Source organism: Stenotrophomonas sp. STK16_22 (assembly GCF_051984505.1).
In the GTDB taxonomy this organism is placed as follows: Bacteria; Pseudomonadota; Gammaproteobacteria; order Xanthomonadales; family Xanthomonadaceae; genus Stenotrophomonas; species Stenotrophomonas maltophilia_A.
In genome coordinates, this window is record NZ_CP196972.1 from 1,274,358 (window position 1) to 1,387,391 (window position 113,034).

The window sequence follows — 113,034 nt, forward strand, 5'->3', positions numbered from 1 at the left end:
GCAAAGGACAAGGCGCCGATCGTGTTGCTGGTGAAGCAGTTCGATCGCATCGAAACGATGAGCATCGCCTACCACGGTGGCCTGCAGTACCCGATGCTGGAGCGCATCGCCGGCAAGCCTGACCGCCTGGCGGACCTGTGGAAGGCGCGATGAAACCGCGCGCCCGCGATGGCGTGATCCTGTTGATGGCGATCCTCGCCATCGTGGGCGCATTCCTGCACGGCGATGGGCGTTGGCTGCACTGGCTGGCCAAGCCGGCCACCACGCTGCTGATCGCTGCCATCGTCTGGCGCGTGCATGATCCGGTGCAGCCGTTCTATCGGCGTGCGGTGCTGGCCGGCATGCTGCTCTCGTGCGTGGGTGACATCGCGCTGATGTTGCCAATGGATGCGTTCGTACCGGGGCTGGTCGCATTCCTGCTGGCGCATGTCTGCTACATCATCGCCTTCCGCGGAGGCCTGCGTGCCGGGCGTGGGCTGGTCGGCGCCAGCGTCCTGCTCGGTGCGTTTGCCGTGCTCAACGTGCTGGGCCTGTGGCCACACCTGCCCGCACCGATGCGTATTCCGGTGCTGGCGTACGTGGTGGTGCTGGCATCGATGGCGGTGCTGGCCCTGGCACGGCAGTGGCGCCGCCCGCAGCCTGACGCCATGGAGGCCGCCAGTGCCCGTTGGGCCGCTGCCGGTGCCGTGCTGTTCGTCGCCAGCGATTCACTGTTGGCCTGGGACCGCTTCGCCGGTGGCCTGCCGCTGGCCAGCCTGCTGGTGCTGTCCACGTACTACGCTGCGCAGTACGCCATCGCGCGCTCGGTGAAATAGAAAAAGGGGACGGAGGGGATTAAGTCGCAAACCGCACCAAGGCACATACGACTTAATCCCCTCCGTCCCTTTTTTGTGTGGCCTACCGGCGGCTCACGCCGCGCAGGGCGCCCTGCGCATCGAACTGCAGGCGCACGGATTCGCGGTCACCGGCGACTTCGTCCGGCAGCCATACCAGCTTGCCGGCTTTGCGCACGATCACGTAGACGTGGCCGACTTCAGATGCGGGGTTCTGCAGCGCATTGCGCTGTTCCTGCAGCGCCTGCGCCACGCGCGGAACAGCCTCGAAATCGATGCTGGCCAGGGATGTGCTGCTGCGCTGCAGGCTGATGGTCGGCGCAAACTGCTGCGGGTTCACCGGATTACCCTTGCGCCATTGGCCACGTTCAAAGTGATAGCTGTCGACGTGGCCCGGCTGTTGCGGATCGACCAGATCGAGGTTGATGCGGCCATCGTCGTAGAAGTGGATGCTGTGGAAGACCGTCAGCCGCTGGCCGGCCAGCGCTGGCATCTGCTCCAGTGCCTGACGGGCAGCCAGCAGGTAGTCCGCATCGAACAGGCGGTTGTTGCGCTCGGGCGCTCCAGCGGTGCTCGCGGCGGGGAAGGGCGCCGGGGACGGCACAAGCGATGCGGATTGCTCGCGCGGCGACTGGGACGAGACGGAGGCAGGCAACCGGTCCGGCTGTACCGAATGCCCCAGCGTTTCGCTGATGGTCTGCAGGGCGCCTCCGGCAACGGCCACGCCCGCCAGAACCAGCAGCAGTACCAGGAACACGGTGCGGGTTGAGGGCGGCTGTTTCATACTCCCTCCAGGCGCACGTTGCTGTGGTCATCCGGGTCGTACAGCAGCGTCACATGCTCGCGCGGGATGTTGGCCAGTTCAATCAGCGGGATGAAGCGGCGCACGCGGGCCTGCTGCACGTTGCCTTCGCGGTCGATGTATTCCAGCTGGAACTCCACCTGCGGCTGTTCGTTGAGGTAGGTGCCGGTCTGACGCACCTTCAACACCCTGGCCTCCACGCCGATGCCGCGATACTTCAGCGCATCGCCGCGGGCATCGGCGTGCAGCAGGCGGCCGAGCAGGCGCAGGCCCAGCGCATAGCCACACAGCACCAGCGGGCACACCAGCAGCGGGTGACCGAACGACAGGAAGGTCCAGCCCAGCCCCTCGCTCTGCAGCTGGTAGGCCCACACATAGGCAGCGGCAACGATGGCGATGCCGAGTGCTGCACCGATGCCGCGCCGCCACAGGCTGGCGACATTCAGTTCGGGCTGGGCACCGTCCAGCACGATGTTGGGGAATGCCCCGGGCGTCCGGCCCAGGCGCGCATCAATGTGCCTGCCGGCCTCGAAGCGATGCAGCTGGGGTTTGCTGTCGACCACCAGCATCTGTTCGCGGACCGGCGTACCGGACAGGTTCTTGAAGGACAACTGCAGTTTCCATTGCGCGAACCCACGCACCTGCACGCCGGTCTGTTCGGCCTGCTCGATCAGCGCACTGCGCGGTTCACCGTCGGCCAGGATCGACTGCACCCGGTGCAGTGCGCGTGGCGGCCCCAGCAACAGGTAGTGCAGGAAGGCGAACAGCAGCGTCAGCCACAGGACCATCGACAGTGCGAGCAGCAACAGTGCCAGCCACGGTGCGCTGCGGTCGACCAGCGCCACCGGCCACGAAGTGCCGAAATAGAGAATGCAGGGAAAAGGCAACGCGAAGAACAGCAGGAACGCGCCCCAGAACCAGAGATAGGCTTTCATGGGGGAAGGGGACCGCGGTGGAACAGGGCGCGTAGATTACTACGCTTCAGCGGAACTGCAGGGTAAGCAGGTAGTAGCGGCCGAGCGGATCGTCCAGCCCGGGCATCTGCCCGCCGTTGCCGACCAGATAGTTCACCGGTTGTGTGTCCAGCACGTTGTGCACGTCCAGCGCTGCAACGATGCGCGGCCCCAGCCGGCGTGCGAGGTGCAGGTTCCAGCGCAGCTGCCGTGGGTTCATGCAGTGGTTCCGGTCGACCTGCTTCTGCGGGCACTCCGCCCCCGGCAGCCAGGCACGCGTGCGCCCGATCTGGTTGCCGCGTAGCGCGATGTCCCAGTTGCTGTTCTGCCATTGCACGTTCAACACCGCAGCCAGCTCGGGTGTCACATGACCACGCAGGTCCACGGCGGCCTCATGGTCACGGCGGCGAAGCAGTTCCTGCTGCTTCAGCGCATCGAGCGAAAACAACCATTGGCCGTTGCTGCCGCTGTCGATGCGGTACTCGCCACGCAGCACCCAGTTGCGGGAGGTGGTGCGGCCGATGTTGTCGAACGACAGGCGCAGGCTGCCCAGGTGGCCGTCTTCATCCAGTTCCCACGTGCTGCGGTTCCACACTGCATCGCTCGGCTGCAGGGCGAGGATCTCGTTGCGCAGTTCCACGATGTTGTGGGTCAGCGACAGCGAGAACGTGTCGTCGGGCGTCCACGTGGCTGCCAGCGAATGGCTGCGTGATCGTTCGGCCTTCAGTGCATCGTTCTCAACCACGTTGGCCGTGACGCTGCAGCCGCCACCACGCGTGGCGATCGCACATTCCGGAAGGGCACTGGACACCGGAAGCGTGATCGAGCCGAAGTAGCCGGGAGGCCGCCGTTGCTCGAACAGGCTCGGTGCACGATAGCCGCGCCCGCTGGCCAGCAGGAACGACCAGTGCGGCGTCGGGCTCCAGCGCAGCCCGGCACGAGGCGAGAACGCCATGAAGCCGCCGTCGCGGTCCCAGCGTGCAGCCAGGTCCGCGCGCAGCGTGGGGGCCAGCGGCAGGCCCAGCTCGGCGTAGACGCCACTGCTTTGTCGCGACAGGCGGCGCCGCTGCTGTGGCAGGCCCAGCGCAAGGTCGCCCTGGCTCAGCAGTGCGTCCGGGCGCGAGGTCCAGCGTTCATGGCGCAGGTCGATGCCGGTGGCCAGCTGCGCATTGCCGCCGGGCATTGCCATCAGCTCACGCTGCACGCCCCACCAGCCCTGCCATTGTGCGGTGCTGCCGCGGTTGCGGATGGACGGAAACAGCGTGTCCGCCTCGGCCGCCGGCGGCGCGTCGAAACCGGGAGTGAACCTGCGCGCCTGCGTTGCTTCAAGCAGGCGTGTCGTGCGCACGGTGCCTGCAGTGGACAAGGTCACGTCGCTGCGCTGCGCGCTGATGCCCGCCTCCCAGCTGCGCCGGCCCTGGTCGCGGCCGATGCCGAAGGTAAGGTCGGCATCGGTGGCGCGGACGCTGGGGCGCACGTTGCCGGCCTCACGCAGCACACTGTTGAAGGTGATTCCGCGCGAGACCACCGCAACGGCGGTCGGGCCCAGATCGAAGCGCTGGCGGTTGTGACTGGCCCGCGCCTCGACATAGGCATAGCGTCCCTCACCACGTTCATGCCGGTAGTGCAGGAAGGCCGACGCGGTATCCGAGGCGGGCTGCAGCGACCGCGGCCGCGCGCTGTCAAACCAGCAGCCATCCTCGCGCCGCTTCAGGGGCGGCTCGCAGCGCCGGGCGGGCACGTACCAGTTGCCGAAGATCGCGCCGATCGGATACAGCGAGGTTTCCGCGTGCCAGTCACGCTGGTCACCGGCGACATGTTCGACACGGTGCAGATCGAGTCCGGCAAACCAGCGGTCCCCGTTGCCACGCGCGCCGCCCGTGGCGGCCTGCAGGCGGTACTGGCCCGCATCGCCGCGGCTGCTGAGCCCGGTCTGCAGCATGGCTTCGGGCCCATCGGCCTGGTCGCGCAGGATGATGTTGACCACGCCGGACATGGCGTCGGCCCCATAGATGGCCGAGGCACCACCGCGTACCAGTTCGATGCGGTCGACGAAGCTCAGCGGAATGCCGCCGAGGTCGGTGAGCCCACCCTGTTCCAGCGACACCATCGGATAGCGCGGCAGGCGCCGGCCGTTGACCAGGAACAGCGTCGCCCGCGGGCCCATGCCGTCGAGACTGGTGGTGGCCGCTGCGCCCACCGGCAGGTACTGCGAATCGCCGCCGCGCGAGGTGCTCATGGCCGGATGGCCGTTCATGCCGGGCAGGTGCCGCAGCAGGTCGAACAGATTGCCGTAGCCGCTGCGCAGGATATCGTCGCGATCGATGGTGGTGACCGGCAGTGTGGTCTGCACCGAAGAGCGCGGCAGCCGGCTGCCGGTGACATGGATGGGCGCCAGTTCCACCTGGTGTGGCGTGTCGGCGGACTTGGGAGCCGGGCGCGGCAGGCGCGGGGCTGCGACCGCTTTCGGCGGCGTGGCAGGGGGCTCGGGATGGACGCGCCGCACGACAAAGGCACCGGATGAAGTGCGCAGGATGTTGACCGGCAGGCCGGCGACCAGCTGCTTCAGGGAGGCCCCGGTATCGCGTTGGTCACGGCTGCCGCCGGTGCGCAGATCATCCAGTTCACGTGCGTCGAACAGCAGGGCGGTGCCACTCTGCCGGGCCCATTGCTGCAGTGCCGGCACCAGTGGGCCGGCGCCCACGTCGATCTCCAGCGTGCCGGCGGGCTCGCCGGCATCGGCCATCGGTAGTGCGGCAACACCCAGTGCAAGGCATAGCAGGGCGCGGAGCAGCCCCCACTGCAGCGCACCCGGACCTGCCTTCACTGCCGGTCTCCTCAGTAGGTGCGGCGCAGTTCCAGCGCGCCATCCGGACGCGTCTGGCCAGCCACGGACCAACCCAGTTCCAGCGCCGACAGCAGCTCCTGTGCATCACCGGCGCGGAAGGTGCCGCTTACAGCCAGGTCGGTGATCTCCGGATCGACGATCACCAGTGGCGTGCGGCCATAACGGTTCATCCGCTCGACCACGATCGACAGTGGCGTGGCATCGAACACCAGTTGCCCACGCAGCCAGCCTTCAGCGGCTGCGTTGGACGAGAGGGCAGGGCCCGGCTGGATACGGCCGGAGGGCAATACCTGCAGCTGTTGGCCGGGCGCCAGCGTGTGCTGCGCTGCGCCGTTGCTGACTTCCACGGCACCTTCCAGCAGCGCGACCTCGACCAGACCGTCGCGCAGGCGTTCCACCTGGAAGGTCGTGCCGATGTCGCGGATCGTACTGCCGCCGGCGTGCAGCTGCAGCGCCTTGTTCGACGGAGCGACCTGCAGTTGCAGCCGACCCCGCTCCAGCACCAGATCACGATGACGCCAGCCGAAGCGGGCGCGGAGGGTGGTGCCGGCATCCAGCATGGCGACGCTGCCATCGGCCAGCGTCTGCTGCTGTGCCTGGTGCGAATCATTGGCGTAGACCTGTGGCGTCGGGTTGCCGTCGATGGCAACCATCCAGCCGATGCCGATCGCCATGCAGACACCGGCGGCAGCGGCCACGCCCGGCAACCAGCGCCGGCGCGGCGGACGCGCCGCCCGTGCCGCGGCGGTGCGCAGCCAGGGGTCAGCCGCAAGCTCCGCACCCTGCTGGAACAGGGTTTCGGCCTGCACCCAGGCTTTGACGTGGGCCGGATCTTCGGCCAGCCAGTCCTCGAACGTTTCGCGTTCGGCTGATGTGCAGTCCGGGGCTTCCAGGCGGGCTACCCAGGCGCTGGCGCGTTCAAACAGCTGTGCATCATCCCTGTGCGGGGTGCCACTCATTGGCCGTCCCTGTCGTTGTGCAGCGGATCCGATCCCAACTCCTGACGCAGGCCCTGCAGGGCCCGGGCGATATGTTTTTCCACGGTCTTGGCAGTAATTCCACAATGCCGCGCGATCTGGGTGTAGCTCATGCCGGTGATGCGGTTGAGCAGATAGACCTCGCGTGCGCGTTCGGGCAGCTTGAACAGGGCCTGCCGCAGCAGGGACAGCATCTGCCCTGACTCGGCCTGGCGCAATGGATCGGGCGAGGAACTGGGCGGTTCGTCGCTGCCATCGTGTTCGGCCAGCGGCAGATGCGGCCGCGACTGCGGCGAGCGTCCGCGGTCTGCCAGGCGGTTGCGGGCGATACGATACAGCAGCAGGCGCAGTTCGTCCGGGCCCTGTGCGCGATAGCGGATCAGCCGCTCCATGCAGTCCTGCGCGATATCCTCCGCATCCTCAGGCCCGACCCCCCGCGTGCGCAGGAACGCGCACAGCGGTGCGCGCTCTTCGCGTACGAACGCGATGAAGGCATCCGCAGGTGCGGGCGGCTCCGGCGCGCGATGGATCAGGGGAGACGGGGTGGACAGGGCTGGCCTCGACTGTCGGTGGCGAATGCGTCATCGAGTTTTACGCGACGATGACCGGATGGGGAAGAGTGTGCATCGATCGGATTCTTATTGTGAATGTATTCATTTTTCAGGATCCGTTCCACTGGGGGAGATCGCCCCGCTGCGGCGTTGATCGTTCTACCCGCGTGTTGCGGGTGGAGAGAGAGAACGCATGAAGTATTCGAAGTTGAGCCTGGCCCTGGCCGGGCTGATGGGCGTTGGCGCCATATCCGTGGTGGATGACGTCATGGCAATGAATTATCACGTGCAGGGCGATCGCATCTTCCTGAGTGGCGATGTGACCTACGCCGACGTGGTATCCCTGCCGGCACTGCTGGCCAAGGCGCAGGCCGAAGGCCGGCCGGTCCGTGAGGTGGTGCTGCGTACGTCCAATGGTGGTGCGTTGATCGCCGGCGAGTGGCTGCAGGGCATCATCCGCACCTCCGGACTGAACACCATCGTGTCCGGCAATTGCATTTCATCCTGCTCGATCATGCAGTCTGGTGGCGTCGAACGCTATCTGGCCGGCGATCTGCCGCTCATCGACTCGGTGCAGATCCACGCGGCCAGCAGCGGCGGCAAGGTGATCTACACACCGTCGCCGCGCATGACCCAGATCTATACCGGCAACTACGGCGGCGGCATGGATGCCGGGCTGCTGCACAAGGCCATGTATGAAGTGGTGCAACCGAACGGGTTGCTGGTGTTCCGCGATCCGGCGCGCAGCACTGGTGCCTCGGTCACCTTCGATCCCGATGGCAGTGGCAGCAAGCTGGAGTCGTTCCCCGGCCAGGATATCTACAGCAACAAGATCATCACCGCGAACGGATACCGCGATCCGGGTGACACCTTGAACGTCACCGCCAACGTGGTCGGCGACATCAACCCCGGTTACCTGCGTACCGGACGCCAGTTGCAGGCGTTCGTCGATGATGATTTCGCGCGCTGGAATACCGACTGGCGATCCACCTACATCAATGTCGCACAGAGCATCTACAACGCATCAAGCCGCGGTCCGCAGGGCATCGGCGCGCTGTCGGTGCAGGGCTACCTCAGTGATCCGGACATCCAGGACCTGCTGCTGTCCAAGCTGCGGCTGGCTGATCTGGATGTCTCCACGCTGGACAACGCCATGGGCGTGATCCGGGTGAGCAACGGCGCCACATGGCGCACGTCCGCGACGACAGGCGCGGACTTCATGCTGGTCGACAATGGCACCATCGCGCTGGAAGGCGGTGCGCTGCGCGCATCGGAAGTGCGGGTGCTCGGCGCAGGCATGCTGGTTGGCCATGGCGACGTGGCGGGTACTGCGATGGACCGCGCTGCTTTGCTGGACGGCACCGGTCCTTCCTACCGCGAAGACGGCTTCAACCGCCTGCGCGTGTTCGGCACGCTGATGCCGCGCGGCGGCGACCTGGTCACCCATGGCTACGTCAACATCATGCCGGGCGGCAAGGTGCTGTTCGACGTTACTGAGAATGGCGGCACGGCCGCCGGCCGCCTGCGCGTGGGCACGTTCTTCGATGACGAGCAGACAGAGGGGGCACTGGTGATCTCCAAGGGTGCCTTCCTCGAACTGAACGTGGCGCAGGGTTACTACGGCCAAGACTTCCGTCGTGACCTGGTGGAGGGCCCGATTTATCAGGGCGGCTTCGAAGAGGCCGTGCGCCTGGGCGACACCGGTTACAGCGCCAGCATCCAGTGGTGAAGTGTTCCGCCCGCGCCACAATTCACTGCTCAGCTTCAACGTGAAGCAGACGGCCGATGGCCTGTGGCTGACCGCCAACCCGGGCTTTGACCAGCTGGGCCTGTTTGCCAACGGTACGTCCGGCGACGGCCTGGGCCGCGCGCTGGCGACCGCCTCCGATCGCCAGGACAAGGGGCTGAGATCGCTGCTGGGCGCACTGCAGTTCGCCGACCGCGATGTGATCGCACAACAGGCCGGTGCCCTGCGCGGTGATGCGCACGCCAGCCTGCGACTGGCCGACACCGCGCTGGTGGGCAGTATCGGCAACGTCGTGCAGCAGCACCAGTCGGCCATGCGCAGCGGCGGTGATGCCGATGGCCTGGCCTCGCAGGTGGCGCAGTCGGTCTCCTCCCAGCCGGGCATGCGCCATGGCAGCCTGTTCAACCAGCTGGCGATGCACCTGGTCGAGCCGGCGTCGGGCAGCGTTGCGGGCAGCGCTGATGCTGGACGCAGCCATGGCATCTGGGCGCGTGGTTTCGCCAGCCATGGCCGCCTCGATGCCGACGGTGGCGTGACCGGCCTGAGCCACACCATCGGTGGCATCGTGGTCGGTGCCGATACCCGCGTGGCCGATGACCGCGTGACCCTGGGTGTCAGCGTGGCCGCGGCGGACATGTCGACCAAGGCCAGCGATGGCTCTGGTTTCACTGGTGACGTGCGTGCGCTGGACGTGGGCGGCTACCTCGATGCGACGTACGCGCGCGGCTATCTGTCGGCGGCCGTGCGCTACACCGATCTGCGCCACGATACGCGTCGCAGCATCAACGGCATCGATGGCCTGCAGCAGCCGCTGCGCGCCAAGTACAGCAACGATGCGATCTCCGCACGGGTGGAACATGCGTTCTCCTTCACGACCGGCAAGGGCCTGGTGATCCAGCCGTTGCTGCCGGTGGTGGACTACGCGCGTACCTCGGCCACCCGCTTCAACGAAGGGCAGGGCGCCGGTGCGCTGGTTGGCCGCAGCGGCAGCCTGGAGAGCATCCGCGTGGGTGCGGGCCTGCAGCTGTTCAAGACCTTCGAAGGCAACAACGGCGAGCGCATCACCCCGCGCGCCCGGGTGGTCTGGCAGAAGGAACTGGGCGATTCGCAGGCCCGCTACAGCACCGGCTTCGCCGCGGCACCGGATCTGGTGTTCGGCGCCAGCAGCCAGGCGGTGGGCGAGCAGGTGCTGGCCTGGAACCTGGGTGTGACCAGCCGTGCCAGCGAGCGGCTGTCCATCATGGCCGATTACGTGGGTGAGCGCCGCGACGGGCAGATCCAGAACGGCGTGATGCTGGGCCTGGGCTACAAGTTCTAAGTGACGCCCGGCACCGGCGATGACGGCATCGCCGGTGCCATCCCAACGCGGGTGCTGCTGCGGTATGGTCGGTATGCCATTCCACCCAGGCCCGTCCATGCAGATCGCCGTCTTCAGTGCCCGTCCCTACGACCGTCGTTTCCTTGATGAGGCGAACCAGCGCGATGCGGCTGGGGACGGCTTTGCGTTCGTGTACTTCGATGTGGCCTTGGATGTGCATACGGCTGCACTGGCGCAGGATTGCGCGGCGGTCTGTGTGTTCGTCAATGATCGACTTGAAGCACCGGTGCTGCACGCCCTGCATGCAGTGGGTGTGCGGGCAGTGCTGCTGCGCTGCGCGGGCTTCAACAATGTAGATCTTGTAGCGGCAAAGGTGCTTGGCCTGTTTGTTGCCCGCGTGCCGGCCTATTCGCCAGAAGCGGTGGCCGAGCATGCACTGGCACTGGTGATGACCCTCAACCGTCAGACCCACCGCGCTTACAACCGCGTGCGCGAGGGCAATTTCATGCTGGATGGCCTGCTTGGGCGCACCCTGCATGGCCGCACGGTCGGCATCGTCGGCACCGGCAGGATCGGCCTGGCCACCGCACGCATCTTCAAGGGCATGGGCTGCACCGTGGTGGGGCACGATCCGTATCCGTCGGCAGGCTTTGCGGATGTGGGCGAGATGGTGGAGATGGATGAACTGCTGGCGCGTACCGACATCGTGTCGCTGCATTGCCCGCTGACGCCTGAGACCCATCACCTGATCAATGATGCATCACTGGCCCGGATGAAGCCGGGCGCGATGCTGGTCAATACGTCGCGCGGCGCACTGGTCGATACCCATGCGGTGATCCGCGCGCTGAAGTCGCGCCGGCTGGGTCATCTGGCCATCGACGTGTACGAGCAGGAAAGCGCGCTGTTCTTCCAGGACCTGTCTGGCGAGATCATCGACGACGAGGCCTTCCAGCGCCTGATGACCTTCCCGAATGTGCTGGTGACCGGCCACCAGGGCTTCTTCACCGTGGAGGCGCTGCAGGAGATCTCGGCGATCACGCTGGGGAATCTGCAGGATTTCGTGGCCGGGCGGGTGTGCGCCAACCGGGTAGAGGCGGGCTGAGCCGGATGGATTGACCGCCGGGGCGCCCAGCCCGTAAAATCGCGGGCTCCGCCGGAATAGCTCAGTTGGTAGAGCGGCGCATTCGTAATGCGTAGGTCGCAGGTTCGACTCCTGTTTCCGGCACCAGTTGCATGAAAAGCCCCGGCCTTGGTCGGGGCTTTTTGTTTGGGCATTTGAAGCAATCACGGCTCTTGTGTCATGAGCGCGAACCCTTATCAGGCTCAAGCGCGCGCACCGGCTGCCGCAGCACGGTCTTCAACCGCGCAGCGTCGATCCTGCGCGGGTCGCTCAGGTAGATCTCATGATGGGGGCCGGCAAAGGCGTAGCCCAGCGAAGGCATCAGTTCGTCGTGCAGATGGGCCAGGGCCGGACCCTCGTCATCGTAAGCGCCTACATGCAGGGTCTGCAGGCAGAGGCCTTCTTCAAGAACTTCGTGGCGAAGGCTGGCCGGAACGTCGCCCAGTTTCTTCGCCGCCTTGGCGATGGCAGCCTCCAACTGCGCTGGACTGATCCCGTCCGGCGTGCGGATCATCACCGTCCACCTCCACTCATCCTTGCGGCGAGCCACAAAGCTCGACGGATCCTCGGCGGTCCACAGGGCTTCCAGCGGTGGCACCACGTAGTCCTGGCCCCCGGACTTCAGTGCGAACTTCAGTGCATAGCTCACCGCGTACAGCCACTGCACGGACTGCAGGTAGGCGGGGGCGATATTCGGATCACCGTGGCCGTCGACCATCACGTAGGGCAGGGGCGGTACGTCCACTGTCACGAACCGGCCCACCGGGGGCCGGTATAACGCGCGATCGCGCTTCTTGAAGTCGATCTTGTCCACGGGCCTTCCTCCTGCGCCGAGCATCCCACGCCGGGCACCCGCCAGCACGCCTGAACAGGTTCAGATGACTTTGCCGAACACGGGCGGAGCAGCCGCCATCGCCCGATGCTAGGATGCCGCCCCCGGGTGTTCTGCCCGCCGCGGTTGCGCGGTGCGACAACGTGTCGCAGCCAGAAACGGGCCTTTCCTGCGCTCGATCATTGTCAATGCCTTTCTTAAATGGTGGGTGACGGCCTAAAATTGAAAGGCTGACTCGACCCCACCTCCCTGCCTGTCTTCCGGACCGGTGGGACCGGCTTTGGCCGGAACAGGCAGGACGGGGAACGGCATTCCCTCGCAATTGGATCGACCGATGATTCCGTTGAAAACCCTTGGGCGCTGGTTGCGCCCGGGCCTGCTGCTGTCGTTGCTGGTGATGCTCACCGGCTGCGATGCGGTGGCCATCCTCAGTCCGAAGGGCCAGATCGGCCAGGATGAGAAGACCCTGCTGATCACGGCCACCGTGCTCATGCTGCTGGTCGTCATCCCGGTCATCATCATGACCCTGACCTTCGCGTGGAAGTATCGCGCCTCCAACACCAAGGCCCGCTACGAGCCGAAGTGGTCCCACTCGACGGCGATCGAGGTGGTGGTGTGGTCCATTCCCTGCATGATCGTGCTGGTGCTGGCGGTCCTGACCTGGCGCTCGTCGCACGCACTGGACCCGTACAAGCCGCTGGATTCGGACGTCAAGCCGGTCACCATCGAGGCGATCTCGCTGGACTGGAAGTGGCTGTTCATCTATCCGGAAGAGAAGGTGGCGGTCGTCAACGAAATCAAGTTCCCGGTCAACACGCCGCTGAACTTCAAGATCACGTCCGATTCGGTGATGAATGCGTTCTTCATCCCGCACCTGGGCAGCATGATCTACTCGATGGCTGCGATGGAGACCAAGCTCCACCTGATCGCCAACGAGACCGGTGAATTCCCGGGCATGTCCTCGCACTACAGCGGCGCGGGCTTCGCCAAGATGCACTTCACCGCCTACTCGGTCACCGATGCCGAATACCGCCAGTGGCTGGACCAGGTCCGTGCCGGTGAGCAGACCTTGGACAAGGCCTCGTTCAAGGCCCTGGGTGAAGCACGCAATGCCGAGTGGTACCCGGTCACCTACTTCGGCAAGACCGAAGAAGGCCTGTTCGACTGGGTCATCGCCAAGCACATGGGCGACAACAAGCATTACGGCATGAAGCACGAGCACAAGGCCCCGGCCGATGGTGCCGCTGCCGAAGGCCACGATGCCCATGCAGGTCACGAGGGCCATGAAGGCCACACCGACGCTGCCGCCGCTCCGGCCGAACACGCCGGACACACTGCTGACGAGCACGCCGCCGCCGGTCACGCCGGCCACGCGGGCTCGGGAGAATGAACATGTTGGGTAAACTCTCAATTGAGTCGATCCCCCACGATCCGATCGTGCTGACCACCCTGGTCGGCGCGGTGCTGGGTGGCCTGGGCGTCATGGCCCTGATCACCAAGTTCAAGCTGTGGGGCTATCTGTGGAAGGAGTGGTTCACTTCGGTGGATCACAAGAAGATCGGCGTGATGTACCTCATCGTCGCCTTCGTCATGCTGCTGCGCGGTTTCTCCGACGCCATCATGATGCGTACCCAGCAGGCGCTCGCCGTCGGCGGGTCCGAGGGTTACCTGCCGCCGCACCACTACGACCAGATCTTCACCGCCCACGGCGTGATCATGATCTTCTTCGTGGCGATGCCGCTGATCACCGGCCTGATGAACCTGGCCGTGCCGCTGCAGATCGGTGCGCGCGACGTCGCGTTCCCGTTCGTCAACTCGCTCAGCTTCTGGCTGTTCGTGTCCGGTGCGGTGCTGATCATGCTGTCGCTGTGGATCGGTGAGTTCGCTGCCACCGGCTGGCTGGCGTTCCCGCCGTTGTCGGGCATCGAATACAGTCCAAGCGTAGGCATGGACTACTACATCTGGGGTCTACAGGTCGCAGGCCTGGGTACCACGCTGAGCGGTATCAACTTCTTCATCACCATCCTGAAGATGCGTACCCCCAGCATGAAGCTGATGCAGATGCCGGTGTTCACCTGGACCGCCCTGGTGACCAACGTGCTGATCGTCGCGGCCTTCCCGGTGCTGACCATCACCCTGGTGCTGCTGACCCTGGACCGTTACCTGGGTACGCACTTCTTCACCAATGACGGTGGCGGCAACGCCATGCTGTACATCAACCTGATCTGGATCTGGGGTCACCCGGAGGTGTACATCCTGGTCCTGCCGGCGTTCGGTGTGTTCTCCGAAGTCATCGCGACCTTCTCGCGCAAGGCGCTGTTCGGCTACAAGGGCATGGTCTACGCCACCGCCTGCATCGGCGTGCTGTCGTTCATCGTGTGGCTGCACCACTTCTTCACCATGGGCTCGGGTGCCAACGTCAATGCCTTCTTCGGCATCACGACGATGATCATCTCGATCCCGACCGGCGTGAAGATCTTCAACTGGCTGTTCACCATGTTCCGCGGTCGCGTGCAGTTCACCACGCCCGTGCTGTGGACCATCGGCTTCATGGTCACCTTCACCATCGGCGGCATGACCGGCGTGATGCTGGCGATCCCGGCCATCGATTTCGTGCTGCACAACAGCCTGTTCCTGATCGCCCACTTCCACAACGTCATCATCGGCGGCGTGGTGTTCGGCATGTTCGCCGGCATCACCTACTGGTGGCCGAAGATGTTCGGCTTCCGCCTCAATGAGTTCTGGGGCAAGTGCGCGTTCTGGTGCTGGTTCATCGGCTTCTACGTGACCTTCATGCCGATGTACGTGCTGGGCTTCATGGGCATGACCCGTCGTCTGCAGAGCACCGTCAACCCGGCCTACGAGCCGCTGCTGCTGGTCGCTGCCGCAGGTGCCTTCATCGTGGGTGCCGGCATCCTGTGCCAGATCATCCAGGTGGCCGTGTCGATCCGCGACCGCAAGAAGACCGCCGACCTGACCGGCGACCCGTGGGATGCCCGTACGCTGGAGTGGGAAACCTCTTCGCCGCCGGCCTTCTACAACTTCGGCAGCCTGCCGGAAGTCACCGAGCTGGACGATTTCTGGGAGCGCAAGCAGCGTGGTGAAGCCTGGCCGAAGCCGGGCAAGTACACCGACATCCACATGCCGCGCAACACCGGCACGGGCGTTGTCATCGGTGCCTTCAGCCTGGTGTTCGGCTTCGCGATGATCTGGCACATCTGGTGGCTGGCCATCGTCGGCTTCGTCGGCATGATCGCCACGTTCATCTACCGCACCTTCGACCAGGACGTGGACTACTGGGTCCCGGCCGCCGAGGTGGAACGCATCGAGAACGAACACCGCAAGCACCTGGAAAACCAGGGCCTGGTGAAGTCGGAGCTGAAGGCATGAGCACCAATACCTCGACCCTGAGCCACGGGCACGCCGCGCAAGCGGCGGCCCATGGCCATGACGACCACGAGCACCACGACACCGGCGGCAACACCGTCTTCGGTTTCTGGGTGTACCTGATGAGCGACTGCCTCATCTTCGCCTCGCTGTTCGCCACCTACGTGGTGCTGGCCGGCGGTACCGATGGTGGCCCGACCGCGAAGGACCTGTTCGAACTGCCGTTCGTTGCATGGGAAACAGCGCTGCTGCTGACCTCCTCGCTGACCTTCGGCCTGGGCATGATTGCCATGCACCGCAAGCAGATGGGCCAGATGTACCTGTGGCTGGGCATCACCTGGCTGCTGGGCTTCGGCTTCATGTGCATGGAAGTGTGGGAGTTCCAGCACCTGATCCATCAGGGCTACGGTCCGGACCGCAGTGCCTTCCTGTCGGCGTTCTTCGCCCTGGTCGGTACCCACGGCCTGCACGTCAGCGCCGGCCTGCTGTGGCTGCTGGTGATGTTCGTGCAGCTGAAGAAGTACGGCCTGACCCCGACCAACAAGACCCGCATGGCGTGCCTGAGCCTGTTCTGGCACTTCCTGGACCTGATCTGGATCGGCGTGTTCTCCGTCGTCTACCTCAATGGAGCCCTGTAATGGCACATGACAACCATGCACACGACCACGGCACCGGCGGCGAAAGCCATGGCACCGTGAAGTCGTACCTGATCGGCTTCGTGCTGGCGGTGGTGCTGACCGTCATCCCGTTCTGGATGGTGATGTCGGGCGACTTCTCGCGCACCGTCAACGGTGTGGTGATCGCGATCACCGCGGTGCTGCAGATGCTGGTCCACCTGGTGTTCTTCCTGCACCTGGACCGCTCTTCGGAAAGCCGCTGGAACGTCAACGCTGCGGCCTTCACCGTGGTGGTGATCGGCATCATCGTGGTCGGTACCCTGTGGGTCATGCACAACATGAACGTGCACATGATGCACTGACGTCCACGCGACGTTGCCACGCAGAAAGGCCGCCTTCGGGCGGCCTTTTTGTTTGTCTGCGGATCTGGGTAGTGCCGGCCGCTGGCCGGCAATCGCGGGAAGCCGGCCGGCGGCCGGCTCTACCCCGCCACCCGGCGCAGGAACTCTTCGGCATCCATAGGCCGGCCCAGGTGATAGCCCTGCAGCTGGTCGCAGCCCAGTTCGCTCAGGTATTCGCGCTGCGCCTGCGTCTCCACGCCTTCGGCCACCACCTGCAGCTGCAGGGTGCGGCCCAGCGCAATGATCGACGACACGATGGCGGCGTCTTCGTCGTTGCGTTCCAGGTCATGCACGAACGCGCGGTCGATCTTCAGTTCGGTGGCCGGCATCCGCTTCAGGTACAGCAGGCTGGAGTAGCCGGTGCCGAAATCGTCGATGGCGATATGCACGCCCATCGCGGTCAGATCGTTGAGAATCGCCAGGCTGGCGTCGACATCCTTCATCGCCGTGGTCTCGGTGATCTCCAGGGTCAACCGCGCCGGCTCGATCCGGTGCCGCTGCAGCACCTCGCGCACGCTGTCCAGCAGGGCCGGCGAGGAGAACTGCAAGGGCGACAGGTTCACCGCCATCGACCATCCGGTATGCCCGGCCTCGTGCCATGCCCGCAGCTGCGCACAGGCGCGGTCCAGTACCCAGTCGCCGATCGGCAGGATCAGGCCGCTGCGCTCGGCGATGGGAATGAACACATCCGGCGCCAGCAGGCCCAGTTCCGGGTGCTGCCAGCGCAGCAGGGCCTCGGCGCCGGTAGCTGGTGCGCCAGCGGCCGGGAACTTCGGCTGGTAGTGCAGCAGCAGCTCGTCACGCGCGATCGCCTTGCGCAGGTCCTGCAGCAGGCGCAGCTGGCGGTTGGCACTGAGCTGCATCGACGGGGTGAAGAAGGTATAGCCGTTACGGCCGGTTTCCTTGGTGTGGTACATCGCCGCGTCGGCGTGCGCCATCAGCTCTCGCTCGTTGCTGGCATCGTCCGGGTACAGGGCGATGCCGAGACTGGCGCTGACCTGCAGTTCGGCGGCATCCAGGGTGAATGGTTCGCCGGCGGCGGCGATGATGCGTTCGGCCACCACCACCGCATCGTCCGGGGTGTCGATGGCCAGCACGATCACGAACTCGTCGCCGCCGAGGCGCGCGAACGTGTCCTGCGGCCGCAGCAGGCCGCCGATGCGCTGTGCCACCGCCACCAGCAGGCGGTCGCCCAATTGGTGGCCGTAGGCATCGTTGACCGCCTTGAAACCGTCCAGGTCGCAGAACATCACCGCCACTGCGCGGCCGCGGCGGCGCGCCTTCTCGATGGCCTGTTCGATGCGGTCCTGCAGCAGCATGCGGTTGGGCAGCTGGGTCAGCGGGTCATGCAGGGCGGCCTGGATCAGCTTGTCGTTGGCGTGTGCCAGTGAATCGGCCAGCAACCCGGTACGCACGCGCATCTGCCGATCGAACAGCGAGGCGACCAGGGCGATACCCAGGGTGGCTACAGTGGTGACGATCACCAGCACTGCCAGCCAGCGCGTGTCGATGCCGCCGCTGCCGACCGCGCCGCAGATGCTGCCTTCGGGGAAGCGTGCGGCGGCCATGCCGGTGTAATGCATGCCGACGATGGCCAGGCCCATCACCAGCGAGGCCAGTGCGCGCAGGCGCATGGTGTGGCGCTGCTCGGTACGCAGGCGGAAGGCGATCCACAGCGCCGCGCCGGCGGCACCGATGGCTACTGCAATGGAGGCGGCGAACCAGCCCGGGTGATAGTCGATACCTGGCTGCATGCGCATCGCGGCCATGCCGAGGTAGTGCATGGTGGCAATGCCCAGGCCCATCAGCACGGCGCCGGCCAGCAACCGTCGCCACGGCAGGCTGGGTCGTGACACCAGCCACAGCGCATAGGCCGAAGCGCCGATCGACACTGCAAGCGAATACAGGGTGATGCCGAGGTCGTAGCCGACCGGGATCGGCAGGTCGAAGGCCAGCATGCCGATGAAATGCATCGACCAGATACCCAGGCCCATCGCCGCCGCGCCGCCGGCCAGCCACCAGCGGGCCACGCGGCCCTCGGCCGTGGCCAGGCGGCCGGCCATGTCCAGCGCCGTGTACGAAGCAAGAATGGCCACCAGCAGGGAGATGGCGACCAGGCTCTGACTGTAACTGCCAGTCATGTTGAATCCAGAGGGGGAGGGAGGGGCGCCCGCAAGGCGCACGCCCGCGACAGCTATCGGCGCGGGTGGGCGGGACTTGAGCGGTCGCAGCACCTGCGACCCGGCTCGGCTATCCTGCCACGCCTGTTCCCGTTGCTGGAAATCATCCGATGGCAAAAGCCCGCACCGCCTACGTCTGCAATGAATGCGGCGCCGAATTCAGCAAGTGGCAGGGCCAGTGCACCGAGTGCAACGCCTGGAACTCGCTGTCGGAAATCGTGCTGGAGAGCGCGGCGGCGACCAAGGCGCCCGCGTCGCGCCGGGCCGGCTGGGCCGGCAAGATCGACCCGCCGAAGATCACCGCCCTGAAGGACGTGGAGCAGACCGAGCATCGCCGTGTCTCGACCGGCATCGGCGAGTTCGATCGCGTGCTGGGCGGTGGCCTGGTCGAGGGCGCGGTGGTACTGGTCGGTGGTGACCCGGGCATCGGCAAGTCGACCCTGCTGCTGCAGGCGGTGGCGAAGATGGCGGCCGAGCTGCCGGTGCTGTACGTCACGGGCGAGGAGTCGCTGGCCCAGGTGGCCGGCCGCGCACACCGGCTGGAATTGCCGCTGGATGGTGTCAATGCGCTGGCCGAGACCGGCGTCGAGTCGATCCTGCAGCATGCGTCCAAGGCCGGCCCGCGGCTGATCGTGGCCGACTCCGTGCAGACCCTGTGGACCGAGAGCCTGACCGCCGCGCCCGGCTCGGTCAGCCAGGTGCGCGAGAGCGCGGCGCGGCTGGTGCGTTTCGCCAAGGAGACCGGCACCGCCGTGTTCCTGGTCGGCCACGTGACCAAGGAGGGCGGTATCGCCGGCCCGCGCGTGCTCGAACACATGGTCGATGCGGTGCTGTACTTCGAAGGCGAGAGTGGCAGCCGCTTCCGCCTGCTGCGCGCGTTCAAGAACCGCTTCGGTGCGGTCAACGAGCTGGGCGTGTTCGCGATGGGCGACAAGGGCCTGAAGGAAGTCTCCAATCCGTCGGCGATCTTCCTGTCCGGCGGCAGTACCCACCAACCCGGCAGCTGCGTGATGGTCACCCGCGAGGGCACCCGGCCGCTGCTGGTTGAAGTGCAGGCGCTGGTGGATGCGTCGCCGCTGTCGAACCCGCGTCGTGTCGCGGTCGGCCTGGAGCAGAACCGGCTGGCCATGCTGCTGGCGGTGCTGCATCGCCACGGCGGCGTGCTGGTCGGCGACCAGGACGTGTTCGTCAACGTGGTCGGTGGCATCCGCGTGCAGGAGACCGCTGCCGACCTGCCGGTGCTGCTGGCGGTGCTGTCCTCGCTGCAGGACCGGCCGCTGGCGGAAAAGACGATTGCGTTTGGCGAGGTTGGCCTGTCCGGCGAGATCCGCCCGGTGCCCAATGGCGAGGACCGCCTGCGCGAGGCCGCCACCCATGGTTTCAAGCGCGCCATCGTGCCCAAGGCCAACGCGCCCAAGGGCGGTTCGGTGAAGGGCATGGAAGTGATCGCGGTGGAACGCCTGTCCGAGGCCATCGACGCGGCATGATCGCCGCGGTACCGCCGGGCCACGCCCGGCGGGATATGCGCGCGGAATACGGCAGCCGACACGGCAACGGTCAGCCTGCCTGTGCTAGTTTTTCCCGCTCGACGAAGGCGCCCTCTGGCGTCTTTCCGTGCCCAGGAGTAAACGATTACATGCAGGACACCGCGCTCACCGCCCCCAACGCCGAAATCCGTCGCGCCGGGGTCGATCTCAATGGACTGATGACGGTGCTGGGCAAGCACCTCTATTCCACCCCGGTGGTGGCGCTGCGTGAGCTGGTGCAGAACGCGCACGACTCGATCATCCGCCGCCGCATCGAACAGCCCGGCATCGAAGTGCCATCGCGCATTTCGGTGCAGGTCGATGCCGGTGCCGGCGTGCTGCGCATCATCGATACCGGCGCCGGCCTGACCCGCCAGGAGATCCACGATTACCTGGCCACCGTCGGCGTCGGCTACACCCGCGGCCTGCGCCAGGGCGGCGAGGACGATGAGGGCCTGATCGGCATGTTCGGCCTCGGCTTCCTGTCGGCCTTCGTGCTGGCGCGCCGGGTCAGCGTGCGCACCACCTCGTACCAGACGCCGGAACTGGGCCATCTGTACGTGTCCAGCAACGCCGAGCAGTACACCGTCAGCGAAGTGCCGGCACGCGCGGTCGGTACCGAGGTGGAACTGGAGCTGCATCCGGACTTCCTGCCGCTGGCCAACGAAGCGCGCCTGCACGAAGTGCTGGGTCGCTACTGCGCGCTGCTGTCCGAGCCGATCTTCATCGGTGCTGCAGGCGAGGCGCTCAACCCCGAGCCGCCGCCGTGGCGCGGCCAGGGCGATGTGGCCCTGCATCCGGTGCAGGCGCGTCGCCAGGCGCTGCAGTTCGCGGCGCGTTTCGAACATGATTTCGAGCCGATCGTCACCGTGCCGCTGCGTGCCGATGGCAACAGCGATGCCACCGGCCTGCTGTGGGTGCAGGACGGTGCCACCTACGGCACCAGTGACAACCGCAACCTGTCGGTGTTCGTGCGCGGCATGCTGCTGGACGACGATGCGCGTGACCTGCTGCCGCCGTGGGCGGGCTTCATCGGCGGGGTGATCGAATCCTCGCGGCTCACGCCCACCGCCAGCCGCGAAGACCTGCAGCGCGATGACCAGTACCGCGCCGTGCAGCATGCGTTGCTGGAGGCGCTGATTGATGGCCTGGCCGACGTCGCGCGGCAGCAGCCGGAAGCGTGGCGACGTGTATTGAGCCGCCACAACGAGGCGCTGCTGGGCGCGGCGCTGTGCGATGACCGCCTGTTCGACCTGCTGCTGGAACACGTGCGCGTGCCGACTTCGCAGGGTGACCTGCCGGCCAGTGCGCTGCCCGCACGCGGTGCCGTGCATGTGATCCTCGACAACGGTGGCGGCTTCGAGGAAATGCTGTTCCGCGCGATGGGCGTGCCGGTCGCGCATGGCCATCGCTATGCAGTAGTGCCGTTCCTGCGCCGCTGGGCCCAGGCCAAGGGACTGCGTCTGGTCGAGCTCGGCACCGAGCAGGGCAACCGCGCGCTGTTCCGCAGCGATGACAGCCTCGACGAGGCGCAGCTGGCATGGCTGCGCGAGCAGCTGGGTGACGGCGAACAATTGCTGCCGGCACGCTTCAGTCCCGAGTCGCTGCCGGTGGTGGTGGTGCCCGACCGCGAAGCCGAGCTGAAGCAGCGCCTGGAAGACGATGAGAACGACAAGCGCGTTTCAATGGCGGCGCTGCGCCTGGCGCGTCAGTTCACTGCGCGCATCGAATCGCGTGCGCCATCGCGGCTGTACCTCAACCTCGACAACCCGGCGGTGCAGGCGCTGCTGCGCGCCCAGCGCGACGGCCACCCGCAGGCCGAAGCCGCAGCGCGCCTGCTGCGCTCACTGAAGATCATCGTCGCCGCGCAGGGCCGTCCACTGGCCCGCGCGACCGCCACGCCCGGCCCGGATCTCAACGGCGCCTTCACCGATATCGCCGGTGCCCTGCAGCAGATGCTGCGCTGAGCACCGCATCCTCTCATCCAGCCTTCGCTAGACAGGAGTACTTACCCCATGGACATCTGGAACTGGGTCGAAAAACTGCAGGGTGACCTGCGCCAGGCCGGCCAGGCGCAGAATGCGCACCTGCTGAATCGCCTCGCCGACGAGGTGAGCGAACTGCGTGTCGACCGCGTTGACGCGCTGCTGCCCGAAGCGCGAGCGCTGGGCAAGGCGCTGGACAACCCGTGGGTCGACGTCTACGTCGGCCACTGGGCGCTGCGCAACCGCGTCGGCAACCGCGTCGAAGGCGAGAGCGCGCTGGGCGAAGCCGTGGCGCTGTTCGAGCGTGCGCATCGCGAGGACACCCTGGAATGCCCGCAGTCGATCTGCGTGACCCAGGATCTTGCCGCCTGCTACGGCAACATCGATGGCCCCGGCTGGGTGCCGGAGCGCATCGAGGTGTGCGACGAGACGCTGGGCCGCATTGACCCGAGCTGGGCCTGCTTCCAGTGCCTGAGCTGCGAGAAGGCCGATGCACTGCTTGATGATGGCCGCGGCCAGGAGGCACTGGATTACCTGCAGGTGCAGTCCGATGCGATCGAGGCCTGCGGCAAGGAAGTGTTCGACAGCTTCCCGGAGATGCAGATCAAGATCCTGCTGGGCATGGGCCGCGCCGAAGAAGCGCTGCTGCTGATCGAGAAGCGCGAGGCCGAAGTGGCGGCGTCCGGCGAGTACGAGCCGGCCAACTGCACGGTGCCGCGCCGCCTGTCCAAGGCGTGGGCGCTGGCGCAGCTGGACCGCGACGAAGAGGCCCTGCAGCAGCTGGTGCCGTGGAGCGAGCTGACGCCTACCTACTGGCGGCTGTGGGCGAACACCGCCGCAGCGCTGTGCCGGCGTGATCCCGCACGCAATACCTGGGACCTGGGTACGCGCTTCAACACCGTCATCGAACACTTTGCCGAGGTTGGCTCGCACCGCCTGCTGATCGAAGTCGCTGCGCTGAGCCTGGAGCTGGCCCTGCAGCGTGGCGCACGCTGGGTGGCGCTGCGCCAGCTGGAACTGGCGCGTACCCATCTGGCACAGCTGCGCCAGGACCGGGGTGCGGCTGCGCTGGTGGCCGGCCTGGCGGCACGCATCGATGCATTGCCGGATGTAGCGCCGCTGCCGGTGCCAGCCGCTGAACTACTGGTTTGGCTGAACGAACAGGGAGAGCAGAATCAGTCGCGCGATCCCGAACGTGAGGCGCAGTGGCTGCTGCAGGCACAGGCGCAGCTGCCAGATGACGAGGCGCTGGCCGAGATGGCTGCCTCCGCGCTGAGCGCCTGTGGGGCGCAGACGGAAGCGCGCGCATTGCTGTGGCGCTTCGTGCGCGCACACACGCAGGATGATGGCCCGGCCGCCTACACGCTGATGCGCTGGCTGACCGAGCAGGGCGACGACGAAGGCCTGCGCCAGCTGGCTGATGCCTATCGCGGCAGCGTGCCGGTGTTCGCGCACTGGTGCGAGGTGCAGCGCGCCCGTCGCGTGTCCGACTGGCCGGCACTGGAGCAGGCCGCGCAGGCGCTGCTGGCGGCCTCGCCGGGCTCGCATGGCGCACGCGGTACGCTGGCGCGGATGTACATGGAAACCGGTCGCTTCAGCGAGGCGCAGGCCTGCTATGCGCAGCTGGTGGAGCTGCTGGAAGAACCCAACGCCGCACACTGGGACCACATGAGCGCGGCCAGCGCGGCACGCGACTGGGATGCGGTGCGCCGCTCGGCGGCGGCGATCGGCATGGAGCTGTCCAGCCAGGACGGCGTGGTCGAGGAGCCGTGGGGCTGGGTGATCATCCGCAGCGAAGAGAACGGCGAGCCGATGGAGTACTACGCGCGCCGCAGTGGCCCGGTCACCGCACGTATCGTCGAGAACGCACCGGCCAACCGTGCCCAGCAGGTAGGCGACTGGGTGGTGTTCGATGCTGCGCTGGTGCACCCGGCGCCGGAGGAGGAGGAAGCGCGCGAGCATTTCATCCCGACCTATGCGCAGGTGCATGTGCTGGAGCGCGGCGGCTTTGCCCGCAGCTGGCTGATCGACGGCGCGCACCCGGGCGAAGACGCGTGGAATGCCTTTGTCGCAGCGGCCGAGGCGCAGGGCTGGCAGGTGTGGTCGCACAGCCGCCCGGACTACACCGTGACCGATCCGGACGAGGAGGAGGGCACGCTGCCGGGCCTGCTGTTCACCGTCGCCCAGCCGCAGGACCATGCACCGCTGGCGCTGCACCGCTTCCTGCAGCAGGAAACCGCGAAGTGGCAGCATCCGCATTGCTGGCTGCGGCTGGCCGAAGCCTGCGACCAGGATCGCCAGCCGCACCTGGACGTGATCGAGCGTTACGGCTTGTAAGCCGGGTATCGGGTAGTGCCGGCCGCTGGCCGGCAGCGCCGGGATATCCTGTGTTGCCGGCCAGCGGCCGGCACTACATCAAGGAGAAGTACATGCGAAAGACAGGGATGTTCATGATCGCCGGGCTGCTGCTGGCCCCCGCCGTGCAGGCCGCACCGGCCTGCCAGGAACCAGTGGCTGTCGCCCGTGCCTTCTACGAGGCAACCACCGGCAATGGCGATCTGCTGGAACCGCCGCCGGCGCTGGTCAGCCCGGCCTTCGGCAAGGCCCTGCGTGGCGAGCGCGCCTGCCAGACGCGCGAGGAAGGCATCTGCACCATCGATTCCGATCCGTGGCTGGATGCGCAGGATGGCGACATCGAGAGTCCGGTGCGCTACATCTGGAAAGAGGTCTCGGCGACGTCCGGCCAGGTCGAGATGCGCTATTCGGTATGGAAGAAGGCCTACGTGACCCGGTTGCCGATGGTGCGCCAGGGGCAGGGCTGCTGGCAGGTGGATGACATCCTCACCAACAGCGGTCGCTCGGTACGGAAGATCCTGGCCCAGCCGGTGCCTTGACCGTCTGCGGCATCCACGCATAGTGCGGTCCTGTTGCCGGGCAGCGGCCGGCACTACCCGGGTGGGTGCCGACCGTTGGCCGGCACACCGCTATCGCGAATGCCCGAACACCAGTTCGATCGCGAACTGGCTGCCGAAGAACGCGAGCAGCAGCAACAGCATCGCTGCCAGCGTCCAGTGCACCGCCTTCATGCCGCGCCAGCCGTAGCGGCGACGGCCGATCAGCAGCACGCCGAACACGATCCACGACAGCACGCTCAGCACGGTCTTGTGCACCAGCTTCTGCGCCAGCAGGTCGTCGACGAACAGCACGCCGGTGACCAGGGTCAAGGTCAGCAGCGCGAAGCCGACGGTGATCACCCGGAACAGCAGCGATTCCAGATCGGCCAGCGGCGGCAGGGCGCGCAGCCACGGCCGGAACTCGCGGCGGCGCAGGGCGCGTTCCTGCAGCCACAGCATGATCGCCAGCAGCGCGGCGATGCTCAGCGTGGCGTAGGCCAGCAGCGCCAGCCAGGCGTGGCTGGCCAGGCGCCAGCCCAGCACCTTGCTCGGTTCGTGGCCGTAGCCGTGGTAGGCCAGCAGCAGTACCGCGGCCAGCGGGAACACCACCACGCCCAGCGCCGACATGCGCCCGCGCGCGCCGACCAGCGAGGTCAGCCAGGCCATGCCCAGGCCGACCAGCGACAGCGCGGCGAAGAAGTGCATGTCCGGCCCGCCGTTGGTGCGCATGGCCACCATCACGTGGTAGCCGCCGTGCAGCAGCATCGCCGGCAGGGCGGGCCACAGCCAGGCGGGGGAGCCGGTGCTTTCATCGCGGCCAAGCGCACGCACCAGCAGGGCGCTGGCGGCCAGGTAGAGCAGGGCGGCGATGAGAACGATTAACATCGTTGCAGTTTCGCATACCCCTGCGGTGGTGGCGACGGCCCTGTGGTCGCAGTCCGGGGAGGGGAGCGGACCCGTTATACTGTCTGCCTTATTGTCCCCCGCTTTCAGACAGGTTGCGCCGCATGTTCGAGTCACTGACCCAGCGCCTTTCCGGCACCATCGAGCGCCTGCGTGGCCGCGGCCGCCTGACCGAGGAGAACATCCGCGAGGCCACCCGTGAGGTCCGCATCGCGCTGCTCGAAGCCGACGTTGCGCTGCCGGTGGTGCAGGCCCTGATCGAACGCATCAAGGTGCGGGCGGTCGGCCAGGAAGTGCTGAAGTCGCTGACCCCGGGCCAGGCCCTGATCAAGGTCGTGCGCGACGAGCTGACCGCGGTGATGGGCGCCGAAGCCAGCGACCTGAACCTCAATGTGCCCGCTCCGGCCATCATCCTGATGGCGGGCCTGCAGGGCGCCGGCAAGACCACCACGGTGGGCAAGCTGGCCAAGCACCTGAAGGAAAAGCGCAAGAAGAAGGTGATGGTGGTCTCGGCCGACGTCTACCGTCCGGCCGCGATCGAGCAGCTGAAGACCCTGGCCGAGCAGGTCGGCGTGCTGTTCTTCCCGTCCAGCGCCGACCAGAAGCCGGAAGCCATCGTCCGCGCCGCCATCGACGATGCGCGCAAGTCGTTCGTCGACGTGCTGCTGGTCGATACCGCCGGCCGCCTGGCCATCGACGAAGCAATGATGGCCGAGATCAAGGCCCTGCACGCGGCGGTGAATCCGGCCGAAACCCTGTTCGTGGTCGACGCCATGACCGGCCAGGACGCGGCCAACACCGCCAAGGCCTTCGGCGATGCGCTGCCGCTGACCGGTGTGGTGCTGACCAAGACCGACGGCGACGCCCGTGGCGGTGCCGCGCTGAGCGTGCGCTACATCACCGGCAAGCCGATCAAGTTCGTCGGTGTCAGCGAGAAGCCGGAGGGCCTGGACGTCTTCCACCCGGACCGCATCGCCAGCCGCATCCTGGACATGGGCGACGTGCTGTCGCTGGTCGAGCAGGTCGAGCAGCAGGTCGACAAGGACAAGGCCGCCAAGCTGGCCGAGAAGGTCGCCAAGGGCAAGAAGTTCGACCTGAACGACATGCGCGACCAGCTGGAGCAGATGCAGAACATGGGCGGCATCGGCGGCCTGATGGACAAGCTGCCGGGCTTGGGCAACATCCCCGACCATCTGAAGCAGCAGGTCAGCCAGGGCAAGGAAGTGCCGCGCATGATCGCCATCATCAGCTCGATGACCAAGAAGGAACGGCGCAACCCGAACCTGCTCAACGGCTCGCGCCGCGCGCGCATCGCCAAGGGCTCGGGCGTGACCCCGGCCGACGTCAACAAGCTGATGAAGCAGTACATGCAGATGGAAAAGATGATGAGCAAGATGGCCGGCGGCGGCATGAAGGGCATGTTGCGCAGCATGAAGGGCATGATGGGCGCCATGGGCGGCCGCGGCATGCCGTTCCGTTGATGCATTGAACACCGGCTTTTTTTTGTAGAGTCGAGCCATGCTCGACTGCTTTTCTGCCGGTGCCCCGGTCGAGGTAGAGTCGAGCAAGCTCGACGCCACCCCCATCCTGCGCGCACCATGGGGGCCTGTCCGAAACGATGGGCCGTCATGCAGAGTTCCGCTGTATCTTCCCGCGTCGAGGCGTTCTGCCGGCGCTTTGGCGTTTCCGTTCCGATCCTGCTGGCCCCGATGGCCGGCGCCTGCCCGGTGCCGTTGTCGGCTGCGCTGGCCAATGCCGGCAGCATGGGGGCGATGGGCGCAGTGCTGTCGTCATCGGCCGATATCGGCCACTGGATGGATGACTTCCGCGCTGCCTCGACGGGCCCCGCACAGGTGAACCTGTGGGTGCCGGACCCGGCACCGACCCGTGATGTCGCCGCTGAAGCCGCCAGCCGCGCCTTCCTCGCGCAGTGGGGTCCGGACGTGCCGGCCAGCGCCGCCGATGCCACGCCCGCCGACTTCGAAGAACAGTTCGCCGCACTGCTGGCGGCGCGCCCGGCGGTGGCCTCGACCATCATGGGCGTGCTGCTGCCGCGCCACGTACAGCAGTTGAAGGATGCCGGCATTGCCTGGATCGCCTGTGCGACCACCTTGTCCGAAGCGCGTGCGGCACAGGACGCCGGTGCCGACGCGGTGGTGGCACAGGGCGTGGAAGCCGGTGGCCATCGCGGTGCGTTCGATCCGGCGATGGCCGAGCGCCAGCTGGTCGGCCTGTTTGCGTTGTTGCCACGCCTGGCCGACCACCTGCAGATTCCGGTGATTGCTGCCGGTGGCATCGCCGACGGTCGCGGCATTGCCGCCGCGCTCACCCTGGGGGCCAGCGCCGTGCAGATCGGCACTGCCTTCCTGCGCACGCCCGAAGCGGCGATTGCTTCGGCGTGGGCCGATGGATTGGCGGCCAGCGAACCCGAAGATACCTGGCCGACCCGCGCCTTCAGTGGCCGCCTGGGGCGTGGCCTGGCGACACCCTATGTGCGCGCCGCCGCTGCGGAAGGCGCACCGGCGCCACGCCCGTACCCGGTGCAGCGCGGCCTGACCGCGCCGATGCGCAGGCAGGCCGTGCAGGAAAATCGTCTGGCGGCGATGCAGGCCTGGGCCGGGCAGTCGGCGTGGATGGCCCCGGCACAGCCGGCCGCCGACGTATTGCGCGGCATGTGGGAACAGGCGCAGGCGCTGCTGCGATGACCGTGACCTGCAACGGCCAACCGGTGCAGGTGGAGGATCTGCTGCCTGCGCTGGTCAACTATGGCCACTTCACCTCGCTGCAGGTGCGCGGTCACGCCGTGCAGGGACTGGACCTGCATCTGGCGCGGCTGTCGCAGGCCACGCGCGAACTGTTCGGCAGCGAGCTGGATGCCGCGCAGGTGCAGGCGTGGATGGCGCACGCCCTGCAGCAGGCCGGCCTGGCCGATGCGTCGCTGCGGGTGACGGTGTACTCGCGCCGCTTCGATTTCCGCAATCCGCTGGCGGCCGTACCGGTGGACGTGCTGGTGGCGGTGTCCGCGCCGGTGGCGCTGACCGCACCGAAGCGGGTGCGCAGCGTGGTGTGGCAGCGCGAGCTGCCGCAGATCAAGCACGTCGGCACCTTCGGCCTGTTTGCCGAGCGCCGTGCGGCGATGGCGGAAGGGTTCGACGATGTGCTGTTCGTGACCGCTGATGGCGTGATGAGTGAAGGCAGCACCTGGAACCTGGCCGTGCACGATGGTGAGCGCCTGCTCTGGCCACAGGCGCCGGCCCTGCGCGGTACTGCCGAGACGTTGTTGAAGCAGCATTGGCCGGGGGCACAGCTGACGCGGCCGTTGGCACTGGCTGAACTGGATAGCGTGAAGGCCGCTTTTGCCTGCAACGCCAGCGGCCTATGGGCGCTGGACGCCATCGACGGGCATGTCCTGCCGGGTTCGCAGGCACTGGCTGAACAGGGCAGGGCAGTGCTGGCGGCGGTGGCTTGGGACAGATTGGGGTGAAAACCCCCGCAGGGCATGGCCCGGCGCTGCCGTGAAGGCGGATTCACCCCTGGGGTTGGCTCGGCCGGGCTCTGCCGCTATAATCGCCCGCTTACCTCGCCATCCTGGCGACTGGGCAATAGGAAAAACACCATGGTCAAGATTCGACTGACCCGCGGCGGCGCCAAGAAGCGTCCGTTCTACCACATCATCGTCACCGACGTGCGCAGCGCGCGCGACGGCCGCAACATCGAGCGCGTTGGCTTCTACAACCCGGTCGCCCAGGGCGCCGAGAAGCGCATCGAGCTGGACCTGGCCCGCGTTGACCATTGGGTCAAGAACGGCGCCCAGCCGACCGACAAGGTCCGCAACCTGATCAAGGAAGCGACCAAGTCCCAGGCCGCTGCGGCCTGATCCTGACGGGCCACGCTTCGGCGTGGCCCTCTTGGTTGAAGCAGATGAAAGATATCGAGCGCCGCATCCTGCTGGGCAGGGTTGTCGGCGCTTTTGGTGTGCGCGGCGAGATCAAGCTCGAGTCCTGGACCGAGCCACGTTCCGCCATTTTCCGTTACCAGCCGTGGATCGTGCGCAGCCCGTCCGGCGTGGAAACCACGATTGAAGGTGTACGCGGCCGCGACAGCGGCAAGCACCTGGTCGCCCGTTTCCCCGGCGTCGAGGACCGCGATACCGTTGAAGCGATGCACGGCACCGAGATCTACGTGGCCCGCAGTGCGTTGCCGCCGCCGAAGCCCGATGAGTACTACTGGGTGGACCTGGAAGGCCTGGACGTGAAGACCACCGAGGGCCTTGCCCTGGGCCAGGTCTCGCACCTGTTCAGCACCGGCGCCAACGACGTGGTGGTGGTCCGTGGTGACCGCGAACGGATGATTCCGTTCGTGCAGCCGGACTTCGTCAAGTCGGTCGACTTCGAGGCCAACCTGGTCGTGGTCGACTGGGATCCCGAGTTCTGAGTGTGAGCATGCGTTTCGACGTCATCACCCTGTTCCCCGAGTTCCTCGCCCAGTCCGCTGGACTGGGCGTGGTCGGGCGCGCGCAGGAGAAGGGCCTGTTCAGCCTGCATGGCTGGAATCCCCGTGATTACGCCGAAGGCAACTACCGCCGGGTGGACGACCGTCCGTTCGGTGGTGGCCCGGGCATGGTGATGCTGATCGAGCCGCTGCAGGCCTGCCTGCAGGCGATCCGTGATGCTGATCCGACCCCGACGCGGGTGATCCATCTCAGCCCGCAGGGGGCGCCGTTGACCCAGGCCAAGGTGCGGGAACTGGCGGCGCTGCCGCGCATGGTCCTGCTCTGTGGCCGCTACGAAGGCATCGACGAGCGTTTCCTGGAGGCCAATGTCGACGAGGAGATTTCCCTCGGCGACTACGTGCTGTCCGGTGGCGAGCTGGGCGCGGCGGTGATCATCGACGCCGTGGCCCGCCTGCAGGACGGTGCCCTGAACGACGCGGAATCGGCGGCGCAGGACAGCTTCGAGGGCGACCTCGGCCTGCTCGACTGCCCGCATTACAGCCAGCCGGCCCAGCACCCGCTGGGTGACGTGCCGGACGTGCTGCGCTCGGGCAACCACGCGGCCATCGCGGCCTGGCGCCGCCAGCAGTCGCTGGTCCGTACCGCCCAGCGGCGCCCGGACCTGTTGGATGAACAGGCGCTGGGCAAGGCCGACCGCAAGCTGCTGGAGCAGGGCCGTCAGGCCCAGAAACACAAGGCCAGCCCCTAGCGCAGGGCTGGCGTTATCGGCTATCATGGCCAATTCCCGTCGGCCCCGGCCGGCGCGCGCAGTACCCAAAACAAACGTGCAGCACAGTCCGGTGACTGCATGAGCCTACGTTGTCGATACGACACGCCCACCCGAACAAGAATCGGTGTAACCCATGAGCAAGCTGAACAAGTCCATCGTCGCGGAATTCGAATCCGCCCAGATCACCCGTGAACTGCCGAAGTTCAGCCAGGGCGACACCGTTGTCGTCAACGTGAAGGTGAAGGAAGGCAGCCGCGAGCGCGTGCAGGCCTACGAAGGCGTTGTCATCGCCACCAAGAACGCCGGCCTGAACTCCTCGTTCACCGTCCGCAAGATCTCGCACGGCTACGGCGTCGAGCGCGTTTTCCAGACCCACAGCGCCATCATCGACTCGGTCGAAGTGAAGCGTCGTGGTAAGGTCCGCGCCGGCAAGCTGTACTACCTGCGTGGCCTGGAAGGCAAGGCTGCCCGCATCAAGGAAGACCTGGCTGCCGCTGCTGCCGCCAAGGCTGCCCGTCTGGCCGAAAAGGCCTGATAAACAACTTCGGTTGTTGCCGCGACGGCCACCTTCGGGTGGCCGTTTGCGTTTCCGGCATCGCTTCGGCCACGATCAGGGGATGAACGACATCAACCCGCGCTATCCCGCCGTGATCCAGTCGGCGCTGCGCTTCCTCGACGGCAAGGGGCTGGCGCGCGTGCAGTCGGCACCGCTGCTGCATCGCCTTCTGTGGCGCATGGGCATCGCACTGCCACCGCCGATCCTGGCCGGCTTCGGCACCAATGCGCTGGTGCAGGGCCTGCTGTTCGGGCTGTTCTGGACCGCGCTGATGTGGCTGATGCTGTGGCAGGGCAGTGAACGCCCGCTGGCCCTGCTGCTGGCGGCCGGCCTGGTGGCCGGGGCGCTGTTCGGCGTGGTGATGGCGGCCTTGATGCGCTCGCTGCGCCGCCACCGCAAGCTGCCGGACTGGCAGCAGTTCCGGGCGCGGCAAGCGGACTGAGCCGATGGCGCACTGCGCCGTGACCGTTGGGGACAGACCGCGCTAGGCTGCGGTTTCATCCCGATGGACGTGCTGTGCGATGCCTGCCAAGCGAACCGCACCTTCCACCGCGCCCGCGCTGTTGTCCGGCGGCAACCCGCAGATCGCCAAGGGCGAGGGCGATGCGCCGGTGCAGGCCTATATCGCGGCGATGCCGGACTGGAAGCGGCCGATCGGAGCACAGCTGGATGCGCTGATCGAAGAGGCTGTACCCGGTGTGCACAAGGCAGTGAAGTGGAATTCGCCGATGTATGCGGTTGCGCCGGGCGAAGGCTGGTTTCTCAGCTTCCACTGCTTCACCCGCTACATCAAGGTGGCATTCTTCCGCGGCGCTGCGCTGAAGCCGGTGCCGCCGGAGCCGTCGAAGAGTGCCGATACGCGCTACCTGCACATCCAGCAGGAGGGTGCGTTGGATGAGGCGCAGTTCCTCGACTGGGTGCGCCAGGCCGCGGCATTGCCCGGCGAGCGCATGTAAGTGCATCGTTCCGATCTCCCTGCCGACGAGAACCGCTGATGGCCACGCATGCACCGAACCCTGCCGATGCCGGAACCCCGGCCGCTGAACTGATCGATGCACGCATCGCCGAGCTGGGCGACTGGCGTGGCGAGGCGCTGGCACGCGTGCGTGCCTTGATCCATGAGGCGCTGCCGGACGTGCAGGAAACCTGGAAGTGGCGCGGCACGCCGGTGTGGGAGCACAACGGCATCCTGTGCACCGGCGAAACCTACAAACAGGCGGTGAAGCTGACCTTTGCCAACGGTGCGGCGTTGGCCGATCCGAAGGGCCTGTTCAACGCCAGCCTGGACGGCAACACGCGACGTGCGATCGACATCCATGAAGGCGCGATGCCGGATGCCGCCGCGTTCAAGGCACTGCTGCGCGCGGCGGCCACGTTCAACGCGGCGAAGAAGAAGCGGTAGAGCCGGCCGCTGGCCGGCTGTTGCGCGATGCTTCCGGAGGGGCTTGAGGTTGCCGGCCAGCGGCCGGCACTACCGTGGTAATGACCGGCGGCGAAGAAGAAGCGGTAGAGCCGGCCGCTGGCCGGCTGTTGCACGATGTTTCCGGAGAGGTTTGAAGGTGCCGGCCAGCGGCCGGCACTACCGCAGTGGCGCGGCATCCGGGTCGGCCACCGGCGACGGCGGGCAGGCCGGAATCTCCGACGGCGTGGCCAGTTCTTCGGCGTGCGAGGGCTTGCCCATCATCTTCGCCTTGCGCCAGCCACCCCAGCGGTAATAGGCCAGTGACAGCAGCATCGAGACCAGCGAGCTGACCGGGAAGCTCCACCAGATCGCATCGGCGCCCCAATACGGCTGCAGCAGTTCGGCGAATGGCACGCGCACGCCCCACAGCGAACCGGCCAGGATCAGCAGCGGCGGAATCACTGCGCCGGTGGAGCGAACCACGCCGGAGATCACGAAGCTGACGCCGAAGAACAGGAACGAGCCGATCACCACGTGGTTGAGGTGGCGGGCGATGTCCAGCGCCTGGCTGGCCGGTGGCAGGAACAGTGCCAGCAGCTGGCGATCGAACACCACCAGCGGCAGGATCAGCGCGCCGGTCAACAGGAAGTTGAACAGCACGCCCTGGCGCGCGGTACCGCGCACGCGATCCCAGCGCTGCGCACCGACGTTCTGTGCCGCCATCGAAGAACACGCCGCACCGATCGCCATCGCCGGCATCTGCAGGTAGTTCCACAGCTGCAGGGCAGCGCCGTAACCGGCGCCGGTGTCGGTGCCGTATTGGTTGACCATGGTCATCAGCAGGATCACCGACAGCGAGATCAGCACCATCTGCAGGCCCATCGGCACGCCCTTGATAACCAGCGCCTTGAGGATGGTCAGGTCGAGCTTGAACAGGCGCATGTCGGCGCGGCCCAGCCACAGGGTGTGGCGCTTGTGCCGCATGTACAGCAGCAGGCCGGCCAGCGACAGCGTCTGCGCGACCAGCGTGGCCCAGGCCGAACCGGCAATGCCCAGCGCCGGGAACGGCCCCATGCCGAAGATCAGTACCGGGTTCAGCACGATGTCCAGTGCCACCGACACCATCAGGAAACGGAACGGCGTGCGCGAGTCACCGGCACCGCGCAGTGCAGCGGTGAGGAAGGCGAACGCGTACAGCGTCGGCATCGCCAGGAAGATGATCTGCAGATAGGCTTCGGCCAACGGCAGCGAGGCGGCCGGCGTGCCCATCGCCGCCAGCAGCGGATGGGCCATGAACCAGCCGGCGATGGCGATGATCACCGACAGGCCGATGAAGAAGGTGGCGCTGGTACCGACCACGCGCCGTGCCTGCGCGATGTCGCGCGCACCGATCGCCTGGCCGATCAGGATGGTCGAGGCCATGCCGAAGCCGAACACCGAGCCGATCAGGAAGAACATGATGTTGTTGGCGTTCGCGGTGGCGGTCAATGCCGCCTCGCCGAGGAAGCGCCCCACCCAGACCGCATTCACCGAACCGTTCAGCGACTGCGCGATGTTGCCCGCCAGGATCGGCAGGGAGAACAGCAGTAGGTTGCGGCCGATCGGGCCGGAGGTCAGGTCAAGCGGCGCTTTGGCCATGGAGTGGTGATCGATTCCCGGGAGGCGCACACTAGCACCAAGCCGGTTTGCAGGATGTGGCAATGCATCAACGACTGCAGGTGAAATGGAGCCTGGCGCTGGCCTTGATCGGCACCGCACTGGCCGCATGTTCGACAGGTGACCGGCTGGGCGATACCCAGGTGCGGCCGACCGACCGTCCCGAGTGCCTGGTCGGCAGCCAGCGCCAGGATCTTTCCGCTGGTGTACCCGCCTTGATCGGGGGCAGCGGCTGCCGCACCGACCCCGACCATCCGCGTCCTCTGAACAAGCCACCGGAGTAGTCCGCACCGATGCCTGAGCTTTCCCCGTTGTCGCCCAGTGTCCGCCTGGACATCTGGTTGTGGGCGGCCCGTTTCTTCAAGACCCGCAGCCTGGCCAAGCAGGCCATCGAGACCGGCAAGGTCAGCGTGGCCGGGCAGCGCCCGAAGTCCTCGCGCGCGGTGCGCGTGGGTGAGCAGCTGCAGGTCGACCGCGGCGAGGAGCATTTCGAGATCCAGGTGCTGGGCCTGAGCGACCAGCGCGGGCCGGCGCCAACGGCACAGCAGCTGTACGCCGAGAGCGAGGCTTCGAAGGCGCGCCGTGCCGAACAGCGTGCACTGCGCATTGCCGCACGCGATGGTTTCCAGCCGCCGGAACACAAGCCGGACAAGCGCGCGCGGCGTTTGATCCGGGCCTTGGGTGACATCGACGCGCTCTAGCGAAATCCTGATTCCAACGGATTGTTCCTATCGCGGTGCGAAACAAAGCGCCGGTCACGGTGCGTTCGGATTGCGCTGGGCAGGCTGGTTTTTCACCTATCGAAGGCCTGCCCATGCGTCGTCTGCTGTTATGCCTGTCCCTGCTTGCTGCTGCGCCACTGCACGCTGCCGACATCACCTTCTGGGACGTTCCGCAACGCGGTGGCAACAGCATGAACATGTCGCCTCCGGACCGGAAGTACTTCGAGGCGCTGCGTGCGACCGGTGCGACCTGGGTGCGGCTGGTGCCGGACAAGTGGAAGGGGCAGGGCGGTCGTGACTTCCTGATCGGCAACGCCGATGACTATCGCGGACTGGTTCCGGCCGACCTGGCCACGCTGCGACGGGTGCTGGATGACGCCGATGCGGCCGGGCTGAAAGTGGTGCTGACGCCGCTGTCGCTGCCGTTGCTGCGCTGGAAGCAGCACAACGGCGATGTGGTCGACCAGCGCCTGTGGCAGTCCTTCGACAACCATGTGCCGGCCCGTCGCTTCTGGCATGACCTGGCCACGGCGCTGAAGGGTCATCCTGCCTTGGCCGCCTACAACCTCATCAATGAGCCGGTGCCCGAGTACGGTGCAGGCCTGGCCGAGCATGCGTCCACTGAGGCGATGCAGCGGTGGTATGCCGGTGTGCAGGACGGCCCACGCGATCTGCGCCGCTTCTACTCGGAACTGATCGCCAGCATCCGCGGGGTCGACACCGCGATGCCGCTGATGCTGGATGCGGGCTGGTATGCCGCCGCCGACGGTTTCAACTACTGGCCGGCACCGCTGGCGGATTCGAAGCTGCTGTACAGCGTGCACATGTACGAGCCGTATGCAGCAACCAGTGCACCGAACCAGACGCGTGCCAAACCCTGGCGCTATCCGGCGCAGGTGCCGTTCGGTGCAGGCAGCGAGCATTGGGATGCGGCGCGTGTACGCCGTTACCTGCAGCAGCCGATGACGTGGGCCGCCTCGCATGGCGTCGGTGCCAACCGCATGGTGGTGGCCGAATTCGGCTGCATGCGGCGGTGGCCGGACTGCAGCCGCTACCTGCAGGATGTGCTGCAGGTGCTGGAGCAGGACAAGGTGCACTGGGCCTTCTACGCCTTCCGCGAGGATGGCTGGGACGGCATGGACTACGAACTGGGCGACAAGCCGCTGCCGTGGTCGTACTGGCAGGCGCAGGAAAAGGGCGGCCATGTCGAGCCGCCGCGCTCGATGCAGGCGCCCTTGTTCGCACCGATCCTGCAGCGTTTGAAGGCGGGCAACCGGTAAGCCGCCGGGCCTGGCCCGGCGCTACCCATGGCGATGCCGGTAGCGCCGGCCCATGTCCGGCCAGGCTTTCCCTCAGCGCTTGCCGCCGAGCAGATTGCCGCCCAGTTTGAGCAGATCGCCCACGCCCAGCTGACCATCACCATCCTGGTCCAGCAGGCTGCCGAGCAGGCCACCGGCAAGACCGCCCTGCTGCTGCACCTGCTGCTTTTCCTGGCCGAGGGCCTGGCTGAGCGAGCTGGCATCGGCCTGGCCGCCACCCAGGCGCTGGGCGAGGAAGGCCATCACGATCGGCGCGAGGATCTGCAGTAGCTGGCTGGTGCGGCCGCTGTCGAGTTGGGTGGCCTGGGCCAGGCCGGTTTCCACCTTCTGCTGGCTGCCGCCGAAGATGTGGCCGAGGATGCCGGCGCCATCGCTGGCAGCGCCACCGCTGGCGCCACCGCCGCCCAGCACCGAACCGAGCACGCCGCCCAGGTCCAGGCCGCTGTGGTTGTTCTGCAAGGCGCCGAGCAGCGCCTGCGCGCCCTGCGGCTGCGAGGCGTTGTTGCCCAGCGCGCCCATCAGCACCGGCAGCGCGGCACTGATCGCGCCGGAAGCCTGGGTATCGCTGATGCCGAGCTGCTGCGACACCTGCTGCAGCGGGGCGCCCTGCAATTTGGCGAGAAGTTCGTCGGTCAGGCTCATCTGCGGAATCCTTGATTGGGGTTGGGCGTGCAGAAGGTAGGACGCGGACCGTTAAAACGGCGACGCCGCCTCACGGGGAGGCGGCGCGCCGTTCACGGGGGAGGGCGATCAGAGCTCGATGTCTTCGGCGCCCGGGGTCGCGGTGGGGAAGTCCGCTTCCGGCTGCGCCGGCTTGAACGGATCCGACGGCTGGCTGGCCAGCGCCTTCAGCGCCGCGGCAACACCGGCACCGTAGGCCGGGTCGGCCTTGCTGCAGTTGTCGATGTGGCGCTGCTTGATGAAGTCCGGCGCATCGCCCAGGGCACGGGCGGTGTTGGCGAACAGGCGGTCCTTCTGTGCCTGGTTGTAGCTGCGGAACAGCGCACCGGGCTGGCTGAAATAGTCGGCGTCGTCCTCGCGGAAATTCCAGAAGTCGGCGTCGCCCCGGATCTTCATCGGCGGCTCGCGGTACTGCGGCTGCTCCTGCCACTGGCCGTAGCTGTTCGGCTCGTAGTGCGGCAGGCCGCCGTAGTTGCCGTCCACGCGCATCGCCCCGTCGCGGTGGTTGCTGTGCACCGGGCAGCGCGCTGCGTTCACCGGAATCTGGTGGTGGTTCACGCCCAGGCGGTAGCGCTGCGCATCGGAGTAGGCGAACAGGCGCGCCTGCAGCATCTTGTCCGGCGACGGGCCGATGCCCGGCACCAGGTTGCTCGGCGCGAACGCCGACTGCTCCACGTCCTGGTACCAGTTGACCGGGTTGCGGTTCAGTTCGAACTGGCCCACTTCGATCAGCGGGTAGTCGCTCTTCGGCCACACCTTGGTCAGGTCGAACGGATGCACGCGGTAGGTTTCCGCGTCCAGCTCCGGCATGACCTGGATGAACAGCTTCCACTTCGGGAAGTCGCCCTTCTCGATCGCGGCGAACAGGTCGCGGCCGTGGCTTTCGCGGTCATGGCCGACCAGGATCTGCGCCTGCGCGTCGGTCAGCGATTCGATGCCCTGCTGGCTGACGAAGTGGAACTTCACCCAGAAGCGTTCGCTGTCGGCATTGGTGAAGCTGTAGGTATGCGAGCCGAAGCCGTGCATGTGGCGGAAGCTGCGCGGAATGCCGCGGTCGCTCATCACCACGGTCACCTGCAGCAGGGCTTCGGGCAGCAGCGTCCAGAAGTCCCAGTTGTTGCGCGCGCTGCGCAGGTTGGTATGCGGGTCGCGCTTCACGGCCTTGTTGAGGTCGGCGAACTTGCGCGGGTCGCGCAGGAAGAACACCGGGGTGTTGTTGCCGACCAGGTCCCAGTTGCCTTCTTCGGTGTAGAACTTCAGCGCGAAGCCGCGGATGTCACGCTCGGCGTCGGCGGCGCCACGCTCGCCGGCCACCGTGGTGAAGCGGGCGAACATCTCGGTCTGCTTGCCGACCTTCTCGAACAGCTTGGCGCGGGTGTACTTGCTGATGTCGTGGGTGACGGTGAAGGTGCCGAACGCGCCCGAGCCCTTCGCGTGCATGCGGCGCTCGGGAATGATCTCGCGGTTGAGGTTGGCCAGCTTTTCCAGCAGCCAGACGTCTTCCATCAGCAGCGGGCCACGCGGGCCGGCGGTCTTGCTGTTCTGGTTGTCCACCACCGGCGCGCCGAAGGCCGTGGTCATCGGCGTGACCGGATCATCGCCGTGCTTCTGCTTGGGCGTGGTGCTCAGTTCACGCTGCTGCTGGGCGCCTTCCGCAGGCGACGGCGCGGTGTGATACGGGCACTTGGCGTTGTTGTTGTCGGACTGGCTCATCGGCTGGCTCCTGGTGGCGGTGAAGACGTGGGAGAAACATCTTCACTCGACTTTAGCTATGGCCAGATGAAATGAATAATCGAATGATCCATTCAGGTTGATAGATTCTGTCAATTGAAACGCAGAATCGGATTTGCACAGTCTTTCAACAGGCCTCCCGCAAGGCGAGCGGGAGGCCATGGGCGTGCGCTGCGGCTACAGCAGTGCCTTCAACCGGTACAGGGCTTCCAGCGCCTGCTTCGGCGTCAGTTCGTCCGGGTCGATCGCCGCCAGCGCGTCCTGCGCCTTGCTCGACGATGCTGCGAACAGGCCGAACTGCTGCGGCGCATCCAACGCCTGCGGCGCCAACTCGGCGGCATGGCTTTCACCACCGCGCTGTTCCAGCTCGGCCAGGCGACGCCGTGCCTGTGCCACGGTGGCGCGCGGCAGGCCGGCCAGTGCCGCCACCTGCAGGCCGAAGCTGCGGTTCGCCGGGCCATCCTTTACCGCGTGCATGAACACCAGCGCCTCACCGTGCTCGACGGCATCCAGGTGCACGTTGGCGATGCCGCTGCGGCCACCCTCGTGCTGCTCGTCGGCCAGCGCGGTCAGCTCGAAGTAGTGGGTGGCGAACAGCGTGTAGCAGCGGTTCTGGTAGGCCAGGTGACGGGCCACCGCGTCGGCCAGTGCCAGGCCATCGTAGGTGGACGTGCCACGGCCGATCTCGTCCATCAGCACCATCGAATGGGCGGTGGCGTGATGCAGGATGTAGCTGGTTTCGGCCATCTCGACCATGAAGGTCGACTGCCCGCGGGCAAGGTCGTCACCGGCGCCGATGCGGGTCAGGATGCGGTCGATCGGGCCGATCAGCGCACGGCTGGCCGGCACGAAGCTGCCGATGTGGGCCAGCAGTACGATCAGCGCGTTCTGCCGCATGTAGGTCGATTTACCGCCCATGTTCGGGCCGGTGATGACCAGCATGCGACGGTCCGGATGCAGATCCAGATCATTGGGTTCGAACGGCTGCTCGCGCACCGCCTCGACCACCGGGTGGCGGCCACGCTCGATCTTCAGGCACGGCTCGGCCTGCAGCTCCGGGCGCGCCCAGTCCAGCGCCTGCGCGCGTTCGGCGAAGGCCGCCAGTACGTCCAGTTCGCTCAGCGCGGCGGCACACTGCTTCAGCGGTTCCAGCTGCCCGCCGAGGGTGTCCAGCAGCTGCTCGTACAGGTACTTCTCGCGCGACAGCGAGCGGTCACGCGCGGACAGCACCTTGTCCTCGAACGCCTTCAGTTCTTCGGTGATGTAGCGCTCGGCATTGGTCAGCGTCTGGCGGCGGGTGTAGTGCACCGGCGCGCGGTCGGACTGGCCCTTGCTGATCTCGATGTAGTAGCCGTGCACGCGGTTGTAGCCCACCTTCAGGGTGGGAATGCCGCTGCTTTCGCGCTCGCGCTGTTCCAGGTCGACCAGGAACTGGTCGGCGTGGGTGGACAGGCGGCGCAGTTCGTCCAGCTCTTCATCGAAGCCATCGGCCAGCACGCCGCCGTCGCTCAGTTTCAGCGGCGGCATTTCGGCGATGGCGCTGGCCAGCAGCTGCGCGCACTCGTCGTGTTCGCCCAGCGCGGCGTGCAGCGTCTGCAGGCGTGGTGAATCCAGCGGCGCCAGCACCTCGCGCACCGCCGGCAGCAGGCCCAGGCCGTCGCGCAGGGTGGAGAAATCGCGCGGCCGCGCCGAACGCAGCGCGACGCGGGTGAGGATGCGTTCCAGGTCGCCGAGGCGGCGGAACTGCTCGCGGATGTCGGCGTCGCTGCCGCGGTCGATCAGGGTTTCCACCGCATGGTGGCGCTGTACCAGCACCTCGCGCAGGCGCAGCGGGCGGTGCAGCCAGCGGCGCAGCAGGCGCCCGCCCATCGGCGTCACCGTGCTGTCGAGCACACCCAGCAGCGTATTGCGGGTGTCGCCGTCGACGCGCGTATCCAGTTCCAGGTGGCGGCGGGTGGCGGCGTTCATCGCGATCGCCTCGCCGGCGGTTTCCATCGCGATCGAGGTCAGGTGCGGCAGGCGCTGCTTCTGGGTTTCCTCGACATAGCCAAGCAGGGCACCGGCCGCAGCGGTGGCGCGCGGCTTGTCGTCGATGCCGAAGCCGCTCAGGTCATGCAGCTTGAAGAAATTCAGCAGCTGGCGGCGGCCGCTGTCGGCATCGAACAGCCACGGCGCGCGGCGACGCACGCCGGTGCGCTGGCGCAGGAATTCCGGCCAGTTTTCTTCGTCGGGCACCAGCAGCTCGGCCGGCTCCAGCCGCGCCAGTTCGGCTTCCAGCGCGTCGTCGGTTTCCACCTCGTTGACCAGGAAGCGGCCACCGGCCAGGTCGGCCCACGCCAGGCCGTAACCCTGCTTGCTGCGCGACAGGGCCATCAGCAGGGTGTCGCGGCGTTCATCCAGCAGGGCTTCGTCGGTGACGGTGCCGGGGGTGACGATGCGCACCACCTTGCGCTCGACCAGGCCCTTGGCCAGCGCCGGGTCACCGATCTGCTCGCAGATCGCCACCGACTCGCCCAGCGCCACCAGCCGTGCCAGGTAGCCTTCATAGGCATGCACCGGCACGCCGGCCATCGGGATCGGTGCGCCGCCGGAGCTGCCGCGCTGGGTCAGGGTGATGTCGAGCAGGCGCGCCGCCTTGCGGGCGTCGTCATAGAACAGTTCGTAGAAGTCACCCATGCGGAAGAACAGCAGCAGGTCCGGGTAATCGGACTTGGCCGCGAAGAACTGCTTCATCAGCGGGGTGTGTTCCTTGGACGCCTTGGCGTTGCTGGTGTTGTCTTTTGTATCAGTCACTTGGGGCGTTTCGCGTCTTGGCAGGGCGTCGGGGCGTGGCCACGCGCAGGCATGGCCGGAGAGGACATTAGTGTAGCGACCTGGGGAGGTCGATGATCCGCGGCACCCGCGCTGGGCCCGGGGGCTGTCCGTGTGCCAACGCCTGCGCCCCTGCGCCGGCACTTTGGTTGATTTCCCCAGGGGCCCACGGTAGTGTCAGCCCCGGCGATTTCCGCCAAGCGGCCTCCATGGAAACCGGGGCGACTCATCCCCGGGCGGGCGTTGATGGAAAGAACAAGCATGACTGCAGCCTGCATGGCCGCCGAACCTCGTTACACCTGGCGTACCGTCCTGCTGAGCATCCTGGTCGCCATCGTTCCGCTTGCCGGCTCCGCACCCTACACCTTGCTGAAGGCGGTGCTGCTGCTGGCCCTGCTGGTCACCGGCGTGGTTCTGATCCGCCGCCAGCCCGATGTCCGCCTGCGCTACCGCATCGCCCGGTTCATCGTGATCGTCTGCTTCCTGCGCCTGGCCTATGCCTTCTACAGCATCCTCTGGCACGGGCTGCGCTGGAACGAGCTGGATCTGCCGGCGCAGACACTGCTCTACCTGGGTACCGCTGCCGTGTTCGCCACTGCGCTGGACTGGCGCCTGATCTGGAAGATCTTCGCCGTGTCCACCCTGGTCTTCGGCGGGTCGTGCATCGTGCAGCACCACGTGATGGGCCTTGAACGCGCGCACGGTTTCAGTGGCGGCGAATGGACGGCGATCGAGTTCACCATGGTGACGCTGTGCATGGCGTTGTTCTCGGTCATCCGGTTGATCCAGCCCAATGTGCATCCGGCCGAACGCTGGCTGCACGGCGTGGCCATCGCCGTCGGCGTCTACGGTTCGATCCTGGCGCAGAGCCGCGGGCCGATCCTGGCGTTCATTCCCGCCATGCTGATGGTGATTGCGGTGCACGTCCGGCGCACCCGGCGCTGGCGGGGGGCACTGGCCTTCGTCGGTGCCCTGGTCATTGGCGTGGTCGGTGCCACCTCGGTGCTGAACCATGAGGTGATCCAGCGCTTCGGTGAGGTCAGTGGCGAGATCTCCGGTTTCAACCAGGAAAACGAGGTCGGCTCGGTCCGCGAGCGCATCGCCATGTGGGGCGTGGCGGTCGACGCCTTCGCCGAGCATCCCGTGGCAGGGGTGGGCCTGAACCAGTTCGGTACCTATGCACGTGAGGGCATCGCCCGCGGCGAGGTGTCCGAGTCGATCTTCCGCTACAACCACCCGCACAACGAGTACCTGGAAGCGGCGGTGACCGGTGGCGTGCCGTTGCTGCTGATCATGCTGCTGGTCTTCATCCTGCCCGGCATTCATTTCGTGCGGCGCCTCGGCCACGCCGACGACATCACCGCGATGATCGCCACCGCCGGACTTGCCGTGGTCATCGTCTATGCGCTGTCGGCGTTCACGGACAACGTGTTCTACCGGGCGATGCCCCATTCGTTCTATTTCTACCTGGTGCTGGGCTTCATGCTGGCGACCGCCTTGCCTGCGCGCGACCTGCGCCGGCCAGGGAGTCCCTCCTGATGGCGCATATCCACCTGCTGGCCGCCGACAACCAGCGTGGCCTGTCCCATGACATCCAGGTGATCGAGCGCTCGTTGCAGCAGCTCGGGCACACGGTGACGGTCAGCCGTCTGGACGCGGTGCGCAATGGGGGGGCCTGGAAACTCCGCGGGATGCGCCTGCGCAGGCTGCTGGCCTCGTGGCTGAGCCTGGGGCGCACGCCGGCCCGGTTCGACATCAACATCTCGCTGGAGCATGTCCGGCCGGCAAGCTTCGGACTGGCCGAGGTCAATCTGTTGATTCCGAATCCGGAATGGGTGTCCGCACGCAGCCTGCGGATCCTGCCGCGGTTCGATGCGTTGTTGACCAAGACCGAAGACGCTACGCGCATCTTCAACGCACTGGGCATGCGCGCGCTGGAAGTCGGTTTCTGCAGCCGTGACCGCTACGACCCGGCGGTGCCGCGCAGACCGCGCAGCTTCCTGCATGCAGCTGGTACCAGTCGCATGAAGGGCACGGCAACGCTGGTCGAGGTCTGGAAGCGCCATCCGGAGTGGCCCTTGCTGACCATCCTGCGCGGCGGCCCTTCGGACGAAGATGAGGGCGGGGCCGCGAACCTGCGGATCGTCCGCGAGCGCCTGCCCGACCAGGAGGTGCAGCGCCTGCAGAACGAACATGCGTTCCACCTGTGCCTGTCGCAGACCGAAGGCTGGGGCCATTACCTGGTGGAAGCGATGAGCTGCGGGGCAGTGGTGATCACCTGCGACGGCGCGCCGATGAATCAGATGATCGACGACAGCCGCGGCATCCTGGTTGCCGCGCACGAGGGCGAGCCCTGCCATCTGTCCAGGACCTGGCATGTGGATGAGAAGGCGCTGGAACAGGCCGTCGAGCGTGCGCTGGCGATGGATGAGGCCGAGTGGACCCGGCTGGGCGCCAATGCACGCGCATGGCACCTGGCCAGCGAAGTGGCGTTCCCACGCCGGCTGGGCGAGGCCCTGGCCAAGCTTTGAGTTGATGCGGCTGGTTGCTGCAGAGTGCTCAGCCTGGCACCAGGGTGATCTGCGGATGGCTGCCGAAGATCTCCATGACGATCTCGAAATAGGTCTGTCCCTGGCCAAGTGACAGTGCCGTCAACTGAGCGTGGATGGCCGGACCGTTGAACCTGCCGCCCTGATCGAGTTTCGACTGCAGCCAGGCGCGTGTGGTCTCGCGGCCCAGTGCCTCGCGGCTGTGGGCGATGTCGCGCCACACCACCGTGGCGGTGGCATGACCGGCGAGCGCGCCGTAGCCCCCGTGCAGCAGGTCATCAAGCGCGTCCAGGCTTGCGCCCAGCTGCCAGTCTTCGTCGGCCATGAATACACGATTGATTTCCACGTAGAGGCTGGCGATGTCGTTGATGGACGCGCCTTCGATGTGCAGGATCCGTGTCATCTGCAGACTGTAGCCCTCCGGGGCGACGGTTGTGTCCGGCGCAGATAATCCGGGCCGCCCTGGATGGGGGGGCGTTATTATGGTGTTAATCCTGCGTGATTTTCATCGGGCACTGGCGTGTCAGCGGTATTCGATAAGGTTATGGCGCCATTATCGGTCGCCGCATTTTCTGACTGCCTGCACAGTTCCATATATTTGGATCGGTCCATATATAAAGTCCCGTAAAGTTTCCCTCCGCTGCGCCGCCATCGAACGTACGGCCACGATCAAGGGAATTGAGATGCTTGCCTTACGTAATCTCCGTGTGGGATCCCGGCTTGGCGCCGGCTTCGGTCTGCTGCTGCTGTTCATCATGGCCATCGTCGGCCTGGTGCTGTATGGGAATCAGCTGAAATCCGCCCAGTTCGAGAAAGTGGTGGACGTCAACATGGTGAAGATGCGCCTGTTGAATGACATGCTTGATACCAACAACGCGGTGCTGATGCATCGTCGCCTGATGGTGATCAAGCGGGGTGACGAGTTCGACAAGGATTACCAGCGTGCCCAGGAGTTGTCGCGGACCTATGACGGTATCTGGGCCAAGTACATCAAGATTCCGCGTGACGCTACCGGCGATACCCTGGTCGCGCGCATCGAGGCGGCCCGCAAGGCCACCGATGCATCAACCCAGCAATTGCATGAGCGCATGAAGGCGGGGGATTTCGATGGTGCAGCGAAGGAGCTGCTGGCCGAGCACGGATTGGCAACGGCCTGGAATGAATCCATTTCGGCCCTGCTGCGCCACCAGGAAACATTGACCGAACGCAGCCGCGAAGAGTACCGCGCAACCGAATCGTGGACCGGCACGCTGTCGATCGCGTTCGGGGCACTGAGCCTGTTGCTGGGGACATTGGCGGCCTGGGCGATCACCCGCAGCCTGACCCGCCCGCTGGAAGGAGCGGTGAAGCTGGCCGACGGCATCGCCAGTGGCCGCCTGGACAGCAGCATCGACGCCACCGGCAACGACGAGGTGACCCAGCTGCTGAAGTCGATGCAGCGCATGCAGGCACAGCTGCAGTCGGTGATGGCGGCACAGGGGGAGCTGGCCCGCCAGCACGATGCCGGCAGCCTCAGCTACCGCATGGACGAGAGCGCGTTCCCCGGTGACTACGGGCGCATGGTGCATGAGACCAATGCGCTGGTTGGATCGCACGTGCAGGTACAGAACCGGCTGATCGAGGTGATGAAACACTACGCACGCGGCGATCTGTCGGTGGACATGGACCCGCTGCCCGGCGAGAAGGCGGCGATCACCCAGGCGATGGACGAAACCAAGTCCAGCCTGTCGGCGATCAACAGCGAGATCCGCCGGTTGGCGACAGCGGCTGCGGCAGGCGACTTCAGCCTGCGCGGCGACGAAGATCGCTTCGCCTATGATTTCCGCGACATGGTGGCCGGGCTCAATCGCCTGATGCAGACCACCGACGAGAACCTGGTGCAGGTGTCGACCCTGCTGCAGGCCATCTCGCGCGGCGACCTGACCGTGCGCATGCAGGGTGATTTCCATGGCGTGTTCGCGCGCATGCGTGATGACTGCAATGCCACCGTCGACCAGCTCAAGCAGATCGTCGGCCGCATCCAGTCCAGCGCCTCCAGCATCAATCTGGCCGCAGGTGAAATTGCTTCGGGCAACACCGACCTGTCGCGGCGTACCGAACAGCAGGCGGCAAACCTGGAAGAAACGGCAGCATCGATGGAGGAACTGACCTCCACCGTGAAGCAGAATGCCGAGCATGCACGGCAGGCCAACCAATTGGCCATCGGCGCGCATGGTGTTGCTTCCCAGGGCGGTGAAGTGGTGGGCCAGGTGGTCACCACGATGTCGGCCATCGAGGCATCGTCGAAGAAGATCGCCGAAATCATCTCGGTCATCGATGGCATCGCCTTCCAGACCAATATCCTCGCGCTGAACGCGGCAGTCGAAGCTGCGCGCGCCGGCGAGCAGGGCAGGGGCTTTGCGGTAGTGGCCAGTGAGGTGCGCACGCTGGCGCAGCGCTCGGCGGGTGCGGCCAAGGAGATCAAGGGCCTGATCGAGGATTCGGTCGGCAAGGTCGCCGACGGCTCGGCACTGGTCCGCCAGGCGGGCACCACGATGGGCGAGATCGTGGCCTCGGTGCAGCGCGTGACCGACATCATGGCCGATATCTCTGCTGCCTCCCAGGAGCAGAGCTCGGGCATCGAACAGGTCAACCAGGCGGTGGTGCAGATGGATGAGACCACGCAGCAGAATGCGGCGCTTGTAGAAGAGGCCAGTGCGGCGGCACGCTCGATGGAGGAGCAGGCCAACCTGCTGGCCGAGGCGGTTTCGGTGTTCCGCACGGGGGCGGTGACCGCTGCCGCCGCGGTGCGCCCGGCGCTGGCAGCCGTGGCGGCATCGGTTGCGCCGGTGCGCCGGCCCGCGGTGCTGTCGCCGCGGATCGAGCCGACGCTGGCCGCCAATGCGGGTGGCTGGGAAGAGTTCTAGAAGAGGGCAAGGCCGGCAGGGAGACGGCGCCCATCGCGACGGCTGGTCGCGATGGGCGCGGATTTTCTTCCTGAACGTGCGATGGCCGATGAAGTGGCGGACACGCGCATTTCACTTCCGGTTGCCAACCGCGGGAGGACACTGGCGCCATACCGGAACTCAGGAGATGGCCATGAAGACCTCGACCCGATTGTTTGTGCTGGGCACCCTGCTGGCAGCTTCGTCGGTGGCCGGCGCGCAGACCTATGGCCCGCGCGATGAGGGACGCAAGTTCAACGACGGCAGCCGCGTGGTCTGCAAGAACGTGGAAGTGCAGCGCAATTCGCGCGATCCCAATCGCATTGCCGGTACTGCCACCGGCGCGGTGATCGGCGGCCTGCTGGGCAACCAGGTGGGCGGCGGCAATGGCAAGAAACTGGCCACCGTGGCAGGCGCCGTCGCCGGTGGTGCAGCCGGTCGCCAGATCCAGGGCAACAGCCAGCAGAAGAACGGCGACCGCGTGGTGGAACGTCGCTGCGAACGCGTCTACCGCTGATTGCTCGACCCGTTACCCCTTCCACACTGCAGTACTCGGACGCCGGCCCCACGCCGGCGTTCGTCGTTATGGGAAAAGGGGACGGAGGGGATTAAGTCGCAATCCCCCAACCCGGCCGCTTACGACTTAATCCCCTCCGTCCCCTTTTTTGCGAGGAGGCGCCAGGTGGCGAGGCTGCCGTAGAGCAGCAGCAGGGCGGTGAGGGTGATCAGTTCGTGGCTGACTTCGGTCAGGCGGGCGTCCATCTGGTTCAGGCGCACCATCAGGTTGATGCCCGAGGTGGTCGGCAGAAGCTGCGCCAGCCAGACCAGCGGTGGTGGCGTCATCACTGCCGGCCACGACAGGTTGGCCAGGAAGAACAGCGGGATCGAGGTGGCGATGATGTACTGGAAGGCGCGTTCGCGGGTGCGGAAGAAACTGCCGACGAACAGGCCGAAGGCCACGGTGGCGGCGATGAACAAGGTGCCGCCGAGCAGCTGGCCCAATGGGTTGCCGCCGCGCGGATAGTCCTGCACCCAGGCGGTGAAGCCGGCGTAGTAGAACAGGCCGAACAGGCCGATCAGGGCGAAGCCCAGTGCCATGCCGGCCAGCGTCGGCAGGTCGAAGCGCAGGCGCCGGCCGAGCGCGAGACGACGGCCGCCGAGCAGGACGCCGATGCCCATCAGCAGCGTCTGGTGCACGATCAGCTCGGCCACGCCCGGCACGATGGCGCTGCCATAGCCTTCCTGGGTGTTGTACAGCGGGCGCTGCACCAGCGTGACCGGTGGTGCCTGTGGCGCGCCCATGAAGGCGGCCTGACCGACCACCGCCTCCCGTCCGAACGCACCCAGTGCATCGGCCACGCTGCCCAGCACCCAGCTGGCGCGGCCCAGGTAGGCGCCGTTGCCGAGCAGCACCAGCTTGGCCGGGTGGCCGCGCAGGATGTCGCGCTCCAGGTTGGCCGGGATCAGCACGATGCCTTCGGCATGACCGGCTTCCAGCTGCTGGCGCGCGCTGTCGATGTCCGCAGGCTGCCCGACCACGCGTGCGACCCGCAACGCGTCGAGCTTCCGCAGCAGCTCGCGGCTGGTCGCGCTGTGGTCTTCGTCCACCACCAGTACCGGCAGGTTGCCGGCCACCTGGTGGCGATACGCGGCCGGGTAGAAGAACGAGTACAGGATTACCGCGCCGACCATCACCACGATCGCATAGCGGTCGCACAGCACCGCCATCAGGGTCTGCCGCAGGCTGCGCCAGAGTGCGCTCATGCGTCGGCCCCCGCCGCTTGCGCGGCTTCGGGCGTACGCGCGAAGGCGATCAGGCGCAGCCCACCGATGCCGCCAGCCACCACTGACATCAGCAGCAACGTGGCCAGCGGCCATACCGAAACCTGCAGCGGCGAACCGATGAACTGTTGCTGGGTCTGCAGCTTGATATAGGCGCTGAGCGGCAGCAGCTGATGCCAGACGCGGGTGAATAGCGGCCCGTCCAGCACCGGGAAGGTGGCGCTGGAAAATGCCAGTGCAGTACCGATGCTGAGGCCGACCGCTGACAGCGCGGTACCCATGTCGCGGGTGACGCCGACGAAGAACAACGCGTAGGCGGCAGTAGCCAGGTAGAACAGAGGTTGTGCGAGCAGCAGCAGGAGCACGCTCCCGGCCACACCGTCGCCGCGCAGCCAGGCCAGGTAACCGATGCCGAGCGCGCCATACAGCGAGAACAGCAGGACGTACGGCGCGATCTTGCCGGCAATCGCCGGCCACGGTGTGCGGCCGAGCCAGGCGGGCAGGCTGCCGTCGCGGATCTCGCGGCCGAGGCTGCCGGCCACCGCAAGTGCCAGCACCAGCGACAACACCGCCGGGAAGATCAGCGGCAGCAGGAACAGCTCGTAGCTGCGCGCCGGGTTGTACAGGATGTCCGACTGCACCGCGATCGGTGCCGCACGCAGCTTGCCCGGGCCGACCTGCAGGCCGATGCGCTCGCGCAGCAGGCGTGCGTTCCAGGCCGAGACCGCGTCGCCGATATCGCGCGCCGCGGACTGGCCGGTGGTCATGTAGGTGGCGTTGTAGTAGGCGAACACCGTGCCCTGGCGTCCACGCAACGCCTGCCGGGTGACATCGCGCGGCACCAGTACGATGGCGAATACATCCAGCCGACGCAGCTGCGAACGTGCATCTTGCATGTCCGCAGGCTGGCTGGCGATGCGCACGCCGGGGCTGGCATCGAGCATGCGCAGCAGCAGGCGGCTGTCGCTGCTGTGGTCGAGGTCGACCACGGCGATCGGGATGTCGCGCATCACCGAGGGCGTGAACATCCACGCCATCACGGCCAGCATCAGCAGCGGCAGCAGGGTGACCAGCAGCAGGTCGGCGCGGTTGCCGCGCAGCGACCGCAGCTCGCGCCGCCAGCTGGCGGCGAAGCTGCTGCTGTCGGGGCTCAGTGCTGGGGCCATGCGAACAGCACGCTCATGCCGGGGCGGAAGCCCTCGATGCGGCGTACCGGGCGCACCCGCACCTCGAAGCTGCGGACGTCGTAGCCGGACGACTGGCGGGTGGTCCGCCAGGTCGCATAGTCACCGGCCGGATTGATGAAATAAACCTCGAACTCGCCGTCCTGGCCAAGCGCCGGCACGCTGCCCTGCAGCTTGCTGCCGACCTTCAGGCCCTGCATCTGCGATTCGCGCAGGTTCATCGCCACCCACATGCGGTCGATGTCGACCAGGGTGAACACCGGATAGCCCGCTGGCACCAGTTCGCCCGGGTCGGCCATACGCTTGTTGATCTCGCCGGCCACCGGCGCGCGCCCTTCCACTTCGACGCGCGCGGCGTTGACTTCGGCCACCGCGCCCTGTGCCTGTTGCACCTGGCCCTGCGCGGCACGCTTGTCCTGCTCGCGTGCGCCGGCCAAGGCCATGTCGTACTGCGCGCGGGCGGCACGCGCCAGTTCGCGCGAGCTGGTGGCCTGGGCATGCGCTTCATCGCGCTTCTGCCGGGTCATCACCCCTTCGTTGAACAGGTTCTGCACGCGCTGGTAGGTCGCTTCAGCCAGCGTCGCACCGGCTTCAGCCCGCTTCCAGTTCGCTTCGGCGGCGCGGATGTCCTCGCTGCGCGCACCTTCGTCGGCCTTGTCGGCCACCGCCTGTGCGGCGGCCAATGCGCCGTGCGCCTGCTGTTCCTTGGCGGCCACTTCGGGGCTGTCGAGCAGGAACAGCACCTGCCCGGGCTGCACGCGGTCGCCCTCGCGCACCTTCAGTTCGGCCACGCGCGCGGTGATCTTGGCGGCCACGTTGATCGTGTCCGCATCGGCCATGCCCTGAATCTGGTCGGCGGGGCTGCGCCAGGCCAGCCACAGGCCGAGCACCACCACGACCAGCAGCACCACTATCAGGATCGGGCCCAGGCGGCGCTTGGCCGGGGGCGTCGTTGCATCGTCGTGCAGCACATCACTCATGGTCGATCACCTCGTCCGCACGCCGCCGGAACTCTTCGAAACGGTCCATCTGTCCACTGACCTCCAGCAACTGTGCCAGCGCAATATCGTATTGGTAGGCGGCCTGTGCGCGCTCGACGCGGGCGCCGCCCAGGCCGAGCCGCGCGTCGATCACATCCAGCGAAGTCGCTTGGCCTTCGCGGAACGCCAGCTCCTGCAGGCGCAGGTTTTCCTGTGCCTGGGCGATGCTGCTGTCGAGCAGCACGTACTGCTGGCGCGCGGTTTCCAGCTCGTTCCAGGCCTTGCGCACGCCCAGCGCGACCTGGTTCTCGGCCTCGCGCAGGCCTGCTTCGGCCTGTTCCTGCTGCGCACGCGCGGCGCTGATCTGCGCCGGCCGCGAGTTCGGCGACAGGAAGGTGTACTTCAGGCCGATGCCGAATGCCCAGTCCGGATCGGTCAACATCTCGTCACGGCGGCGAAAGTCGTACTGGCCGAAGGCGAAGATCTGTGGCTTCAGCTTGGCCTGCTGCACGCGCACGCCCTGTTCGGCCTGCGCCACCATCGCCCGCAGGCGTGCGATCTGCGGCTGGCGCGCCTGCGCAGTGCGCTCGAAGCTGGCGACCGGTTCCAATGGCACGCGCTGCACGAACAGCGGCGACACCGGCTGTACCTCGCCACCACTGCGCAGCAGCGTGGCCAGCGCCGCCTTCAGCGTGGCCAGGTCGTTCACCGTTTTCTGGTATTCGCGCTCGGCCTTGTCGCGGGCCACGGTGGCCTGCAGGCGCTGGGCGCGGGTGGCGAAGCCCTCGCGTTCCAGCTTCTCTGCGTCGGACAGGTGGCGGTTCAGGCCATCGCGTACGTCGCGGCGCACATCCACTGCCTGCTCGGCCAGGCGCTGGCCGAAATAGGCCTGGGCCAGCTGCACGGTCAGCGATTGGCGCTGAGCCTCGCGCTCGGCGCTGGCCTGCTCGTGGGCAGCGCTGGCGGCACGTTGCGCGGCCGGAATCACGCCGCCGGTGTACAACGGCAGCACCGCGGTCACCACGGGCCGGGTACGCCAGTCGCGTTCGGTGAATGACAGCGGTGAGTCGATGCCATAGGCCTCGGCGACAGGTGCCAGCGAACCCAGTGGCAGGGTGAGGGTCTTCTGGAACTGCAGCCGGCGCACTTCGCCGGTGATCTCCGGCAGGCGCAGCAGGCGGGTGGCGTCCTGAAGGTCCTGCTTGTTGCGCACCGCTGCATCAGCGGCGGCCAGTGCATCGGAGACCTGCTCCAGGCGCTGGCGTGCCTGTTCCCAGTCCAATGCGGGTGCATCGGTGAGGCTCTGCGCCGGCACAGCCAGGGGCAGGCAGGCTGCCAGCGCCAGCGCGGCCTTCGCGCCGTGCATCCTTGTACGTCGGCCGATCACGCCCATGCCGTCCCAATGGTGAAGAGGTGCGCAAACGGTAGTGCGCGCGGCGTGAAGCCCGGGTCTGCGGTCATTGGATTGTCCTCAACGAAGGGTGCCGCTGGCTGCAGTGCGCAGCGCCTGGGTGATGTGCTGCAGCGTGCTTGAACGCACGGCGGCATGCTGCCAGTACAGCGGCACATCGAGCCAGCGGCGGGGTTCCAGTACCACCACGCGGCCGGCGCGCACGGCGGGCGCGACCAGGGTTTCCGGGGCCATGCCCCAGCCGAGTCCGCACGCGGCGGCTTCGACGAAACCGGTGGAGGAGGGCAGGTAGTGTAGCGGCGGCTGCAGTCGCGCGCGGGTCAGGCGCCGCACGAAGCGCCACTGCAGTTCATCCTTGCGGTTGAACACCAGCATCGGTGCGCGCGCCAGGGCCGTGGCCTGCATGCCGTCGCGGAAGTACTGGCGGGCGAAGCCGGGCGAGGCGATGGCGTGGTAACGCATGGCGCCGAGCGGATGCACGTTGCAGCCCTTCACCGGTTGGCTTTCGGCAGTGACCGCGCCGAGCACGCTGCCATCGCGCAGCAGCTGCAGGGTATGGTCCTGGTCATCCATGCGCAGGTCGAACAGGTAGCCATGGCGCTGGTGCAGGTCGGCGACGGCCGGTACGAACCAGGTATCGAGCGAGTCATCGTTGACCGCCAACGGGATCGGCGTGCGCGCGGCATCGCTGCCGCGTTCGGGCAGCAGTTCGGCCAATGCCTCGGCCTCCAGCGCCTGCATCGGCCGGACCCGGCGCAGCAGCGCTTCGCCTGCGGCGGTGGGCCGGCACGGTGCCTGACGTACCACCAGTACCTGGCCGAGCCTGTCCTCCAGCGCCTTGATCCGTTGCGACAGGGCCGACGGGCTGATCGACAGGCGGCGTGCCGCGGCGTCGAAGCTGCCTTCTTCCAGCACCGCAGCAAACGCGGCCAGTTGCGGATGTACCAGATCCATGCCGGTGCCTCTTCAGTTTTCCTGCACAGGATAAAGAAAAATCAGATTGTCTAAACAGGGTCAGCGGCCGCACCCTGCGCGTCCCCTCGCTGCCTGGCCTGTCCTGATGTGGATCGCCGCTACCGCCGCCGGCCTGTTCGCAGGTGCCGGCCTGATCATCGCCATCGGTGCGCAGAACGCCTTCGTGCTGCGCCAGGGCCTGCAGCAGCGCCATGTGGGCAGGGTGGTGCTGGCCTGTGCCGGCGCGGACATCGTGCTGATCCTGGCCGGCGTCGGCGGCATGGGCGCGCTGGTGCTGCAGTGGCCGCTGCTGCTGCAGGTGCTGCGCTTCGGTGGTGCGGGCTTCCTGCTCTGGTATGGCCTGCAGGCGGGGCTGCGCGCATGGCGCGGTGGCAGTGCGCTGGCCGCCGCCGAGGCGCAGGGCGGCAGCGGACGGCAGGTACTGCTGACCTGCCTGGCCTTCACCCTGCTCAACCCGCACGTCTATCTGGATACCGTGGTGCTGCTGGGCAGTCTGTCCACGCGTTACCCGGGCGATCTGCGCTGGGCCTTCGCCGCCGGTGCCTGCATTGCCAGTGTGGTCTGGTTCTGCACGCTGGGCTATGGCGCGCGCCTGTTGCAGCCGGTGTTCCGCAGGCCGGGCGCCTGGCGTGTGCTGGATGCAGGCGTGGCGATCTTCATGTTCTGCCTGGCGACGTTGTTGCTGCTGCGTCCTTTATCGCCATGAGTGCGTGACGTACGCCGGTGTTGCGTATGTGTTCCACCGGTACGGTTCACGTGGCCGGATACAGCGCGGATAATGCGCGCCTGGTCGCGACCCCGCCGCGCATGCCGTCGTTCGGCAGCCCCCCGGTCGCCTGTGTTCTCGTTGTACGACCGCCACGGCGCGGCATCGGTGTTGCATGAAAGACAATCTACAGCTGCTCCTGTCCCACCTGGGGCGCACCTTCCTGTTCGGCCTGATGATGGCGCTTCCGCCTGCGTTGGCCTGGCTCGACATCCATTGGCTGGGCAATGCAGTCGGCGAGTGGTCGTTGGTCGAACTGACCCAGGAAGGCTTCCTGGTCGCCAGCGTGGCTGCCTTCGTCCGGCTTGCATTGCGACGTGCCGATGATCGGGCCTTTGCCGTTCTGGCGGCCGCGCTGTTCGCCTGCATGCTCCTGCGTGAAATGGATGAGGCGCTGGACCTGATCGCACACGGCTTCTGGAAGTACCCGGTGGCCGTGCTGATCATCGGCTCACTGGCCTGGGCCAGCCGCGACTGGCGCCGGGCCATGCCGGCGCTGGTGCGTTTTCTCGTATCCCGGCCGGGTACCGTGATGACGATCGGCCTGGTTCTGCTGCTGTTCTATTCGCGTCTGATCGGCATGACGTCGTTGTGGACCGGACTGCTGGGTGACCAGTACATCCGCGTGTTCAAGAACACCATCGAGGAGACCACCGAACTCCTTGGTTACACCTTCATTCTCGCAGCCAGCGTCGGCTATGTGGCACAGCGGGTACGCGAACCCCTGACGGCGCGGAAGCGCGCCGTGCACGAGGGTGCCGGGATGCAGCAACGGCCACTCTAGGCGGCATCCACCGCGCATAACGGCGTCTCGCCGGGGCGCAGGGTCAGTACCCGCACGCCGGTGCGGGTGACCGCCACCGTATGCTCGAACTGTGCCGACAGCTTGCCGTCGCGGGTGTACACCGGCCATTCGTCCGGCTGCTGGCGGATGGCCGGCTTGCCCTGGTTGAGCATCGGTTCGATGGTGAACACCATGCCTTCTTCCAGCACCATGCCGGTGTTGGGATGGCCGTAGTGCAGGATCTGCGGTTCCTCGTGCATCTCCTGGCCGATGCCGTGGCCGCAGTATTCCTTCACCACGCTGTAGCCGTGGCTGCGCGCGTGGCGGGCGATGGCGTGGCCGATGTCGCCCAGGCGCGCACCAGGACGCACGGCGGCAATGCCTTTCCACATCGCCTGGTAGGTGGTCTGCACCAGCCTGCGCGCGGTGTAGTCGACCTCACCGACCCGGTAGGTGGTGCTGGAGTCGGCGATGTAGCCGTTCTTCTCCAGGGTGATGTCGAGGTTGACGATCTGGCCGTTGCGCAGCACGTCGGTGGTGCTGGGTACGCCGTGGCAGACTACGTTGTCGATCGAGGTGTTGAGCACGTACGGGAAGCCGTACTGGCCCTTGCTGGCCGGCCTCGCCTGCAGCTCATCAACGATCATGCGTTCGACGAAATCGTTGATCTCCATGGTGCTTCGGCCCTGCAGCGGCAGCTGGTCGAGTGCGGCGAACACCTCCGCCAGCAGGCGGCCGGATTCGGCCATCAGCGCGATCTCGTCGGGACGCTTGATGATGCCCATCGGCTCAGACCTGGCCCGGCGGCAGCAGCGGCGGCTGCACACCGGCCGCGCGCAGCTCGCTGGCGACGATGTCCTGGAAGCTCAGCGTCGGGTTCAGCTCGCACAGCATGCCGACCCGGATCCAGAAGTTGGCCTGGGCGTTGATCGAGCGGCTGGAAACGGTGCAGGCACGACGCAGCTGGTCGTGCAGGGTGTCATCGATGTTGACGATGCCCATGGGCGGTCCTGAAGGAGGGGGTATACGAAGCGTATATGCTTCGTATATCCGGCTCAAGGCCGCCCGGTTCAGCTCGCGTCGGTGGCGAAGCGCAGACGGTTGCCGTCGGGGTCGACCAGCAGCATCTCGCGGCTGTCCCATTCGGTGTCATGCGGCGGTTGCTCGATCGGCACGTTGGCGGCGCTGAAGGCGCGGTGCAGGGCGTCGACGTCCTCGACGATGAAGTACACCGCGCCGCCGACCTCGCAGTCGCCGCTGTGTTCGGTGAGGAAGATCGTCTGGCCATCGCGGGTGAGCTGGGCGAACAGCGGGAAGCCGGGTTCGAAGCGGTGTTCCCAGTCGACCACGAAGCCCAGCCCCTGCACGTAGAACGGCAGGGTGGAGTCGGCGTGGCGCATGCGCAGCTGCGGGATGACGGTCTGGGCCATGGCGAGGGCTCCTGGGGCAGGCGTCCAGTGTAGTGCCGGCCGCTGGCCGGCATCCCCGTGAGCCCGGGAACAATGAGGTTGCCGGCCAGCGGCCGGCACTACCGAAGCCACGCTGGCCAACGGCCGGCATTACCGACGCGGTCAGCAGGCGGTCGGCACGGCGGCCATCGCCGCCAGCAGTTCGCGGTTCACCTGCTGGTGCCGCGCCTGCCATAGCGGTAGATCCTCGGCGCTGACGTCAGGCTGGCCATCCAGCGACGACAGCCAGCGCTTGAAGCGGCTCTGGTAGTTGGCCAGCGACACTTCGCCGGTGATGTCACTGCCGACCAGGCCGCCGGCGCGCAGCGCTTCGATCACCACCAGTGCGTGTTCCAGCTGGAAGCGGCCCTGGTCCCAGTTGCTGCGGGCGACGTCCTCGGCGAACACATCCTTGTCGATCGACAGGTAGGTTGGTTGCGGTGACTTCGCCTGCTCGGCGGCGAACGCGGCCACCAGCGCTTCGGGATGCTCGAAACGGCGGAAGGCGTGGCCCATGCCGAGGCGATGCCCCCAGCCCACGTCCACGTCCATGCACCAGTAGGTCAGGCGACCGCCGATCAGCGGGCGCCAGTGGTTCTCCCAGGCATGGCCGAGGCCGATGTCGCTGGAGGTGATGCCGAGCACGTGGATGTGCGAGATCTGCGGCAGCTTGCTGGCGGCGTTCACCCACGACCCGCAGTGCATGCCGAGCGGGAAGCGCATGTTGTCCGGATGGTTGTCCAGCACCACCAGCTGGAACGGCGCCTGCGTGCGCATGCGCTGCAGCAGCGGCAGGCTGAGGTGGTGGAAGTCGCCACTGCCGAGCATTACCGTGCCGAGCTGGGCCGGCAACGGTGCCAGCACTTCAGTGGCGAAACGGTTCAGGGTGGCATTGCGGCAGGCGAAGCGCAGTGGATCGTGCCATTGCGGCAGGGCCAGGGTCTGCGCCTCTGGCAGCGGTAGCACGCCACCGTCCAGGTCCAGGATCAGCGGGGAACGCAATGGCATCGCTCAGCCGCCTCCGTCCGGTTCGCCCTGCAGGTACGGGGCCAGCCTGCGCAGGGCTGCACGCAGCAGCGGGGAACGGGCGTGGATCGCATGCCGGGTGGAGGTGAAGCTGGCACCCAGTTCGGCCTTGATCCGCGAATCGGTCCAGCCGGCCACGTAGTGGCTCAGGCTGTGCTGCAGCGCGTATTCGAGGTTGTGCATCCAGCTCACCGCGTACAGGTTGTGCTCGCGGGACTGCGGATAGGCCAGGCCGATGTACTTGTCCACCAGCTTGCCCGCATGCACGTAACACAGGTTCCAGCCGATCAGCTGGCCCTGGTGGCGGTACAGGAACATCCGTCCCTGGCCCTGGCTGTCGGCCAGAAGATGCTGGAAGTAAGGCAGATCGAGCTGGTCGAAATGCACCGCGCTCTGCGCGTACACGCCCAGGTACAAGGCATACAGTTCGGCCTGGAGCTGCGGGTCGGCCAGGGCCGGATCACCGGTGGCGATGCAGTCGATCTGCAGGTCGTCGCGCGAGCGCAGCTTGCGCCGGATGTTCTTGCGGCGCGAAGACGACAGGCGGCCGAGATAGCCATCGATCGAATCGAAATCGATCGCCACCCAGGCCAGCGGCATGCCTTCCAGTTCGACGAAGCCGCGTGCCAGCAATGCCTGCAGGAAGGCACCGCTGTGTGCGTTGGCGGCATCATCCAGCAGCGGTGAATCGATCGCCAGGTCCTTGACCACCAGCAGCCGGGTATCGCCGATCGCGTGACGCGTCACGTCCTCAGCCAATGCTTCTGGTGCGACGTGCGCGGGCAGCGGGGTGTACTCGGTGCTGGTGGCACCGACGAAGCGGGTCTTCCAGGTGATCCATGGCCGCCACAGGCGCGACAGCGGCAGGCCAAGCAGCTTGCCGCGCAGGTCGTCGTCCATGGTGGTGGTCAGATCCAGCGGCGCACGGAAGGTCGGCAGGCCGCTGGGAAGGCGGCCTGCCTCGAACCCGAGCGGCGGGTGGGCCAGGAAGCCCTCCAGCAGCGCGGCCGGTTCCAGCGCGGTGCTGGATGCGCGTGACGTCATTTCCATCGGCACGGGAACCGGCAGCGCATCGGACCTCAGCCCTTGGCCTTGGTCAGCGCCTGGTCAAGCAGGGTGATCGCCAGGTCGATCTCTTCGTAGCTGATGTTCAGCGACGGCGCGAAGGTGATCACGTTCTTGTACCAGCCACCCACGTCGAGCACGAGGCCCATGCGCTTGCCGTCGTGCAGCAGGTCACCGGCCAGGCCGATGTCGACCATGCGGTCCAGCAGTTCCTTGTTCGGCGTGTAGCCGTCGGTCTGGCAGATTTCCGCGCGCAGGGCCAGGCCCAGGCCGTCGACGTCGCCGATTTCCGGGTGGCGCTTCTGCAGGCTACGCAGGCCATCGAGGAAGTACGCGCCCTTTTCCGGCACGGTGCGCTCGTAATCCATTTCCTTGCCCAGCTTCAGCACTTCCAGGCCCAGGCGGGTGCCCAGCGGGTTTGAGTTGAAGGTGGAGTGGGTGGAGCCCGGCGGGAACACGGTCGGGTTGATCAGCTCTTCGCGCGCCCACAGGCCCGACAGCGGGTTCAGGCCGTTGGTCAGCGCCTTGCCGAACACCAGCACGTCCGGGGTCACGCCGAAGTGCTCGATGGCCCACAGCTTGCCGGTGCGCCAGAAGCCCATCTGGATTTCATCGACGACCATCAGGATGCCGTACTTGTCCAGCACGCGCTTGAGGCCGGTGAAGAAGTTGCGCGGCGGGATGACGTAGCCGCCGGTGCCCTGGATCGGTTCGACATAGAATGCGGCGTACTCCGCCTGACCGACCTTGGGATCCCACACGCCGTTGTATTCGCTTTCGAACAGGCGCTCGAACTGCCACACGCAGTGGTCGGAGTACTCGTCCGGGGTCATGCCCTTCGGGCGACGGAAGGGGTACGGGAACGGAATGAACATCGCGCGCTCGCCGAAGTGGCCGTAGCGGCGGCGGTAGCGGTAGCTGGAGGTGATCGACGACGCACCCAGGGTACGGCCGTGGTAACCACCCTCGAAGGCGAACATCAGGCTCTTGCCGCCGCGCGCGTTGCGCACGATCTTCAGCGAGTCTTCAATGGCCTGCGCGCCGCCGACGTTGAAATGCACGCGGCCGTCGAGGCCGAACTTCTCGTGCATGTCCACGGCAATGGTCTTGGCCAGCTGCACGCGGGTCGGGTGCAGGTACTGGCTGGCGACCTGCGGCAGGGTGTCGATCTGATCCTTCAGCGCATCGTTCAGACGCTTGTTGCTGTAGCCGAAGTTGCAGGCCGAGTACCACATCTGCAGGTCGAGGTAGGGCACGCCCGCACCGTCGAACATGTAGCTGCCTTCGCCGCGCTGGAAGATCTTCGGCGGGTCGACGTAGTGGACGGTATCGCCGAAGGAGCTGTAACGGGCTTCGTCTGCCAGCAGCTGCGCGTCGGAGGCAGCGGCGTCGGCGTTCTTGTCAAAAATGTTCATGCAGTTCGGTTCCGTGAAGGACGTTCGAAAGAGGTAGCGGGGGCGTGCTTGGAAGGGAGTGCTCAGGCGGTGGCCAGCAGCAGGGGCAGTACGGCGGGCTGCGGGCTGGCGTCGATACGACGTGGCTGCAGCAGGCTGCCATCGAGCAAGCGCGGCAGCAGTGCGATTGCATCGTGGAAGGTATCGATGGCGGCATGCTCGATGCCGGCATCGGTGCAATGGGTGATCAGGCGACGCTTGGCGAACACGAAGTCGGCATCTTCGGAGACGCAGAAATCCGAACTGCCATCGCCGATCATCAGCACACGCGGTGCTTCGTTGGCGCGCGCCTGCGCGGCGCAGGTGCACTTGCAGGTGCCGCTGCGGCAGCCTTCGGCCTGGTAGGGCGATTCCAGTTCCCAGTAGCCATCGCACCAGCGCAGGTGGTTGGCCACCACCGGCAGTCGCGACAGGCCGTGGTTGGCGAGGATGCGGTGGATCGCATGGTCCAGGCCGTCGCTGACGATGCGCAGCGGCACGCCCAGCTGTTCGGCACGGCTGACAAAGGCGGCAAAGCCCGGATCGATCTGCACCTGGTCCAGGTGGGCGTCGAGCGTGGCCGGGTCCAGCTTCAGCAGCCTGACCTGGCCCTGCATGCATTCGCGCGAGCCGATCTTTCCCGCTTTCCACTGGTCTTCCAGTTCCTGCCAGCCCGGCTGGCCGTATTTCTCCAGCAGCGAGTCGATGACATCTTCGAGGCTGATGGTGCCGTCGAAGTCACACAGGATGCTCCAGTGCATGGGCAGGTCCGTCGATGAAAGGAACGTCCGGCGCGATGCCGGGGCAGGCTCAATGTAGGCAGGCAGCCTTTCTCGTTCCTTTCCTGTTGAAAGCCTGCATTGCAGGGCGCGGAAAGCGTTCAGGAAGGTGCATGGATGAATGCGTGAGGCGCACTCCATCCGTGCGTCCTGGCGTCACGCGCGGGCCAGTGCCCGCAGTATTTCGGCGGTCTCTTCACGGGTCTGCCAGGCGCTGTTGCCGAGGGTCAGCATGCGTGCGGCGAAGTCGCGTGCGTTGGGCATGTCGTCCTGCGGCACGATGCCGCGCAGGTAGGCATAGCCGGGCAGGGCATGGATGAACATGCGGCTGGCGCCAAGCCCGCGTGGCCACAAGTCCTTCAGTACCGCATCGCGGGCGCGTTGGCTGGGCAGCAGCAGCATCAACAGTGGCCAGGTGCCACCGCTACCGGCCAGCCCATCGACCACCTCAACGGCAGGCAGCTGTGCCAGCTGCACCCGCAGCTGCAACGCACGCAGCCGACCGGCCTGAAGGAATGCCGGCAAGCGCCGCGCGGCATGGGCGCCGATGTTCTGCCGCCACTGGCTGACCCGGTGCTGCGGGATATCCAGCGGGAAAATGTCACCGACCGCATCTTCCAGATCGCCACGCTGAAGCGCATTGCGCAGTGGATTGCCATACACCAGTGACAGCAGCGAAGGGCGATAGCAGGCAGCAAGGCCCAGCAACTGCACGCTGCGCAGCAGCTCCCAGCGCAGGCTGGAGCGAACGTGCTGGACGGCATGTTCGGCCAGCGCAGCACGCAGTTCGTCATCGCGGCTGACCAGCAGGCCGCCTTCATGCAGGCTCAGGCCCTTGCCGGCGGCCAGGCTGAAGAATCCGATATCGCCGCGCATGCCGACACTGCTGTTGCCGACCCGTGCGCCGAGTGCCTGCGCGGCATCTTCGATCACCCAGGTGCCGGCGTTGCGGGCGACTTCGCAGGCCAGCTCGACATCGGCAATGCGCCCGCCCAGGTGGGTGGGCAGGATCGCCAGCGTGCGCGCATCGGCCAGCCGCTTGAGCTGGCCGGGGTCGAAGTCGAAATGACCGCGCCGGGTATCGCACAACTGCACGCGCAGGCCCAGGCTGTGCACCGCGATCGGCACCAGCGGGCAGGTATAGGCCGGCATGATCACGGTGTCGCGCTTTGGCGCACGCTTGCGCAGCGTGCGCAGGGCGATCAGCAGCGCGTGCGTGCCGGAACAGGTCAGCTGCAGCGGCGGTGTGCCGAGTTGGCTGGCCAGGATGTCACGCAGGTCGCCGCCACCGGGAAGGAAATCGCTGGCCTGCATCGGCAGGCCGGCGGTTGGTGGCAGTTCGCGCGCGAACAGGCTCATCGCAGCGCGCTCACGTCGTGGTTTCGGCAGGGCTGTGCGGGTCGTCCGCCTCGGCGCGGCCGAGGCAGACGATGCCGGCCACGATCAGTACCGCACCGAGCAGATGGTGGAGGGTCAGCGGCTCGTTCAACAGCCACGCCGACAGCAGCAGCACGCTGATCACTTCCAGGTGCGAGGCAGCAAAGGCGGGACCGATCGGCGCATGGCGCAGCAGGCTCATCCAGGTGAAGAATGCACCCACGTAGCCGAGGATGGCGCCGTAAACCCACGGCTGCGACAGCACGCGCAGCAGCCAGGCGGTGTTGGCCTCGACCGGCAACGCGGCGTCACCGGCGTACTTGAAGCACAGCTGGGCCAGCGTGTCGAAAGCCATCAGCAGCGGGAAGCCGATCACATACAGGCGCCTCATGAGCCGGCCCCCACCACGGCTACGCCGGCGGTGACCAGCAGCATGCCGGTCACCCGCAGCGGCGTGAGTTTCTCGCGGAACAGGAAACGGCCGGCGATCATCAGCGCGACGATGTTGATCGAGCCCAGCAGCACGCCCTTGGACAGCGGCACCAGCGACAGGAACGCGATCCAGGCGACGAACTCAAGCACGTAGCAGGCGATGCCGATCCACAGCCAGGGACGGCTGAGCATGTGTTTCCAGCGCTGCAGTCCTTCGCCCTCCTGCGGGTCGCTGGCGGCGGCCTTGAAGGCGAGCTGGCCACCGGTATCGAGCACGACATTGGCCAGCCACAGCAGCGTGGCAAGTGCCCCCATGTCAGGCCACCGCCTTGAGCACGCCAGTGCGTTCACCGATTTCGGTGAAGAAGCGCGCGCTGCGGCGGATCACATCGCGGCGTTCGCGGTCGATGGTGATCATGTGGTAACTGTCTTCCAGCACCACCAGTTCCTTCGGGCCGCTGACCCGCGACATCACCAGCTCGGCGTTGCCCATGCTGGCCACGTCGTCCTCGCGGGCGTGCATCACCAGGCACGGCGCGGTGACCTGGTGCAGGTGGCGGCGGGTCCAGTTGCTCAGGGCGCGCATTTCGGCCAGGGCGTGCCAGGGGTTGCCCGGCAGGCCGGCGGCGGCGCTGTCGCCGGACAGCATGGCGGCGCTGACCTGCGCACGCAGGCGCTCGTCACGCAGGCCGTACGGCGGTTCTTCCATGAACATGCGGTCGCGGCCGATGTTGAAGCGCTTGAACCACGGCAGCAGGAACGAGAAGCGGGCCACGGCGGGGATGTTCCAGCCGTCATAGCGGAAGGTGGCGCCGTACACGCCAACCCCGGACACCCACTCGGGGCGACGTGCAGCCAGTGCCAGCGACAGCACCGCGCCCATCGACAGGCCGCCGACGAACAGCTGGTCGACCTTGCCGCGCAGGGTTGCCGCCGCATCTTCCACGCCCTGGTACCACTGTTCCCAGGTGGTCGCCAGCAGGTCATCCACGCTGCCGCAATGGCCGGGCAGCTGCACACCGTGCACGGTGAAACCGGCGTTGTTCAGCCCTTTGCCCAGCATGCGCATTTCCGCCGGGGTGCCGGTCAGGCCATGGACCAGCAGCACGCCCTGTGGGCCACCGGGGAGGAAGAAGTCGTGCGATTCGGTCACCTGGCGGCTCCGGGACGGCAGTGGGGATGGCAGGATCGCAAGCGCGATTTTCGCCAGCCTTTCAGCGCCCCGGGCCGGGTCAGGGCGCCTTCAGCAGCGGCAGCGTGATGGCGACCTTCAGTCCGCCACCTGGGCGGTTCAGGAAGCTCAGGCGGCCGCCGAAGTGCTCCACCGCCTCGTGCGCGATAGCCAGGCCGAGGCCGGTGCCGCTGGCAGCGGTGCCCGGCGCCCGGAAGAAGCGCTCGCCCAGCCGTGGCATCACGTCGTCGGGCACGCCAGGGCCGTTGTCTTCCACATACAGTTCGACATCATTGTCGTCCAGCGCGTGCACGCCCACCGTGACGGTTGCATTGCGGCCGGCATAACGCAGGGCGTTGTCGATCAGGTTGTCCAGCGCTTCCTGCAGCATGGCGCCGTTGCCGAGTACACGCAGCGGATGGGGACTGCCGCGGTAGCCCAGATCGATGCCATCGCGGATCGCCTCCGGTACGCGCATGCCGACCCACTGCGGTACCAGCTCGCACAGGTCCAGTGCCTCCACGGTATCGGGCACGGTCTGCGCCCGGCTCAGTGCCAGCAGCTGGGTGCTGACCCGGGCGGTGCGCTGGTTGAGCCGGCGGATGTGCTGCAGCGCCTCGCGCACTGTATCGGGGTCGCCATGTGCCAGTGCCTGGTCCACATGCAGGGCCATGCCCGCCAGCGGCGAACGCAGCTGGTGCGCGGCATCGGCGATGAAACGGTTCTGCAGGGTGATCATTTCCGCCTGGCGGGCAAACAGATCATCGATGGTGCTGATCAGTGGCTGGATCTCCTCGGGCACGTCGGCATCGGAGATCGGCGCCAGTTCGCCGCGGCGCTGGGCCAGGCGGGTCCTCAGCGGGGTCAGGATGCGCAGGCCATAGGTCACGCCGAACCAGACCAGCGCTGCGGTACCCAGCGCCAGCATGGTCATCAGCGGGATGATGATCATCAGGATCTCGCGCGCACGCTGCCGGCGGTCGGCCATGCTCTCGGCCACGGTCACCGCCAGCTGGTCCTGCGGATCGTTCATCGCCTGCGTGCAGACGGTGGCCATGCGCACCTGCTGGCCATTGAGGTTGCCGTCGTACAGCGCCGGATGCACGCCGGTGCAGTCCTGCGAAGGGGCGTACGGGCTGAAGTCTGCATTGCCGCTGAGCGTACCCATGCGGCTGCTGTCGACGTTGAAGTAGCGATGGCCGTCGGGGTCGTACTCGATCAGGAAGCGCGCCTGCGGAGACAGGTCGCTGGTCACCGGCATGGTGCTCAGCATCTGCGCGAACGAATGCGTGTCGTCGATCAGGTTGCGGTCGTGGATGCGGTTGGAATAGTCCAGCGCAACGTAGTAGGCCAGGATCGTGTTGAACGTGAGCAGGCCCAGCATCGGCAACGCCAGGAAGGCGAGCAGGCGCCGACGCAGGCTGGGTGGTCCACTGATCACGGGGCGCTGTCGTCCTGCGCGTCTTCCAGCATGTAGCCCAGCCCGCGCACGGTGCGGATGCCCATGCCGCCGGGCTGCAGCTTGCGGCGCAGGCGGTGCAGGGCGATGTCCAGGCCGTTGTCTGTGAGGTCCTGGCCCCAGTCGCACAGCGCCTCCACCAGTTGCGCGCGCGACACGATGCGCTCGGCGCGTACCGCCAGTGCCGACAGCAGGCCGAACTCGCGCGCGGTCAGTTCCAGCGACTGGTCGTCGATCCACACCCGGTGCCCGGCCAGATCGATACGCAGGCGGCCGATGCGCAGGTCCGGGTTGCCATTGCTGGTGACCCGCCGCAGCTGCGCACGCACGCGTGCTTCGAACTCGTCCAGCGCGAACGGCTTGACCAGGTAGTCATCGGCGCCCAGGTCGAGCACGCGCACGCGCTCGGCCAGGCCGTCGCGGGCGGTCACCACCAGCACCGCCAGGCCATCGCCGCGCTGACGCAGGCGCTGCAGCACGTCGCGGCCATCCAGCTGAGGCAGGCCCAGGTCCAGCACCAGCAATGCGTACTGGGTCGAGCCCAGTGCCGCGTCGGCGTGCGCGCCGTTGTCGACGTGGTCAACCACGTGCCCCTGCCGGCGCAGCGAGGCGCACAGGCCGGAGGCGATATCCGGGTCGTCTTCAGCAATCAGAACGCGCATGCGCGGGGGCTCCTGTAACGGTCAGGCCCACCGGATGGACGGGGTGGGCCTCTCTCGGCTGCCGAGGGTAGCCGCAAACCGGGTGAAGGTGGAGCGCGCCGCCGCCGCCCGGTGCCGTCGCGCTGTCCCTTCATTCAGTCCTGCAGGCCCGGCTCACCCGGCGCCAACGGCACCCGCGAGCCATCCAGCAGGCCACGGCTGAGCCTGCCATTTTCGATGAACAGCAGTTCGCCGTTCTCGCCGTTCTTGATGCTGCTGTCGATGGCGATCACGCGGTCGCCATGGAAGCTGCTGACGTGTGGCATCGAGGTGTGGCCGACCACGATGCGTTTGAGCTGCAGGCGGTCGAGTACGGTCTGCACCCCCGCGGTGTCGAGGCGGCCATCGAAGTAGCCGCGGTACCAGATCGGGCTGGTCTTGCCGTCATACAGCGGTGCGGTGGCCGGGTCGGCCTTTACTTCGGCCTTTGGCAGGCCCAGTGACGCCTGGTAGGCCGCATTGGTGCGCGCCGGGTCCAGCGCCAGCTGCACTGCCTCGGGCGAAATACCGCCGTGCAGGAACAGGGTGTCGCCGATCTTCAGCAGCACCGGGCGGGTGCGCAGCCACTGCCCGATCACCGAATCGGCACCGTACAGCTGCGGGTAGCTGCGGCCGAGCAGCTGGGCGCTGCGCAGGTACTTCGGGTTGACGTAGCGCAGGTCGTCGTACAGCACCATGGTTTCGTGGTTGCCGAGCACGAAGTGCACCGCGCCGCCGGCGGCGGCCGCCTGCTGCTGCAGGCCATACAGCAGCCAGAAGGCCTCGGTCACCTGCGGGCCGCGGTCGAACACATCGCCGGCGATGACCAGCGTGTCCTTGCCCAGCGCCCAGCGATCCTGGGCATCGATGACCTGGTGGGCGCGCAGCAGGCGCACCAGCAGCCCGTACTGGCCATGGATGTCGGACAGCGCAACGATGCGCGGCACGGCCGGCAGCACGGAAACCGAAGGCGCATTCGGGGCAGCCACGTGCACCGAGTGCTCGTAGCCGCAGCGCGGGGCGATGTCGGTACCTGCGGCCTGCGTGGCAAGCGTGTGCGACTCGACTTTGTCGTCGCAGATCCACTTGGCCTGCAGCTGGTCGCCCTGGCGGAACACATAGGGGCCATCGGCCTGCACATGGTCGGCGGGCGCGGCAACCTCGCGGGCCTGCGTGGTTGCTGTGGCGCAGGCCAGCAGCGGCAACAGCAGGGCGGTCAGCAGGGAAGGGCGATCGCGCGACATCGGCGGCATCCAGTGGCGGAAAGACCCGATGCTAACCGGCGCGGGTGTTCGTCGGTGTGCGCGAATGGGCGGATCATGGAGGTGAAGTCGTCTGGATAGGCCATCGGCAAGAACGTCGACCGGGGACCCAGAAGGCCCGTCGTGATGCCGCGTATCCGCGGATTACGTTGGAATGTGACCGACCGTGCGATCCTGCCGCGCGGGCCCTTGGAGTTTCAATTGGCCATCTCTCGCTCTAGCTTGCGTTGCGAGCCCTCTCTGAAGCAAGTTTCAGCAATGTGGAGATCTTCTCTAGCTTCCCTGCAAAGATAATCACGATCACTGCTCCCGCCAGCAAACCCAAGCTGCAACAGGTGATCAGAAGCTTGGCATCTGACACCCACTGCGCGGCCTTGTCGCCGTTCCCGGTGCTCAAGAGATTGATGATCAGTGCGCTGATGGCGGTTGCTGCAGATGCCAATCCAGCACGCCTTGTGAGGAGCTTGGATTCCTGCTCCAGAAGCTTTGAGCGCTGGTCCAAGTGCTGGGTATTGCAGTGCGAAAGATCCTCGGCAAGGGCGGAATCTGCGTCAGCAGAGACATCCACGCGATCCGCCATATTGTTGAAGCCATGCCTGAACAGCAGAAAGAGCTGGATGACCTGAATTACAAAGAATACTAGCCCCAGGAGCATGATAATCCCCGTCAGTGGGAGCACGATCACTTTGGCAGCCTGCTGAGTGATCTGATCTGCCTTCAGAAGTGCCATGCATCCAAGGCTCAGAAGGAACAACGCGACCATGCTGCCAACTACGTAGTTTTCCGCCTTGCTGAGGGGTATAACCTGCTTCGGACGTTTGATGCGAAGCAGCAAGATGCGAGTGCTGGGGATCTCAGGGTATTGGTCTTTGTCTATCATGTTTGATGCACGGGCGGAATGGGCCTCGAGCATCGGAGATCTTCGTCTCAGATACTGAGATGACTTTGATACTGAGATGACTTTGATAAGGCCGATCAAATTGCGTATTTTTCCGCTGCAAAAGAACTAGAACGTCGTACTTGGGTTGAGCACATCTGAAAATTTCAATCTGCCCTTTTGATTGGGCTGGTGGTGATGAGTGACCTAGAAGTGGGTAGATCAGCGAGTGCTGCGTTCGGCACGGTGGCGTTCGAGCTGTGGGTGTAATGCGCCAATTGCTTTGGAGGCGTCGTGTGCCACGAGGGCAAGCTCAAAGACGCTTGAACAAAAGCCTACTGGGCCGAGGTATGAGCAGTGGTCATCGTCTAGCATCACGAGTAGAGAGCACCTTACGAGACGTTGTAGAGGAACCGATCCTCGTCTGGCGGAAGCGCGCGCTTCAGACGAGCTTGAGCACGACCGTCTGGCCTGACGCGAGAGCATGACCAGCTGCGTCTAGCGGCTGCATGTAGGGCAGCGGCCGCCGCGTCGCCGATTCGATCAGCTGTGAATGGGCTTCACCGGCCTCGAAGCGATGGCGTTCACCCCATTGGCGCAGCGCGACCAGCAGCGGGAACAGTTCCTGGCCAGCGGCGGTGAGCACGTATTCCTGGTAGGCCGATCCATCGGAGGCCGGCCGCAGCTGCAGGATGCCGGCCTCTACCAGCCGGCGCAGGCGGTCGCTGAGGATGTTGCGGGCCGCGCCGAGGCTGCGCTGGAAATCACCGAAGCGGGTGACGCCATCGAAGGCATCACGGATGACCAGCAGCGCCCAACGGTCACCGAGCAGATCGGCGCTGCGGGCGACGGGGCAGGGGCTGTCGGCGTGCATGGTGGACCTCTCTGATGTGGTTGCAGTTTAAAACCAATGGCAGTAGCCTGCAGCAAGTTTCAAATTGCAACCACTTCATGAGTGCCACATCGCTTCCCCGCCCGCTGCTGGTCCTGCTTGCGGTTGCCGCCGGCGCCAGCGTCGCCAACGTCTACTACGCGCAGCCGCTGCTGGATCAGCTTGCACGCGCCTTTGCGCTGGACCGGGCCGTGGCCGGCGCGGTGCTGGCTGCTACCCAGGCCGGTAGCGTGCTGGCGTTGCTTGGCCTGCTGCCGCTGGCGGACCGTGGTGACCGGCGACGCCTGCTGCGGCTGCAGTTGATCGCATTGGTGCTGGCGCTGCTGTGGCTGGCAGCGTCACGCACGGCGGGCTGGCTGTTGTCGGGCATGCTGCTGGCCGGCTTGCTGGGCACGGCGCTGACCCAGGGCCTGATCGCCTATACCGCCATGCTGGCACCACCCGAGCAGCGCGGTCGCGTGGTCGGTGTGGTGCAGGGCGGCGTGTTCATCGGCCTGCTGCTGGCGCGCGTGGTGTCCGGTACGGTGGCGGCGGCCTTTGGCTGGCAGATGGTCTACCTGTTGTCAGCGATGGTGATGGCGGGGTTGGCGGCGCTGCTGTGGCGGCGCCTGCCCCCAGTACCGGTGCCGTCGGTTCCCCCACGCTGGCGCGAGCTGCTGGGCTCGATGCTGGGCATGTTGCGCCGCGATCGAACGCTGCGCGAACGCGGGCCGCTGGCACTGCTGCTGTTTGCCGGCCTCAATGTGTTCTGGGCGGCGGCACCCTTGCCGCTCTCGGCGCCACCGCTGCATTGGTCGACCGCCGCCATCGGTGCACTGGGCCTGGCCGGGGTGGTCGGTGCGCTGCTGGCGGCGCGGGTAGGGCACTGGATGGACCGTGGTTTCGCGCATCCGGTCAGCGTCGGTGCGCTGTTGTTGATGCTGGTTGCGTGGTGGCCCTTGCTGGGCCTGCCGCAGTCGCTGTCGTTGCTGCTGTTGGGCGTGATTGTGCTCGACCTGGGTGGGCAGGCACTGCACGTATCAAACCAGGCATTGCTGCTGCGCGCGCCGGCTGAACAGCATGGACGCCTGGTGGCTTTGTACATGCTGTTCTATGCGGTGGGCAGTGGTGCCGGTGCAGCGGCCGGGCCGTGGATGCAGGCGCGCCATGGCTGGCCGGCGGTATGCCTGTTGGGGGCGGGCATCGCGTTGCTGGCGCTGCTCTGGTGGGCAGCGTGGCGGGTGGTGGCGGTGAAAGCAGCGGCCGGCGGCCGTATCGGTAGTGCCGGCTGTCAGTAGAGTCGACTGTCAGTCGACTGCTCTTCGCCCTGCGTGCGAAAAACCCCGCGGTGCGCGCGATAGTCGACCCGCGGTCGACTCTACCTGTCCTGCCGTCATCGCTGCAGTGCGCGCCGTCCCGGGGCTTCCTGCAGGTCCGCACTGGCCACCACCACGCGGTTGCGGCCGCTGCGCTTGGCCTCGTACATTGCCGCGTCGGCACGGGCCATCAGCCGCTCGTAGTCCGGATGGCCATCGTGGCCGGCCACGCCGATGCTGGCGGTCAGTGCCAGCACCTGGCCGTTGGCCAGTACCACCGGCGACTGCGCGATCTGCCGCCGCAGGCTCTCGGCGATCACGGTCGCCTGCGATTCGCTGGCAGCCACCAGTACCACCACGAATTCTTCGCCGCCATAGCGGAACAGGTAGTCGCTGCCGCGCGTGAGCTGGCCGAGCAGGCCGGCGACGTGCTGCAACGCGCGGTCGCCGGCATCGTGGCCGTGGCCGTCGTTGATTGCCTTGAAGTGATCCAGGTCGAGCAGCAGCAGCGAGAATGGTGTGCGGTTGCGTGTGGCCAGCTCGATTTCCCGGCGCAGCACGGTGGGCAGGAAGCGACGGTTGAGCAGGTTGGTCAGCGCGTCGCTGCCGGCATCCAGTTCGCCGATGCGCTCGAACAGCAGTGTCATCAGGGTGCGGATGGCGGCCAGGTCCTCGCGGATGGCCGGCAGCACCGCCAGTCGCTGCGCCGGAGCATCGCCGCTCGCGCGCTGCAGGTGGCCATCAATGCGGGCCATCAACTGGCCCACCTGCTGCGTTTCGCTGCTTTCGCCGAAGCTGGGGATGCCCTTGTGGGTGAACCACAGGCCGAACTCCGAGGTAGCCAGGCTGGCGTTGTCGCTGGCCTGCACGTGGCCGGCCAACGCGTAGAGCAGGGCGTTTTCCCAGTCCAGCAGCAGTGCGCGCTGGCGCTCGCGTTCGGTACCGACGTTCTGTACCAGCGAGAACAGCCGGTAGGCGGCGTCGGCACGGGTGGAGCGCTCGCGCGCGTGGGTGTAGGCCAGGGTCATGCCTTCCATGGCGATGTCCATGATCGCGCTGAGGCAGTCGATGGCGGCAAATGCGGTGTCGCTGTCCGGTGCATCGTCGCGCAGGCGCACGAACAGTTCGTGCTTGAGCACACGCGCACCGCGGGTAACCAGGTCGACCGGAATGCCGACGCGGGCGTGCACGTCGCCGATGATCCGCTGCGAGGCCACGGTGTTGGCGATGCCGCTGGCATCAGTGGTCAGCAGCTGCGCCAGCCAGCGCTGCATGGCCGGCTGCAGGCGCTGCTTGACCTGGTCGTGGGACAGGAAACGGCGCGCACGGGTGTCCTGCAGCAGTACTTCGTAAAAGCGCTGGGCCAGCGCGGGTGGGGCATCGGTAGCAGCGGCCCTGAGCAGCGCGGTGGCGGCAGGGCCGGCCTGCAGCAGGCACTGCTGCCAGGCCTCGGCCAGCGGCTGGCTGGCATCGTCCAATTGGGGTGGTTCCACGTCGATCTCTGACTGCGTACGGCAAACCACGGGTATCGGCCGCGGCGGCATACGGTTGATGGCGGGTTAGCCGGCCAGTTTACGCGCGGTGCAGGGTTGCACGGTGCGCAAACCACATCGGCGCCGCTGCGGCAATGAGTGAACGCATTTGAGAATCAATCGCATTGATGGGAGAATGCGCGCACGGAACGGGCTGCAGGTGCCTGCTGCAGGACTGCTCCGCCTCCCCCTCGTCGTTGCCTCAAGCCCTTTGCCAGAGGCCCCGTAGCCCTGCCAGAAGGTCCTGATCATGTCCCCTGCCGTTGTCCTTTCGCCGCGCCCGCTGGCGCTTGCCGTTGCCGCCCTGCTGGCCGGCAGCGCTCTGACCGCCCACGCCGAAACCGACGCAACCGATATCGACACGGTGCACGTCACCGCCTCGCAGATCGCGCGCCAGGCCCTGGGTACCTCGACCATCACCGCAGAGGACATCGCCAGGCGCCCGCCGGCCAACGACATCGCCGAGCTGCTGCGGACCATGCCCGGCGTCAACCTGACCGGCAACAGTGCGTCGGGCCAGTACGGCAACAACCGCCAGATCGATCTGCGTGGCATGGGCCCGGAAAACACCCTGATCCTGGTCGACGGCAAGCGCATCGGTGCGCGTGATGCCGTGCGCATGGGCCGCAGCGGTGAGCGCAATACCCGCGGCGATACCAACTGGGTGCCGGCGGAAATGATCGAGCGCATCGAAGTGCTGCGCGGCCCTGCAGCGGCACGTTATGGCTCGGGTGCTTCCGGTGGCGTGGTCAACATCATCACCAAGCGCCCGACCGGCGACCTGACCGGCGCGGTCGACCTGTATGGCCTGGTGCCCGAGCACAGCGCCGAAGGCGGCAGCGAGCGCGTCGGCCTGCAGCTGAGCGGGCCGATGACCGACACCCTGTCGTTCCGCCTGTACGGCAATCTCAACAAGACCGACGCCGATTCGCTGGAACTCAACCGTGACTTCGCGGCGAATCCGAACGCGGTGCCGCCGGCCGGTCGCGAGGGCGTCAAGAACCGCGATGTCAACGCGCTGCTGCGCTGGGACGTGACCGCCAACCAGGTGGTCGAATTCGAAGCCGGCACCAGTCGCCAGGGCAACATCTATGCTGGCGATCGCGCGGTCAGCACCACCGGTACCTCGACACCGATCGATCTGGGGGCGTTGGCCGAGCAGCAGGCCGAGACCAACCGCATGTACCGCAACACCGGCGCGATCACCCATCGCGGCCGCTGGGGTGATGTGACCTCGCGGGTAACGGCTGCAGTGGAGGCGGTGAACAACTCACGCATCAACGAAGGCCTGGCCGGTGGCCCGGAGGGCAGCTTCAACGGCACCGACTGGTCGACCTCGCGCCTGCGCAACTACCAGCTGGACGGCGAAGTCAGTTTCCCGACCACGCTGGGTGGTGCCGAGAACATCTGGACGCTGGGCTTTGAATACCTGGACAGCCGCCTGACCGACCCGTACTCGATGAGCCAGTCCAGCAGCAGCGGCGGCGGCATCCCGGGGCTGTCGGCCGATCGCGCACGCGGCAAGTCCGACGCGCAGACCACCGCCGTGTTCGTGGAAGACAACATCTACCTGGGCGAGCGCTGGATCGTCACCCCGGGCCTGCGCTTCGACCACCACAGCCAGTTCGGCAACAACACCAGCCCCAGCCTCAACGCGCAGTTCCGCATCAACAGCGACTGGGTGGTGAAGGGCGGTATCGCCCGTGCATTCAAGGCGCCGAACCTGTACCAGTCGAATCCGGACTATCTGTATTACACCCGGGGCAATGGCTGCCCGAATGCACTGCCGAGCCTGGGCGCCGGCTGCTACATGCGCGGCAACTCGGACCTGAAGGCGGAAACCAGCCTGAACAAGGAACTGGGTATCGAGTGGGCACCGCAGAGCGGCTGGCAAGCGTCGTTGACCTACTTCCACAACGACTACAAGGACAAGATCCAGGCCGGGTACAACCAGATCGGGCTGACCGCCGACACCAAGGGCCGCATCTTCCGCTGGGAGAACGCACCCAAGGCGATCGTGCAGGGTCTGGAAGGCAACCTGGTGGTCCCGCTGCTGGGCGAGCAGGGCAACCGCCTGAAGTGGAGCAACAACTTCACCTACATGGTGGAGAACGAGAACAAGAGCACCGGCCAGCCGCTGTCGGTAATTCCGAAGTACACCGTCAACACGATGCTGGACTGGCAGGCCACCGACAAGCTGTCGCTGCTGCTGACCGGCACCTTCTACGGCAAGCAGAAGCCGGCCACCACCAACATCAACAATGATCCGCGCTGCACCGGCACCTGCGATCCGTCGATCGCGCTGCAGGACCGTGGTGCGTACAACATCTGGGGCGTGAGCGCGCGCTACAAGGTGACCGAGACGGTCAGCTTCGGTTTCGGCGTCAACAACCTGGCCGACAAGCGCCTGTTCCGCGAGGCCAACAGCAGCGATGCCGGCGCGGCGACCTACAACGAGCCGGGCCGCGCGTACTGGGCCAGCCTGCGCTTCGGGTTCTGACCGCAGGCGGACGTCGGTCCGCTGCGTCCGCCAGGCGTGGCCTGGCGTTGCCGGCCGCGCTCCGGTAGCGCCGGGCCATGCCCGGTGAGGGACCGCGTGGCCTGCAATGTTATAAACACCGTGATAGTTTCCCAACGCCCTCCGGCGTAGCCTGCCTCCCATCGCAAAGGAGCTGTTGCCATGGGCCACGACCACGATCACCTGCCATCCGAGATCCGCCACGAGAAACCCTTGTGGTGGGCGCTCGGCCTGACCTCCACCTTCCTCGTCGTCGAGGTGGTGGGCGCGTTCTGGACCAACAGCCTGGCGCTGCTGTCCGACGCGGCGCACATGGCTACCGACGCTTTAGCGCTGATGATCGCGCTGGTCGCGGTGCGGCTGAGCCGGCGCCCGCCGGACGCGCGCCGCACCTACGGCTATGCACGCCTGGAAGCGCTGGGCGCGATGATCAATGGCGCGATGCTGTTCGTGGTCGCCGGCTATATCCTGTGGGAGGCCATTGGACGTTTCCGCGAGCCGCAGGAGATTGCCTCGTCGGGCATGCTGGTGATTGCCGCGGCGGGCCTGGTCATCAACCTGATCTCGATGCGCCTGCTGCAGGCCGGCAGCGGCGAGAGCCTCAACGTGAAGGGTGCCTACCTGGAAGTGTGGGCAGACATGCTCGGCTCGGTGGCCGTGATTGCTGGCGCGCTGTTGATCAAGTGGACCGGCTGGAAGCCGATCGACCCGATCCTGGCGGTGCTGATCGGCCTGTGGGTACTGCCGCGCACCTATGTGCTGATGCGCGAAGCGATCAACGTGCTGCTGGAAGGCGTGCCCAAGGGCATGGACGTGGCCAAGGTGCGCGACAGCCTGTCCGGCCACGCTGCGGTACTGGACGTGCATGACCTGCATGTGTGGGCGCTGGCCTCCAGCACCCCGGCGCTGACCGCGCACATCGTGATGCGCGACGGCACCGATGCCGATGCGCTGCGTCGTGATCTGGGCGGGCGCCTGCACGATGACTTCGGCATCGAGCACGTGACACTGCAGATCGAAGCGGACCACTGCGGCGAAGCCTGTGGTGAGCCGGCGCCGGCCAAGGCCGGCGAGCACGAGGGTCATGAAGGCCATGACCACGGCGAGGACGCGCAGGGCCATCGCGGTCACGTGCATCGTTGATTGAAATTGAGGGCCGTGCCGGGTGGTGCCCGGGATGGCTATTCGTCCCGTCGCGAGGCCAGCCGGTCCGCCAGCCGGGTCGGTTCCGGCAGCCGGTACCCGCGCAGCGTGCGCTGTACCCAGTCCAGCGCGGTATCCGCACTGACCCGATGGCCACCGGCCACGAACAGCGGCTTGCAGCGAATCTTGCTGCGCAGCACCCAGCCCAACTGTTCATCGCCATCCAGCAGCGGCGTATGCGCACCGGCCTCGGCGCCCGGTTCGACGAACCTGCCCACCAGCTTCGACTTGGCGACGCCGATGCTCGGCAGGTCGGTGACCACGCCCAGATGCGCGGCCACGCCCAATCGTCGCGGGTGGCTGATGCCATGGCCATCGACGAACACCAGGTCCGGCGTATGCGGCAGCAGCGCCAGCGCGGCCAGCAGTGCCGGCAGCTCGCGGAAGCTGAGCAGGCCGGGGATATAGGGCATCACGGTGGGGATGCGCGCGATCTCCTGCGCCACGGGCTGCAGCGTCTCTGCGTCCAGCAGTACCGCCGCGGCGCGGGTGATGGCGCCATCGTCCTCGAAGCCGACATCCAGCCCGGCCAGCCAGCGCACGTTGCGTGGCAGGCGGTCCTTGCGCTCCACGCGGCCTGCCAGCTGGAGCTGCTGCGCGCGTGCCGCGGCGACGCTGCCTTCCCAGCGCCCGGGGTCGATCACCGTATTCATTGGTCACAGCATCGCATGCGCGGTGCCACGGCCCGGTGAGCGGCGCCCGGGGCTACAATGGCGGCCTGTCTTTCCTCGCGTTGGAGACCCTGCAGTGACCCGTAAACTCGTACTGTTGCGCCATGGCCAGAGCCAGTGGAACCTGGACAACCGCTTCACCGGCTGGGTCGATGTCGACCTGACCGAGCAGGGGCGCCGGGAAGCGGCCGCCGCGGGTCGCCTGATGCGCGAGGAAGGCCTGCAGTTCGACGTCGCCCACACTTCCGTGCTCAAGCGTGCCATCCACACCCTGCAGGGTGCACTGGCCGAGCTGGAACAGGACTGGCTGCCGGTGAACAAGTCCTGGCGCCTCAACGAACGCCACTACGGCGGCCTGCAGGGCCTGGACAAGGCCGAGACCGCCGCCAAGCACGGCGAGGACCAGGTCAAGGTGTGGCGTCGTTCGTACGACATCCCGCCGCCGGCCATGGACCTGGAAGATCCGGGCCACCCGATCCATGACCGCCGCTACGCTGGCCTGGACCGCAACGCGCTGCCGGGCACCGAATCGCTGGCCACCACGCTGGACCGCGTGCTGCCGTACTGGCACGACGCCATCGCGCCGCAGCTGAAGGACGGCAAGACCGTGCTGGTCACCGCCCACGGCAACTCGCTGCGCGCGCTGTACAAGTACCTCAACAACGTCTCGCGCGAGGAAATCCTCGAGCTGAACATCCCGACCGGCATCCCGCTGCTGTTCGAACTGAACGACGACCTGACGGTGAAGTCGTTCCGCTACCTGGGCGACCCGGAAGCAGCGCGCAAGGCCGCTGAAGCCGTGGCCAACCAGGGCAAGGCGAAATAAAACAGAAGGCCGGCGCAAGCCGGCCTTCGCTTTTTGTAGAGTCGAGCCATGCTCGACTGCTGTTGGCCTCTTGCCGCAAGGACAATAAACCCAGAACGGCGAGCAGTCGAGCATGGCTCGACTCTACATAAGCGCGTCCTGTGACCTTTGGCCGGTCCCACCGCAGGCCTCCCCGGCTACCCTGTGAAATTACCCGCAGGAGAGCCTCATGAACGTCCGCAACCTGGTCCCGCTGGGCCTGACCATCGCCATCGCTGCCTCGCTGGCGGCCTGTGGCAAGAATGAAACCGCGCCGGCGGCCAGCGCCGACGCCAAGCCGGCCTTCGACCTGTCGCAGATCAAGACGCCGCTGATCTCGCTCAACAGCGCCGACCTGGATCCGTCCATCTCGGCCTGTACCGACCTCAATGGCTTCGTCAACAGCAAGTGGCTGAAGGCCAACCCGGTGCCGGGCGACCAGACCACCTGGGGCAGCTTCGAGATCCTGCGCGAGCGCTCGTTGGAAGTGCAGCACGCACTGGTGCAGCAGGCCGCGGCCAGCCAGGCCAAGGCCGGCTCGGTGGAAGCCAAGATCGGCGACATCTGGAAGACCGGCAACGATGAAGCCAAGATCGAAGCCGCCGGCCTGGCGCCGCTGCAGCCGCAGCTGGACAAGATCACCGCGCTGAACGATACCGCCGCCATCACCCAGTACCTGCGCGACAGCCAGGCCGAGGGCAAGGGCGTGCTGTTCTCGCTGTTCGCCAATGCCGACTACAAGGATTCGGCCAACGTCATCGCCTATGTCGGCCAGGGCGGCCTGGGCCTGCCGGAGAAGGGCTACTACTTCGATGACGCGCAGGCCAAGATCCGCGACGCCTACGTGGCCTACATCGCGCAGGTGCTGACGCTGTCCGGCGTGGACGCGGCGCAGGCTGCCGAGCAGGCCAAGGCCGTGATGGCCTTCGAAACCCGTCTGGCCAAGGCCTCGATGTCGCGCATCGAAATGCGTGACCCGGCCAAGCGCTACAACCCGCTCAGCGCGGCTGACGCCGACAAGCTGACCCCGAACTTCAGCTGGACCGCGCTGTTCGACACCCTGAAGGTGCCGGCCGCGCAGAAGTTCTCGCTGGCGCAGCCGGGCTTCTTCGGTGAAATGGACAAGATGCTCGCCGATGTGCCGGCCAGCACCTGGCAGGCCTATCTGCGCTTCCACACCATCGACGACGCCTCGCCGTACCTGAGCAGCCAGTTCGAGAAGGCCAACTTCGATTTCTATGGCACCACCCTGCGTGGCCAGAAGGAAATGCAGCCGCGCTGGAAGCGCGTGCTGGAGTCGGTCAACGGCGGCATGGGTGAAGCCTTGGGCCAGCTGTACGTCGACGCCGTGTTCCCGGCCGAGTCCAAGGTGGCCATGCAGCACCTGGTGGAGAACCTCTCGGTGGCGCTGAAGGCGCGCCTGGAGCAGCTGCCGTGGATGGGCGAAGAGACCAAGAAGAAGGCGCTGGAGAAGTGGGCCAGCTTCACCCCGAAGATCGGCTACCCGGACAAGTGGCGCGAGTGGACGGGCCTGCAGACCAACGGTGACAGCTACCTGGGCAACATGCAGGCCGCGCGCGCGTTCAACTACCGCTACATGCTGGACAAGATCGGCAAGCCGGTGGACAAGACCGAGTGGGGCATGACCCCGCAGACCGTCAATGCCTACTACAACGCCACCAAGAACGAGATCGTGTTCCCGGCGGCGATCCTGCAGGCGCCGTTCTTCGACGCCAAGGCCGATCCGGCGCTGAACTACGGCGGCATCGGTGCGGTCATCGGCCACGAAATGATGCACGGCTACGATGACTCGGGCAGCCAGTTCGCCGCCAACGGCAACTTCGACAACTGGTGGACCGACGCCGACCGCAAGGCCTTCACCGAACGTACCGACCAGCTGGTCGCGCAGTTCGATGGCTACGAGTCGGTGCCGGGCGTGTTCGTCAAGGGCAAGCTGACCCTGGGCGAAAACATCGGTGACCTCGGTGGCCTGACCGTGGCCTACGACGCGTTGCAGATGGCGCTGAAGGAAGATCCGAAGGCGAACGTCGAAGTGGACGGTCACAGCCAGGACCAGCGCTTCTTCATGAACTGGGCCACCGTGTGGCGCCGCAACTTCACCGACGGTGAGCTGCGCGTCCGCCTGAACACCGACCCGCACGCGCCGGCCAACTTCCGTGCCAACGGTGCGCCGTCGAACATGCCGTCGTATGCCGCTGCGTTCCAGTGCAAGGCCGGCGACGCGATGGTGCGTGCCGACGACAAGCGCGTGGTGATCTGGTAATCGATCGCACGTGATGCGTGATGCAGAAGGCCCGGCGAATGCCGGGCCTTTTGTTTGTCTGATCGGTAGCGCCGGGCCATGCCCGGCGGATCTCAGGCCAGCGCTGGTTCCTGCGCCAGCATGCGATGGAAGCGCTGCAGCACATAGGGATCGATCAGGCCGCCGGACTGCTCGTCGATGATGCGCAACGCAGTCTCGCGTTCCATCGCTGCGCGGTAGGGGCGCACGCTGGTCATGGCATCGTAGGCATCCGCAACGGTGACGATGCGTGAGCCCAGCGGAATGCTCTCGCCACGCAGGCCGTCGGGATAGCCGCTGCCATCGAAGGCTTCGTGATGGGCGCGGATCAGTCGCGCGACCGGTGCTGCATCGCTGCGGCCGGTGGCCAGGAAGATGTGTTCGCCGCGCACCGGATGCTCGCGCATGATCGCGCGTTCCTCGTCGGTATGCCGGCGCGGTGTCAGCAGTACATCGTCGGGAATGCCGATCTTGCCGATGTCATGGAAGCGCGCGGCCAGGCCGATCTGCGAACAGGCATCGTCGTCGAGATCGCAGTGCGTGGCCAGGCGCTGCGCGAGCAGGCCAACGCGGTCGCAATGGTGGCGGGTGTAGGCGTCGCGCATCTGCAGCGACATCGAGAGGGCATCGATCAGGCAGGCCTGCGCGTGCAGCAGGTCGGGGGCGGGTACGGCGTCAGGAAACATGGTCATCCGCCCGCACCGGGTGGGGACCGGTGCGGGGTATTCGGGGGCGATCAACCCGGGGCGAGGGTGGTCAGAAGGGCGCGGGCCGCATTGAAGCGGTCTTCCGGCAACGGCAGCGGGTGCTTGATGCGCAGCTTGTCAGGCCCTTCCATGGCGTAGAGATTGGGTTGTTTCTGGATCAGCTGGATCACCGCCATCGGGTCGATGTTCGGCTTGGACTCGAACACGATGCGGCCACCGTTCTCGCCCAGGTCCAGCTTGCGGATGCCGAGGGTGTTGGCCTTCAGCTTCAGCTCGGCAATGGCGAACAGGTGCTTGGCCGCATCCGGCAGCAGGCCGAAGCGGTCGATCATCTCCACCTGCAGCTCGCGCAGCGCATCACTGTCGCGCGCGCTGGAAATGCGCTTGTACAGGGTCAGGCGGGTGTGCACGTCCGGCAGGTAGTCTTCCGGAATCAGCGCCGGCACATGCAGCTCGACCTCGGCACCGCGCACTTCTTCGCCGGCATCCAGGTCGGGCAGCTTGCCCTGCTTGATGCTGCGCACCGCGCGTTCCAGCAGTTCGGTGTACAGGCTGAAGCCAACCTCGGCCATCTGCCCGCTCTGGTCCTCGCCCAGCAGTTCACCAGCACCGCGGATCTCCAGGTCGTGCGTGGCCAGGGTGAAGCCGGCGCCGAGTTCGTCCATCGAGGCGATCGCTTCCAGGCGCTTCTCCGCATCCGGGGTGATCGAACGACGATCAGGTGCCACCAGGTAGGCGTAGGCGCGGTGGTGCGAACGACCGACGCGGCCACGAAGCTGGTGCAGCTGGGCCAGGCCGAAGCGATCGGCGCGGTTGATGATGATGGTATTGGCGTTGGGGATGTCGATGCCCGACTCGATGATCGTGGTCGACAGCAGCACGTTGAAGCGCTGCTTCTGGAAATCCAGCATCACCTTTTCCAGCTCGCGCTCGGGCATCTGCCCGTGGGCGATGCCGATGCGCGCCTCCGGCACCAGCTCGGACAGTTCGCGCTGCATGCGGCCGATGCTTTCCACGTCGTTGTGCAGGAAGTACAGCTGGCCACCACGCGCCAGCTCGCGCTGGAAGGCTTCGCGCAGCAGCGCGTTGTCCCACTGGGTGATGAAGGTCTGCACCGCCAGCCGGTTCGGCGGCGGCGTTGCGATGATCGACAGGTCGCGCAGGCCGGCCATGGCCATGTTGAGCGTGCGCGGAATCGGCGTGGCGGTCAGGGTCAGCAGGTGCACGTTGGCGCGAAGCGCCTTCAGCGCTTCCTTCTGGCGTACGCCGAAACGCTGCTCCTCGTCGACGATGACCATGCCCAGGTCCTTGAACTTCACGTCCGGCTGCAGCAGGCGATGGGTACCGACGATGACGTCGATGGTGCCGGCGGCGACCTTTTCCAGCTCGGCCTTGATTTCCTTGGTGGTCTTGAAGCGCGACAGCACCTCGACCTTCAGCGGGTAATCGGCGAAGCGATCGCGGAAGTTGCGGTAATGCTGTTCGGCCAGCAGCGTGGTCGGCACCAGCACGGCCACCTGCTTGCCGGCACTGGCGGCGGCGAACGCGGCGCGCACCGCCACCTCTGTCTTGCCGAAGCCGACGTCGCCGCAGACCACGCGGTCCATTGGCTGGCTGCTGGCCAGGTCGCGCAGGGTGGCGTCGATCGCGGCCAGCTGGTCCGGCGTTTCCTCGAACGGGAAACCGGCCGCGAACGGTTCGTACATCGCGCGGTCTACCTGCAGCGCCAGACCAGCACGGGCCTGGCGGCGGGCCTGGATCTCCAGCAGCTCTGCAGCCACGTCGCGCACCTTCTCGGCGGCCTTGCGCTTGGCCTTGCTCCACTGTTCGCCGCCCAGCGAATGCAGCGGCGCGGTTTCCGCCGAAGCACCGGAGTAGCGGCTGATCAGGTGCAGCTGGGCGACCGGCACATACAGGCGGTCACCCTTGGCATATTCGATTTCCAGGAACTCGCCGGGCATGCCGCCGACGTCCATCGCGATCAGGCCGCGGTAGCGGCCGACGCCATGGTCCTCGTGGACGATCGGCGCACCTTCGGTCAGTTCGCCGAGGTCGCGGATGATCGCTTCCGGCTCGCGGCCGGCACGGCGCGTGCGGCGGGTGCTGCCGGCGCGCTCGGGGAACAGCTGGCGCTCGGTCAGCACCGCGATGCGCGGATCGTCCAGTGCGAAGCCATCCTCCAGCGGTGCCACCGCGATCGCGAAGCGCGCATCGTCGGCGAGGAAGCTGGGCAGGTCGGCCACCACCGGCGGCTTCAGCTCGGCGGCCTGCAACACTTCCAGCAGGGCCTCGCGACGCCCGGGCGAATCGGCGGCAATCAGCACCCGGCCCGGATAATGGCCGAGGAAGGATTTCAGCGCGTCGCCAGCGGGGGCCTCGCGCGCGGCCACCGGCAGCGGCGGCAGCGGCTGGTCGCCCAACGCATGGGCATCGGCGATGCGCGCATGGTCAGCCGACCACACTTCGATGCGCGGGGCATCGTTCAGACGCTCGCGCAGTAGTTCCGGCGACAGATACAGCGCCGACGGCGGCAGCAGCGGCCGTTCCACATCGTGGCGGCGCTGCTCGTAACGCTCGCCGGTCTGCGCCCAGAACGCCTCGGCGGCTTCGCCGGCACCGGCGCAGACCACCGGCAGGCTGCCGTCGGGCAGGTAGTCGAACAGGGTCGCGGTGCGTTCGAAGAACAGCGGCAGGTAGTACTCGACGCCGGCCGGGGCCAGCCCGGACTTCAGATCCTGGTACAGCGAACTGCGCCGGGTATCCACATCGAAACGCTCGCGCAGCGTGGCCAGCACGCGTGCGATGCTGGCCTCGTCCATCGGTACTTCGCGGCCCGGCAGCATGTGCACCGCCTCGACCTTGTCCAGCGAGCGCTGGCTTTCCGGATCGAAGGCACGGATCGAGTCGATGTCCTCGTCCAGCAGCTCCACCCGCAGCGGCTCGTCGGCGCCCATCGGGAACACATCGAGCAGGCCGCCGCGCACGGCGAAGTCACCCGGGTCCATCACCTGCGGGACGTTGCGGTAACCAGCACTTTCCAGGCGACGCTTCTCGGCTTCCAGATCCAGGCGCTGGCCGACCTTCAGGTCGAAACTGCCACCGATCACATAGCTGCGCGGGGCCAGCTGCTGCAGCAGGGTCTGCACCGGCACGATCACCAGGCCGCGCTTCAGCGTGGGCAGGCGGTGCAGGGCGGACAGGCGCTGCGAGATGATGTCCGGATGCGGGCTGAAGCGGTCGTAGGGCAGGGTTTCCCAGTCCGGGAAGGCCACCACCGGCAGGGCCGGGTCGCCGCCGAGCAGGGTGTGCAGGTCGGCTTCGAGCTGGTTGGCGCCGTGGTTGTCACGGGCGATCACCAGCAGCGGGGCGTCATGCGCACGCGCGGCCTGGGCCAGGTACCAGGCCAGGGCGGTCGGCGATGCGGGGGCGCGCCACCAGGCGCGGAGCTGGCCGGCGCGCGGCAGCGGCGGGGCGGGGTATGAGGTACGCGACATGGACCCCGGATTTTAGCAGAAGCCCGATCGAAGCCCGGCGAGTCGTGCCGGCCGCTGACCGGCAGCCTCATGTGCCGTTGGGGGAACGCAATGCCGGCCAGCGGCCGGCACTACCGGAATGACGCGCCGGGCACGCCCGGCGCATCCGTCAGTTGTCCAGCTCCAGCACCATCCGCACCAGGCCTTCGGCACCGGTCGGGTGCGGCACCGGCTTGAAGCCCAGCGAGGCGGCCAGCTGCTTCATCGGCTCGTTCTCAGCGGCAACGTCGCCGTACAGGCGGTCCAGGTACTTGCCGCGGCCCCATTTCACCAGCTTGCGCATCAGCTGCCGGCCCAGGCCCTGGCCAATGAGGAAGCGGCTGATCAGGATCGCGTACTCGGCTTCACGGGTACCGGGGATGATCGAGGCCCGGGCGACCGCGCCGACCACCGCTTCGCCAGCGGGCAGGGATTCGGCAGCGACCAGGGTGATCTCGGTCTTGGGATTCGGGTGGGTCAGGCGCTGGGTGGTTTCCGGCGACAGCTCGGTCACCGCCTGCAGGAAACGATCACGGATTTCTTCCGGCCCGAACAGGCTGAACGCCGCTTGCAGCGGTGCGCCATCTTCCGGGCGGATGGGGCGGATCAGCAGCTCGTGGCCGCTGGGAGCCTTGAAGATCTCATGCCAGGGCGGCATGCGGTTGCGAGTGGCCATACCGGGTGATTCCTTGGTGGTCCATCGATTGTGGCATCACCGGGGCTGCATTCCGTGAACGAAAGGCTCACGGCGGTACAGCCTCGTGAAGGCCGTTATTCGGGTGCTTTGAGCCAATCCAGGCGGGTGCTGGCGCCGGGTTCACCCAGGTGCTGGCGCAGCGCCGGCAGGGCCGGGCCGACCACCCGGTCGAACTGCCAGGGCGGGTTGAGCAGCAGCATGCCGCTGCCGTTGAGGCGCAGCGGTGAGTCGTCCGGGCGCACCAGGAACTCGATCGTCATCGCCGATTTCACCGGCAGGGCGGTGGCCTTGCGCAGGAAGTGCAGGATGGTGCGGCGCTGCTTGATCGGGAACCAGACGGCACACGTTGCCTGCGGCCAGCGCGCCAGGGTCTCGCCCAGCGCGGCCAGAACGGCCTGGTATTCGGCGTCCTGGGCCTCGTAGGGCGGGTCGATCAGCACCAGACCACGGCCGATCTTGCTGCCGTTGAACTTCGGCGGCAGCAGCGAGCGCAGCAGCGCATAGCCATCGCCCGCCCGCACGTCGACGCGGCTGTCATGGGCGAACAGGGCCTTCAGCGTGGCCGTTTCGGCTTCCTGCAGCTCACAGACCGCCATGCGGTCCTGCGCGCGCATCGCCTGCGCGCTCAGCAGCGGCGATCCCGGGTAGTTGGTCAGGGCGCCCACCGGATTATCGGCCTGCACCGCCTTCAGATAGCGCTCGACCACCTCGGGCAGCTTGGGCTGGGCCATCAGCCGCATGATCCCCGATTCAGCCTCGAGGGTCTTGCGGCTCTCTTCGCTGGCCAGCAGGTAGCGGCCGGCGCCGCCGTGGGTGTCGAGCACGAAGAACGGGCTGTCCTTGCGCTTGAAGCTGTCGATCAGGGCCAGCTGCACGATGTGCTTGAGCACATCGGCGTGGTTGCCGGCATGGAAGGCGTGGCGATAGTTCATGGGCGGCAGTGTACGGGGCGGCGGCCGCAGCGGCTATGCTGCGCGCCATGACAGCTCCTGTTGCCCATGTCCTGGTGGTCGAGGACGAAGCCGCCATCGCCGAAACCGTGCTCTATGCGCTGCGCAGCGAGGGCTATGCCGCCAGTCACTGCCTGCTGGGCGGTGAGGCCCTGCAGCGGCTGCAGGCCGGCGATATCGATGTGCTGGTGCTGGACGTGGGCCTGCCCGACCTGGGCGGCTTCGAGGTCTGCCGGCGGCTGCGTGCACAGCCGGGGCCGGCGGCGCAGCTGCCGGTGATCTTCCTGACCGCGCGCAACGACGAAGTGGACCGCGTGCTCGGCCTGGAGCTGGGCGCCGACGACTACATGACCAAGCCGTTCTCGCCGCGCGAACTGGTGGCACGGGTGCGTGCGCGCCTGCGCCGTGCGGCGCCGGTCGTCGCAGCGCCCAGCGCCGATGCGGGCTGGCAGGAGCATGGCGCGTTCGCCATTGACCGCGAGGGCCGGCGCATCCGTTTCCGTGGCCAGGCATTGGACCTGACCCGCTATGAGTACGCACTGCTGGAAGCGCTGCTGCAGCGCCCGGGTGCCATCCTCAGCCGCGCGCAGCTGATGGACCGGGGCTGGGACAGCAGTGCCGACAGTGCCGACCGCACCGTCGACACCCATGTAAAGACGTTGCGCGCCAAGCTGCGCGCGGCCGGTGCCAGCGACGACCCGATCCGCACCCACCGTGGCCTCGGCTACGCGCTGGAGGTCTAGCCGATGCGCCTGGTGCTGAAGCTGTTCCTCGGCTTCTTCCTGATCACCGGCATCGCCGCGTTCTTCGTGATGCGCGTGTTCGTCAACGAGGTGAAGCCCGGTGTGCGCCAGGCGATGGAATCGACCCTGGTCGATGCGGCCAACGTGCTGGCCGAGATGGCCGCCGCCGACGTCAAGGACGGCACCATCCGCAGCGGCAGCTTCACCCGCAACCTGGCCAAGGCGCGGCAGCGCGACCTGAAGGCGATGGTCTGGCGTTTCCCCAAGCGCTCGCTGGATTACCGGGTGACCATCACCGACGCCAAGGGCATCGTCATCTACGATTCGCTGGGCCGTGATCTCGGCCGCGACAACTCGCGCTGGAATGATGTCTACCGCACCCTGCGCGGTGAGTACGGCGCACGTTCCAGCCCCGAGATTCCGGGCGAGGAAGGCGATACGGTGATGCATGTGGCGGCGCCGGTGTACGACCCGGCCGACGGCCGCACGCTGATCGGCGTGCTCAGCCTGGCCCAGCCCAACCGCAGCATCGATCCGTTCATCGCCGCCAGCCAGCGCGCCATCATCGAGCGCGGTGCGTGGCTGATCGGGCTGTCGGCGCTGGTCGGCGTGCTGGTGACGATGTGGCTGACCACGGGCCTCGGTCAGCTCAGCCGCTATGCACGCGCGGTCAGCGCGGGCGAACCGGTGCCACCACCACGGCGCCGTCGCGACGAGATCGGCGATCTCGGCCAGGCGCTGGAAACGATGCGCCGCAAGCTGGAGGGCAAGGCCTACGTCGAGCAGTACGTGCAGTCGCTGACGCACGAGATGAAGAGCCCGCTGGCGGCGATCCGCGGTGCCGCCGAACTGCTGCAGGAGCCGCTGCCGGAAGCCGATCGCGTGCATTTCGCGCGCAGCATCGTCGACCAGCAGGAGCGGCTGACCGAGACCATCGACAAGCTGCTGGCGCTGGCCGAAGTGGAACAGCACGGCTGGCTGCAGACCCGCGATCCGATCGCGCTGCCGGCATTGCTGGCCGATGCGGCGGCCGCCGCACAGGTGCGTGCGCAGGCGGCCGGCGTACAGGTCCGCATCGGCAACGTGCCCGACCTGCGGGTGCAGGGCGACGGCTACCTGCTGCGGCAGGCACTGCACAACCTGATCGACAACGCGATTGCCTTCTCGCCAGCCGGCGCGGAGATCGCGCTGCAGGCCGAGGTGGACGGGCAGGGCGTGCGCCTGCAGGTGGCCGACCGTGGCGCCGGCATTCCCGACTACGCGCGTGAGCGGGTGTTCGAACGCTTCTATTCGCTGGCGCGGCCCGGCAGCGGGCGTCGCAGCTCCGGCCTGGGCCTGCCCTTCGTGCAGGAGGTCGCGCGCCTGCATGATGGGCGTGCCAGCGTGGATATCCGCGAGGGCGGCGGCACCGTGGCCAGCCTGTGGCTGCCGTTGAGTGCGCCGGGCCAGCGCCCGCGCCGCTGACTTCACACTCGCTTCAAATTCGCCACAAACCCTGCTCACTGCGGCGGTCCATTCTGCAGCCCTCTCCAACGAGGATGGACCATGAAATCCCTGAAGATGCTGCTGCGGTTCGCCATTGTCGGCGGGCTGATCCTGCTGCTGCTGGTGCCGCTGACGATGATCCGCGGGGTCATCAACGAACGTAGCGCGTACCGCGACGAGGCCTTCTCACGGGTGGCCGACAGCCGCGCCGGTGCACAGCAGCTGGTGGGCCCGGTGCGGGTGGTGCCGTGGGTGGAACGCAAGCAGGTTGAACTGGTCGACCCGCTGGGCGTCAAGAAGACCGAGGTGCAGGTCACCGAGGGGCACTGGCTGCAGATGCCAGCGTCGCTGGAGGTGGGCGGCGAGATGCTGCCGAGCCAGCGTGAGGTCGGCCTGTTCAAGGTGCCGGTATACAGCTGGAACGGCCAGATGAAGGCGACGTTCGCTGCAGACGACTATCCGGTGAAGGCCGGCCGCAGCTACGGCCAGCCGTATGTGGCGGTGGGCATTTCCGATGTGCGTGGTCTGGTCGGTACGCCGAACCTGCGCGTGGATGGCAAGCAGCTGCGCCTGCTGCCGGGGGTTGGTGCGGCCAGCGAGGTGGGGCGAGGCCTGCATGCGCCGGTGGCCGGTTTTGCTGCGGTACAGGGCGGCACGCTGGCTGCCAGCACCGTCGAACTCGAGCTGCGCCTGGATGGCAGCCGCATGCTGTCGGTGGTGCCGGTGGGCGATGACACCAAGATCGCACTGCGTTCGAGCTGGCCGCATCCGTCGTTCAGCGGCGCCTTCCTGCCCAACGAACGTCGCGTCGACGCACAGGGCTTCGATGCGCGCTGGGCGGTGTCTTCGCTGGCCTCCGATGCACAGCGACAGCTGCGCAATGATGGTTCGGTCGAGTCGCAGGCGGTGACGGTGTCGCTGGTTGATCCGGTCGATGCCTACACCCAGGCCGACCGTGCCTCGAAATACGGCGTGCTGTTCGTGCTGCTCACCTTCGTCGGCTTCATCCTGTTCGAGCTGATCAGGTCACTGCGCATCCACCCGCTGCAGTACCTCATGGTGGGCCTGGCGCTGGCGATCTTCTTCCTGCTGCTGATCAGCCTGTCCGAGCACATCGCGTTCTGGAAGGCCTACCTGGTCTCGGCGGTGGCCTGTATCGGCCTGCAGGCGGTGTACCTGGCCAACGTGCTGGGCCACTGGAAGCGCGGCCTCGGCTTCGCTGCGCTGCTGACCGTGTTGTATGGCGCGCTGTATGGCCTGCTGGTGTCGGAGAACAACGCACTGCTGATGGGTTCGCTGCTGCTGTTCGTGATCCTGGCGCTGGCGATGTGGGTGACCCGCCGGGTGGACTGGTACGCGCTTGGCGCGGAACTGAAGTAAGGAGTACGCCATGAGCTGGCGCCAGGGATTGCGGCAACGGGCACGGCAGGGCATTCCGGCCCTGCTGGAAGTGGATGCACTGCTGCAGGCACATGGCGTGCTGGCGGCCCTGCCCGGGGCACGGATCGCCCCCGGTCTGGTCCGCTTCCAGCTGGCAGCGGTGACCTGCGAGGGATTGCAGGGCCAGGGACTGGCCTGGCTGCACGGCGCGCGGCAGGGACGCGGCGCGCTGGCTGGCCGGGTGCCGCGCTACCGGCCATGGAAGGCCGGGGCGGAGGCGCTGGCCGAGATCGGCATCGGCGGCCTGCCCGAGGACTGGCCCGCGCATGCGGCGGTGTACGGCTGCAGCAGCATCGACCGGCGGCACTGGTTGCTGCTGCTGCCGGAACGGGCGCAGTTGTGGCTGGGATGGAGTGGGTGATTCGGTTGTTCATCCACGCATGGCCTGGATCTACTGTCGCTGTCCATGACCGATGGGACGGTATCGGCGCGCCCCTGCTGGCTAGACTCGATGGGTTGATGATCGAGCCGAAGGGCAGGGGTGCGATGTGTTGAAGTGGGGCATGCTGGCCGCAGCGCTGGCGGTGGGTGGCAATGCAGGCGCGCAGCAGCGCGAGCCGGTGGACCTGGACATGGTCAGCCGCATCCGCCAGGAGGCCTTCCACCGTTCGCAGGTGATGGACACCTTCAGCTACCTCACCGAACGCATCGGCCCGCGACTGACCAACTCGCCGGCGATGGGCCGCGCCAATGCGTGGACCCGCGGCAAGTTCAACGAATGGAAGCTGGACAACGTCCACGACGAAGCCTTCGACGACTTCGGGCGCGGCTGGGAGTTCACCTCGGCCAGCGTGGAGATGCTGGGGGACCGTGTACAGCCGCTGCATGCACTGCCGAAGGCGTGGACGCCGGGCACCAAGGGACCGGTTGAAGGCGAACTGGTGCAGGTCGAGATCAAGAAGCCCGAGGACATCGAGAAGTACCGCGGCAAGCTGCGCGGCAAGATCCTGCTGCTGGGCGAGGCGCGCGAGTACAAGCGCGGCACCGAGGCGGATTCGCACCGCCACGACGCTACCTCGCTGGAGGGCCTGCAGGAGTTCACCCTGCCCAAGGACAAGGACGCCACCGCCGAGCGTGCGAAGCGGGTCAAGGAATACCAGGAACGCCAGCAGCTGGCGACCAAGGTCAATGCGTTCTTCGTTGAAGAAGGCGCGCTGGCCTCGATCAGCATCAGCAGCTGGGACAACGGCATCATCCGCGTTGCCGGCGGCGGCTCGCGCAAGGCCGGTGAGTCGGTGGGCATTCCCGAACTGGCGATGATCAGCGAGCACTTCAATCCGCTGGTGCGCGCGCTGGAGGCCAAGCAGACAGTGCGCCTGCGCGTGGATGTGGCTGCGCGCTTCACCGACGAGGCCGACCAGCCGGGTTACAACACGCTGGCCGAGATCCGTGGCAGCAGCAGGCCCGATGAAGTGGTGATGATCGGCGCGCACCTGGATTCCTGGCACAGCGGTACCGGTGCGGCCGACAACGCGGCCGGCGTGGCGGTGATGATGGAAGCGATGCGCATCCTCAAGGCCACCGGCGCCAAGCCCAAGCGCACCATCCGGGTGGCGCTGTGGAGCGGCGAGGAGCAGGGCCTGATCGGCTCGCAGGCCTATGTGGCCAAGCACTTCGGCCGTTTCCCGGTACCCACCGACCCGGCGCAGAAGGCGCTGCCGGCCTCGCTGCGCGAGCCGACCGGCGCGCTGCAGAAGACCCGCGACTACGGCAAGTTCCAGGTCTACTTCAACATGGACAACGGCTCGGGCCGCTTCCGTGGCATCTATGCACAGGAAAACCTGGCGGCGATGCCGATCTTCGAAGCCTGGCTGGCCCCGTTCCATGACGTGGGCGCCACCACCGTGGCCACCCGCAACACCGGCAGCACCGACCACATCAGCTTCGACCGCATCGGCCTGCCGGGCTTCCAGTTCATCCAGGACCGGCTGGACTACTTCACCAACGTCCACCACAGCCACCTGGACACCTGGGACCACGCCGAACCGGAAGACCTGAAGCAGGCCGCGGCCATCGTCGCCTCGTTCGCCTATAACGCCGCGATGCGCGAGCAGTCCTTCCCCCGCAAGGTAGAACCGTAAAAGGGGACGGAGGGGATTAAGTCGTTTCTCCCCTCCGTTTCCCGGTTGCAGGCCCAGCGGCTGGGCAATCGCGACTTAATCCCCTCCGTCCCCTTTTTCCGTAGGGGGCGGTGGGCTGGTAAAATCGGGGGATTCCCGTTCCTCGAGCCGTCCATGACCTGCCGCACCCGCTTCGCCCCCAGCCCCACCGGTTACCTGCACATCGGCGGTGCCCGCACCGCGCTGTACTGCTGGCTGGAGGCCCGCCACCGTGGCGGCGAGTTCGTGCTGCGCATCGAGGACACCGACCGTGAACGCAGCACCCAGGGCGCGATCGACGCGATCCTGGAGGCGATGGAGTGGCTGGGCCTGGACTATGACGAAGGCCCGATCTACCAGACCGACCGCGTCGCCCGTTACCTGGAAGTGGCCGAACAGCTGGTGGCCGACGGCAAGGCGTATTACGCATACGAGACCCGCGAAGAGCTTGACGCGATGCGCGAGGCCGCCATGGCCAGGCAGGAGAAGCCGCGCTACAACGGTGCCGCGCGCGAGCTGGGCCTGCCGCGCAGGGACGACCCGAACCGCGTCATCCGCTTCAAGAATCCGCTGGAAGGTACGGTGGTGTTCGACGACCTGATCAAGGGCCGTATCGAGATCGCCAACAGCGAGCTGGATGACATGGTCATCTTCCGCCCGGACGGCTACCCCACCTACAACTTCGCGGTGGTGGTGGACGACTGGGACATGGGCATCACCGAGGTCATCCGCGGCGACGACCACATCAACAACACCCCGCGCCAGATCAACCTGTACGAAGGCATCGGTGCGCCGGTGCCGAAGTTCGGCCACATGCCGATGATCCTGGACGAGCAGGGCGCCAAGCTGTCCAAGCGCACCGGCGCGGCCGACGTGATGCAGTACAAGGACGCCGGCTACCTGCCTGATGCGCTGCTGAGCTACCTGGCCCGCCTGGGCTGGTCGCACGGTGACCAGGAGCTGTTCAGCCGCCAGGAGCTGATCGAGCTGTTCGACGTGAAGGACTGCAACTCCAAGGCCTCGCGCCTGGACATGGCCAAGCTGGGTTGGGTCAACCAGCACTTCCTGAAGACCGAGGACGTGGCCGCCATCGTGCCGCACCTGGTCTACCAGCTGCAGAAGCTGGGCCTGGACGTGGCCGCCGGCCCCGCCCCGGAGGACGTGGTGATCGCCCTGCGTGAACGCGTGCAGACCCTGAAGGAAATGGCCGAGAAGGCCGTGGTCTGGTACCAGCCGCTGACCGAGTACGACGAAGCGGCGGTGGCCAAGCACTTCAAGGCCGGTGCCGAGGTGGCGCTGGGCAAGGCCCGCGAGCTGCTGGCCGCCCTGCCGGAATGGACCGCCGAGTCGGTGGGCGTCGCCCTGCACGACGCGGCCGCAGCGCTGGAAATCGGCATGGGCAAGGTTGCCCAGCCGCTGCGCGTGGCCATCACCGGCACCCAGGTCAGTCCGGACATTTCCCATACCGTTTACCTGGCCGGCCGCGAGCAGGCCTTGAAACGCATTGATGTGGCCATCACCAAGGTAGCAACGGCCTGAGGCATCCTTGCCAGGCCCGAACCGGAGAACGCGCATGCCCGCCAAGACCGCCACTGCCTGTACCGCCCCGCACCACCACGTCCACGACGCATCGGATTTCGTGGCGGTGGTCGAGCGCGTCTCGCGCGAACGCGGGCTGCGCCTGACCCCGATCCGCGCCAATGTGCTGAAGCTGATCGCCGAGGCCGGCAAGCCGGTCAAGGCCTACGAGCTGCTGGAATGGGTGCGTAACGGCAAGGGCGTGGGCGCCGATGCCCCGCCCACCGTGTACCGCGCGCTGGACTTCCTGATGGCCAATGGCTTCGTGCACAAGTTGGAATCGGTGAATGCCTTCGTGGCCTGCCACCATCCCAGCAGTGCCGCGCACTCGGTGCCGTTCCTGATCTGCAACAGCTGCCACAGCGCGGTGGAGCTGGAAGACCGCGAGATCGTCACCCAGCTGGAGAAGCGCGCCAAGGAGCTGGGCTTCCAGCCGCAGGCGCAGACCCTGGAAGTGCACGGGCTCTGCGCGCGCTGCGCGGGCTGAGTCGCGGCGCATACCCGGACTGAGCCGCACGCTCAGTCCCGGGCGGCGTGCTCTTTCAGACGCTTCAGGACGCTGCGCTGTGCGTCGACCAGTACAGGGTCGTCCACCCGCAACTGCTCGACCCAGGCGAGCGCTGGTACCGGGTCGGCATGGCGCACGAAATACAGTGCCTGCGCCAGGAAATGCACATTGGGCACCCTGGCGTCCCAGATGAGCTTGGCGATACGCAGCATCGACGCCTGCATGCCGGGTGTAACCTCAACGCCGGTCTTCCCTGAAAGCGCGGTATTGAGGCAGTAAAGCGCCTGGCAGGGCAGATCACGCGGTGTGCCCGCACGCGACCAGTCAGCGCGTTCGGCAAAGTCCAGCAGGACGGCAATGGCGGCGGGGCCACTCACATCGGCCAGTGTGCCGAGCGCGAACACTGCCAGCTGGGGGTCCCCCAGCATATCGCGCAGGCCTTCCACGCCCTGGCGTCCCCAGGCGGTGCAGGCCTTGGCCCAGCCGCCGAACGGTACGACCCGGCTACCATCGCCCAGCAGGCCATCATCCGGCCAACCGTGCAGTATCCGCAGCCGCTCAATTTCCTTGCCACCTTCGGCGCCGTGCTCCTGCACGAAGGCGATCAGATCTTCCGCTTCCAGCGTGTCCTTGGCCGCCCGCCTGGCCAGTGTCGTAAATTTCATCGTCTTCCAGCGATCCTGATCCAGATCCGCAACGGTAGCGGATCAATGGGGTGAAGGCAGTCAGCAGCCTGCACCCTAGTCCATCGGCTTGGACCGGGTATCTACCCGCACGATCACCGACATGCCGGGCCGCAGCTGTGCGGCCAGCGTCTGACCTTCATTGATCGATATCCGCACCGGCAGCCGCTGCACCACCTTGGTGAAGTTGCCGCTGGCGTTGTCCGGGCGCAGCACGCTGAACTCCGAACCTGTGGCGGGTGCGATCTCCTGCACGCGGCCGCGCAGCACCTGGCCCTGGAACGCGTCCACCGAGAACGTGGCCGGCTGACCGATCGCCATGCCCCAGGTCTGGCCTTCCTTGTAGTTGGCCACCACCCATAGCGCGTCAGGCACCAGGAACAGCAGCTGCGAACCGGCGGCGACGTACTGGCCCACGCGCACGCTGGCTTCGCTGATCTGGCCGTCGCGCGGTGCGTGGATCACCGTGTTGGCCAGGTCGATGCGCGCCAGTTCCAGTTGTGCCTGTGCACTTTCCACCTGGGCCTCCAGGCTCTTGCGCGCCACCTGGGTCGACACCAGCGTTTCCTCGGCGATGCGGATCTGCGCCTGCGACTGCTGCACGCTGGCCTGTGCTGAGGCCTGGGTGGTGCGGAACTTGTCGCGGTCGTTGACCGACACCAGTTGCTGCGCGGCCAGTTCCTCGTAGCGCTTCAGCTCGTTGCGCGAGCGTTGCAGCTCCGCCTGGCCGGCCGACAATGTGGCGTGTGCGGAGGCGATCTGCGCACGGTTCTGCGCCTGCGACTGGTCCGAGTTGGCCAGTGCCGCACGTGCGCTGTCCAGCGTTGCCTGCGCCTGGGCGACACGCTGCGTGTAGATGCGGTCATCGATGCGCAGCAGCGGCTCGCCCTCCCTTACGTGCTGGAAGTCCTTCACCAGCACTTCGGTCACGTAGCCGTTCACCTGTGGCGCCATCACCGTGATCTGCCCGCGCACATAGGCGTTGTCGGTCACCATCACGCTGCTGGTGAACGGCCACAGGTGCCAGGCGCGCAGGATCAGCGCAATGCCCAGCAAGGCCACCACCACCATCACCACCACGCTGCGCGCGCTGGGCTTGAGGTACTTCGGCGCGACCGCCGGTTCAACGGGCGTGGGTGCAGGCGCCGCGTCGGTCGGTGGCGGTGGGGTCACGTTGTCGGTGTCGTCGGGTCGGGGCGGGACGGGGGGCATGTGGAGGACTCAGCGGAGCGCGGCCGGCGTGGCCGCAGCGGGGGAAGTGGGGTGGCGCTTGCGCCATTGCTTGAGCACGGCGGTGCGCAGCGACAGCAGCAGCAACCAGCACAGGAAGCCGATCGCCAGCCATCCGCTCAGCGTGAACACGTCATTGAAGCCACGCACGTTGGCTTCGCGGCGGGCGGTCTGCGCCAGCTGCGCGCTGCCCTGCGCACTGCGCAGCACCGGGTCGGTGATCTGTGCGCTGTACAGCTGCTGCTGGAGGCGCAGGCGTTGTGCCACCACCGGGTCGGCCGGGTCGAGCTGGCTGGTCAACGCGCTGGAGTACAGCTGCTCGCGGTGCAGCTGGAAGGTACCCAGCACCGCCGAGCCGGCCAGGCCGCCCAGCGTCTGTGTGATCGACAGCGTCACCAGGAAGGTGATCATGTGGTCCACACCCTGCTTCAGCGCCGCGGAAATGCCGAGCATGATCAACGGGCCCATGAACATGCCGGCACCGACCGAGGCCAGGAACTGGCTGACATAGAAATCGTGCGGTCGATCCATGCTGGTGCGGTGCTGATCGAAGAAGGCGGCAGCGCCGAGCAGCAGGATCGCCATCAGCAGCTGCGCGATCAGCCGCTTTGGGCCGAAGGTCAGCGAGGCACCGGCGATGCCGGTGACCACGCCCGCGAGGATCACCACGAACAGCGGGCGCATCTGGTCCGGGCCCATGCCCAGCGTGCGCATCAGGTTGACCACGCCATAGGACTGCTCGGTGGTCAGGAAGCGGATCAGGAACGCGCCGACGATGAAGTGCAGCACCGGCAACTTCGACAGCCAGCGGATCTGCAGCAGCGGATTGCGCCGGTAGTGTTCGATGATGAAGGCAGTGGTGGAGAGCACGATCGATGCGACCAGCGCCCAGCCCAGCCACGGTGTGTTGAGCCACCAGCGGGTGTAGCCCTGCGCCAGTACGATCACCAGCAGGGCAACGGCGGGGGCGAGCAGGGCGAAGGTGAGGAAGTCCAGCGGCTCGAAGGCTTTCACCTGGATGCCGGGCGGCAGCTTCAGCACCACCACCGCCGCGAACGCGCACAGGGCCAGCCCGGCTTCAAACGAGTAGAGCTGGTGCCACTGGCCGGTATCGACCAGGCCCGGCGAGACGATCCAGGCGATCGGCACCGCCAGCTGCGAGAGGCCCACGCCAACCACCAGCAGATTGCCGGTGAACCGTCGTGGCAGCGCCTGCAGCATGTACAGCGTGCCCAGTGTCGAACAGGCGGCGCCAGCGAAGCCGCTGGCGGCACGGGTCAGCATCGTGGTCTCGAAGCTGCCAACGAACAGGTGCAGCACCGCCAGTGCTGCGTACAGGCCCAGGCCGATCTCGGCGAACAGGCGGATGCCGTACTGCTGGCGGAACTTGAAGGCCAGCAGGTTGGCCGTGACGTTGACCATTGCATAGGCCGCCACCAGCCAGCTGCCCTGGGTCGGCGTCAGTGCCAGCTGGCCCTGCAGGAAGGGCAGGTTGGCGGTGACCAGTGCATTGCCAAGGCCACCGGTGATCGCCACCAGCAGCGACACCAGTGCATAGGCCACGCGTCGATACGGTGGGTGCCAGGGCATCGACGCCGAACCGGGCATGGTCGGCTTTTCGTGCTCCTCCCAATCCGGAACCGGCTTCAGATACGGCTGGACCATCAGCGGGCCTCGCTGGTTGCTCCCTGGAGACCCCCGCGCAGCAGCTGCAGGGCGCGCCCGGCCAGGTGGGCGCGCTCGTCGCGGGTCTTGCCGCGCAGGGCCGCGCCCAGCATGCCCGAGATCAGTGAAATATCCGTCTTCTCCAGGTCGGCCCGGCACAGGCCGGCGGCCTTGGCACGGGCGATCGGTGCTTCCAGCAGATCGCGCACGGTCTCGCGCGCGGTGCGCATGGCTGGCACGTCCGAATCCACCGCGCGCCAGTAATCGGCCAGTGCCGGCGAATCGATGATGCGCTGGGCCATACCCTCGAACACTTCGAAAAGGGCATCGTCGCGGTCGCCGAGCTGCTCGACCTGGCGCCGGATACGGTCGACCGTACGTTGCAGCAGGGCCTGGATCAGCGCGGTGCGGTCGGGGAAGTTGCGGTACAGGGTGGCGCGGCCCACCTGGGCGCGTTCGACCACCAGGTCCAGCGGGGCGGTGACGCCATGTTGGCCGAACACGTGATCGGCGGCATCGAGGATAAGGGCACGGCGGGCAGCAGCATCGGCACGTTGGGCAGTCATGGAATTATTTTCGGACAAAAGTGTCCGATTGGCGAGACTTTGAGTGACGGGATTGTCCGCTTGTTGTGGTACGCACATCTTTGTGACGAATGCGTGATGGATGCTGCACAAAGAGATGGGGGCCAGAAGGCCCCCATCGGATCTGCTTGCATTGGATCCACGCCATGCGTGGGCTGAGGCTGGGGTCAGAACCCATTCCTCTGGAATGGGATCCGACTCCACTACGCGATCAGAAGAACGCGCGGATGCCGAATGCGACACCACGGCCCGGCAGCGGCGAGTAATCACGCAGCAGCGAGGTATGCGGACGCACTTCGCGGTTGGTCAGGTTGCTGCCATCCAGGAACACCTCGTAGCTGTTGCTGGCGTTGCGATCCCAGCGGTAGGCCAGGTGCGCGTCGACCAGGGTGTAGCCGTCGCTCGGTGCTTCGTTCTGGGCGACATCCTTCTGGCGGCTGTAGCGGACCGCACCGACCGAGGCGCGCCAGCCGTCCTTCGACCAGCGCAGGTCGGCGCCGACGCGGGCCGGGGCGATGCGCGGCAGGTAGCCGGTGTTGGCCAGCTCCACGCTGTAGTTGTGGTTGTGGTCGCCATGCGGCACGGCGATGTCGAGGTTGCGGCTGCCGTTGCCATCCAGCTTGGCCTTCACGTAGTCGCCGAACACGCGCAGATCCCAGTCACCGGCGCCGCCTTCGAACAGGTGCACCAGCGCTTCGGCTTCGGCACCGCGGAACACCGCATCCTGTTGCGTCCAGGCGCGGACCGGCAGACCCTCGGTAACGCCGGTGTCGGCCAGGTAGATGAAGTCCTTGAATTTGGTCTGGTAGACCGACGCCGAGAAGTCCAGGCGTTCGCTGTGGGTGTGGATACCCAGTTCCACGCGCTGGCCGCGCTCGGTCTTCAGGTTGGCGTCGCCGATTTCCAGCGAGCGGGTGGCGATATGCGCGCCGGCGGCATACAGCTCTTCGTTGGTCGGTGCACGCTCGGAGCTGTCCACGCCGATGCGCAGGTCGACGGTGTCGTTGAGCTTCCAGATGCCGGCCGCAGACAGGTTGGTGGCGCCGAAGGTACGGCGGCGATAGTCACCGGTCGGGTCCAGCTTGACCTGGTCGTGGCGGCCGCCCAGTTCCAGCTTGAACGGGCCGAACTGCTTTTCCTGCAGCACGAACAGTCCGATGTTCTTGGTGCCGGTATCCGGAACGAACGCCTCTTCGCCCTTGGCACCGAAATCACTGTTGCCGAACTGCAGGCCGAAGGCGCCGTCCCAGCCACCGATCTGCTGCTGCACCGCTTCCAGGCGCGCCTCGATGCCACGGTTGGTGAAGCGGGTGGACGGCGTGCCGGCTTCCAGCTCCACGTGCTCGTAGTCGGTATAGGCCACGCGTGCATTGATGTTCTTCAGGAACGAGACCGGGTTGTAGATGCCGGCCTTGGTCTCGAAGCGGTTCTGCACCATGTCGATGCGCACGTCATGCTCGTCGCCGCCTTCCTCTTCATCGCCATGGCCGTGGCCGTGGTCATGGCCATGATCATCGCCATCGGCATGCACGTGCGCGCCATTGGGAATGCCGTAGTTGGTGCGATAGGTGCTGGCCGATACGCCGAAGTAGCCGCCGTCGCCCAGCCAGGTCGCGCCGACGCCGCCGGCGCGGGTGCGGATGGAGCTGTTGTCGAGGCGGCCGCGGCGCGGTTCTTCGCCTTCTTCGCCCGCGTGCTCATGGTTGTGATCGTGATGGTCTTCAAGGCTGTCGATCACTGCATAGCCGGGAATGCGGTAGTCGTCGCCATTGCGCACCAGGCCGTCCACATGCAGCACGACATTGCCGCTGACGCCATCGAGGCGGAACATGCCGCTGCGCTCGTTGTTCACCGAATTGCCGCGCAGTTCGGCGCGGCCGCTGAGCGGGCGCTCCGGCAGCTCGCGGGCGATGCGGCCATCCACCACATTGACCGCGCCACCGATGGCGCCACTGCCGAACAGCAGCGTGGCCGGGCCCTTCAGCACTTCGATCTGGTCGGCGAGGAACGGCTCGATGCTGGTGGCATGGTCGGCGCTGACGGTGGAGGCATCCATGTTGCCCATGCCATTGGACAGCACAGCCACGCGCGGGCCTTCCTGGCCGCGGATGATCGGGCGGCCGACGCCAGGGCCGAAGAACGTGCTCTGCACGCCCGGCAGCTTGGCCACGGTATCGCCGAGGGTGCCGGCCTTCTGCTCGTCCAGGCGTTCGCCGGCCAGTACCTCCACCGGGCGCGCCAGCGATTCGGCATCGCCCTGCAGTGGCGACGCGGTGACCTGCACCGACGACAGTTCAGTCAGGTGGCGGTCACGCTGAGCGCTGTCATCGCCGGCGGCAAAGGCAACCGAAGGCAGCAGGGCGGCGAGGGCCAGAGCGAGGGAATGCGGCTTCAACCGCGGGGTGTGGGCGGGCATGGAGCGGGTCCTTTGTTACAGTGTATCAATCGCTGGGCGCACGTATCCCGTCAGCGGGACAGGGGGAGGAAAACCGTGCGGGTCGGGAGCAGATGTTATATTATTCCATAACGATTCGCCGACCCTGCTGGAAGTCATGTCCCTGTCCTCACGCCTGCGCCACCTGCTCGACCGTTTCGGCGCCACTGGTTCGATGCTGTGCGCGGTGCACTGTGCGGTGATCCCCGTGCTGCTGGCGGCGGCGCCGTCGCTGGGCCTGTCGTTCTGGCTGAGCGATGGGGTGGAACAGGCGCTGGTGGTGTTCGTCACCCTGCTCGGATTGTTCAGCCTGGTCTGGGGCTACCGCCGGCACGGTGCGCTGCGTGCGCTGGGCTTCCTGATTCCCGGCCTGGTCGCGTTGTGGGCCGGCGTGCTGTACGACCCGCTGCACCACAATGCGGTGCCACACGCGGTGGTGATGACCATCGGCGGCCTGCTGGTGGGGGTCGCCCATCTGGTCAACCTGCGCCTCAACCACGGTCACGTGCACGACGCCAGCTGCGCGCACTAGGCGCTCCGTGATAGGATTTTCGATCGTGCGCGGGGGCGCCCAGCAAGGCGGCCCCGCCGAACCCGTGTCAGTACGGGGTAACCAGATTTCACATTTGAGGAGTTGAAGACATGGGTAAGGGTGACCGCAAGACCGCCAAGGGCAAGCGCTACAACGCCAGCTACGGCAACGCCCGTTCGCACACCGCGAGCAAGGTCGCCGTAGGCGCCGCCGCTCCGGTTGCCAAGAAGACCGTGGCCAAGGCTCCGGCGAAGAAGGCTGTGGCGAAGAAGGCCGTCGCCAAGGCCTGATCCGGCCTGGACCGGTTCAACGAAAAACGCGGCGCCTGGCGCCGCGTTTTTTTGTGCTCGTCGTTCCGCTTGCTGCGTTCGCCGGGCCATGCCCGGCGGATGACGTACGATCAGCGCAGGGTTTTCTTCAGCGTTTCCGGATTGCCGTCGTTCGGTGCGGCCGGCACCTGCAGCAGGTCGGCCAGCAGCGGGTAGACGTCGACATTGTCGAAGCCATCGATCACCAGGCCCTGGCGGAACGACGGGCCACTGGCCACGAATACCGCGCGCATGGAGGGCAGGGCATTGTCGTAGCCATGCGAGCCACGATCCTGGTGGTCGCGCTTGGCGATCTTCTCCTGGTGCAGGGCATCCCAGCCTTCATCCATCATGCAGACAATGGCGGGAATGCGCGGGTGGGTGCCGTAGTGCAGGCGCGGCGGCAGGTTCTCTTTCTTCCAGCACTCGTAGTGCGCGTGACGACCGAGCAGGGCGCGCTCGGCGGCGGCTTCGTGACCGGCCAACGGCGCAAAACCCACCGACTGGCCCTGGCTGACATTGCGCGCGATGGCCGGGGCGGCCATTGATTCGGTGGAGATCACCTGGCCGACCGGGACGCTGGCCATGCCATGGTCGGAGACCACAATCACGTTGGTGGTCGCGGCCAGGCCGCGCTGCTGCAGTCCATCGAGCACCTGGCCGACGATCTGGTCGGCGCGCACGATGGCGTCGGCATACTGCTTCGATTCGGGGCCGTAGTTGTGGCCGGCCTTGTCCACATGTTCCATGTACAGCGTGGTCAGGCGGGGTGCATCGGCATCGGTCTGTGCAAGCCAATCGAGCACGATGCCGGCGCGCTGCTCCAGTGGTTCCTTGCCGTCGTAGACGCGCCACTGGCTGGGGCGCACACCGCGGATTTCCGATTCACTGCCTGGCCACGAGGTGGTGGCCGAACGAACCCCGGCGTTCTCAGCGCCGACCCAGATCGGTTCGCCGCCCCACCAGCCGCTGGTGGTGACCGCCTCACGGTTGCTCAGCTCGAACCGGCCTAGGGCTTCATCGTCCATGCTGTTGTTGACGATGCCGTGGTGGTCCGGGCGCAGGCCGGTGACGATGGTGTAGTGGTTGGGGAAGGTCAGCGACGGATAGGACGGGGTCATCCAGCGTGCACGCACGCCGCCGTCGATCAGGCGCTGCAGGTTCGGGGTCAGGCCGCGGTCCAGCGCATCGGCGCGCAGGCCGTCGATGGAGATCAGCAGCAGCTTCGGCGGCGCAGCCGCAGCGACAGCGGTGGGAGCGGAGGCGGAAGGGGCGGGCGCGGTGGTGCAGGCGGCCAATGGCAGCAGCAGCGCCAGCGCGCAGGTCAGGCGTACGGAAGTCATCCGCCCATGATAAGCCGGTGCAATGACGCGCCCAAGACACGCTGCGCCGAAGGGCGCAGCGTGTCCGCGCATTTTTCCTTATCCCCGCGCCTGTCGGCGCGCCCCCTTCAACAAGAAGGGGGCTTTTCTCCAGACATGTTCCCGATGCTTCCATCCACGCATGGCGTGGATCTACCGTGTCGACCAAGGTCGACACCTACCCACAGCCGCGGGAGTCTGTCGAAGGTGGGGCGGTATGGGGGGGCAGGACCGTTGGCGCCATGGATGGCGCCATCGAGCCCCCATGGATGGGTTTACGGCGTGTCCTGCCCACCCATACCGCCCCGCCCAGCGCGTAGAAAATCGGAGCCGTATTGGCTCTTGACCTTGCCGTTGCCTCTGCGGGTGCCGGGCGCAGCCCGGCCAGCCCTCTCAGGCGAACAGCGGGGCCTGGCGTTGTTCCAGTCGCAGCAGTGCGGCCTTGGTTTCCAGGCCGCCACCGAAGCCGGTCAGTGCCCCGTTGCTGCCGATTACACGATGGCAGGGCAGGATGATCGGCAGCGGATTGCGCCCATTGGCAGCGCCGACGGCGCGGGTCGCACTGGGGTGGCCCAGATGCTGCGCCAGCTGCAGGTAGCTCCAGGTCTGGCCGAACGGGATCAGAGCCAGCGCCTGCCACACGCGCAGCTGGAACGGCGTGCCGCGTGGCGCAAGCTCCAGGTCAAAGCTGCTGCGTTCGCCGTGCAGGAACTGCAGCAGCTGCTCGCGTGCTTCCGGCAGCGCATCCGGCGCGTAGTGCCAGTCGTCGCGGCCGCGTGCCGGGTGGCGGTTTTCCGGGAACAGCACATGCGAAAGGCCACGCTCGTCACCGGCGATGGTCAGCACGCCGATCGGGCTGTCGAAACGGTCGAACAACAGGGTCATGTCGGTTCTCCAACGAAAGTGCCGGAAAGGTGCCAAAGATGCAGCACGGCATAGGCGCGCCAAGGGCGCCACGGTTGCGAGCGTGCTTCGGTGGCACGTTCGCTCAGGCGCTGGCCCTGCGCATGGCCGAGCACCTGCTGCAGTACCAGGTCGCCGGCGGGGAAAGCATCGGGCTGGCCGAGCCCGCGCAAGGCGATGTACTGCGCGGTCCACGGACCGATGCCGGGTAGTGCCACGCAGCGGGAAACGAACTCTTCCAGCGCCTGGCCTGGGCCGAAGTCGAGCGCGCCACTGGCACAGGCGGCGGCAAGCGCACGCACGGTGGCGGCGCGGCTGCGTGGCAGGCCGATCGATTCCAGTGGTGCTTCGGCCAGCAGCTCGGGGGCCGGGAACTGGCGATCGAACTCCGGCGGCATGCCCGGCAGGTGCGCGCCATAGGCATCCACCAGCCGCCGCGCGAAGGTGGTGGCCGCGGCCACGCTGACCTGTTGGCCGAGCACCGCGCGCACGCCCACTTCGAAGCCATCCCAGCCGCCCGGTACGCGCAGCCCGGGACGCTCGGCGATGCCACGCGCCAGCAAGGGTTCCTCATCCAGTGCGGCGTGGACCTGCTGCAGGTCGGCATCCAGATCGAATACGCGACGCACACGGCGGACGATGTCGGGGATCAGGCGCGGATCGACCGCGCCCAGCTGCAGGCGCAGTTCCGGGCGCTTGGGGTCGGCAGTGACGCGCAGCAGGGTGGGGCGCTCGGGTGTGCCGAGCACGCGCTGGTAGCTGTCTTCGCCGATCAGCTCGATGCCGGGCAGGCTGCGCTTGCGCAGGAAGGCCAGCATGCGTGGGAAATCCAGTGGTGGCCGGTATGCCAGACGCAGTACCAGGCAGCCATCGTCGGCGGCCAGCGGCTGGTGCTGGCGACGCAGTGCCGTCGGTGCCATGCCACAGCCCTGCAGGAAGGCGGTATTGAAACGGCGCAGGCTGTTGTAGCCGGCGGCCAGCGCGACGTCGGTCACCGGCAGCGTGGTCTCGGTCAGCAGCTGCTTGGCCAGCAGCAGGCGATGGGTGGCGTGGATCTGCCCTGGCGTTGCGCCCAGATGTTCGACGAACAGGCGCTGCAGCTGGCGCGCGCTGAGTCCGATCTTCTCTGCGAGGTCGGCTACCGGCTGTTCCTGCAGGAAGCCACCATGGATCAGGGCCAGTGCGCGCTGCACGGTCTGCCCGGCCAGTGCCTGCTGCGCCTGCGGTGCCAGCTCGGGGCGGCAGCGCAGGCACGGGCGGTAACCGGCTGCCGCAGCAGCGGCCGCAGTCGGGTAGTAGGTGATGTTGCGTGGCTTCGGTGGCGGTGCCGGGCACACGGGGCGGCAATAGATGCCGGTGCTGCGCACGGCGGTGTAGAACACGCCGTCGAAGCGTGCGTCGCGGGCCAGACGGGCGCGGTCGCAGGCGGCGGTGTCGAAGGCGAGGGCGGTGTCCATGGCGCCAGTCTAGGCGTGTGCGGGCGGCGATACTCGCCGGATTCGGACATGGATGCTGGAGGGGGTTCTGGCAGGGCTTGCAGCCCTGCACCCGCAACGTCAACGTCAACGTCTCAATCAAAAGCTGGCAGTCCGTGGGATGGCGGGGCGGTGTGGGCTGTCAGGACACGCCGTAAACCCGTCCATGGGGGCTCGATGGCGCCATCCATGGCGCCAACGGTCCTGTCAGCCCACACCGCCCCACCTCTGACAGTTGGTCGCTGCAGTTGGTGGGTGCCGACCGTTGGTCGGCACGCTTTTGCTGTTGGTAGGTGTCGACCTTGGCCGACACACTTTCCCAAGGGTCAGAGGGGGTTCAGTGCCACGCGCTGAATGCGCGGCCTGGACGGGTAGACTGTGGCTCTTGCTCCCATGAATCCCGGTTGCCCGATGTCCGCCAAATTCCGCTGGTTGCCCCTGTTGTGCCTGGCCCTGGCGGGCTGCAGTCAGCTGGAGAATCCGGGCAATGTGACCGCTGCCGACAAGGCGGCGCGGGCGCCGGCCAGCGATGGCGAGAACATGGTGTCGATCAATGCGGCTGACGCACCGCCACCGCCGGCGCCGCCGCGCAGCCGGGCGGATCGGCCTTGGCCGCAGGCGCAGTTGGAGAATGGCCGCGCCTGGGTCAGCTGCAGTACCGAGTACGCCGGTGAGGCGGGCGATGGCGTCGAGCTGGAGGGCCTGCAGCGCGAGCAGATTGCCCAGGCCCTGGCGCCGTGTGCCGAGCGTGGCCTGATGCGTGTGCGTTACGCCGGCAAGATCAATCCGGGCTTCGCCGAAATGATGTGGCGACTTGCCGTGGTCGCCGATGAACAGAAGATCCACAAGCGCATCCTCGATCTGGACTCCAGCGGCGGTCAGGTGGAATCGGCGATCGTCGCCGGTGACAGCATCGGTGAATCGGGCTGGACCATCTGGGTGCGCGAAGGCTCGATCTGCCACAGCGCCTGCGTGTTCGTGCTGGCCGCTGGTGACAACCGGCTGCTGTCGGGCAAGGTCGGCATCCACCGCATGATGCGCATCAGTTCCAAGGCCACCTCGCGCGCCGAGCTCAACCGCGAGCTGCACGAGGTCTACGACAACGTAAAGGACTACCTGCAGCGCAACGGCGTGGCGGTGGGCGTGGCCGATCTGATGATGACGGTGCCCAACCGCAGCCTGCGCCTGCTGACGCCGGACGAACTACGCCAGTACGGTCTGGATGGCACCAACGCGGTGCAGGACGACCTGGAGCGGATCAAGCAGATGCGTGCCTGTGGTGACGACTTCGTGCAGCGCAAGGACGCGTTCCTGATCGCCTTCGACCAGCAGTGCAAGCGCGAAGGCGCCGACATGGAATCGATCAACAGCTGCGGCCAGGCACTGAAGCAGCGCTTCGGTTTCCCGGATGCGGTGTGCCCGGAAGAAAGCCCGCTGTCGGAAATCGATGTGGCAACGTTGCCGCCGGCACCGTCGGAGCCGCCGCCGGTGGCCGAACAGGCGCCAGCAGACACCGGCACGCCTGCCGCGCAGGCCGATGCCGCAGCGGTGGAAGGCAGCGCCCACGCGCGCTGACGAACAGCTCACCGCTCTGGCGTAGACTGCGGTTCTTTCCCGAGAACCGGCGGTGTCCATGAAGCGCGTGCTCCTGCTGCTGTCCCTGCTGCCCCTGACCGCATTGGCGCAGGCACCCGCGCCGGCCACGCCTGCACCGGCACCCGCGCGCCCCGCACCGGCATCGCCGGCGGCTGCGAAACCGGCCACGGCCGGCGCTCCGGCGTTGACTGCCGCGCAGCAGGCGCAGGTGCAGAAGCAGGATGCGGAAATGGGCGCGGCCGCAGTGAAGGCGGCGCAGCTGGTCGATGCCAACCGCGCAGGCGAGTTGTGGGATGGCGCTTCGGCCGTCGCGCGCCGTGCAGTACCGAAGGCCGCCTTCGTCAGCCAGTTGACTGCCGAGCGCACGCGCCTGGGCGCGCTGGCCGGGCGTGGCCAGCCGACCATCACCCGGGTCAAGTACAGCGCCGGTGCCGCGGTGCCGGAGGGGCTGTACATCAACGTCAGCTTCCCGACCCGTTTCGCCAACAGCGCGCAGCCGGTACGCGAGCTCGTCTCGTTCCGTTTCGACGAGGACCAGGTGTGGCGCCTGGCCGGTTACAGCCTGCGTGCGTCGGCACCCTGAGGAGATGATCGATGGCAACTGAACTGACGATGCTGGCCTGGTCGGTGCTGCTGGGCTTTGTCTACATCTTCGCCACTTCCACCGTAGTCACCCGCGAGCGCGGGATGAAGTGGAATGCCTCGGCGCGTGATGGCGAAGCCAGGCCACTCAGCCCGCTGGCCGGTCGCCTGCAGCGGGCCCAGGCCAACTTCCTGGAGACCTTCCCGTTCTTTGCCGCTGCTGCGATCGCAGTGGTGCTGGCCGGGCGCGGCAACGACACCACCGCATTGGCGGCGCAGGCCTACTTCTGGGCACGGGTGGTCTACCTGCCGCTGTATGCCGCAGGCGTGCCCTACGTGCGCAGCCTGGTCTGGGCAGTGTCGCTGCTGTCGATCCTGGCGCTGGTGTTCGCATTGTTGTGATCCCGGCCTGATCCAGATCAAGGCCGGTCAGGTGCGCGGCGCTATGCTGGCGCGGACTGAATCAACGGCAGGAGGCGCGCATGCGCAGGATGGACGTGGTGGTGGTCGGCGCCGGACCGGCGGGGCTGTGTTTCGCGCGTGCGCTGGCCGGTAGCGGCCTGCAGGTCGGGCTGGTCGAAGTTCAACCGCGCCAGGCCCTTGCCGAGGCCGCCTTCGATGGCCGTGAGATCGCGCTGACCCATGCCTCGCGGCAGAGCATGGAGCAGCTGGGGCTGTGGCAGCGCCTGCCGCAGGCTGAAGTCGCTGAACTGCGCGATGCCAAGGTGATGAACGGCGGCTCGCCGTTCGCGCTGACCTTCGCCAGCAGCCAGGTGGACGGTCAGCCGCTGGGTTGGCTGGTGCCCAACCATCTGATCCGCCGCGCTGCATGGGATGCCGTGCAGGGGCAGGACGGCCTGGAGCTGTTCGACGGGCGCAAGGTGCTGGGCGTGCAGGCCGATGCGCAGGGCCACGTGGTCAAACTCGATGACGGCAGCCAGCTTCATGCGCGCCTGCTGGTCGCCGCTGACAGCCGCTTCTCCGCAACCCGCCGCATGCTCGGCATCGGCGCGCAGATGCGCGACTTCGGCAAGTCGATGCTGGTGTGCCGCATGCAGGTTGAGCGTGATCATCACCACACTGCCTGGGAATGGTTCGGCTACGGCCGCACGATGGCGTTGCTGCCGCTCAACGAAGGCCAGGCATCAGCAGTGATCACGCTGCCACCGCGGCAGATTGAAGAACTGCTGGCGATGGACGAGGTGGCCTTCGGTGAGGCCATCGGTGCCTGCTTCGAACACCGTCTTGGCCGCATGCAGCCAGTGGCCACGCCGCAGGCGTATCCGCTGGTGGGTGTGTACGCGCACGGTTTCGTCGGCGAGCGTTCGGCGTTGATCGGCGATGCCGCGGTGGGCATGCATCCGGTCACCGCACATGGCTTCAATCTGGGCCTGGCCAGCGCGCAGCGGCTGGCGCAGGGCATCGTCGAACAGCAGCGTCGCGGTGCCGACATCGCTGCCGCCGGCATGCTGGCCAGCTACCAGCGGGGTCACCGGCTGGCGTCGCGGCCGCTGTACGAGGCCACCAATGCCATCGCCAGCCTGTATACCGACGATCGCCGCCCGGCACGGCTGCTGCGCGCGGCGGGCCTGCGTCTGGCACAGGGCGTGGCACCGTTCAGGCAGCTGATCGCCTCGCACCTGACCCAGCGCGTGGCCTGAACCGGTTCAGATCAGCCCGTTCAGATCAGCCGGCGGCCAGCACCCGGATCTGGCTGTCGGCGAACTCGACCACCTGGCCTGCGCGGATCTTGCAGGCCTTGCGCAGTTCGACTTCGCCGTCAACCCGCACCTGGCCGTCACCGATGACCATCTTGGCCTCGCCGCCACTGGTGACCAGGTCGGCCAGCTTGAGCAGCTGCTTGAGTTCGACGTAGTCACCGTCGAGGTCGAATTCGAGAATCTGCATGGAGCGGGGTTCCTGGGGAAGGGCGCAGCCAGCGGCCGGGCCGGTGAAGAGGGCGCGTATTGTGCGCCAGCTTGGGGCATGACGGTACGCGCACGGCAAGCTGTACGCCTTGTTCAGGATCAATGCGGTATGATTCCGCTCTGAGCGAGTGAAATCTCCTCCAACCGAGCAGCGCCAGGGCACGCGATAAGAAGGGCGCCCAAAGCGCGGACCATCACCTTTTTTATCGCACTGCCAGGAAGACGGCAGTGTCTTCGGAGTTCCCCATGTCCCAAGATTCCCAAGCGCCGCTGCAGTTCGCGCAGCTCGGCCTGTCCGAGCCCGTGATGCAGGCGGTCACCGCCATCGGCTACGAAACCCCGTCGCCGATCCAGGCCGCTACCATCCCGGCGATGCTGGAAGGCCGCGACGTGCTGGGCCAGGCCCAGACCGGCACCGGCAAGACCGCAGCGTTCGCGCTGCCGGTTCTGTCCAACATCGATCTGCAGCAGATCAAGCCGCAGGCCCTGATCCTGGCGCCGACCCGCGAACTGGCCATCCAGGTTGCCGAGGCGTTCCAGTCCTATTCGTCGAAGATCCCGGGCTTCCGCGTGCTGCCGGTGTACGGCGGACAGCCGTACGGCCAGCAGCTGTCGGCCCTGCGCCGTGGCGTGCACATCGTGGTCGGTACCCCCGGCCGCGTGATCGACCACCTGGACCGCAGCACCCTGGACCTGTCCGAGCTGAAGACGCTGGTGCTGGACGAAGCCGATGAAATGCTGCGCATGGGCTTCATCGACGACGTCGAAGCCGTGCTGAAGAAGCTGCCGGAGCAGCGCCAGGTGGCCCTGTTCTCGGCCACCATGCCGCCGCAGATCCGCCGCATCGCGCAGACCTACCTGCAGGACCCGGTGGAAGTGACCATCGCGGCCAAGACCACCACCTCGGCCAACATCCGCCAGCGTTACTGGTGGGTGAGCGGCATGCACAAGCTGGACGCGCTGACCCGCATCCTGGAAGTCGAGCCGTTCGACGCGATGATCATCTTCGCGCGCACCAAGGCCGGCACCGAAGAACTGGCCAGCAAGCTGCAGGCCCGTGGCCTGGCCGCTGCCGCCATCAACGGTGACATGCAGCAGGCCCAGCGTGAGCGCACCATCGCCATGCTGAAGGAAGGCAAGCTGGACATCCTGGTCGCCACCGACGTGGCTGCCCGCGGCCTGGACGTGGAGCGCATCAGCCACGTGCTGAACTACGACATCCCGTACGACACCGAAAGCTACGTTCACCGCATCGGCCGTACCGGTCGTGCCGGCCGCAGCGGCGAGGCGATCCTGTTCGCCACCCCGCGCGAGAAGGGCATGCTGCGCCAGATCGAGCGCGCCACCCGCCAGCCGATCGAAGAGATGCAGCTGCCGAGCGTGGAAGCGGTCAACGACACCCGCATCAACAAGTTCACCTCGCGCATCAGCGAAACCCTCGGCGCCGGTGGCCTGGACTTCTACCGCCAGCTGCTGGAGCGTTTCGAGAACGAGCAGAACGTGCCGGCCATCGAAGTGGCTGCCGCGCTGGCCAAGATGCTGCAGGGTGACACCCCGTTCCTGCTGCAGCCGCCGGTACGTGCCCCGCGTGAAGAGCGCGCACCACGCGAACGCTTCGACCGTGGTGACCGCCCGGAACGTGGCGATCGCTTCGACCGCAACGAGCGTGGTCCGCGCTTCGAGCGTGGCCCGCGCCGCGACGACGCCGAAGGTGGCTTCGAGCAGCGTCCGCGCCGTGAGGTTCCGCCGCGTGGTGCGCCGGAGCAGGGCATGGAGACCTACCGCATTTCGGTCGGCCACCAGCACGGCGTGAAGCCGGCCAACATCGTTGGCGCCATTGCCAACGAAGCCGGCCTGGAAAGCCGCTTCATCGGCCGCATCGACATCCACGACGACTTCTCGCTGCTGGACCTGCCGGCACAGATGCCGCCGGACGTGCTGTCGCACCTGCAGAAGGTGTGGGTGTCCGGCCAGCAGCTGCAGATGCGTGCGCTGGCTCCGGGTGAAGACACCAACCCGGCCCCGCGTCCGTTCAAGCCGCGCTTCGACAAGCGTGGTCCGGGCGGCCCGGGTGGCCCGCGTCGCGGTGGCCCGGGCGGTCCGGGTGGCCACGGTGGCGACCGCGGCGGTGACCGCGACAGCCGCCCGCCGCGTCGTGACGGCTTCAAGCCGCGCGGCCCGCGCAGCTTCTAAGCCGCACCTGCGGCCCTGAACAACGCCAGCCTCCGGGCTGGCGTTGTCCGTTATGGGCCTGGAAAAGGGGACGGAGGGGATTAAGTCGTTTATGCCCGGCAGTGCGCTTATGCCGAAAACGACTTAATCCCCTCCGTCCCCTTTTCGCATGGCAAACACATTGCCGGTCATAGGCTGGGTCGGTTCCAAGGGAGGTTGTCACCGCAGCACATTCGGGGGGATCCGGGATGGGTAGAAGTGGCACGGACCAGCAGAGCCGGCGGGTGCCGATGACCCGTGGCCTGGGATTGCGCTTTGCGTTGTTGACGGGCATGGCGATCGGGTTGGTCGCGCTGTCCGCGTTGATCCAGGAACTGCAGGCGGCCTCGACGGCCTGGATTGCCGGCCAGGGCTACTGGTCGCGGGGGCAGCAGGATGCGACCGCTGCGCTGAGCCGCTACCTGGCGCGTGGCGATGCGCAGGACCTGGATGACGCGCGCCAGGCCCTGCGGATTCCGTTGGGGGATCTGCAGGCCCGGCTGGCGCTGGAACAGGCGGTACCGGACGAGGAGAAGGCCCGGCAGGGTTTCCTGCAGGGCGGCAACGCGCGCGCCGATATTCCACGCCTGGTGTTCTCGTTCCGCTACGCCCGTGACCTGGGAGCATTCCGCGAAGCCACTGCACTGTGGCGGCAGACCGATGGTGATCTGGAGGCTGTGCAGGCCCTGGTCGCCGAGCTGCAACGGAGGCATGCGGCAGGTGAACTGCCCGTGGCCGACCGCAATCGCTACCTGCAGCAGCTGCGGGATCTCGACCGCCGCCTGCAGGTGCAGGCCCAGGCGTTCTCGCAGGCGCTGCTGAGGATGGCCACCATGGTCCGGATCGCCACGCTGATGGTTGGCGGCCTGTCGGTGCTGGTGATCAGCCTGATGGCAGTGGCGCTGGCGCGTCGCGTCGGCAAGGATCTGACCGAGCACGAGAGCCGCTTCCGCGCGGCCTTCTACCAGGCCAATGTCGGCATGCTGAAGCTCGACACCGATGGCCGCGTGGTCGAGGCCAACCAGGCGATGGCGGATATCCTCGACTACCGGCGCGATGTGCTGCTGCAGATGCTGCTGGGTGACCTGCTGATGGAGGGGGAACTGGTCCTCGACGGTGTCGGCCGCATCGACTGGGACCGGCAGCTGCGGCCGAGCGAGCTGCGTTTCCGGCGGCGCGATGGCAGCCTCGTCTGGGGACGCTGGAGCGGTACCGCGGTTCGCAGCTCGGGCGGTGGATTGTCGGTGTTCGCGATCATCGAGGATGTCAGCCAGAACCATGCACTGGCGCGCGAGATCGAGCATCACGCCAGCCACGATCCGCTGACCGGCCTGATCAACCGCCGCGAGATCGAACGCCTGCTGGAACGCGCGCTGCTGCAGGTCCGGACGGACGGTGGTACGCATGCGCTGTGCTACATCAACCTGGACCACTTCAAGCTGGTCAACGACAGCTTCGGTCATGCCGCCGGCGACCAGATGCTGCGCGGTTTCGCCGACTATCTGGTGGCGGCGGTGCGTGATGGCGATTGGGTCGGCCGCCTGGGGGCCGATGAGTTCGCGGTGTTTCTCGCCCACGCCGGCCAGGATGAAGCCAAGCGGGTACTGCAGCGGGTGATCCGCAACCTGGGCCAGGCCACGTTCCCGATCAGCGAGGGCAGCCCGCAGTTGAGCTGCAGCATCGGCGTGGTCGAGGTCAGTGCCGAGGCGCCGGACGCGAACTGGTTGATGAGCGCCGCCGACAGCGCCTGCTATGCCGCCAAGCAGGCCGGTCGCAACCGCGTGCACTGCTTCAACGAGAACCGCATGGCGCTGGAGGAGCGGCGGCAGGAGGCCGAGCGTCTGCAGGGTGTCAGCCTGGCCATGGCGGAGAATCGCATGCTGCTGTACGCGCAGCGCATCGCCCGCGTGGGCGATCCGTCCTACCTGCATTACGAGGTGCTGGTGCGCATGCGTGGTACCGATGGCAGCCTGCATCTGCCCGGTCAGTTCATGCCGGCGGTGGAGCGATACGGCATGGCGGTGGCGCTGGACCGGCACGTGCTCGGGCTGTTGTTCCGCCACCTGCAGGTCTGCCCGGCACACGTGCGCCAGCTGGGCCTGTGCAACGTCAACGTTTCGGCGCAGTCGATCGCCGAGCCGGGATTCCTCGCCTTCGTCTGCGACCTGCTCGAGCGCAACCGCGCGCTGGCCTCGAAACTGTGTTTCGAGATCACCGAGACCGCGGCG

99 protein-coding genes, 1 tRNA gene and 1 pseudogene (2 of these 101 running past the window's edge) are annotated in these 113,034 nt (G+C 66.9%); 52 read left to right on the plus strand and 49 right to left on the minus strand.

Translation table 11 applies throughout. From position 1 onward, the window contains the following. Window positions 1–153, plus strand: partial view of a M61 family metallopeptidase gene (locus tag ACSYAO_RS05830; RefSeq protein ID WP_134951753.1) — the 3' portion only. It extends 1,731 nt beyond the left edge of the window; 153 of the gene's 1,884 nt are visible here — the last part of the coding sequence; its start codon lies off the left edge, out of view; it ends in the stop codon at window positions 151–153. Further along, the gene (locus ACSYAO_RS05835; protein ID WP_049462335.1) at window positions 150–815 is read left to right on the plus strand and encodes a lysoplasmalogenase; all 666 of its coding nucleotides are present in this window, start codon (window positions 150–152) and stop codon (window positions 813–815) included. The genes ACSYAO_RS05830 and ACSYAO_RS05835 overlap by 4 nt, the downstream gene beginning before the upstream one ends. 82 nt (window positions 816–897) lie before the next feature. Here the strand turns inward: ACSYAO_RS05835 and ACSYAO_RS05840 are convergent, their stop codons facing one another. From ACSYAO_RS05840 to ACSYAO_RS05860, 5 genes are read right to left on the minus strand one after another with little or no spacing between them, the layout of a single operon-like run. Then, window positions 898–1,617, minus strand: a complete 720-nt coding sequence (locus ACSYAO_RS05840; protein ID WP_032127576.1) for a hypothetical protein — start codon at window positions 1,615–1,617, stop codon at window positions 898–900. Then, a complete protein-coding gene (locus ACSYAO_RS05845; protein WP_049462336.1) occupies window positions 1,614–2,570 on the minus strand; it encodes a hypothetical protein in 957 nt (318 codons plus the stop codon). Before ACSYAO_RS05845 ends, ACSYAO_RS05840 begins: the two co-directional genes overlap by 4 nt. 46 nt (window positions 2,571–2,616) lie before the next feature. Continuing rightward, window positions 2,617–5,415, minus strand: a complete 2,799-nt coding sequence (locus ACSYAO_RS05850; protein WP_049424367.1) for a TonB-dependent receptor plug domain-containing protein — start codon at window positions 5,413–5,415, stop codon at window positions 2,617–2,619. Between the two features lie 11 nt (window positions 5,416–5,426). Beyond that, complete coding sequence (locus tag ACSYAO_RS05855; RefSeq protein ID WP_049462337.1) at window positions 5,427–6,395, minus strand: FecR family protein; 969 nt, start codon at window positions 6,393–6,395, stop codon at window positions 5,427–5,429. After that, complete coding sequence (locus ACSYAO_RS05860) at window positions 6,392–6,871, minus strand: RNA polymerase sigma factor (protein ID WP_235202849.1); 480 nt, start codon at window positions 6,869–6,871, stop codon at window positions 6,392–6,394. The genes ACSYAO_RS05855 and ACSYAO_RS05860 overlap by 4 nt, the downstream gene beginning before the upstream one ends. Window positions 6,872–7,157: 286 nt before the next feature. On the opposite strand from ACSYAO_RS05860, the pseudogene ACSYAO_RS05865 reads away from it, so the two are divergent. From ACSYAO_RS05865 to ACSYAO_RS05875, 3 genes and pseudogenes are all read left to right on the plus strand, one after another. Then, a pseudogene (locus ACSYAO_RS05865) lies at window positions 7,158–10,029 on the plus strand (autotransporter outer membrane beta-barrel domain-containing protein). Between the two features lie 97 nt (window positions 10,030–10,126). Beyond that, entirely contained in the window at window positions 10,127–11,131 is a 1,005-nt protein-coding gene (locus ACSYAO_RS05870) for a 2-hydroxyacid dehydrogenase (RefSeq protein WP_197655788.1), read from the plus strand. Between the two features lie 50 nt (window positions 11,132–11,181). Then, window positions 11,182–11,257: transfer RNA gene (locus tag ACSYAO_RS05875), tRNA-Thr, on the plus strand. Window positions 11,258–11,327: 70 nt separating this feature from the next. On the opposite strand, the gene ACSYAO_RS05880 is transcribed toward ACSYAO_RS05875, so the two are convergent. Further along, window positions 11,328–11,963, minus strand: coding sequence for a GyrI-like domain-containing protein (locus tag ACSYAO_RS05880; RefSeq protein ID WP_197655789.1), 636 nt, complete (start codon window positions 11,961–11,963; stop codon window positions 11,328–11,330). 352 nt (window positions 11,964–12,315) lie between these two features. Between ACSYAO_RS05880 and cyoA the strand changes: the two genes are divergently transcribed. From cyoA to cyoD, 4 genes are read left to right on the plus strand one after another with little or no spacing between them, the layout of a single operon-like run. Beyond that, a complete protein-coding gene (gene cyoA / locus ACSYAO_RS05885; protein WP_164081306.1) occupies window positions 12,316–13,371 on the plus strand; it encodes a ubiquinol oxidase subunit II in 1,056 nt (351 codons plus the stop codon). Window positions 13,372–13,373: 2 nt separating this feature from the next. Then, window positions 13,374–15,371: a cytochrome o ubiquinol oxidase subunit I gene (cyoB, locus tag ACSYAO_RS05890; protein WP_197655790.1), complete on the plus strand. Its 1,998-nt coding sequence runs from the start codon at window positions 13,374–13,376 to the stop codon at window positions 15,369–15,371. Further along, window positions 15,368–16,006 carry a cytochrome o ubiquinol oxidase subunit III gene (gene cyoC, locus ACSYAO_RS05895; RefSeq protein WP_012510428.1) on the plus strand — a complete coding sequence of 213 codons (639 nt, stop codon included), beginning with the start codon at window positions 15,368–15,370 and terminating at the stop codon, window positions 16,004–16,006. The genes cyoB and cyoC overlap by 4 nt, the downstream gene beginning before the upstream one ends. Then, window positions 16,006–16,347: a cytochrome o ubiquinol oxidase subunit IV gene (gene cyoD / locus ACSYAO_RS05900; protein ID WP_005408584.1), complete on the plus strand. Its 342-nt coding sequence runs from the start codon at window positions 16,006–16,008 to the stop codon at window positions 16,345–16,347. Before cyoC ends, cyoD begins: the two co-directional genes overlap by 1 nt. A 119-nt stretch (window positions 16,348–16,466) precedes the next feature. On the opposite strand, the gene ACSYAO_RS05905 is transcribed toward cyoD, so the two are convergent. Then, window positions 16,467–18,527, minus strand: a complete 2,061-nt coding sequence (locus tag ACSYAO_RS05905; protein WP_197616655.1) for a putative bifunctional diguanylate cyclase/phosphodiesterase — start codon at window positions 18,525–18,527, stop codon at window positions 16,467–16,469. Window positions 18,528–18,676: 149 nt separating this feature from the next. On the opposite strand from ACSYAO_RS05905, the gene radA reads away from it, so the two are divergent. The 4 genes from radA to ACSYAO_RS05925 all read left to right on the plus strand — a co-directional run bounded on the left by radA (window position 18,677) and on the right by ACSYAO_RS05925 (window position 24,971). Then, window positions 18,677–20,053 carry a DNA repair protein RadA gene (radA, locus tag ACSYAO_RS05910; RefSeq protein ID WP_197655791.1) on the plus strand — a complete coding sequence of 459 codons (1,377 nt, stop codon included), beginning with the start codon at window positions 18,677–18,679 and terminating at the stop codon, window positions 20,051–20,053. Window positions 20,054–20,202: 149 nt separating this feature from the next. Further along, entirely contained in the window at window positions 20,203–22,059 is a 1,857-nt protein-coding gene (locus ACSYAO_RS05915; protein WP_049462343.1) for an ATP-binding protein, read from the plus strand. A 48-nt stretch (window positions 22,060–22,107) separates the two neighbouring features. Next, window positions 22,108–24,414 (plus strand): tetratricopeptide repeat protein, encoded by a 2,307-nt coding sequence (locus ACSYAO_RS05920; RefSeq protein ID WP_197655792.1) that lies wholly within the window; start codon window positions 22,108–22,110, stop codon window positions 24,412–24,414. 92 nt (window positions 24,415–24,506) lie between these two features. Next, window positions 24,507–24,971 carry a hypothetical protein gene (locus ACSYAO_RS05925; RefSeq protein ID WP_049462406.1) on the plus strand — a complete coding sequence of 155 codons (465 nt, stop codon included), beginning with the start codon at window positions 24,507–24,509 and terminating at the stop codon, window positions 24,969–24,971. A gap of 90 nt (window positions 24,972–25,061) precedes the next feature. On the opposite strand, the gene ACSYAO_RS05930 is transcribed toward ACSYAO_RS05925, so the two are convergent. Further along, on the minus strand, window positions 25,062–25,856 hold the full coding sequence (locus ACSYAO_RS05930) for a cytochrome C assembly family protein (protein ID WP_012510433.1): 795 nt from the start codon (window positions 25,854–25,856) through the stop codon (window positions 25,062–25,064). A 122-nt stretch (window positions 25,857–25,978) separates the two neighbouring features. Here ACSYAO_RS05930 and ffh point away from each other — a divergent pair, with 122 nt between their 5' ends. The 10 genes from ffh (at window position 25,979) to ACSYAO_RS05980 (ending at window position 33,054) form a co-directional block, all read left to right on the plus strand. Further along, entirely contained in the window at window positions 25,979–27,355 is a 1,377-nt protein-coding gene (ffh, locus tag ACSYAO_RS05935; protein WP_005408591.1) for a signal recognition particle protein, read from the plus strand. 147 nt (window positions 27,356–27,502) lie between these two features. Beyond that, entirely contained in the window at window positions 27,503–28,579 is a 1,077-nt protein-coding gene (locus ACSYAO_RS05940) for an NAD(P)H-dependent flavin oxidoreductase (RefSeq protein WP_049398965.1), read from the plus strand. Next, entirely contained in the window at window positions 28,576–29,358 is a 783-nt protein-coding gene (locus ACSYAO_RS05945; RefSeq protein WP_049462345.1) for an aminotransferase class IV family protein, read from the plus strand. Before ACSYAO_RS05940 ends, ACSYAO_RS05945 begins: the two co-directional genes overlap by 4 nt. 132 nt (window positions 29,359–29,490) lie before the next feature. Beyond that, complete coding sequence (gene rpsP, locus ACSYAO_RS05950) at window positions 29,491–29,751, plus strand: 30S ribosomal protein S16 (RefSeq protein WP_005415733.1); 261 nt, start codon at window positions 29,491–29,493, stop codon at window positions 29,749–29,751. A 44-nt stretch (window positions 29,752–29,795) separates the two neighbouring features. Then, complete coding sequence (gene rimM, locus ACSYAO_RS05955; RefSeq protein ID WP_197655793.1) at window positions 29,796–30,308, plus strand: ribosome maturation factor RimM; 513 nt, start codon at window positions 29,796–29,798, stop codon at window positions 30,306–30,308. 8 nt (window positions 30,309–30,316) lie between these two features. Beyond that, window positions 30,317–31,075, plus strand: coding sequence for a tRNA (guanosine(37)-N1)-methyltransferase TrmD (gene trmD / locus ACSYAO_RS05960; RefSeq protein ID WP_197655794.1), 759 nt, complete (start codon window positions 30,317–30,319; stop codon window positions 31,073–31,075). Window positions 31,076–31,229: 154 nt separating this feature from the next. Next, window positions 31,230–31,631: a 50S ribosomal protein L19 gene (rplS, locus tag ACSYAO_RS05965; RefSeq protein WP_005408597.1), complete on the plus strand. Its 402-nt coding sequence runs from the start codon at window positions 31,230–31,232 to the stop codon at window positions 31,629–31,631. Window positions 31,632–31,713: 82 nt separating this feature from the next. Beyond that, a complete protein-coding gene (locus ACSYAO_RS05970) occupies window positions 31,714–32,094 on the plus strand; it encodes a DUF6404 family protein (protein WP_032127554.1) in 381 nt (126 codons plus the stop codon). A 79-nt stretch (window positions 32,095–32,173) separates the two neighbouring features. Next, complete coding sequence (locus ACSYAO_RS05975; protein ID WP_049424480.1) at window positions 32,174–32,608, plus strand: DUF1801 domain-containing protein; 435 nt, start codon at window positions 32,174–32,176, stop codon at window positions 32,606–32,608. Between the two features lie 38 nt (window positions 32,609–32,646). Next, window positions 32,647–33,054, plus strand: coding sequence for a DUF1801 domain-containing protein (locus ACSYAO_RS05980; protein ID WP_197655796.1), 408 nt, complete (start codon window positions 32,647–32,649; stop codon window positions 33,052–33,054). 177 nt (window positions 33,055–33,231) lie between these two features. Here the strand turns inward: ACSYAO_RS05980 and ACSYAO_RS05985 are convergent, their stop codons facing one another. Next, on the minus strand, window positions 33,232–34,692 hold the full coding sequence (locus ACSYAO_RS05985; protein WP_049399635.1) for an MATE family efflux transporter: 1,461 nt from the start codon (window positions 34,690–34,692) through the stop codon (window positions 33,232–33,234). 62 nt (window positions 34,693–34,754) lie between these two features. On the opposite strand from ACSYAO_RS05985, the gene ACSYAO_RS05990 reads away from it, so the two are divergent. From ACSYAO_RS05990 to ACSYAO_RS06000, 3 genes are all read left to right on the plus strand, one after another. Then, window positions 34,755–34,994, plus strand: coding sequence for a hypothetical protein (locus ACSYAO_RS05990; protein WP_149908600.1), 240 nt, complete (start codon window positions 34,755–34,757; stop codon window positions 34,992–34,994). 9 nt (window positions 34,995–35,003) lie between these two features. Next, on the plus strand, window positions 35,004–35,411 hold the full coding sequence (locus ACSYAO_RS05995) for an RNA-binding S4 domain-containing protein (RefSeq protein ID WP_004149153.1): 408 nt from the start codon (window positions 35,004–35,006) through the stop codon (window positions 35,409–35,411). A gap of 113 nt (window positions 35,412–35,524) precedes the next feature. Beyond that, entirely contained in the window at window positions 35,525–36,712 is a 1,188-nt protein-coding gene (locus ACSYAO_RS06000; RefSeq protein ID WP_149908601.1) for a glycoside hydrolase family 5 protein, read from the plus strand. Window positions 36,713–36,784: 72 nt separating this feature from the next. Here the strand turns inward: ACSYAO_RS06000 and ACSYAO_RS06005 are convergent, their stop codons facing one another. From ACSYAO_RS06005 to mutS, 3 genes are all read right to left on the minus strand, one after another. Further along, entirely contained in the window at window positions 36,785–37,393 is a 609-nt protein-coding gene (locus ACSYAO_RS06005) for a DUF937 domain-containing protein (RefSeq protein ID WP_032127548.1), read from the minus strand. 108 nt (window positions 37,394–37,501) lie between these two features. Continuing rightward, window positions 37,502–39,145 carry a catalase gene (locus ACSYAO_RS06010; RefSeq protein ID WP_149908602.1) on the minus strand — a complete coding sequence of 548 codons (1,644 nt, stop codon included), beginning with the start codon at window positions 39,143–39,145 and terminating at the stop codon, window positions 37,502–37,504. Window positions 39,146–39,340: 195 nt separating this feature from the next. Further along, entirely contained in the window at window positions 39,341–41,896 is a 2,556-nt protein-coding gene (gene mutS, locus ACSYAO_RS06015; protein WP_197655799.1) for a DNA mismatch repair protein MutS, read from the minus strand. A gap of 339 nt (window positions 41,897–42,235) precedes the next feature. Between mutS and ACSYAO_RS06020 the strand changes: the two genes are divergently transcribed. Next, entirely contained in the window at window positions 42,236–43,513 is a 1,278-nt protein-coding gene (locus tag ACSYAO_RS06020) for an O-antigen ligase family protein (protein WP_032127545.1), read from the plus strand. Then, window positions 43,513–44,505: a glycosyltransferase gene (locus ACSYAO_RS06025; protein ID WP_121503891.1), complete on the plus strand. Its 993-nt coding sequence runs from the start codon at window positions 43,513–43,515 to the stop codon at window positions 44,503–44,505. The genes ACSYAO_RS06020 and ACSYAO_RS06025 overlap by 1 nt, the downstream gene beginning before the upstream one ends. A 28-nt stretch (window positions 44,506–44,533) precedes the next feature. Here ACSYAO_RS06025 and ACSYAO_RS06030 read toward each other — a convergent pair whose 3' ends face one another. After that, entirely contained in the window at window positions 44,534–44,926 is a 393-nt protein-coding gene (locus ACSYAO_RS06030) for a barstar family protein (RefSeq protein ID WP_049462356.1), read from the minus strand. A 280-nt stretch (window positions 44,927–45,206) separates the two neighbouring features. Between ACSYAO_RS06030 and ACSYAO_RS06035 the strand changes: the two genes are divergently transcribed. Together ACSYAO_RS06035 and ACSYAO_RS06040 are read left to right on the plus strand one after the other, a co-directional pair. After that, on the plus strand, window positions 45,207–47,429 hold the full coding sequence (locus ACSYAO_RS06035; RefSeq protein ID WP_121503890.1) for a methyl-accepting chemotaxis protein: 2,223 nt from the start codon (window positions 45,207–45,209) through the stop codon (window positions 47,427–47,429). 166 nt (window positions 47,430–47,595) lie between these two features. After that, window positions 47,596–47,964, plus strand: coding sequence for a glycine zipper 2TM domain-containing protein (locus ACSYAO_RS06040; protein ID WP_049462359.1), 369 nt, complete (start codon window positions 47,596–47,598; stop codon window positions 47,962–47,964). Between the two features lie 119 nt (window positions 47,965–48,083). On the opposite strand, the gene ACSYAO_RS06045 is transcribed toward ACSYAO_RS06040, so the two are convergent. The 5 genes from ACSYAO_RS06045 to ACSYAO_RS06065 all read right to left on the minus strand — a co-directional run bounded on the left by ACSYAO_RS06045 (window position 48,084) and on the right by ACSYAO_RS06065 (window position 53,758). Continuing rightward, window positions 48,084–49,211 carry an ABC transporter permease gene (locus ACSYAO_RS06045; RefSeq protein WP_197655797.1) on the minus strand — a complete coding sequence of 376 codons (1,128 nt, stop codon included), beginning with the start codon at window positions 49,209–49,211 and terminating at the stop codon, window positions 48,084–48,086. After that, complete coding sequence (locus ACSYAO_RS06050) at window positions 49,208–50,395, minus strand: ABC transporter permease (protein WP_149908605.1); 1,188 nt, start codon at window positions 50,393–50,395, stop codon at window positions 49,208–49,210. The genes ACSYAO_RS06045 and ACSYAO_RS06050 overlap by 4 nt, the downstream gene beginning before the upstream one ends. Next, a complete protein-coding gene (locus ACSYAO_RS06055; RefSeq protein ID WP_032127538.1) occupies window positions 50,380–51,393 on the minus strand; it encodes an HlyD family secretion protein in 1,014 nt (337 codons plus the stop codon). The genes ACSYAO_RS06050 and ACSYAO_RS06055 overlap by 16 nt, the downstream gene beginning before the upstream one ends. Next, a complete protein-coding gene (locus ACSYAO_RS06060; protein ID WP_164079488.1) occupies window positions 51,386–52,786 on the minus strand; it encodes a TolC family protein in 1,401 nt (466 codons plus the stop codon). Before ACSYAO_RS06060 ends, ACSYAO_RS06055 begins: the two co-directional genes overlap by 8 nt. Before the next feature lie 78 nt (window positions 52,787–52,864). Then, window positions 52,865–53,758, minus strand: a complete 894-nt coding sequence (locus ACSYAO_RS06065; protein ID WP_149908607.1) for a LysR family transcriptional regulator ArgP — start codon at window positions 53,756–53,758, stop codon at window positions 52,865–52,867. Between the two features lie 106 nt (window positions 53,759–53,864). Here ACSYAO_RS06065 and ACSYAO_RS06070 point away from each other — a divergent pair, with 106 nt between their 5' ends. Together ACSYAO_RS06070 and ACSYAO_RS06075 are read left to right on the plus strand one after the other, a co-directional pair. After that, window positions 53,865–54,485, plus strand: coding sequence for a LysE/ArgO family amino acid transporter (locus ACSYAO_RS06070; protein ID WP_032127535.1), 621 nt, complete (start codon window positions 53,865–53,867; stop codon window positions 54,483–54,485). A 175-nt stretch (window positions 54,486–54,660) separates the two neighbouring features. Further along, window positions 54,661–55,329, plus strand: coding sequence for a hypothetical protein (locus ACSYAO_RS06075; protein WP_032127534.1), 669 nt, complete (start codon window positions 54,661–54,663; stop codon window positions 55,327–55,329). Here the strand turns inward: ACSYAO_RS06075 and map are convergent. From map to ACSYAO_RS06155, 16 genes are all read right to left on the minus strand, one after another. Continuing rightward, window positions 55,326–56,108 (minus strand): type I methionyl aminopeptidase, encoded by a 783-nt coding sequence (map, locus tag ACSYAO_RS06080; protein ID WP_197655800.1) that lies wholly within the window; start codon window positions 56,106–56,108, stop codon window positions 55,326–55,328. The genes ACSYAO_RS06075 and map overlap by 4 nt on opposite strands. Before the next feature lie 10 nt (window positions 56,109–56,118). Continuing rightward, window positions 56,119–56,331, minus strand: coding sequence for a ParD-like family protein (locus ACSYAO_RS06085; RefSeq protein ID WP_005412680.1), 213 nt, complete (start codon window positions 56,329–56,331; stop codon window positions 56,119–56,121). 68 nt (window positions 56,332–56,399) lie between these two features. Then, window positions 56,400–56,759 carry a bleomycin resistance protein gene (locus ACSYAO_RS06090; RefSeq protein ID WP_197655798.1) on the minus strand — a complete coding sequence of 120 codons (360 nt, stop codon included), beginning with the start codon at window positions 56,757–56,759 and terminating at the stop codon, window positions 56,400–56,402. Between the two features lie 141 nt (window positions 56,760–56,900). Beyond that, window positions 56,901–57,785, minus strand: a complete 885-nt coding sequence (locus ACSYAO_RS06095) for a hypothetical protein (RefSeq protein ID WP_049462372.1) — start codon at window positions 57,783–57,785, stop codon at window positions 56,901–56,903. Between the two features lie 3 nt (window positions 57,786–57,788). Further along, window positions 57,789–58,853 (minus strand): GNAT family N-acetyltransferase, encoded by a 1,065-nt coding sequence (locus ACSYAO_RS06100; RefSeq protein ID WP_049399616.1) that lies wholly within the window; start codon window positions 58,851–58,853, stop codon window positions 57,789–57,791. A 29-nt stretch (window positions 58,854–58,882) separates the two neighbouring features. Continuing rightward, window positions 58,883–60,283 carry an aspartate aminotransferase family protein gene (locus ACSYAO_RS06105; protein ID WP_049462373.1) on the minus strand — a complete coding sequence of 467 codons (1,401 nt, stop codon included), beginning with the start codon at window positions 60,281–60,283 and terminating at the stop codon, window positions 58,883–58,885. Window positions 60,284–60,345: 62 nt separating this feature from the next. Then, window positions 60,346–61,062 carry an MtnX-like HAD-IB family phosphatase gene (locus tag ACSYAO_RS06110; protein WP_049462375.1) on the minus strand — a complete coding sequence of 239 codons (717 nt, stop codon included), beginning with the start codon at window positions 61,060–61,062 and terminating at the stop codon, window positions 60,346–60,348. A gap of 174 nt (window positions 61,063–61,236) precedes the next feature. Beyond that, window positions 61,237–62,439 carry a DegT/DnrJ/EryC1/StrS family aminotransferase gene (locus ACSYAO_RS06115; protein ID WP_032127527.1) on the minus strand — a complete coding sequence of 401 codons (1,203 nt, stop codon included), beginning with the start codon at window positions 62,437–62,439 and terminating at the stop codon, window positions 61,237–61,239. Between the two features lie 10 nt (window positions 62,440–62,449). Next, entirely contained in the window at window positions 62,450–62,848 is a 399-nt protein-coding gene (locus ACSYAO_RS06120) for a DMT family transporter (protein ID WP_049424527.1), read from the minus strand. Continuing rightward, the gene (locus tag ACSYAO_RS06125) at window positions 62,845–63,204 is read right to left on the minus strand and encodes an EamA family transporter (RefSeq protein ID WP_012479558.1); all 360 of its coding nucleotides are present in this window, start codon (window positions 63,202–63,204) and stop codon (window positions 62,845–62,847) included. The genes ACSYAO_RS06120 and ACSYAO_RS06125 overlap by 4 nt, the downstream gene beginning before the upstream one ends. A 1-nt stretch (window position 63,205) precedes the next feature. Further along, a complete protein-coding gene (locus ACSYAO_RS06130; protein WP_010483180.1) occupies window positions 63,206–64,042 on the minus strand; it encodes an alpha/beta hydrolase in 837 nt (278 codons plus the stop codon). A gap of 79 nt (window positions 64,043–64,121) precedes the next feature. Next, window positions 64,122–65,501, minus strand: coding sequence for a sensor histidine kinase (locus ACSYAO_RS06135; RefSeq protein WP_005412674.1), 1,380 nt, complete (start codon window positions 65,499–65,501; stop codon window positions 64,122–64,124). Then, window positions 65,498–66,181 carry a response regulator gene (locus tag ACSYAO_RS06140; protein ID WP_014646433.1) on the minus strand — a complete coding sequence of 228 codons (684 nt, stop codon included), beginning with the start codon at window positions 66,179–66,181 and terminating at the stop codon, window positions 65,498–65,500. Before ACSYAO_RS06140 ends, ACSYAO_RS06135 begins: the two co-directional genes overlap by 4 nt. Before the next feature lie 134 nt (window positions 66,182–66,315). After that, window positions 66,316–67,443: a metallophosphoesterase gene (locus tag ACSYAO_RS06145; protein ID WP_149908614.1), complete on the minus strand. Its 1,128-nt coding sequence runs from the start codon at window positions 67,441–67,443 to the stop codon at window positions 66,316–66,318. Between the two features lie 235 nt (window positions 67,444–67,678). Further along, window positions 67,679–68,374: a hypothetical protein gene (locus ACSYAO_RS06150; RefSeq protein ID WP_134951303.1), complete on the minus strand. Its 696-nt coding sequence runs from the start codon at window positions 68,372–68,374 to the stop codon at window positions 67,679–67,681. A 406-nt stretch (window positions 68,375–68,780) separates the two neighbouring features. Next, window positions 68,781–69,212 (minus strand): winged helix-turn-helix transcriptional regulator, encoded by a 432-nt coding sequence (locus ACSYAO_RS06155; protein ID WP_134951302.1) that lies wholly within the window; start codon window positions 69,210–69,212, stop codon window positions 68,781–68,783. A gap of 77 nt (window positions 69,213–69,289) precedes the next feature. Here ACSYAO_RS06155 and ACSYAO_RS06160 point away from each other — a divergent pair, with 77 nt between their 5' ends. Continuing rightward, the gene (locus tag ACSYAO_RS06160) at window positions 69,290–70,507 is read left to right on the plus strand and encodes an MFS transporter (RefSeq protein ID WP_197614948.1); all 1,218 of its coding nucleotides are present in this window, start codon (window positions 69,290–69,292) and stop codon (window positions 70,505–70,507) included. Between the two features lie 95 nt (window positions 70,508–70,602). On the opposite strand, the gene ACSYAO_RS06165 is transcribed toward ACSYAO_RS06160, so the two are convergent. Further along, window positions 70,603–72,018 (minus strand): GGDEF domain-containing protein, encoded by a 1,416-nt coding sequence (locus ACSYAO_RS06165; protein ID WP_134951300.1) that lies wholly within the window; start codon window positions 72,016–72,018, stop codon window positions 70,603–70,605. Window positions 72,019–72,307: 289 nt separating this feature from the next. Here ACSYAO_RS06165 and ACSYAO_RS06170 point away from each other — a divergent pair, with 289 nt between their 5' ends. Next, window positions 72,308–74,557: a TonB-dependent siderophore receptor gene (locus ACSYAO_RS06170; RefSeq protein WP_121503876.1), complete on the plus strand. Its 2,250-nt coding sequence runs from the start codon at window positions 72,308–72,310 to the stop codon at window positions 74,555–74,557. Between the two features lie 180 nt (window positions 74,558–74,737). Then, window positions 74,738–75,718 (plus strand): cation diffusion facilitator family transporter, encoded by a 981-nt coding sequence (locus ACSYAO_RS06175; RefSeq protein ID WP_107432646.1) that lies wholly within the window; start codon window positions 74,738–74,740, stop codon window positions 75,716–75,718. 38 nt (window positions 75,719–75,756) lie between these two features. Here ACSYAO_RS06175 and nfi read toward each other — a convergent pair whose 3' ends face one another. Continuing rightward, window positions 75,757–76,431: a deoxyribonuclease V gene (gene nfi / locus ACSYAO_RS06180; RefSeq protein WP_134951848.1), complete on the minus strand. Its 675-nt coding sequence runs from the start codon at window positions 76,429–76,431 to the stop codon at window positions 75,757–75,759. A gap of 94 nt (window positions 76,432–76,525) precedes the next feature. Between nfi and gpmA the strand changes: the two genes are divergently transcribed. Together gpmA and ACSYAO_RS06190 are read left to right on the plus strand one after the other, a co-directional pair. Then, entirely contained in the window at window positions 76,526–77,275 is a 750-nt protein-coding gene (gpmA, locus tag ACSYAO_RS06185) for a 2,3-diphosphoglycerate-dependent phosphoglycerate mutase (protein ID WP_004150217.1), read from the plus strand. A 208-nt stretch (window positions 77,276–77,483) separates the two neighbouring features. Further along, window positions 77,484–79,577 (plus strand): M13 family metallopeptidase, encoded by a 2,094-nt coding sequence (locus ACSYAO_RS06190; RefSeq protein WP_197614945.1) that lies wholly within the window; start codon window positions 77,484–77,486, stop codon window positions 79,575–79,577. Between the two features lie 92 nt (window positions 79,578–79,669). Here the strand turns inward: ACSYAO_RS06190 and ACSYAO_RS06195 are convergent, their stop codons facing one another. From ACSYAO_RS06195 to ACSYAO_RS06210, 4 genes are all read right to left on the minus strand, one after another. After that, a complete protein-coding gene (locus ACSYAO_RS06195; protein ID WP_032127517.1) occupies window positions 79,670–80,287 on the minus strand; it encodes an HD-GYP domain-containing protein in 618 nt (205 codons plus the stop codon). Between the two features lie 44 nt (window positions 80,288–80,331). Then, a complete protein-coding gene (gene mfd, locus ACSYAO_RS06200) occupies window positions 80,332–83,796 on the minus strand; it encodes a transcription-repair coupling factor (protein WP_197655834.1) in 3,465 nt (1,154 codons plus the stop codon). 148 nt (window positions 83,797–83,944) lie between these two features. Next, a complete protein-coding gene (locus tag ACSYAO_RS06205) occupies window positions 83,945–84,490 on the minus strand; it encodes a GNAT family N-acetyltransferase (protein WP_004150340.1) in 546 nt (181 codons plus the stop codon). Between the two features lie 95 nt (window positions 84,491–84,585). Continuing rightward, the gene (locus ACSYAO_RS06210) at window positions 84,586–85,443 is read right to left on the minus strand and encodes a 23S rRNA (adenine(2030)-N(6))-methyltransferase RlmJ (protein ID WP_014036453.1); all 858 of its coding nucleotides are present in this window, start codon (window positions 85,441–85,443) and stop codon (window positions 84,586–84,588) included. A 35-nt stretch (window positions 85,444–85,478) separates the two neighbouring features. Between ACSYAO_RS06210 and creB the strand changes: the two genes are divergently transcribed. The 7 genes from creB (at window position 85,479) to ACSYAO_RS06245 (ending at window position 93,293) form a co-directional block, all read left to right on the plus strand. Next, window positions 85,479–86,204, plus strand: coding sequence for a two-component system response regulator CreB (gene creB / locus ACSYAO_RS06215; RefSeq protein WP_110711666.1), 726 nt, complete (start codon window positions 85,479–85,481; stop codon window positions 86,202–86,204). A 3-nt stretch (window positions 86,205–86,207) separates the two neighbouring features. Then, on the plus strand, window positions 86,208–87,668 hold the full coding sequence (gene creC, locus ACSYAO_RS06220) for a two-component system sensor histidine kinase CreC (protein ID WP_197655900.1): 1,461 nt from the start codon (window positions 86,208–86,210) through the stop codon (window positions 87,666–87,668). Between the two features lie 81 nt (window positions 87,669–87,749). Next, window positions 87,750–89,069, plus strand: a complete 1,320-nt coding sequence (gene creD, locus ACSYAO_RS06225) for a cell envelope integrity protein CreD (RefSeq protein ID WP_197655901.1) — start codon at window positions 87,750–87,752, stop codon at window positions 89,067–89,069. Window positions 89,070–89,079: 10 nt separating this feature from the next. Beyond that, window positions 89,080–89,490, plus strand: a complete 411-nt coding sequence (locus ACSYAO_RS06230) for a hypothetical protein (protein ID WP_049399601.1) — start codon at window positions 89,080–89,082, stop codon at window positions 89,488–89,490. A 142-nt stretch (window positions 89,491–89,632) separates the two neighbouring features. Then, window positions 89,633–91,210, plus strand: coding sequence for a M20/M25/M40 family metallo-hydrolase (locus ACSYAO_RS06235; protein WP_197655902.1), 1,578 nt, complete (start codon window positions 89,633–89,635; stop codon window positions 91,208–91,210). A 153-nt stretch (window positions 91,211–91,363) separates the two neighbouring features. After that, entirely contained in the window at window positions 91,364–92,767 is a 1,404-nt protein-coding gene (gene gltX / locus ACSYAO_RS06240; RefSeq protein ID WP_262220663.1) for a glutamate--tRNA ligase, read from the plus strand. 34 nt (window positions 92,768–92,801) lie between these two features. Then, complete coding sequence (locus ACSYAO_RS06245; protein ID WP_004150412.1) at window positions 92,802–93,293, plus strand: Fur family transcriptional regulator; 492 nt, start codon at window positions 92,802–92,804, stop codon at window positions 93,291–93,293. 32 nt (window positions 93,294–93,325) lie between these two features. Here the strand turns inward: ACSYAO_RS06245 and ACSYAO_RS06250 are convergent, their stop codons facing one another. The 5 genes from ACSYAO_RS06250 to ACSYAO_RS06270 form a co-directional block, all read right to left on the minus strand. After that, window positions 93,326–93,979, minus strand: a complete 654-nt coding sequence (locus ACSYAO_RS06250; protein ID WP_134951720.1) for a hypothetical protein — start codon at window positions 93,977–93,979, stop codon at window positions 93,326–93,328. 75 nt (window positions 93,980–94,054) lie between these two features. Beyond that, window positions 94,055–95,209 (minus strand): HlyD family secretion protein, encoded by a 1,155-nt coding sequence (locus ACSYAO_RS06255; protein ID WP_049462396.1) that lies wholly within the window; start codon window positions 95,207–95,209, stop codon window positions 94,055–94,057. Between the two features lie 9 nt (window positions 95,210–95,218). After that, on the minus strand, window positions 95,219–96,892 hold the full coding sequence (locus ACSYAO_RS06260; RefSeq protein ID WP_262220664.1) for an MFS transporter: 1,674 nt from the start codon (window positions 96,890–96,892) through the stop codon (window positions 95,219–95,221). Then, window positions 96,892–97,458, minus strand: coding sequence for a TetR/AcrR family transcriptional regulator (locus ACSYAO_RS06265; protein ID WP_010483118.1), 567 nt, complete (start codon window positions 97,456–97,458; stop codon window positions 96,892–96,894). The genes ACSYAO_RS06260 and ACSYAO_RS06265 overlap by 1 nt, the downstream gene beginning before the upstream one ends. A 229-nt stretch (window positions 97,459–97,687) precedes the next feature. Beyond that, entirely contained in the window at window positions 97,688–99,892 is a 2,205-nt protein-coding gene (locus ACSYAO_RS06270) for a TonB-dependent receptor (RefSeq protein WP_197655905.1), read from the minus strand. A 136-nt stretch (window positions 99,893–100,028) separates the two neighbouring features. Here ACSYAO_RS06270 and ACSYAO_RS06275 point away from each other — a divergent pair, with 136 nt between their 5' ends. Continuing rightward, window positions 100,029–100,442 (plus strand): MerC domain-containing protein, encoded by a 414-nt coding sequence (locus ACSYAO_RS06275; RefSeq protein ID WP_008264835.1) that lies wholly within the window; start codon window positions 100,029–100,031, stop codon window positions 100,440–100,442. Window positions 100,443–100,552: 110 nt separating this feature from the next. Further along, entirely contained in the window at window positions 100,553–100,732 is a 180-nt protein-coding gene (locus ACSYAO_RS06280) for a 30S ribosomal protein THX (RefSeq protein ID WP_004150462.1), read from the plus strand. Window positions 100,733–100,842: 110 nt separating this feature from the next. Here ACSYAO_RS06280 and ACSYAO_RS06285 read toward each other — a convergent pair whose 3' ends face one another. The 3 genes from ACSYAO_RS06285 to ACSYAO_RS06295 form a co-directional block, all read right to left on the minus strand. Further along, window positions 100,843–102,093, minus strand: coding sequence for an alkaline phosphatase family protein (locus ACSYAO_RS06285; RefSeq protein WP_262220665.1), 1,251 nt, complete (start codon window positions 102,091–102,093; stop codon window positions 100,843–100,845). Window positions 102,094–102,504: 411 nt separating this feature from the next. Beyond that, complete coding sequence (locus tag ACSYAO_RS06290) at window positions 102,505–102,996, minus strand: methylated-DNA--[protein]-cysteine S-methyltransferase (RefSeq protein ID WP_049462403.1); 492 nt, start codon at window positions 102,994–102,996, stop codon at window positions 102,505–102,507. Continuing rightward, complete coding sequence (locus tag ACSYAO_RS06295; RefSeq protein ID WP_197656031.1) at window positions 102,993–104,471, minus strand: AlkA N-terminal domain-containing protein; 1,479 nt, start codon at window positions 104,469–104,471, stop codon at window positions 102,993–102,995. Before ACSYAO_RS06295 ends, ACSYAO_RS06290 begins: the two co-directional genes overlap by 4 nt. A gap of 429 nt (window positions 104,472–104,900) precedes the next feature. On the opposite strand from ACSYAO_RS06295, the gene ACSYAO_RS06300 reads away from it, so the two are divergent. The 4 genes from ACSYAO_RS06300 to ubiM all read left to right on the plus strand — a co-directional run bounded on the left by ACSYAO_RS06300 (window position 104,901) and on the right by ubiM (window position 108,328). Then, window positions 104,901–106,064, plus strand: a complete 1,164-nt coding sequence (locus ACSYAO_RS06300; RefSeq protein WP_032128359.1) for a hypothetical protein — start codon at window positions 104,901–104,903, stop codon at window positions 106,062–106,064. 58 nt (window positions 106,065–106,122) lie between these two features. After that, the gene (locus tag ACSYAO_RS06305; protein WP_032128358.1) at window positions 106,123–106,668 is read left to right on the plus strand and encodes a DUF4019 domain-containing protein; all 546 of its coding nucleotides are present in this window, start codon (window positions 106,123–106,125) and stop codon (window positions 106,666–106,668) included. An 11-nt stretch (window positions 106,669–106,679) separates the two neighbouring features. Then, window positions 106,680–107,069 (plus strand): MAPEG family protein, encoded by a 390-nt coding sequence (locus ACSYAO_RS06310; RefSeq protein ID WP_197655924.1) that lies wholly within the window; start codon window positions 106,680–106,682, stop codon window positions 107,067–107,069. An 80-nt stretch (window positions 107,070–107,149) separates the two neighbouring features. After that, window positions 107,150–108,328 carry a 5-demethoxyubiquinol-8 5-hydroxylase UbiM gene (gene ubiM / locus ACSYAO_RS06315; protein WP_134951455.1) on the plus strand — a complete coding sequence of 393 codons (1,179 nt, stop codon included), beginning with the start codon at window positions 107,150–107,152 and terminating at the stop codon, window positions 108,326–108,328. Window positions 108,329–108,353: 25 nt separating this feature from the next. On the opposite strand, the gene ACSYAO_RS06320 is transcribed toward ubiM, so the two are convergent. Then, window positions 108,354–108,575, minus strand: coding sequence for an RNA-binding S4 domain-containing protein (locus ACSYAO_RS06320; RefSeq protein ID WP_010486399.1), 222 nt, complete (start codon window positions 108,573–108,575; stop codon window positions 108,354–108,356). A 266-nt stretch (window positions 108,576–108,841) separates the two neighbouring features. Between ACSYAO_RS06320 and ACSYAO_RS06325 the strand changes: the two genes are divergently transcribed. Both ACSYAO_RS06325 and ACSYAO_RS06330 read left to right on the plus strand, forming a co-directional pair. Then, the gene (locus tag ACSYAO_RS06325) at window positions 108,842–110,788 is read left to right on the plus strand and encodes a DEAD/DEAH box helicase (protein ID WP_032128355.1); all 1,947 of its coding nucleotides are present in this window, start codon (window positions 108,842–108,844) and stop codon (window positions 110,786–110,788) included. A gap of 227 nt (window positions 110,789–111,015) precedes the next feature. Then, window positions 111,016–113,034: the 5' portion of a putative bifunctional diguanylate cyclase/phosphodiesterase gene (locus ACSYAO_RS06330; RefSeq protein WP_049424576.1), read on the plus strand. The gene runs 405 nt beyond the window's last position; the window shows 2,019 of its 2,424 coding nt (coding positions 1–2,019); its start codon is at window positions 111,016–111,018; its stop codon lies beyond the right edge, outside the window.

What these genes read in the sequence shown, in the direction of transcription:
- ACSYAO_RS05835 (WP_049462335.1), top strand. Translation starts at nt 150, where the DNA reads ATGAAACCGCGCGCCCGCGATGGCGTGATCCTGTTGATGGCGATCCTC.
- ACSYAO_RS05840 (WP_032127576.1), bottom strand. Translation starts at nt 1,617, where the DNA reads ATGAAACAGCCGCCCTCAACCCGCACCGTGTTCCTGGTACTGCTGCTG.
- ACSYAO_RS05845 (WP_049462336.1), bottom strand. Translation starts at nt 2,570, where the DNA reads ATGAAAGCCTATCTCTGGTTCTGGGGCGCGTTCCTGCTGTTCTTCGCG.
- ACSYAO_RS05855 (WP_049462337.1), bottom strand. Translation starts at nt 6,395, where the DNA reads ATGAGTGGCACCCCGCACAGGGATGATGCACAGCTGTTTGAACGCGCC.
- ACSYAO_RS05870 (WP_197655788.1), top strand. Translation starts at nt 10,127, where the DNA reads ATGCAGATCGCCGTCTTCAGTGCCCGTCCCTACGACCGTCGTTTCCTT.
- cyoA (WP_164081306.1), top strand. Translation starts at nt 12,316, where the DNA reads ATGATTCCGTTGAAAACCCTTGGGCGCTGGTTGCGCCCGGGCCTGCTG.
- cyoB (WP_197655790.1), top strand. Translation starts at nt 13,374, where the DNA reads ATGTTGGGTAAACTCTCAATTGAGTCGATCCCCCACGATCCGATCGTG.
- cyoC (WP_012510428.1), top strand. Translation starts at nt 15,368, where the DNA reads ATGAGCACCAATACCTCGACCCTGAGCCACGGGCACGCCGCGCAAGCG.
- cyoD (WP_005408584.1), top strand. Translation starts at nt 16,006, where the DNA reads ATGGCACATGACAACCATGCACACGACCACGGCACCGGCGGCGAAAGC.
- ACSYAO_RS05905 (WP_197616655.1), bottom strand. Translation starts at nt 18,527, where the DNA reads ATGACTGGCAGTTACAGTCAGAGCCTGGTCGCCATCTCCCTGCTGGTG.
- radA (WP_197655791.1), top strand. Translation starts at nt 18,677, where the DNA reads ATGGCAAAAGCCCGCACCGCCTACGTCTGCAATGAATGCGGCGCCGAA.
- ACSYAO_RS05915 (WP_049462343.1), top strand. Translation starts at nt 20,203, where the DNA reads ATGCAGGACACCGCGCTCACCGCCCCCAACGCCGAAATCCGTCGCGCC.
- ACSYAO_RS05920 (WP_197655792.1), top strand. Translation starts at nt 22,108, where the DNA reads ATGGACATCTGGAACTGGGTCGAAAAACTGCAGGGTGACCTGCGCCAG.
- ACSYAO_RS05925 (WP_049462406.1), top strand. Translation starts at nt 24,507, where the DNA reads ATGCGAAAGACAGGGATGTTCATGATCGCCGGGCTGCTGCTGGCCCCC.
- ACSYAO_RS05930 (WP_012510433.1), bottom strand. Translation starts at nt 25,856, where the DNA reads ATGTTAATCGTTCTCATCGCCGCCCTGCTCTACCTGGCCGCCAGCGCC.
- ffh (WP_005408591.1), top strand. Translation starts at nt 25,979, where the DNA reads ATGTTCGAGTCACTGACCCAGCGCCTTTCCGGCACCATCGAGCGCCTG.
- ACSYAO_RS05940 (WP_049398965.1), top strand. Translation starts at nt 27,503, where the DNA reads ATGCAGAGTTCCGCTGTATCTTCCCGCGTCGAGGCGTTCTGCCGGCGC.
- ACSYAO_RS05945 (WP_049462345.1), top strand. Translation starts at nt 28,576, where the DNA reads ATGACCGTGACCTGCAACGGCCAACCGGTGCAGGTGGAGGATCTGCTG.
- rpsP (WP_005415733.1), top strand. Translation starts at nt 29,491, where the DNA reads ATGGTCAAGATTCGACTGACCCGCGGCGGCGCCAAGAAGCGTCCGTTC.
- rimM (WP_197655793.1), top strand. Translation starts at nt 29,796, where the DNA reads ATGAAAGATATCGAGCGCCGCATCCTGCTGGGCAGGGTTGTCGGCGCT.
- trmD (WP_197655794.1), top strand. Translation starts at nt 30,317, where the DNA reads ATGCGTTTCGACGTCATCACCCTGTTCCCCGAGTTCCTCGCCCAGTCC.
- rplS (WP_005408597.1), top strand. Translation starts at nt 31,230, where the DNA reads ATGAGCAAGCTGAACAAGTCCATCGTCGCGGAATTCGAATCCGCCCAG.
- ACSYAO_RS05970 (WP_032127554.1), top strand. Translation starts at nt 31,714, where the DNA reads ATGAACGACATCAACCCGCGCTATCCCGCCGTGATCCAGTCGGCGCTG.
- ACSYAO_RS05975 (WP_049424480.1), top strand. Translation starts at nt 32,174, where the DNA reads ATGCCTGCCAAGCGAACCGCACCTTCCACCGCGCCCGCGCTGTTGTCC.
- ACSYAO_RS05980 (WP_197655796.1), top strand. Translation starts at nt 32,647, where the DNA reads ATGGCCACGCATGCACCGAACCCTGCCGATGCCGGAACCCCGGCCGCT.
- ACSYAO_RS05985 (WP_049399635.1), bottom strand. Translation starts at nt 34,692, where the DNA reads ATGGCCAAAGCGCCGCTTGACCTGACCTCCGGCCCGATCGGCCGCAAC.
- ACSYAO_RS05990 (WP_149908600.1), top strand. Translation starts at nt 34,755, where the DNA reads ATGCATCAACGACTGCAGGTGAAATGGAGCCTGGCGCTGGCCTTGATC.
- ACSYAO_RS05995 (WP_004149153.1), top strand. Translation starts at nt 35,004, where the DNA reads ATGCCTGAGCTTTCCCCGTTGTCGCCCAGTGTCCGCCTGGACATCTGG.
- ACSYAO_RS06000 (WP_149908601.1), top strand. Translation starts at nt 35,525, where the DNA reads ATGCGTCGTCTGCTGTTATGCCTGTCCCTGCTTGCTGCTGCGCCACTG.
- ACSYAO_RS06005 (WP_032127548.1), bottom strand. Translation starts at nt 37,393, where the DNA reads ATGAGCCTGACCGACGAACTTCTCGCCAAATTGCAGGGCGCCCCGCTG.
- ACSYAO_RS06010 (WP_149908602.1), bottom strand. Translation starts at nt 39,145, where the DNA reads ATGAGCCAGTCCGACAACAACAACGCCAAGTGCCCGTATCACACCGCG.
- mutS (WP_197655799.1), bottom strand. Translation starts at nt 41,896, where the DNA reads ATGAAGCAGTTCTTCGCGGCCAAGTCCGATTACCCGGACCTGCTGCTG.
- ACSYAO_RS06020 (WP_032127545.1), top strand. Translation starts at nt 42,236, where the DNA reads ATGACTGCAGCCTGCATGGCCGCCGAACCTCGTTACACCTGGCGTACC.
- ACSYAO_RS06025 (WP_121503891.1), top strand. Translation starts at nt 43,513, where the DNA reads ATGGCGCATATCCACCTGCTGGCCGCCGACAACCAGCGTGGCCTGTCC.
- ACSYAO_RS06030 (WP_049462356.1), bottom strand. Translation starts at nt 44,926, where the DNA reads ATGACACGGATCCTGCACATCGAAGGCGCGTCCATCAACGACATCGCC.
- ACSYAO_RS06035 (WP_121503890.1), top strand. Translation starts at nt 45,207, where the DNA reads ATGCTTGCCTTACGTAATCTCCGTGTGGGATCCCGGCTTGGCGCCGGC.
- ACSYAO_RS06040 (WP_049462359.1), top strand. Translation starts at nt 47,596, where the DNA reads ATGGCCATGAAGACCTCGACCCGATTGTTTGTGCTGGGCACCCTGCTG.
- ACSYAO_RS06045 (WP_197655797.1), bottom strand. Translation starts at nt 49,211, where the DNA reads ATGAGCGCACTCTGGCGCAGCCTGCGGCAGACCCTGATGGCGGTGCTG.
- ACSYAO_RS06050 (WP_149908605.1), bottom strand. Translation starts at nt 50,395, where the DNA reads ATGGCCCCAGCACTGAGCCCCGACAGCAGCAGCTTCGCCGCCAGCTGG.
- ACSYAO_RS06055 (WP_032127538.1), bottom strand. Translation starts at nt 51,393, where the DNA reads ATGAGTGATGTGCTGCACGACGATGCAACGACGCCCCCGGCCAAGCGC.
- ACSYAO_RS06060 (WP_164079488.1), bottom strand. Translation starts at nt 52,786, where the DNA reads ATGGGCGTGATCGGCCGACGTACAAGGATGCACGGCGCGAAGGCCGCG.
- ACSYAO_RS06065 (WP_149908607.1), bottom strand. Translation starts at nt 53,758, where the DNA reads ATGGATCTGGTACATCCGCAACTGGCCGCGTTTGCTGCGGTGCTGGAA.
- ACSYAO_RS06070 (WP_032127535.1), top strand. Translation starts at nt 53,865, where the DNA reads ATGTGGATCGCCGCTACCGCCGCCGGCCTGTTCGCAGGTGCCGGCCTG.
- ACSYAO_RS06075 (WP_032127534.1), top strand. Translation starts at nt 54,661, where the DNA reads ATGAAAGACAATCTACAGCTGCTCCTGTCCCACCTGGGGCGCACCTTC.
- ACSYAO_RS06085 (WP_005412680.1), bottom strand. Translation starts at nt 56,331, where the DNA reads ATGGGCATCGTCAACATCGATGACACCCTGCACGACCAGCTGCGTCGT.
- ACSYAO_RS06090 (WP_197655798.1), bottom strand. Translation starts at nt 56,759, where the DNA reads ATGGCCCAGACCGTCATCCCGCAGCTGCGCATGCGCCACGCCGACTCC.
- ACSYAO_RS06095 (WP_049462372.1), bottom strand. Translation starts at nt 57,785, where the DNA reads ATGCCATTGCGTTCCCCGCTGATCCTGGACCTGGACGGTGGCGTGCTA.
- ACSYAO_RS06100 (WP_049399616.1), bottom strand. Translation starts at nt 58,853, where the DNA reads ATGGAAATGACGTCACGCGCATCCAGCACCGCGCTGGAACCGGCCGCG.
- ACSYAO_RS06105 (WP_049462373.1), bottom strand. Translation starts at nt 60,283, where the DNA reads ATGAACATTTTTGACAAGAACGCCGACGCCGCTGCCTCCGACGCGCAG.
- ACSYAO_RS06110 (WP_049462375.1), bottom strand. Translation starts at nt 61,062, where the DNA reads ATGCACTGGAGCATCCTGTGTGACTTCGACGGCACCATCAGCCTCGAA.
- ACSYAO_RS06115 (WP_032127527.1), bottom strand. Translation starts at nt 62,439, where the DNA reads ATGAGCCTGTTCGCGCGCGAACTGCCACCAACCGCCGGCCTGCCGATG.
- ACSYAO_RS06120 (WP_049424527.1), bottom strand. Translation starts at nt 62,848, where the DNA reads ATGAGGCGCCTGTATGTGATCGGCTTCCCGCTGCTGATGGCTTTCGAC.
- ACSYAO_RS06125 (WP_012479558.1), bottom strand. Translation starts at nt 63,204, where the DNA reads ATGGGGGCACTTGCCACGCTGCTGTGGCTGGCCAATGTCGTGCTCGAT.
- ACSYAO_RS06140 (WP_014646433.1), bottom strand. Translation starts at nt 66,181, where the DNA reads ATGCGCGTTCTGATTGCTGAAGACGACCCGGATATCGCCTCCGGCCTG.
- ACSYAO_RS06145 (WP_149908614.1), bottom strand. Translation starts at nt 67,443, where the DNA reads ATGTCGCGCGATCGCCCTTCCCTGCTGACCGCCCTGCTGTTGCCGCTG.
- ACSYAO_RS06150 (WP_134951303.1), bottom strand. Translation starts at nt 68,374, where the DNA reads ATGCTCGAGGCCCATTCCGCCCGTGCATCAAACATGATAGACAAAGAC.
- ACSYAO_RS06155 (WP_134951302.1), bottom strand. Translation starts at nt 69,212, where the DNA reads ATGCACGCCGACAGCCCCTGCCCCGTCGCCCGCAGCGCCGATCTGCTC.
- ACSYAO_RS06160 (WP_197614948.1), top strand. Translation starts at nt 69,290, where the DNA reads ATGAGTGCCACATCGCTTCCCCGCCCGCTGCTGGTCCTGCTTGCGGTT.
- ACSYAO_RS06170 (WP_121503876.1), top strand. Translation starts at nt 72,308, where the DNA reads ATGTCCCCTGCCGTTGTCCTTTCGCCGCGCCCGCTGGCGCTTGCCGTT.
- ACSYAO_RS06175 (WP_107432646.1), top strand. Translation starts at nt 74,738, where the DNA reads ATGGGCCACGACCACGATCACCTGCCATCCGAGATCCGCCACGAGAAA.
- nfi (WP_134951848.1), bottom strand. Translation starts at nt 76,431, where the DNA reads ATGAATACGGTGATCGACCCCGGGCGCTGGGAAGGCAGCGTCGCCGCG.
- ACSYAO_RS06190 (WP_197614945.1), top strand. Translation starts at nt 77,484, where the DNA reads ATGAACGTCCGCAACCTGGTCCCGCTGGGCCTGACCATCGCCATCGCT.
- ACSYAO_RS06195 (WP_032127517.1), bottom strand. Translation starts at nt 80,287, where the DNA reads ATGACCATGTTTCCTGACGCCGTACCCGCCCCCGACCTGCTGCACGCG.
- mfd (WP_197655834.1), bottom strand. Translation starts at nt 83,796, where the DNA reads ATGTCGCGTACCTCATACCCCGCCCCGCCGCTGCCGCGCGCCGGCCAG.
- ACSYAO_RS06205 (WP_004150340.1), bottom strand. Translation starts at nt 84,490, where the DNA reads ATGGCCACTCGCAACCGCATGCCGCCCTGGCATGAGATCTTCAAGGCT.
- ACSYAO_RS06210 (WP_014036453.1), bottom strand. Translation starts at nt 85,443, where the DNA reads ATGAACTATCGCCACGCCTTCCATGCCGGCAACCACGCCGATGTGCTC.
- creB (WP_110711666.1), top strand. Translation starts at nt 85,479, where the DNA reads ATGCTGCGCGCCATGACAGCTCCTGTTGCCCATGTCCTGGTGGTCGAG.
- creC (WP_197655900.1), top strand. Translation starts at nt 86,208, where the DNA reads ATGCGCCTGGTGCTGAAGCTGTTCCTCGGCTTCTTCCTGATCACCGGC.
- creD (WP_197655901.1), top strand. Translation starts at nt 87,750, where the DNA reads ATGAAATCCCTGAAGATGCTGCTGCGGTTCGCCATTGTCGGCGGGCTG.
- ACSYAO_RS06230 (WP_049399601.1), top strand. Translation starts at nt 89,080, where the DNA reads ATGAGCTGGCGCCAGGGATTGCGGCAACGGGCACGGCAGGGCATTCCG.
- ACSYAO_RS06235 (WP_197655902.1), top strand. Translation starts at nt 89,633, where the DNA reads ATGCTGGCCGCAGCGCTGGCGGTGGGTGGCAATGCAGGCGCGCAGCAG.
- gltX (WP_262220663.1), top strand. Translation starts at nt 91,364, where the DNA reads ATGACCTGCCGCACCCGCTTCGCCCCCAGCCCCACCGGTTACCTGCAC.
- ACSYAO_RS06245 (WP_004150412.1), top strand. Translation starts at nt 92,802, where the DNA reads ATGCCCGCCAAGACCGCCACTGCCTGTACCGCCCCGCACCACCACGTC.
- ACSYAO_RS06250 (WP_134951720.1), bottom strand. Translation starts at nt 93,979, where the DNA reads ATGAAATTTACGACACTGGCCAGGCGGGCGGCCAAGGACACGCTGGAA.
- ACSYAO_RS06255 (WP_049462396.1), bottom strand. Translation starts at nt 95,209, where the DNA reads ATGCCCCCCGTCCCGCCCCGACCCGACGACACCGACAACGTGACCCCA.
- ACSYAO_RS06260 (WP_262220664.1), bottom strand. Translation starts at nt 96,892, where the DNA reads ATGGTCCAGCCGTATCTGAAGCCGGTTCCGGATTGGGAGGAGCACGAA.
- ACSYAO_RS06265 (WP_010483118.1), bottom strand. Translation starts at nt 97,458, where the DNA reads ATGACTGCCCAACGTGCCGATGCTGCTGCCCGCCGTGCCCTTATCCTC.
- ACSYAO_RS06270 (WP_197655905.1), bottom strand. Translation starts at nt 99,892, where the DNA reads ATGCCCGCCCACACCCCGCGGTTGAAGCCGCATTCCCTCGCTCTGGCC.
- ACSYAO_RS06275 (WP_008264835.1), top strand. Translation starts at nt 100,029, where the DNA reads ATGTCCCTGTCCTCACGCCTGCGCCACCTGCTCGACCGTTTCGGCGCC.
- ACSYAO_RS06280 (WP_004150462.1), top strand. Translation starts at nt 100,553, where the DNA reads ATGGGTAAGGGTGACCGCAAGACCGCCAAGGGCAAGCGCTACAACGCC.
- ACSYAO_RS06285 (WP_262220665.1), bottom strand. Translation starts at nt 102,093, where the DNA reads ATGACTTCCGTACGCCTGACCTGCGCGCTGGCGCTGCTGCTGCCATTG.
- ACSYAO_RS06290 (WP_049462403.1), bottom strand. Translation starts at nt 102,996, where the DNA reads ATGACCCTGTTGTTCGACCGTTTCGACAGCCCGATCGGCGTGCTGACC.
- ACSYAO_RS06295 (WP_197656031.1), bottom strand. Translation starts at nt 104,471, where the DNA reads ATGGACACCGCCCTCGCCTTCGACACCGCCGCCTGCGACCGCGCCCGT.
- ACSYAO_RS06300 (WP_032128359.1), top strand. Translation starts at nt 104,901, where the DNA reads ATGTCCGCCAAATTCCGCTGGTTGCCCCTGTTGTGCCTGGCCCTGGCG.
- ACSYAO_RS06305 (WP_032128358.1), top strand. Translation starts at nt 106,123, where the DNA reads ATGAAGCGCGTGCTCCTGCTGCTGTCCCTGCTGCCCCTGACCGCATTG.
- ACSYAO_RS06310 (WP_197655924.1), top strand. Translation starts at nt 106,680, where the DNA reads ATGGCAACTGAACTGACGATGCTGGCCTGGTCGGTGCTGCTGGGCTTT.
- ubiM (WP_134951455.1), top strand. Translation starts at nt 107,150, where the DNA reads ATGCGCAGGATGGACGTGGTGGTGGTCGGCGCCGGACCGGCGGGGCTG.
- ACSYAO_RS06320 (WP_010486399.1), bottom strand. Translation starts at nt 108,575, where the DNA reads ATGCAGATTCTCGAATTCGACCTCGACGGTGACTACGTCGAACTCAAG.
- ACSYAO_RS06325 (WP_032128355.1), top strand. Translation starts at nt 108,842, where the DNA reads ATGTCCCAAGATTCCCAAGCGCCGCTGCAGTTCGCGCAGCTCGGCCTG.